The 110,254-nt window shown below is 72.5% G+C and carries 106 protein-coding genes, 1 tRNA gene and 1 riboswitch (1 of these 108 cut by a window edge); of the genes, 36 read left to right on the top strand and 71 right to left on the bottom strand.

What is annotated here, in order from left to right:
- Positions 1–519, bottom strand: partial view of a DUF2637 domain-containing protein gene (locus ACEZDE_RS06810; protein WP_380533527.1) — the 5' portion only. It extends 486 nt beyond the left edge of the window; the window shows 519 of its 1,005 coding nt (coding positions 1–519); the start codon lies at positions 517–519; the stop codon falls past the left edge of the window.
- A gap of 312 nt (positions 520–831) precedes the next feature.
- Here ACEZDE_RS06810 and ACEZDE_RS06805 point away from each other — a divergent pair, with 312 nt between their 5' ends.
- A complete protein-coding gene (locus ACEZDE_RS06805) occupies positions 832–1,563 on the top strand; it encodes a TerD family protein (protein WP_380533526.1) in 732 nt (243 codons plus the stop codon).
- 25 nt (positions 1,564–1,588) lie between these two features.
- On the opposite strand, the gene ACEZDE_RS06800 is transcribed toward ACEZDE_RS06805, so the two are convergent.
- Entirely contained in the window at positions 1,589–2,485 is an 897-nt protein-coding gene (locus ACEZDE_RS06800; RefSeq protein ID WP_380533524.1) for a TerD family protein, read from the bottom strand.
- Between the two features lie 319 nt (positions 2,486–2,804).
- Between ACEZDE_RS06800 and ACEZDE_RS06795 the strand changes: the two genes are divergently transcribed.
- The 3 genes from ACEZDE_RS06795 (at position 2,805) to ACEZDE_RS06785 (ending at position 7,751) form a co-directional block, all read left to right on the top strand.
- Positions 2,805–3,998: an HpcH/HpaI aldolase/citrate lyase family protein gene (locus tag ACEZDE_RS06795; RefSeq protein ID WP_380533522.1), complete on the top strand. Its 1,194-nt coding sequence runs from the start codon at positions 2,805–2,807 to the stop codon at positions 3,996–3,998.
- Positions 3,999–4,161: 163 nt separating this feature from the next.
- Positions 4,162–6,879 carry a phosphoribosyltransferase gene (locus ACEZDE_RS06790; protein ID WP_380533520.1) on the top strand — a complete coding sequence of 906 codons (2,718 nt, stop codon included), beginning with the start codon at positions 4,162–4,164 and terminating at the stop codon, positions 6,877–6,879.
- On the top strand, positions 6,876–7,751 hold the full coding sequence (locus ACEZDE_RS06785; protein WP_380533518.1) for an HAD family hydrolase: 876 nt from the start codon (positions 6,876–6,878) through the stop codon (positions 7,749–7,751). The genes ACEZDE_RS06790 and ACEZDE_RS06785 overlap by 4 nt, the downstream gene beginning before the upstream one ends.
- A gap of 163 nt (positions 7,752–7,914) precedes the next feature.
- Here the strand turns inward: ACEZDE_RS06785 and ACEZDE_RS06780 are convergent, their stop codons facing one another.
- Together ACEZDE_RS06780 and ACEZDE_RS06775 are read right to left on the bottom strand one after the other, a co-directional pair.
- Positions 7,915–8,139: an FmdB family zinc ribbon protein gene (locus ACEZDE_RS06780; protein WP_380533516.1), complete on the bottom strand. Its 225-nt coding sequence runs from the start codon at positions 8,137–8,139 to the stop codon at positions 7,915–7,917.
- A 118-nt stretch (positions 8,140–8,257) separates the two neighbouring features.
- Entirely contained in the window at positions 8,258–9,556 is a 1,299-nt protein-coding gene (locus ACEZDE_RS06775; protein WP_380533973.1) for a hypothetical protein, read from the bottom strand.
- 77 nt (positions 9,557–9,633) lie between these two features.
- On the opposite strand from ACEZDE_RS06775, the gene ACEZDE_RS06770 reads away from it, so the two are divergent.
- Positions 9,634–9,705: transfer RNA gene (locus ACEZDE_RS06770), tRNA-Val, on the top strand.
- Between the two features lie 379 nt (positions 9,706–10,084).
- Here ACEZDE_RS06770 and ACEZDE_RS06765 read toward each other — a convergent pair.
- The 4 genes from ACEZDE_RS06765 to ACEZDE_RS06750 all read right to left on the bottom strand — a co-directional run bounded on the left by ACEZDE_RS06765 (position 10,085) and on the right by ACEZDE_RS06750 (position 12,116).
- Positions 10,085–10,210: a hypothetical protein gene (locus tag ACEZDE_RS06765; protein WP_380533514.1), complete on the bottom strand. Its 126-nt coding sequence runs from the start codon at positions 10,208–10,210 to the stop codon at positions 10,085–10,087.
- A gap of 26 nt (positions 10,211–10,236) precedes the next feature.
- Positions 10,237–10,755 carry a glycine-rich domain-containing protein gene (locus tag ACEZDE_RS06760; RefSeq protein ID WP_380533513.1) on the bottom strand — a complete coding sequence of 173 codons (519 nt, stop codon included), beginning with the start codon at positions 10,753–10,755 and terminating at the stop codon, positions 10,237–10,239.
- Between the two features lie 116 nt (positions 10,756–10,871).
- Complete coding sequence (locus tag ACEZDE_RS06755; RefSeq protein WP_380533511.1) at positions 10,872–11,612, bottom strand: GntR family transcriptional regulator; 741 nt, start codon at positions 11,610–11,612, stop codon at positions 10,872–10,874.
- A 303-nt stretch (positions 11,613–11,915) separates the two neighbouring features.
- The gene (locus ACEZDE_RS06750; protein ID WP_380533509.1) at positions 11,916–12,116 is read right to left on the bottom strand and encodes a hypothetical protein; all 201 of its coding nucleotides are present in this window, start codon (positions 12,114–12,116) and stop codon (positions 11,916–11,918) included.
- 166 nt (positions 12,117–12,282) lie between these two features.
- Between ACEZDE_RS06750 and ACEZDE_RS06745 the strand changes: the two genes are divergently transcribed.
- On the top strand, positions 12,283–12,462 hold the full coding sequence (locus tag ACEZDE_RS06745) for a hypothetical protein (RefSeq protein WP_380533507.1): 180 nt from the start codon (positions 12,283–12,285) through the stop codon (positions 12,460–12,462).
- 50 nt (positions 12,463–12,512) lie between these two features.
- Positions 12,513–13,061 (top strand): hypothetical protein, encoded by a 549-nt coding sequence (locus tag ACEZDE_RS06740; RefSeq protein WP_380533506.1) that lies wholly within the window; start codon positions 12,513–12,515, stop codon positions 13,059–13,061.
- Here the strand turns inward: ACEZDE_RS06740 and ACEZDE_RS06735 are convergent.
- Positions 13,030–13,782 carry a TetR/AcrR family transcriptional regulator gene (locus ACEZDE_RS06735; protein ID WP_380533504.1) on the bottom strand — a complete coding sequence of 251 codons (753 nt, stop codon included), beginning with the start codon at positions 13,780–13,782 and terminating at the stop codon, positions 13,030–13,032. The two genes, ACEZDE_RS06740 and ACEZDE_RS06735, sit on opposite strands and share 32 nt — an antisense overlap.
- A gap of 98 nt (positions 13,783–13,880) precedes the next feature.
- Here ACEZDE_RS06735 and ACEZDE_RS06730 point away from each other — a divergent pair, with 98 nt between their 5' ends.
- Positions 13,881–14,738, top strand: coding sequence for an NmrA family NAD(P)-binding protein (locus ACEZDE_RS06730; protein ID WP_380533502.1), 858 nt, complete (start codon positions 13,881–13,883; stop codon positions 14,736–14,738).
- 66 nt (positions 14,739–14,804) lie between these two features.
- Here the strand turns inward: ACEZDE_RS06730 and ACEZDE_RS06725 are convergent, their stop codons facing one another.
- The gene (locus tag ACEZDE_RS06725; RefSeq protein ID WP_380533501.1) at positions 14,805–15,872 is read right to left on the bottom strand and encodes an EamA family transporter; all 1,068 of its coding nucleotides are present in this window, start codon (positions 15,870–15,872) and stop codon (positions 14,805–14,807) included.
- Positions 15,873–16,430: 558 nt separating this feature from the next.
- Between ACEZDE_RS06725 and ACEZDE_RS06720 the strand changes: the two genes are divergently transcribed.
- Positions 16,431–17,078, top strand: coding sequence for an HNH endonuclease family protein (locus tag ACEZDE_RS06720; protein ID WP_380533500.1), 648 nt, complete (start codon positions 16,431–16,433; stop codon positions 17,076–17,078).
- A 58-nt stretch (positions 17,079–17,136) separates the two neighbouring features.
- On the opposite strand, the gene ACEZDE_RS06715 is transcribed toward ACEZDE_RS06720, so the two are convergent.
- From ACEZDE_RS06715 to ACEZDE_RS06700, 4 genes are all read right to left on the bottom strand, one after another.
- The gene (locus ACEZDE_RS06715) at positions 17,137–17,895 is read right to left on the bottom strand and encodes an FMN reductase (protein WP_380533498.1); all 759 of its coding nucleotides are present in this window, start codon (positions 17,893–17,895) and stop codon (positions 17,137–17,139) included.
- Between the two features lie 28 nt (positions 17,896–17,923).
- Positions 17,924–19,066, bottom strand: coding sequence for an LLM class flavin-dependent oxidoreductase (locus tag ACEZDE_RS06710; RefSeq protein ID WP_380533971.1), 1,143 nt, complete (start codon positions 19,064–19,066; stop codon positions 17,924–17,926).
- A 106-nt stretch (positions 19,067–19,172) separates the two neighbouring features.
- Entirely contained in the window at positions 19,173–20,375 is a 1,203-nt protein-coding gene (gene tuf, locus ACEZDE_RS06705; RefSeq protein ID WP_380533496.1) for an elongation factor Tu, read from the bottom strand.
- 95 nt (positions 20,376–20,470) lie between these two features.
- A complete protein-coding gene (locus ACEZDE_RS06700) occupies positions 20,471–20,626 on the bottom strand; it encodes a hypothetical protein (RefSeq protein WP_380533494.1) in 156 nt (51 codons plus the stop codon).
- Between the two features lie 63 nt (positions 20,627–20,689).
- On the opposite strand from ACEZDE_RS06700, the gene ACEZDE_RS06695 reads away from it, so the two are divergent.
- The 3 genes from ACEZDE_RS06695 (at position 20,690) to ACEZDE_RS06685 (ending at position 22,666) form a co-directional block, all read left to right on the top strand.
- Positions 20,690–21,232, top strand: a complete 543-nt coding sequence (locus tag ACEZDE_RS06695; protein WP_380533492.1) for a GNAT family N-acetyltransferase — start codon at positions 20,690–20,692, stop codon at positions 21,230–21,232.
- A gap of 77 nt (positions 21,233–21,309) precedes the next feature.
- On the top strand, positions 21,310–22,110 hold the full coding sequence (locus ACEZDE_RS06690) for an SDR family oxidoreductase (protein ID WP_380533491.1): 801 nt from the start codon (positions 21,310–21,312) through the stop codon (positions 22,108–22,110).
- A gap of 4 nt (positions 22,111–22,114) precedes the next feature.
- The gene (locus ACEZDE_RS06685) at positions 22,115–22,666 is read left to right on the top strand and encodes a methylated-DNA--[protein]-cysteine S-methyltransferase (RefSeq protein ID WP_380533489.1); all 552 of its coding nucleotides are present in this window, start codon (positions 22,115–22,117) and stop codon (positions 22,664–22,666) included.
- A gap of 89 nt (positions 22,667–22,755) precedes the next feature.
- On the opposite strand, the gene ACEZDE_RS06680 is transcribed toward ACEZDE_RS06685, so the two are convergent.
- On the bottom strand, positions 22,756–23,271 hold the full coding sequence (locus tag ACEZDE_RS06680) for a putative immunity protein (protein WP_380533487.1): 516 nt from the start codon (positions 23,269–23,271) through the stop codon (positions 22,756–22,758).
- Between the two features lie 142 nt (positions 23,272–23,413).
- Positions 23,414–24,967, bottom strand: a complete 1,554-nt coding sequence (locus ACEZDE_RS06675) for a DHA2 family efflux MFS transporter permease subunit (protein WP_380533486.1) — start codon at positions 24,965–24,967, stop codon at positions 23,414–23,416.
- Between the two features lie 159 nt (positions 24,968–25,126).
- On the opposite strand from ACEZDE_RS06675, the gene ACEZDE_RS06670 reads away from it, so the two are divergent.
- On the top strand, positions 25,127–25,570 hold the full coding sequence (locus tag ACEZDE_RS06670; RefSeq protein ID WP_380533484.1) for a MarR family winged helix-turn-helix transcriptional regulator: 444 nt from the start codon (positions 25,127–25,129) through the stop codon (positions 25,568–25,570).
- An 87-nt stretch (positions 25,571–25,657) separates the two neighbouring features.
- Here ACEZDE_RS06670 and ACEZDE_RS06665 read toward each other — a convergent pair whose 3' ends face one another.
- The 3 genes from ACEZDE_RS06665 to ACEZDE_RS06655 are packed head-to-tail and all read right to left on the bottom strand — an operon-like array spanning position 25,658 to position 27,748.
- Positions 25,658–26,251: a DUF1697 domain-containing protein gene (locus ACEZDE_RS06665; RefSeq protein WP_380533482.1), complete on the bottom strand. Its 594-nt coding sequence runs from the start codon at positions 26,249–26,251 to the stop codon at positions 25,658–25,660.
- Positions 26,252–26,307: 56 nt separating this feature from the next.
- A complete protein-coding gene (locus tag ACEZDE_RS06660) occupies positions 26,308–27,294 on the bottom strand; it encodes an aldo/keto reductase (RefSeq protein WP_380533481.1) in 987 nt (328 codons plus the stop codon).
- A gap of 55 nt (positions 27,295–27,349) precedes the next feature.
- On the bottom strand, positions 27,350–27,748 hold the full coding sequence (locus ACEZDE_RS06655; protein WP_380533479.1) for a hypothetical protein: 399 nt from the start codon (positions 27,746–27,748) through the stop codon (positions 27,350–27,352).
- A gap of 316 nt (positions 27,749–28,064) precedes the next feature.
- Here ACEZDE_RS06655 and ACEZDE_RS06650 point away from each other — a divergent pair, with 316 nt between their 5' ends.
- The gene (locus tag ACEZDE_RS06650) at positions 28,065–28,649 is read left to right on the top strand and encodes a TMEM165/GDT1 family protein (RefSeq protein WP_380533477.1); all 585 of its coding nucleotides are present in this window, start codon (positions 28,065–28,067) and stop codon (positions 28,647–28,649) included.
- A 39-nt stretch (positions 28,650–28,688) separates the two neighbouring features.
- Here ACEZDE_RS06650 and ACEZDE_RS06645 read toward each other — a convergent pair whose 3' ends face one another.
- The 3 genes from ACEZDE_RS06645 to ACEZDE_RS06635 all read right to left on the bottom strand — a co-directional run bounded on the left by ACEZDE_RS06645 (position 28,689) and on the right by ACEZDE_RS06635 (position 33,313).
- A complete protein-coding gene (locus ACEZDE_RS06645; RefSeq protein ID WP_380533475.1) occupies positions 28,689–29,837 on the bottom strand; it encodes a peptidoglycan-binding domain-containing protein in 1,149 nt (382 codons plus the stop codon).
- A 99-nt stretch (positions 29,838–29,936) separates the two neighbouring features.
- Positions 29,937–31,961: an MFS transporter gene (locus ACEZDE_RS06640; protein ID WP_380533473.1), complete on the bottom strand. Its 2,025-nt coding sequence runs from the start codon at positions 31,959–31,961 to the stop codon at positions 29,937–29,939.
- Positions 31,962–32,080: 119 nt separating this feature from the next.
- Complete coding sequence (locus ACEZDE_RS06635; RefSeq protein ID WP_380533472.1) at positions 32,081–33,313, bottom strand: cytochrome P450; 1,233 nt, start codon at positions 33,311–33,313, stop codon at positions 32,081–32,083.
- A 197-nt stretch (positions 33,314–33,510) separates the two neighbouring features.
- Here ACEZDE_RS06635 and ACEZDE_RS06630 point away from each other — a divergent pair, with 197 nt between their 5' ends.
- Positions 33,511–34,680 (top strand): steroid 3-ketoacyl-CoA thiolase, encoded by a 1,170-nt coding sequence (locus ACEZDE_RS06630; RefSeq protein ID WP_380533471.1) that lies wholly within the window; start codon positions 33,511–33,513, stop codon positions 34,678–34,680.
- Between the two features lie 225 nt (positions 34,681–34,905).
- Here the strand turns inward: ACEZDE_RS06630 and ACEZDE_RS06625 are convergent, their stop codons facing one another.
- The 7 genes from ACEZDE_RS06625 to ACEZDE_RS06595 form a co-directional block, all read right to left on the bottom strand.
- Positions 34,906–35,607, bottom strand: coding sequence for a hypothetical protein (locus ACEZDE_RS06625; protein WP_380533469.1), 702 nt, complete (start codon positions 35,605–35,607; stop codon positions 34,906–34,908).
- Positions 35,608–36,026: 419 nt separating this feature from the next.
- Positions 36,027–36,953, bottom strand: a complete 927-nt coding sequence (locus ACEZDE_RS06620; protein ID WP_380533467.1) for an ECF transporter S component — start codon at positions 36,951–36,953, stop codon at positions 36,027–36,029.
- Positions 36,953–38,590 (bottom strand): ABC transporter ATP-binding protein, encoded by a 1,638-nt coding sequence (locus ACEZDE_RS06615; RefSeq protein ID WP_380533465.1) that lies wholly within the window; start codon positions 38,588–38,590, stop codon positions 36,953–36,955. The genes ACEZDE_RS06620 and ACEZDE_RS06615 overlap by 1 nt, the downstream gene beginning before the upstream one ends.
- On the bottom strand, positions 38,587–39,807 hold the full coding sequence (locus tag ACEZDE_RS06610; protein WP_380533463.1) for an energy-coupling factor transporter transmembrane component T: 1,221 nt from the start codon (positions 39,805–39,807) through the stop codon (positions 38,587–38,589). The genes ACEZDE_RS06615 and ACEZDE_RS06610 overlap by 4 nt, the downstream gene beginning before the upstream one ends.
- 70 nt (positions 39,808–39,877) lie before the next feature.
- Entirely contained in the window at positions 39,878–40,654 is a 777-nt protein-coding gene (locus ACEZDE_RS06605) for an SCO2322 family protein (RefSeq protein WP_380533461.1), read from the bottom strand.
- Entirely contained in the window at positions 40,651–41,928 is a 1,278-nt protein-coding gene (locus ACEZDE_RS06600) for a hypothetical protein (protein WP_380533460.1), read from the bottom strand. The genes ACEZDE_RS06605 and ACEZDE_RS06600 overlap by 4 nt, the downstream gene beginning before the upstream one ends.
- 58 nt (positions 41,929–41,986) lie before the next feature.
- A riboswitch (adenosylcobalamin-variant (AdoCbl-variant) riboswitch) is annotated at positions 41,987–42,058 on the bottom strand.
- Positions 42,059–42,180: 122 nt separating this feature from the next.
- A complete protein-coding gene (locus tag ACEZDE_RS06595; RefSeq protein ID WP_380533458.1) occupies positions 42,181–43,230 on the bottom strand; it encodes an MBL fold metallo-hydrolase in 1,050 nt (349 codons plus the stop codon).
- Positions 43,231–43,390: 160 nt separating this feature from the next.
- Here ACEZDE_RS06595 and ACEZDE_RS06590 point away from each other — a divergent pair, with 160 nt between their 5' ends.
- The 3 genes from ACEZDE_RS06590 to coaE all read left to right on the top strand — a co-directional run bounded on the left by ACEZDE_RS06590 (position 43,391) and on the right by coaE (position 45,923).
- Positions 43,391–44,884 carry an aldehyde dehydrogenase gene (locus tag ACEZDE_RS06590; protein WP_380533457.1) on the top strand — a complete coding sequence of 498 codons (1,494 nt, stop codon included), beginning with the start codon at positions 43,391–43,393 and terminating at the stop codon, positions 44,882–44,884.
- A complete protein-coding gene (locus tag ACEZDE_RS06585) occupies positions 44,884–45,114 on the top strand; it encodes a ferredoxin (RefSeq protein ID WP_380533455.1) in 231 nt (76 codons plus the stop codon). The genes ACEZDE_RS06590 and ACEZDE_RS06585 overlap by 1 nt, the downstream gene beginning before the upstream one ends.
- A gap of 182 nt (positions 45,115–45,296) precedes the next feature.
- The gene (gene coaE, locus ACEZDE_RS06580; protein ID WP_380533453.1) at positions 45,297–45,923 is read left to right on the top strand and encodes a dephospho-CoA kinase; all 627 of its coding nucleotides are present in this window, start codon (positions 45,297–45,299) and stop codon (positions 45,921–45,923) included.
- Between the two features lie 53 nt (positions 45,924–45,976).
- Here the strand turns inward: coaE and treZ are convergent, their stop codons facing one another.
- The 3 genes from treZ to glgX form a co-directional block, all read right to left on the bottom strand.
- Positions 45,977–47,743, bottom strand: coding sequence for a malto-oligosyltrehalose trehalohydrolase (treZ, locus tag ACEZDE_RS06575; protein ID WP_380533451.1), 1,767 nt, complete (start codon positions 47,741–47,743; stop codon positions 45,977–45,979).
- Between the two features lies 1 nt (position 47,744).
- Positions 47,745–50,258 (bottom strand): malto-oligosyltrehalose synthase, encoded by a 2,514-nt coding sequence (gene treY, locus ACEZDE_RS06570; protein ID WP_380533450.1) that lies wholly within the window; start codon positions 50,256–50,258, stop codon positions 47,745–47,747.
- A 133-nt stretch (positions 50,259–50,391) separates the two neighbouring features.
- Positions 50,392–52,590, bottom strand: a complete 2,199-nt coding sequence (glgX, locus tag ACEZDE_RS06565; RefSeq protein ID WP_380533969.1) for a glycogen debranching protein GlgX — start codon at positions 52,588–52,590, stop codon at positions 50,392–50,394.
- 383 nt (positions 52,591–52,973) lie between these two features.
- Here glgX and ACEZDE_RS06560 point away from each other — a divergent pair, with 383 nt between their 5' ends.
- The 3 genes from ACEZDE_RS06560 (at position 52,974) to ACEZDE_RS06550 (ending at position 55,471) form a co-directional block, all read left to right on the top strand.
- On the top strand, positions 52,974–54,209 hold the full coding sequence (locus ACEZDE_RS06560) for an SAV2148 family HEPN domain-containing protein (RefSeq protein ID WP_380533448.1): 1,236 nt from the start codon (positions 52,974–52,976) through the stop codon (positions 54,207–54,209).
- Between the two features lie 82 nt (positions 54,210–54,291).
- A complete protein-coding gene (locus tag ACEZDE_RS06555; RefSeq protein WP_380533446.1) occupies positions 54,292–55,020 on the top strand; it encodes a 3'-5' exonuclease in 729 nt (242 codons plus the stop codon).
- 49 nt (positions 55,021–55,069) lie between these two features.
- On the top strand, positions 55,070–55,471 hold the full coding sequence (locus tag ACEZDE_RS06550; protein WP_380533445.1) for a helix-turn-helix domain-containing protein: 402 nt from the start codon (positions 55,070–55,072) through the stop codon (positions 55,469–55,471).
- A gap of 235 nt (positions 55,472–55,706) precedes the next feature.
- On the opposite strand, the gene ACEZDE_RS06545 is transcribed toward ACEZDE_RS06550, so the two are convergent.
- The 5 genes from ACEZDE_RS06545 to ACEZDE_RS06525 all read right to left on the bottom strand — a co-directional run bounded on the left by ACEZDE_RS06545 (position 55,707) and on the right by ACEZDE_RS06525 (position 59,936).
- A complete protein-coding gene (locus ACEZDE_RS06545; RefSeq protein ID WP_380533443.1) occupies positions 55,707–55,892 on the bottom strand; it encodes a hypothetical protein in 186 nt (61 codons plus the stop codon).
- Positions 55,893–55,939: 47 nt separating this feature from the next.
- Positions 55,940–56,782: a helix-turn-helix domain-containing protein gene (locus ACEZDE_RS06540; protein WP_380533442.1), complete on the bottom strand. Its 843-nt coding sequence runs from the start codon at positions 56,780–56,782 to the stop codon at positions 55,940–55,942.
- Positions 56,779–57,297, bottom strand: coding sequence for a DUF6879 family protein (locus ACEZDE_RS06535; protein ID WP_380533440.1), 519 nt, complete (start codon positions 57,295–57,297; stop codon positions 56,779–56,781). Before ACEZDE_RS06535 ends, ACEZDE_RS06540 begins: the two co-directional genes overlap by 4 nt.
- Positions 57,281–57,472, bottom strand: a complete 192-nt coding sequence (locus ACEZDE_RS06530; protein ID WP_380533438.1) for a hypothetical protein — start codon at positions 57,470–57,472, stop codon at positions 57,281–57,283. The genes ACEZDE_RS06535 and ACEZDE_RS06530 overlap by 17 nt, the downstream gene beginning before the upstream one ends.
- A gap of 184 nt (positions 57,473–57,656) precedes the next feature.
- On the bottom strand, positions 57,657–59,936 hold the full coding sequence (locus ACEZDE_RS06525; RefSeq protein WP_380533436.1) for an MMPL family transporter: 2,280 nt from the start codon (positions 59,934–59,936) through the stop codon (positions 57,657–57,659).
- A gap of 424 nt (positions 59,937–60,360) precedes the next feature.
- Here ACEZDE_RS06525 and ACEZDE_RS06520 point away from each other — a divergent pair, with 424 nt between their 5' ends.
- Complete coding sequence (locus tag ACEZDE_RS06520) at positions 60,361–62,550, top strand: MMPL family transporter (RefSeq protein WP_380533434.1); 2,190 nt, start codon at positions 60,361–60,363, stop codon at positions 62,548–62,550.
- A 65-nt stretch (positions 62,551–62,615) separates the two neighbouring features.
- On the opposite strand, the gene ACEZDE_RS06515 is transcribed toward ACEZDE_RS06520, so the two are convergent.
- From ACEZDE_RS06515 to ACEZDE_RS06445, 15 genes are all read right to left on the bottom strand, one after another.
- Positions 62,616–65,261 (bottom strand): tetratricopeptide repeat protein, encoded by a 2,646-nt coding sequence (locus tag ACEZDE_RS06515; protein ID WP_380533432.1) that lies wholly within the window; start codon positions 65,259–65,261, stop codon positions 62,616–62,618.
- 3 nt (positions 65,262–65,264) lie between these two features.
- Entirely contained in the window at positions 65,265–65,714 is a 450-nt protein-coding gene (locus tag ACEZDE_RS06510) for a hypothetical protein (protein WP_380533431.1), read from the bottom strand.
- 43 nt (positions 65,715–65,757) lie between these two features.
- The gene (locus ACEZDE_RS06505) at positions 65,758–66,723 is read right to left on the bottom strand and encodes a sirohydrochlorin chelatase (RefSeq protein ID WP_380533429.1); all 966 of its coding nucleotides are present in this window, start codon (positions 66,721–66,723) and stop codon (positions 65,758–65,760) included.
- The gene (locus ACEZDE_RS06500; RefSeq protein ID WP_380533427.1) at positions 66,720–67,655 is read right to left on the bottom strand and encodes an ABC transporter permease; all 936 of its coding nucleotides are present in this window, start codon (positions 67,653–67,655) and stop codon (positions 66,720–66,722) included. The genes ACEZDE_RS06505 and ACEZDE_RS06500 overlap by 4 nt, the downstream gene beginning before the upstream one ends.
- Positions 67,642–68,439: an ABC transporter ATP-binding protein gene (locus ACEZDE_RS06495; protein WP_380533425.1), complete on the bottom strand. Its 798-nt coding sequence runs from the start codon at positions 68,437–68,439 to the stop codon at positions 67,642–67,644. The genes ACEZDE_RS06500 and ACEZDE_RS06495 overlap by 14 nt, the downstream gene beginning before the upstream one ends.
- Before the next feature lie 213 nt (positions 68,440–68,652).
- Positions 68,653–69,780: an aliphatic sulfonate ABC transporter substrate-binding protein gene (locus ACEZDE_RS06490; protein ID WP_380533424.1), complete on the bottom strand. Its 1,128-nt coding sequence runs from the start codon at positions 69,778–69,780 to the stop codon at positions 68,653–68,655.
- A gap of 307 nt (positions 69,781–70,087) precedes the next feature.
- Entirely contained in the window at positions 70,088–71,386 is a 1,299-nt protein-coding gene (locus ACEZDE_RS06485) for a sulfate adenylyltransferase subunit 1 (protein WP_380533422.1), read from the bottom strand.
- 2 nt (positions 71,387–71,388) lie between these two features.
- Entirely contained in the window at positions 71,389–72,330 is a 942-nt protein-coding gene (gene cysD / locus ACEZDE_RS06480) for a sulfate adenylyltransferase subunit CysD (RefSeq protein ID WP_380533420.1), read from the bottom strand.
- Entirely contained in the window at positions 72,327–72,908 is a 582-nt protein-coding gene (gene cysC / locus ACEZDE_RS06475) for an adenylyl-sulfate kinase (RefSeq protein WP_380533418.1), read from the bottom strand. The genes cysD and cysC overlap by 4 nt, the downstream gene beginning before the upstream one ends.
- A gap of 47 nt (positions 72,909–72,955) precedes the next feature.
- Entirely contained in the window at positions 72,956–73,678 is a 723-nt protein-coding gene (locus ACEZDE_RS06470) for a phosphoadenylyl-sulfate reductase (protein ID WP_380533416.1), read from the bottom strand.
- A complete protein-coding gene (locus ACEZDE_RS06465; RefSeq protein ID WP_380533414.1) occupies positions 73,662–73,850 on the bottom strand; it encodes a hypothetical protein in 189 nt (62 codons plus the stop codon). The genes ACEZDE_RS06470 and ACEZDE_RS06465 overlap by 17 nt, the downstream gene beginning before the upstream one ends.
- Positions 73,847–75,556, bottom strand: coding sequence for a nitrite/sulfite reductase (locus tag ACEZDE_RS06460; protein WP_380533413.1), 1,710 nt, complete (start codon positions 75,554–75,556; stop codon positions 73,847–73,849). The genes ACEZDE_RS06465 and ACEZDE_RS06460 overlap by 4 nt, the downstream gene beginning before the upstream one ends.
- 321 nt (positions 75,557–75,877) lie before the next feature.
- A complete protein-coding gene (locus tag ACEZDE_RS06455) occupies positions 75,878–76,804 on the bottom strand; it encodes an alpha/beta fold hydrolase (protein WP_380533411.1) in 927 nt (308 codons plus the stop codon).
- A complete protein-coding gene (locus ACEZDE_RS06450) occupies positions 76,801–77,892 on the bottom strand; it encodes a PDR/VanB family oxidoreductase (RefSeq protein WP_380533409.1) in 1,092 nt (363 codons plus the stop codon). The genes ACEZDE_RS06455 and ACEZDE_RS06450 overlap by 4 nt, the downstream gene beginning before the upstream one ends.
- Positions 77,893–77,967: 75 nt before the next feature.
- Positions 77,968–78,867, bottom strand: coding sequence for a metal-dependent hydrolase (locus tag ACEZDE_RS06445; RefSeq protein ID WP_380533407.1), 900 nt, complete (start codon positions 78,865–78,867; stop codon positions 77,968–77,970).
- A gap of 224 nt (positions 78,868–79,091) precedes the next feature.
- Between ACEZDE_RS06445 and ACEZDE_RS06440 the strand changes: the two genes are divergently transcribed.
- The 4 genes from ACEZDE_RS06440 (at position 79,092) to ACEZDE_RS06425 (ending at position 84,029) form a co-directional block, all read left to right on the top strand.
- Positions 79,092–80,465: an FAD-dependent oxidoreductase gene (locus ACEZDE_RS06440; protein WP_380533405.1), complete on the top strand. Its 1,374-nt coding sequence runs from the start codon at positions 79,092–79,094 to the stop codon at positions 80,463–80,465.
- Positions 80,466–80,570: 105 nt separating this feature from the next.
- Positions 80,571–81,785, top strand: a complete 1,215-nt coding sequence (locus ACEZDE_RS06435; RefSeq protein WP_380533403.1) for a YihY/virulence factor BrkB family protein — start codon at positions 80,571–80,573, stop codon at positions 81,783–81,785.
- Between the two features lie 235 nt (positions 81,786–82,020).
- Positions 82,021–83,139 (top strand): ribosome small subunit-dependent GTPase A, encoded by a 1,119-nt coding sequence (gene rsgA, locus ACEZDE_RS06430; RefSeq protein WP_380533401.1) that lies wholly within the window; start codon positions 82,021–82,023, stop codon positions 83,137–83,139.
- Positions 83,140–83,336: 197 nt separating this feature from the next.
- Positions 83,337–84,029 carry a DUF4230 domain-containing protein gene (locus ACEZDE_RS06425; protein ID WP_380533399.1) on the top strand — a complete coding sequence of 231 codons (693 nt, stop codon included), beginning with the start codon at positions 83,337–83,339 and terminating at the stop codon, positions 84,027–84,029.
- Between the two features lie 36 nt (positions 84,030–84,065).
- On the opposite strand, the gene ACEZDE_RS06420 is transcribed toward ACEZDE_RS06425, so the two are convergent.
- The gene (locus ACEZDE_RS06420; RefSeq protein ID WP_380533397.1) at positions 84,066–84,566 is read right to left on the bottom strand and encodes a rhodanese-like domain-containing protein; all 501 of its coding nucleotides are present in this window, start codon (positions 84,564–84,566) and stop codon (positions 84,066–84,068) included.
- A 176-nt stretch (positions 84,567–84,742) separates the two neighbouring features.
- Here ACEZDE_RS06420 and ACEZDE_RS06415 point away from each other — a divergent pair, with 176 nt between their 5' ends.
- Both ACEZDE_RS06415 and ACEZDE_RS06410 read left to right on the top strand, forming a co-directional pair.
- A complete protein-coding gene (locus tag ACEZDE_RS06415; RefSeq protein WP_380533395.1) occupies positions 84,743–86,215 on the top strand; it encodes an AlkA N-terminal domain-containing protein in 1,473 nt (490 codons plus the stop codon).
- Between the two features lie 14 nt (positions 86,216–86,229).
- Positions 86,230–86,727, top strand: a complete 498-nt coding sequence (locus ACEZDE_RS06410; protein ID WP_380533393.1) for a methylated-DNA--[protein]-cysteine S-methyltransferase — start codon at positions 86,230–86,232, stop codon at positions 86,725–86,727.
- 52 nt (positions 86,728–86,779) lie between these two features.
- Here the strand turns inward: ACEZDE_RS06410 and ACEZDE_RS06405 are convergent, their stop codons facing one another.
- Both ACEZDE_RS06405 and ACEZDE_RS06400 read right to left on the bottom strand, forming a co-directional pair.
- Positions 86,780–87,283, bottom strand: coding sequence for a MarR family winged helix-turn-helix transcriptional regulator (locus ACEZDE_RS06405; protein WP_380533392.1), 504 nt, complete (start codon positions 87,281–87,283; stop codon positions 86,780–86,782).
- Between the two features lie 31 nt (positions 87,284–87,314).
- Entirely contained in the window at positions 87,315–88,370 is a 1,056-nt protein-coding gene (locus ACEZDE_RS06400) for a helix-turn-helix transcriptional regulator (RefSeq protein ID WP_380533390.1), read from the bottom strand.
- Between the two features lie 256 nt (positions 88,371–88,626).
- On the opposite strand from ACEZDE_RS06400, the gene ACEZDE_RS06395 reads away from it, so the two are divergent.
- The gene (locus ACEZDE_RS06395) at positions 88,627–90,408 is read left to right on the top strand and encodes a hypothetical protein (protein WP_380533389.1); all 1,782 of its coding nucleotides are present in this window, start codon (positions 88,627–88,629) and stop codon (positions 90,406–90,408) included.
- Positions 90,409–90,429: 21 nt separating this feature from the next.
- On the opposite strand, the gene ACEZDE_RS06390 is transcribed toward ACEZDE_RS06395, so the two are convergent.
- Positions 90,430–91,707, bottom strand: coding sequence for a DUF4328 domain-containing protein (locus ACEZDE_RS06390; RefSeq protein ID WP_380533387.1), 1,278 nt, complete (start codon positions 91,705–91,707; stop codon positions 90,430–90,432).
- Between the two features lie 145 nt (positions 91,708–91,852).
- Positions 91,853–92,455: a TetR family transcriptional regulator C-terminal domain-containing protein gene (locus ACEZDE_RS06385; RefSeq protein WP_380533385.1), complete on the bottom strand. Its 603-nt coding sequence runs from the start codon at positions 92,453–92,455 to the stop codon at positions 91,853–91,855.
- Positions 92,456–92,652: 197 nt separating this feature from the next.
- On the opposite strand from ACEZDE_RS06385, the gene ACEZDE_RS06380 reads away from it, so the two are divergent.
- Genes ACEZDE_RS06380 through ACEZDE_RS06370 form a run of 3 tightly spaced genes read left to right on the top strand, consistent with a single transcriptional unit; the run spans position 92,653 to position 94,478 of the window.
- Entirely contained in the window at positions 92,653–93,585 is a 933-nt protein-coding gene (locus ACEZDE_RS06380) for an RNA polymerase sigma factor SigF (RefSeq protein WP_380533383.1), read from the top strand.
- Positions 93,582–93,977, top strand: coding sequence for an STAS domain-containing protein (locus tag ACEZDE_RS06375; RefSeq protein WP_380533381.1), 396 nt, complete (start codon positions 93,582–93,584; stop codon positions 93,975–93,977). The genes ACEZDE_RS06380 and ACEZDE_RS06375 overlap by 4 nt, the downstream gene beginning before the upstream one ends.
- A gap of 6 nt (positions 93,978–93,983) precedes the next feature.
- Complete coding sequence (locus ACEZDE_RS06370) at positions 93,984–94,478, top strand: ATP-binding protein (protein ID WP_380533379.1); 495 nt, start codon at positions 93,984–93,986, stop codon at positions 94,476–94,478.
- Positions 94,479–94,541: 63 nt separating this feature from the next.
- Here ACEZDE_RS06370 and ACEZDE_RS06365 read toward each other — a convergent pair whose 3' ends face one another.
- The 7 genes from ACEZDE_RS06365 to ACEZDE_RS06335 all read right to left on the bottom strand — a co-directional run bounded on the left by ACEZDE_RS06365 (position 94,542) and on the right by ACEZDE_RS06335 (position 100,903).
- A complete protein-coding gene (locus ACEZDE_RS06365) occupies positions 94,542–95,780 on the bottom strand; it encodes a hypothetical protein (protein ID WP_380533377.1) in 1,239 nt (412 codons plus the stop codon).
- Between the two features lie 134 nt (positions 95,781–95,914).
- Positions 95,915–96,769 (bottom strand): DUF3626 domain-containing protein, encoded by an 855-nt coding sequence (locus tag ACEZDE_RS06360; protein ID WP_380533375.1) that lies wholly within the window; start codon positions 96,767–96,769, stop codon positions 95,915–95,917.
- A gap of 135 nt (positions 96,770–96,904) precedes the next feature.
- Positions 96,905–97,165, bottom strand: a complete 261-nt coding sequence (locus ACEZDE_RS06355) for a hypothetical protein (protein WP_380533373.1) — start codon at positions 97,163–97,165, stop codon at positions 96,905–96,907.
- A gap of 78 nt (positions 97,166–97,243) precedes the next feature.
- Positions 97,244–97,969, bottom strand: coding sequence for a dienelactone hydrolase family protein (locus ACEZDE_RS06350; protein WP_380533371.1), 726 nt, complete (start codon positions 97,967–97,969; stop codon positions 97,244–97,246).
- A gap of 818 nt (positions 97,970–98,787) precedes the next feature.
- Entirely contained in the window at positions 98,788–99,660 is an 873-nt protein-coding gene (locus tag ACEZDE_RS06345; protein ID WP_380533370.1) for a helix-turn-helix domain-containing protein, read from the bottom strand.
- 21 nt (positions 99,661–99,681) lie between these two features.
- Positions 99,682–99,945: a hypothetical protein gene (locus ACEZDE_RS06340; RefSeq protein ID WP_380533368.1), complete on the bottom strand. Its 264-nt coding sequence runs from the start codon at positions 99,943–99,945 to the stop codon at positions 99,682–99,684.
- Between the two features lie 586 nt (positions 99,946–100,531).
- On the bottom strand, positions 100,532–100,903 hold the full coding sequence (locus ACEZDE_RS06335) for a hypothetical protein (protein ID WP_380533367.1): 372 nt from the start codon (positions 100,901–100,903) through the stop codon (positions 100,532–100,534).
- 272 nt (positions 100,904–101,175) lie between these two features.
- Between ACEZDE_RS06335 and ACEZDE_RS06330 the strand changes: the two genes are divergently transcribed.
- Positions 101,176–101,589 carry a hypothetical protein gene (locus tag ACEZDE_RS06330; protein ID WP_380533365.1) on the top strand — a complete coding sequence of 138 codons (414 nt, stop codon included), beginning with the start codon at positions 101,176–101,178 and terminating at the stop codon, positions 101,587–101,589.
- Positions 101,590–101,741: 152 nt separating this feature from the next.
- Positions 101,742–102,212, top strand: a complete 471-nt coding sequence (locus tag ACEZDE_RS06325) for an NUDIX hydrolase (protein ID WP_380533364.1) — start codon at positions 101,742–101,744, stop codon at positions 102,210–102,212.
- Here ACEZDE_RS06325 and ACEZDE_RS06320 read toward each other — a convergent pair.
- From ACEZDE_RS06320 to folE, 6 genes are read right to left on the bottom strand one after another with little or no spacing between them, the layout of a single operon-like run.
- On the bottom strand, positions 102,137–103,378 hold the full coding sequence (locus ACEZDE_RS06320; protein ID WP_380533362.1) for a glycosyltransferase family 4 protein: 1,242 nt from the start codon (positions 103,376–103,378) through the stop codon (positions 102,137–102,139). The genes ACEZDE_RS06325 and ACEZDE_RS06320 overlap by 76 nt on opposite strands.
- On the bottom strand, positions 103,375–103,929 hold the full coding sequence (locus tag ACEZDE_RS06315) for an AAA family ATPase (RefSeq protein WP_380533360.1): 555 nt from the start codon (positions 103,927–103,929) through the stop codon (positions 103,375–103,377). Before ACEZDE_RS06315 ends, ACEZDE_RS06320 begins: the two co-directional genes overlap by 4 nt.
- Positions 103,832–104,827 (bottom strand): DUF2797 domain-containing protein, encoded by a 996-nt coding sequence (locus ACEZDE_RS06310; RefSeq protein WP_380533967.1) that lies wholly within the window; start codon positions 104,825–104,827, stop codon positions 103,832–103,834. Before ACEZDE_RS06310 ends, ACEZDE_RS06315 begins: the two co-directional genes overlap by 98 nt.
- Entirely contained in the window at positions 104,742–105,602 is an 861-nt protein-coding gene (locus tag ACEZDE_RS06305; protein ID WP_380533358.1) for a hypothetical protein, read from the bottom strand. The genes ACEZDE_RS06310 and ACEZDE_RS06305 overlap by 86 nt, the downstream gene beginning before the upstream one ends.
- Positions 105,599–106,108, bottom strand: a complete 510-nt coding sequence (locus ACEZDE_RS06300; protein ID WP_380533356.1) for a 6-pyruvoyl trahydropterin synthase family protein — start codon at positions 106,106–106,108, stop codon at positions 105,599–105,601. Before ACEZDE_RS06300 ends, ACEZDE_RS06305 begins: the two co-directional genes overlap by 4 nt.
- The gene (gene folE, locus ACEZDE_RS06295) at positions 106,105–106,695 is read right to left on the bottom strand and encodes a GTP cyclohydrolase I (RefSeq protein ID WP_449341702.1); all 591 of its coding nucleotides are present in this window, start codon (positions 106,693–106,695) and stop codon (positions 106,105–106,107) included. The genes ACEZDE_RS06300 and folE overlap by 4 nt, the downstream gene beginning before the upstream one ends.
- 241 nt (positions 106,696–106,936) lie before the next feature.
- Here folE and ACEZDE_RS06290 point away from each other — a divergent pair, with 241 nt between their 5' ends.
- Together ACEZDE_RS06290 and ACEZDE_RS06285 are read left to right on the top strand one after the other, a co-directional pair.
- Positions 106,937–108,193 (top strand): hypothetical protein, encoded by a 1,257-nt coding sequence (locus tag ACEZDE_RS06290; protein ID WP_380533355.1) that lies wholly within the window; start codon positions 106,937–106,939, stop codon positions 108,191–108,193.
- Positions 108,190–108,750 (top strand): GNAT family N-acetyltransferase, encoded by a 561-nt coding sequence (locus tag ACEZDE_RS06285; RefSeq protein WP_380533354.1) that lies wholly within the window; start codon positions 108,190–108,192, stop codon positions 108,748–108,750. The genes ACEZDE_RS06290 and ACEZDE_RS06285 overlap by 4 nt, the downstream gene beginning before the upstream one ends.
- Positions 108,751–109,026: 276 nt before the next feature.
- On the opposite strand, the gene ACEZDE_RS06280 is transcribed toward ACEZDE_RS06285, so the two are convergent.
- Positions 109,027–110,070 (bottom strand): agmatine deiminase family protein, encoded by a 1,044-nt coding sequence (locus ACEZDE_RS06280; protein WP_380533353.1) that lies wholly within the window; start codon positions 110,068–110,070, stop codon positions 109,027–109,029.
- Between the last annotated feature and the right edge of the window lie 184 nt (positions 110,071–110,254).

The raw sequence follows: 110,254 nt of genomic DNA, 5'->3' as shown, positions 1-110,254 counted from the left end.
CAGCGCGCGGTCGAACAGCACCGCGGCGGACAGCGACATCCCGGCGAAGAACTGCGGGGCGCCGTTGTGGTCCCCGCCGCGCGGCGCGTGCACCCAGTTGAACCAGGCCGAGGCCCCGGCGAAGAGCCAGACCAGCATCCGGGAGCCGAGCGCGGCGTCGCCGTGGCTGGCCTCGCGGACGGCCAGCACCGAGCAGAACATCGCGGCGCCGTCCAGACCGAACGGGACCAGGTACTCCCAACCGCCGGTGAGGTTGAGGTTCTCCCGGCCGAAGCCGACCAGGCCGTGGAAGGACAGCGCGGCGGCGACCGAGGCGCAGGCGAACAGCAGCACGTAGGACGCGCTCCCGTACAGCCGTTCCTTGCGGCGGCGGCGCTCCTCGCTGCGCTCCCAGGCGTCGGCGGGCTCCGCGGCGTGCTTGGGCTTCTTGGTGCGCAGCAGGCTCATCACCACGGCGATGACCAGGGCGATCGCGCAGCCGACGGCCAGCCACACCAGCTGTATGGATGTAAGGGTCATACCGGGTCAGCCTCGGCTTCGGGATCGGTCGGCACTCAGGGCAGGGGATGCGACGGCGGTGTCTCCCCCGGGGCGGCGTATGTGACGCCGCGACACGCGTGCGAGGAGACGATATCGCGTCGGCAGAGCACGCATCGTACGGGTGAGGCAGTTGTGACCACCAGTCATTCGGGGGACCGAGTCGGTACGGGTCCGGGCGCGGGATGCGGCAGAGTGGTGCGGCAGGGCCCGGAACTGGGTAACTCGCAGGTGGAGTCCCGGAGTCGGGGCGTTCGGGGTGGACCGCGGAGAGCATGCGGAGAGTGGGGGAACATGGCCGGGTTGAGGGACTTCCTGAACAAGTCCGACCCGTTGTTCAGCGCGTCGAACGGTCGGCTGACCCTGACCAAGGGCTCACCCTCGGTGTCGCTGACCGAACTCGGCACGGGCGCGGGCACCTTGCAGGTCAATCTGCACTGGACCGCGCGCCAGGTCGAGTCGATGGCGCGTCCGCCGGGGAACGGCTGGCGCGGGCTGCTGCGGCCAACCCTGTTCAAGCCGATGGAGATGCCGTCGTCGGGCAGTCAGATCGTGGCCGTGGACCTGGACCTGGGCTGCCTGTACGAACTGGCGGACGGCACCAAGGGGGTGGTCCAGCCGTTGGGCGGCCTGTTCGGCGACCTGCAGCGGGCGCCGTACATCAGGCTCAGCCGGGACGACCGGTCGGGCGCGCCCTCGGGCGAGATGATGTACATCGACCTGGCGAAGAAGGAGATGTTCAAGCGGATTCTGATCTTCGTCTACATCTATGACGAGACGCCCGCCTTCGACCGGGCCCACGCGGTGGTGACGCTGTTCCTGCCCGGCGGCCCGCCGATCGAGGTCAAGCTCGACGAGCGGGCACCGCAGGCGCGGTCCTGCGCGGTGGCGCTGATCGAGAACCGGGACGGGAATCTGACGGTCCGTCGCGAGGCCAAGTACGTGTACGGGTTCCAGGCCGAGCTGGACCGGCTCTACGGCTTCGGCATGCAGTGGCAGCGCGGGTACAAGCCGGTCAGCGGGTAGCGGCTGGTTGGGGTACCGGCCCGCGTCAGCGGTGGGCGCCCTGGAACTGCGGGCCCTGGAGCGGCAGCGCGAAGTCGGGCGGCTCGGGCAGCAGCCCCGGCTGCGGCGGGGGGTAGCCGTAGCCCGAGGGCTGCTGGACCGCGGGCTGCGGGGACGGCGGCGTCGGCGGCTGGGAGGGGAGTGGCGGGACGACGACCGGCTCGGGCCCGGCGGCGGGCTGCGCGGGTGACTGCGCAGGCTCGGCGGCGGGCTGCGCGGCGGCGGGTTCCGAGGTCGGCTGCGCGGGCGGGGACTGGGCGGGCGGGGACTGGAGCGGGGGTTGCCCGGCCTGCGCGGCCTGCTGCTCGGCCTCGGCCGGGTTCGGGGCCTGTGCTGTCTCCTCCTCGACCGTGATCCCGAAGTCCGTGGCGAGCCCGACCAGGCCGGACGAGTACCCCTGTCCGATCGCCCGGAACTTCCAACCGCCGCTCCTGCGGTACAGCTCCCCGCAGAGCAGCGCGGTCACCCCGGCGGTGTCGGTGATGTCGAAGCGGGCCAGCGCCTCCGCGTTCGGCCCGGCGGCGATGTCGTACAGCAGGATGCCCAGGCCGGTGACCTCGTCGAAGCTGCCGCGCTCGACCGAGGCGCCGATGACGACCCGGTCGACCTCCTCGGGCAGCTCGCCCAAGTGGACGTCGACGGTGTCGGTGACCTCCTCGCCGGTCCTGCTCTTGCGCCGGTGCCGGACCTGGCCGCTGGGGTGCCGGGGCTGGTTGTAGAAGACGAAGTCCTCGTCGGAGCGGACCCGTCCGTCCAGTGCGAGCAGCAGTGCCGACGCGTCCACGTCAGGGGTGCCGGAGACCGGGCGCCAGCGCAGCACCGCGCGCACCGCGGCGACGTTCGCGAGGGGGGTGTTCGAGCCCTTGGGCATGACCTTGGTCATCGCGAGTTGACGTACTCCCTCTTGGACGGCCCGGCGGTGTGAGGCACCAGGGTAGTGCCCGCCGCTCGGGCCGGGCCTTCCGCTGCTCGGCCGGGCTTGCCTGCGGGCGGTCCGGGGCGTCAGTATGCAGCACCCCGGCGAACCGGCCCGCCCGCCCGTTCGATGTGCAGGTTGTGTGTGTTAAGCGGCAGCCACGCTTGGGAGAACAACGTATTTCCGGGCTGATTTCTTACTGGTTCTTACGTACGATGAGCCGTCAACGGCCCCGGTGGACCCCGGACGTAGCACGTGTCTCGCAGACTCACCAGGGAAGGGGCCCATGCGCCATTTCAGCCAGCTCGACCGGGACACCCGGCGACGCCTCTTCCTGCGCGAGCCCGCGAGCTTCGACCGCGACAGCGAGCCCGCCGTGCTGTCGACCGCCCTGGGCGCCACCCTGTACTCCCCGGCCACCCGGCCGCGGCTGCTCGACGACATCCGCAAGCAGGCCGCCAACGGCGTCGTCTCCATGGTGCTCTGCCTGGAGGACGCGATAGACGACGCCGAGGTCGACGCCGCCGAGGCGAACCTGGTCCGGCAGCTGCCGCTGCTGGCCGCCGAGACGGGCGCCGGGACGGCTGCCGGCGGTTCGCAGGTCCCGCTGCTGTTCGTCCGGGTCCGGCGGCCCGAGCAGATCACCGACCTGGCCGCCCGGCTGGGGTCCGCGCTCCCGGTGCTGTCCGGCTTCGTGATGCCCAAGTTCACCGAGGAGACCGGCCTGCCCTTCCTGGAGGCGCTGGAGCAGGTCCGCAGCGGCACCGGCCTGCGGCTGTTCGGGATGCCGGTGCTGGAGTCGCCCGAGCTGGCGCACCTGGAGACCCGGCAGGACACCCTGTCCGGGATAGCCCGGGTGCTGGAGAAGCACCGCGAGGCGATCCTGGCGGTCCGGCTCGGCGTGACCGACCTCTGCTCCGCGTACGGGCTGCGCCGCCCGCCGGACCTCAGCGCCTACGACGTGCAGCTGGTCGCCTCGGTGATCGGCGACGTGGTGAACGTGCTCGGCCGGGCCGACGGCACCGGATACACCGTCACCGGGCCGGTCTGGGAGTACTTCCCGGTGCAGGAGCGCAAGTTCAAGCCGCAGCTGCGGGCCACCCCGTTCGCCGGGACCGAGCCGCCGACCGACGGGGTCCGGCGCAAGCTGATCGCGCACGACCTGGACGGGCTGATCCGCGAGATCGAGCTGGACCGGGCCAACGGCCTGCTCGGCAAGACCTGCATCCACCCCACCCATGTGCCCGCGGTGCACGCGCTCTCCGTCGCCACCCACGAGGAGTGGTCCGACGCCGCGGACATCCTGCACCAGGACCGCGCGGGCGGCGGGGTGCTCCGGTCGGCGTACACCAACAAGATGAACGAGGTGAAGCCGCACCGGGCCTGGGCGCAGCGGGTGATGCTGCGTGCCTCGGTGTTCGGCGTCTCCCGGGAGGGCGTGACCTTCGCCGAGCTGCTCGCTGCCTGCCTGTGCCCGTGAGACCGTCGACCCTTGGCTGTGACCTGCCCTTATCCCCGAAGAACCACGCAGGACACCTGGGCGTCTCCTCCCTGTGATGGAGTGCTCGTGTGATGGAGTGGGGGAGCGCGGGCGGTGAAGAGCGGGCTCGTACGACGGATGCACGATCGAGGGAAGCAGCACCATGACGGCTGAGGCTGAGCAGCAGGCACGCCCGCACGGGCACGCGCGGGAGCGGTGGGACGGGGTGTGGACCGGGGAGTGGGTCGAGCGGCGCCTCGGCGTCCGGCTGCCGGACCCGTCGGTGCGGGAGCTGCTGGGGCTGGCGCTGCGGCGCAACCCGCGCCGGGCGCAGCTGCTGGTGTCGCAGGTGCTCGGCAAGCACGTCCCGCAGCTGCCCTCGGTGGTCTACCGGGTCGGCTACGAGCTGGGTTTGACGGTACGTCAGCTGCTCGGCCCGGACGCCGCGGACGCGGCGGTGGTGCTGGGCTACGCCGAGACCGCGACCGGTCTCGGCCACTGCGTCGCCGACGGCCTCGGTGGGCCGGACCGGCCCGCCGCGCCGTACCTGCACTCCACCAGGCGGCCGGTGGCCGGGGTGGAGCCGGTGGGCGGCTTCGAGGAGGAGCACTCGCACGCCACCTCGCACCTGCTGCTGCCGGCCGACCCGGGCTTCCTCGGCGGGGGCGGACCGCTGGTCCTGGTGGACGACGAGCTGTCCACCGGCCGTACCGTGCTCAACACCGTCGCGGCGCTGCACCGGCGGTTCCCGCGGACCCGCTATGTCGTGGCCGCGCTGGTCGACCTGCGCGGGGACGCGGACCGCGAGCTGTTCGCCAAGACCGAGGCCGAGCTGGGCGTGCGCATCGAGGTGGCGGCGGTCGCCAGCGGCGTGGTGGAACTGCCCGAGGACGTGCTGGCACGGGGGGCGGCGCTGGTCGCCGCCGAGGAGACCCGGCAGGGCTGCGGGGTGCCTCCGGCCGGATCGCAGGCCCCGCTCACCCGGGTGGACCCGGGCTGGCCGAGCGGCCTCCCAGACGGAGGCCGGCACGGCTTCACCGCGGGTGACCGGCAGCGGCTGGACGCGGCGCTGCCGGGCATGGCCGAGCGCCTGGCGGAGGCTTTCAGCTGGCCAGGGGCGGGGGCGGCTTCCGCGGAGGGGTCGGCCGCCGCCGTGGGCCCGGCTCCGGCTGGCCTGGGCGGCGCTGTGGCAACCGTGCCGCGCAGGGTGCTGGTGCTGGGGTACGAGGAGCTGATGTACACGCCGCTGCGGCTGGCTGCCGCACTGCAGGAACGGTTCGCCGCGGCCTCTGCGCCCTCCGGCGACGTTGAGGAGGTCGAGTCCTCCAAGCCCGTTGGGCCCGTTGAGGTCCGTTTCTCGACCACCACCCGCTCCCCGGCGCTGACCGTGGACCACCCCGGCTACGCCCTCCGCACCCGGCTCGCCTTCCCCGCGCACGACGCCCCCGCCGACGGCGAGGGCCTGCGCTACGCCTACAACGTCGCGCCCGGCCGCGACCTCTCCCGTCGCTTCGACGCGATCGTGCTGGTCATCGATGACGCGGCCGACCGCGCCCCGCTGCACGCCCCAGGACGCGGCCTGCTCGACCGGCTGCGCCATGTCACCGACGAGGTACTGCTCGTGACCCTCCCCGCCCATCGTCCCCGGGCCGTCGCGGTCGCCCCCGCTTCCGCGCCCGCCGCTGTCGCCCCCGCTTCCGCGCCCGCCGCGCCCGCCGCGCCTGCGGCTGAAGCGTCCGCCGCAGGCTCCCCGCTCCCGGCGCCGCTGCACGGTCCCGCCTTCGGCTCCTACCGGGCCGACGAGGTGTCCTGGCTGCTCAAGGACCTTGCCGGGATCACTCTTGAGGCGCCGACCGAGGAGCGCGAGGAGGCGATCCAGCAGGGCGGGGCCCACTACGCCGAGTCGCTGCCGGTCGAGTACCAGCCGACCCCCGCCTACCAGCAGCTGTTCCAGCAGGCCCTGGCCGAGTCCGCGGGACGCATCGCCGAGGCGGTCGCGACCGTCACCGAGACCGTCCTCGCCGAACGCGGCCACGGCGCGGTCCTCGCCTCGCTGGCCCGGGCCGGGACCCCGGTCGGCATCCTGATGCGCCGCTGGGCCCAGCGGGCGCACGGGATCGACCTGCCGCACTACGCCGTCTCCATCGTCCGCGGCCGGGGCATCGACCCGACCGCCCTGCGCTACCTGGCGGACCGTCACGACCCGGCCGACGTAGTCTTCGTGGACGGCTGGACCGGCAAGGGCGCGATCACCAGGGAGCTGGCCGAGGCCCTCGCCGGGACCGGCTTCAACCCGGAGATGGCCGTCCTCGCCGACCCCGGCCACTGCGTCCGCACCTTCGGCACCCGCGAGGACTTCCTGATCCCCTCGGCCTGCCTCAACTCGACCGTCTCCGGCCTGGTCTCCCGGACCGTGCTGCGGGCCGACCTGATCGGCCCCGACGACTTCCACGGCGCGAAGTTCTACCGCGAGCTGGCCGACGCCGACGTCTCCAACCGCTTCCTCGACGCCGTGACCGAGCGCTTTCCCGAAGTCGCAGTCCCCGACGTCCGCGCCGGCGCTGCCGCGGACACGTCCGCCCGCGAACCCGACTGGTCCGGCTGGGCCGCCGTGGAACGCATCAGCGAGGAGTACGGCATCAACAGTGTGAACCTGGTCAAGCCAGGGGTGGGCGAGACCACCCGGGTCCTGCTGCGGCGCGTGCCGTGGCGCGTACTGGTCCGCGAGGGGGCGGAGGCCGAGCTGCGGCACGTCCGGCTGCTGGCCGAGCAGCGCGGCGTGCCGGTGGAGGTGGTCGGCGACCTGCCCTACAGCTGCGTCGGACTGATCCACCCCGAATACACGAGGGGCGCCACCGGCGACGGGGGGACGGCCGTATGACCGTCCTCAGGACTCCCGAGCGCCCTTCGTCGCAGCCCGCCCGCTTCCTGATCGGCAGCGACCTCGACCGCACGCTGATCTACTCGCCCCGGGCGCTGGCCCTGGACATGGCCGACGAGCAGGCGCCGCGGCTGCTCACGGTCGAGGTGCACCACGGCAAGCCGTTGTCGTTCATGACCGAGCGCTGCGCCGAACTGCTGGTCGAGCTGATCTCGGCGGCCGAGTTCGTCCCGGTCACCACCCGGACCCGGGCCCAGTACCAGCGGGTGCACCTGCCGGGACCGGAGCCGGAGTGGGCCCCGCGCTACGCGATCTGCGCCAACGGCGGCCAACTGCTGGTCGACGGGATCACCGACGAGGACTGGAACGCGCAGATCAGGGCCACCCTGGCGCAGAACTGCGCACCGCTGGACGAGATCGTGCACCACCTCGCGCTGTCGGCGGACCCGGAGTGGACGCTGAAGCGCCGGGTCGCCGAGGACCTCTTCGCCTACCTGGTGGTGGAGCGGGAACTGCTGCTGCCGGGCTGGGTCGCCGAGCTGACCGACTGGGCCGACGAGCGCGGCTACACCGTGTCGCTGCAGGGACGGAAGATCTACCTGGTGCCGCAGCCGCTGACCAAGTCCGCCGCGCTGGCCGAGGTCGAGCGGCGGACCGGCGCGTCCATGGTGCTCACCGCGGGCGACTCGCTGCTGGACGCGGAACTGCTGCTCGCCGCGGACGCGGGCTTCCGCCCCGGACACGGCGAGTTGGCCGACAGCGGCTGGACCGGGCCCGGGGTCACCGCCCTGGAGCAGGTCGGCGTCGCGGCGGGCGAGGAGATCGTCCGCCGCCTACTGGCCCGGGTCAGGGTCCGCACGGCGGTGGGGTAGGCCGGGCGCCGTACAGGCTGAGGGGTAAGCCTGTCACCGCACGGGCCGCGGTCTGGGCCCGGCACCGTACGGGCGGCGGTGTGGGTCCGGCACCGTACGGGCGGCGGTGTGGGTCCGGCGCCGTACGGGCGGCGGTGTGGGTCCGGCGCCGCAGGGGCGGACGTCAGCCGCAGCACCCTCCGCCGCAGCAGCCGCCGCCCCCGCCGCTTCCGGCGGGGGCGGCGCTGCTCCCGCCCGAGGCGGTGCCGGTCACCGCCACCATCGACATCAGCTTCACAGCGTCACCGTGCCCGGCCGGGCACATCGCCGGAGCGTCGGACTGGGACATCGGACGGCGAAGTTCGAACGTGGCGCCACAGGTACGGCAGCGGTAGTCATAGCGAGGCATGCCCGTACTCTACGACCTCCCACAAGCCCACGCCCCGGCCCGCCGTCCGGCCCGCGCCCCTGGCCCGCGGCCCCGCCGCGGTCGGCGCCCTACCTGCACCCTGGCTGGACCCGCAGGGTCACCGCGGTCCGCCGCGCTGTTCGCGGATCGAGGCCACCACCTGGGCCGCTGTCTCCCGCACCGCGGCCAGCTCGGTGAGGAACTGCCAGTAGTCGGGATGACGGCCCGTCAGGGAGGCCTCGGCGCGGTCGAGTCGGGCCACCGCCGCGTCCAGCGGGGCCGCGTGCCGGGGGTCGGGCGCGCTGCGTCCGTCCATCGCCAGGCGCTGGGCGTCGCGCAGCGCGAACCGGGTCCGCTCGATCTCCGCCCCGGGGGCCCGCTGCGCCTCGTTGAGGGAGTGCAGCCGCTCGTTGACGGTGGCCACCGAGCCGTCCGCGGTGTTCAGCAGGGTTCGGACGGTGGCCAGGATGCTGATGGCGTCGGCCCAGCGCTGCTCGTCCCGGGCCTTGGACGCCTCGCCGAGCCGGGTCTGCGCGGTCCGCACCGCCGCCGCGGTCTGGTCCGGGACGTTCTGCAGATCCTGCCAGCAGGCGGTGCTGAACCGGCGGCGCAGCTCGCTCAGCACCGGGGCGATGTTGGCCGACCGGGTCTCCAGCGCCTCGGTGCGGGTCCGCAGCGAGCCCAGCCGCTGGTCGATCTCCCGGGCCTGCTGCGGCAGCTTCTCCGCCTCGGCGCGGATCGCCTCCGCCTCGCGCTGGGTGTCGGCTGCGGTCCGCAGCATCGGCTGCACCCCGTGCTTGCCCGCGCCCTCGCCGAGCAGCTTCAGCTGCGGGCCGAGCGCGGCCAGCCGACGGGCCAGCTCGTCCGCGCCGAGCCGCGCGGCGCGGGCCGCGTCCAGGGCGTTGCTCGCGGCCAGCCAGGCCTGCTTGGCCCGCTCCACGGCCGGGGTCACCTGCGCCAGCTGCGTCTCCGCGGCGTCGAGCAGCGGCTGCAGGAAGCCGAGGAAGCGCTCCAGCTCGGTCTTCGCCGCGACCAGCTGCTGCCGGGACTGCTCCAGCTGCTGCCGGGCGCGGGCGGCGGTGCCGGCGTCCAGGTCCTCGGCGTCCAGGTCATGGGCGTCCAGCGCGGTGATGTAGGCGGTGCTGACCTCGTCGATCCGGTGGCCGAGCGCGGCGAAGTCCGCGACGGCGCGGCGCGCGCCGGGGGAGTCGTCCGCGGCGGAGACCACCTCCACCGAGATCCGGGCGTCCCGCTGGACCGTGTCCAGCTCGTAGAACGCCTGCGCAGCGGCGTCCTTCGCGGCCTGCGCGTCCGCGCGTACGCCCTCGGTGCGCCGCCACCGCGCTGATCCCGCCGCCACGTCGTCTCCTGCTCGCAACCATCGCCCCGTCGGGCCGCCACGGCCCGCCCGCCCCATCCTCGCACCCACCCCAGTCGCGCCGCACCCAGCCCGGCACCGAACGCGCCGCGGAGCAGGTATTGTTTCCCTGTCCCGGGCGCATAGCTCAGCGGTAGAGCGCCGCCCTTACAAGGCGGATGTCGGCGGTTCGAAACCGTCTGCGCCCACACATGGGGTGAGCTGGTGCGGACCCTCTCCGTGGCTCGAATGGAGAGGGTCCGCGCCACCGCTGGAGTCCACACAGAGTCCGCAACGCCGCTTGGAGCATGAGCCGTGGGCGGCGTTTTGACTACCTGTCATGCCTCGCAAATCGGGGCAGCCGGCAGATCGGTTACTCTCGCCTGCGCCCGGACGACTGCCTGATCGACCACGTAAGCCATCAGGTGTTGCGAGGACCCCAAGAATCCGCCGGCTTCTTCCGCAACCGCGAGATCAAGAAGCGTGGGCCGGACAAGCAGCCCCGGAAGCGCTCGGCTCCCTCGTCGGAGTGGCCGGGCATGCCGATGTCCCGTCCCATCAGATCCCGGGACGGGGCATCGTGCTGCGTTACTCGCTATCGGTGTCCTCGGGGACGAGGAACCCGCGCACCGGCTGCGGCTGGCTCTGGTCCTGCTGTGCTGCGCGGAGTTGTTCGACGAGCTGGGTGTACTTCGGGTTCACGTACTCAGCCATGCCCGTAGCCTACGGCCGCCGGGTCCTCAGGCTGCCGATCCTCCGGACGGGGGCTTCGGGACCGGGATCGGGACGATCGGCCCGCACCCGCCCGGAGGCGTGTGCCAGGTCTGCGCTGCGACCGCGACGGACTGCTCGTCCGGGCCGGCCCACAGTTCCAGATCGGGGACGTACCCGGCTCGGTCGATCGTCTCCAGGGTGCGGGCGAGGACCGCGGGGTCGTAGCCGGCGTCCACGGGCAGTTCGGGGTAGTGGTGGACGAACCCGCCGAGCAGCTCGCCCAGTTCGGCGTACAGGGCGGTGTGCAGGATCAGGGCGTGCCAGCCCTCGTCGACGACGGGGGAAGGGGCGATGCGGGCCGAACGGTCGTGGGCGCAGACGGCGAGGAACCGCAGGGCCTCGGCGGTGATCCGTTCGGCGAGGTTCATGGCCATGCCGGGGTTGTTCTGCCGGACCGTGGCGGCGACGCCGTGGAACTGGCCCGGGCTGAGCAGGTCGCGCGGGTTGCGGTCGAGGACGGGGTTGGACGGCCTGGGGGTGCTCATGGGAGGTCTCCCTTTTAGGGCGTGGGCTTCCGCCGATGCGGAAGCTCCCTAAGGAAGTTTCTCGCTACTTCCCTAGGGAAGTCAACGCTCGATGGGCACCCGTCAATCCCCTTCCGTCACGCTGGAAACTCCCACTCCATCAGGTACCGGGAGGCGTCCAGGACCATCTCGTTGACCTCCACCGGCACCCCACCTTCGGCATACGCGTACCGGACGATCAACACGACGGGGGCTGTCACGCCGAGCCCGAGCGCAGCCGCCTCCTCGGGCAGCGCCAGGCGCGCGCGGACCTGCTCCCGGAAGTGCACCGGACCGTGCCCCAACTCGGCCAGTCGTGCGTAGATCCCGCCCGACCCCGTGTCCTCGCGCGTGATCGCGGACCCGGCGACCAACTGCGCGGGCAGGTACGACGTCGCGAGCATCACCGGCTGCCCTTCGACCAGGTAGCGGCGGTCCCGCACCCACACCGGGTCGGCCGGCTGAAGGTTCAGCGCGGGTGCGATGTGCTCGGGGCACGGCTGCTCGGCCACGGCGACCCGGTCGGTGGTCAAGGGCCGCTGGTCGAGGTCGGCCTGCCAGATGGACCGGCCGCCGCCCCATTGCTCGGCGGCGAGGCGCTTCACCCCTTGACGCATGATCGGCCGGAACGCCCGTACCCGCGTCGCTGATCCGCGCCGAGCCTCGGTCAGCCCTTCGGCGGCGAGTACCCCGAGGGCTTTGCGGGCGGTCTCGGCCGCGACGGCGTACTGGGTGACGAGGGTGTTCTCGCCGGGCACCTTGTCGCCGGGGGCGAGCTCGCCGGACATGATGCGGCGCCTGAGCTCGTCGGCGATCAGGCGGTAGGGCGGGGTTGGCACGGTGCCTCCAGAGTCGAGATCTCTAGGGAAGCACTGTAGGGCCCGAGGGGCGAGAGGTGAGTGTGGGTTGGCGGTTCCATGGGAGCGCCCCGCTGATCGGATCCAGCGGGGCGCTGGCTTCCATCACCTGCGGGCGGATAGGAGCCGCGTCCCTGGCGGTTGGTTGTGCTGGGACCCGGGCTGCGGGCCTGCCCTGCCGTGGGGGTAGGAGCAGCCTGTGCAGTGACGAGGACGCTACGCCCGGGGTGGGCGCGGGGCTAGCCCTAACTGAACGGCTTGATCCTGTTGGCGATCTTGTGTGGGTCAACTGGCGGTGGTGCAGAGGGCGCGGAAGTGGCTGGGGACCCGTCGTGGGCGGGTGGGATCGGTGATCCAGTCGGCGATGCGGGTGACGTTGCAGGCCAGGCTGGTGAGGACGTGCTGTACGTGTGTGCAGTTGGCGTTCGGGGACGCCCATGCGGCGGCGGTGCTGCGGCACGTCGCGGAGGATGGTGATCCGGTCATGCTCGACGAGCTGCGGGCGGTGCGGTTGTGGCCGCGGTGATGGCGTTGCACCGGCATCCGGTGACGGCCTGGGCGCGGGAGAACGGGCAGGCTCGGCAGACCGAGGATGCCCGGCGCAGGGCTGCTCAAGCCCGGCTCGAGGGCGCTCCCGGTAGAATGGCTGGTGATGCTTCACGACCTGCGGGCCGCGCTCGACGCCGCCAACCAGGCCATTCGCTCCTTCTCCAGCGCCCGTGTCGGGCGTCCCTGGACTGAGCACGACCGGGCCCAGTACCGGGTGCTCCTCGCCGCGTGGCTGGACCCGGCACAGGAGGCCGAGGATGAACCCGAATCCGTCGGCGTGTAAGCTCCCCGCCCCCGGCGCTACCGAACGGTGCGAACGTCCGCGTACCTGAGGTGGCCACGATCGACCGTATGTTCGCTCGCTTCTCGGGCGCCTTCACCTCCCTGTGCTGGTCGGCCCTCGTACGCCTCCTCTGGGCGGCGACCTTCCACAAACACGGGATCATCGTTCGCATGCTCGGGATCGTCGGGTTCTGCCTGATCCTCATGCCCGTCGGGCTCGCGGCCTGGGAGCGAATCCACCCGCGACCGCAGCGGCGCAGGTCACGCGAACGCGAAGCTGCCGAACAGGCCGAGGAGTACGCGCGACCGCTCGTCTGGGCGGCCAAGTCCGGGTCCAGGTCCCAGACCCCGCCTGAAGGGTTCCGGGGGCAACGGGATTGTGGTGCGGCACCGGCGGTCGCCGAGCACGGCGGCGCGGCTGGAGACGGTGATTCGGGGCAGCCGGGCGTCGGCCGCGGCATCGGCGTCGTGCTGTTCCAGACTGAGCGAGGCGATCCGGGCCGCCGGGTCCTGGGCCGTCGGGCAGCCCTTTCAGTCTCTGGGCCCGGGGATTTGACGCATGGTCACTTCAGGTTCCGTCGGCGTCCGATCGGCTCGTGACGGATGCCGACGGGTCTTGAGCGGAGGCGATGCGGTCGAGCCATTCCTGCATCAAGTCCTGTTCGCGGGCGGTCAGGGCGGTGGTCCGGGGGAGGACGGCGCGGAGGGCGACCGCGGCGGTGACCGGGGTCGGGGGGTGAGCGGCGGGCGTGTCGGTGGTGATTGCGGCGATGACGGCTTCCCGGGCCAGGGTGGAGAGTTCGGGGTCGCGGCGCTGCTCCGGCATGGCGATCAGGGTGAGGGTGGTGCCGCGACCGCTGGCCTGGATCAGGTCGGTGGCGCGCTCCTCGCTGACGCGCAGTCGGCCCGCCTCGGCGATCCGTCGGACCAGGGCGGAGAGGAACGCGAGCCCGGCGACCGCGGACGGCGGGGCGGCGCCGGGTCGGGGCTCGTTCATGACCAGGTAGAGGGCCGGGTTGGCCAGGCCGAAGCCGATGTGGAGATCCCAGCCCGCGCGTAGGTCGGCCACCGGGTCCGCGGTGGGCTCCAGGACGGTCTTGTCCTTGAGGTAGGCGGTGAAGCCCTCGGCGGCGACCGCGTCCAGCAGGCCCTGCATGTCGCCGAAGAGGCGGTAGATGGTCGGGGCCTTCACCTCCGCAGCGGCGCCCACCGCGCGGGTCGACACCGCACCCCGGCCGCCTGCGGCGAGCAGTTCGGCCGTGGCGGCGAGGATGCGCTCGCGGGGGCCAGATCCGGCGGAAGTGTTGGCGGTGTCCTCCATATAGCAACGATAACAGGGGAGCGTTTGCGCTGCTAACGTAGCGCTGTTAATGTCGATTGCGTTAGCAGTGAATGGAATGTCTTGTATCGGAGGCTGTGATGATCATCATTACCGGGGCCAATGGCCTGCTCGGCCGGGGGATTGTCGAGCAACTGCTCGTGCGCGTTCCCGCCGACCGGATCGCGGTGAGCGTGCGCGACCCGGAACGGGCACGGGGGTTGCGGGGGTTGGGCGTTCGCGTGCGTCGTGGTGACTTCGCCGAACCTGCGAGTCTGGCCCATGCCTTCGAGGGCGCCTCGCAGGTGCTGCTGGTGTCCTCCAACACCGCCGGCGCGGACGCCGTCCGGGATCACCGCGCCGCGATCGAGGCGGCCGTGGCCGCGGGCACCGACCGCATCCTCTACACCAGCCACATGGGCGCGAACCCCGCGTCCCCCTTCGCGCCGATGCCCGACCACGCGGCCACCGAGGCGGTGTTGCGCGAGAGCGGGGTGCCCTTCACTTCGCTGCGCAACGGCTTCTACGCGTCCACCACGGCGATGCTGCTGGCCGCCGCGCTGAAGACCGGGGAGTTGAGGCTGCCGCCGGACGGGCCGGTCTCCTGGACCGCCCACGCCGACCTGGCCGAGGCCGCCGCGATCATCCTGGCCAAGGGCGGCTTCGACGGACCGACCCCCGCGCTGACCGCCGATGCGGCCATCGACGGGGACGGGATCGCCTCGCTCGCCTCGGAACTGACGGGCCGTCCGATCAGGCGGGTGGTCGTCCCGGAGGGCGAGTACCGGGACGGACTGGTCGCGCAGGGCGTGCCCGAAGGGCGGGCGGACATGCTGCTGGGCATGTTCGAGGCAAGCCGGCAGGGCGAGTTCGCCGCGGTGGACCCGGAGTTGGGCCGACTGCTCGGCCGTCCGACCACGCCGCTCCGGGATGTGCTGAAGGCGGCACTCGACGGGTGAACCCCGGTACCTGGCCTGGCCGTCGGCGGCGTCGCCCACGCCGCCGACGCCGTGGCTGACCTGTCGTCAGTCAGAGGTTAGCCGGGGTTGAGGGTGTTCGGGTTGCGGGCATTCGCTGAGCAGGGTGACGGCGGCGAGGAGGGTGGCGGTGCCCACGGCCGCGGCGAGGGTGAGGTGTTCGCCGAGCAGGGTGACGGCCAGTAGCAGTGCGGCGACCGGCTCCAGCATCATCACCACCGATACCGCGGTGGCCCGGACCGTGCCGATCGCGGCGAAGAACAGCGCGTAGGCGAGGGCGGTCGGGACCGCGCCGAGGTAGCCGAGCAGGGCCGCTGCGGTGGCCAGGTGGTGCGCGCGGGGGAGCAGCGGCCCGGTGGCGGCGGCCAGTGGCAGCAGGCAGACCGCACCGACGGCGAAACCGCACAGGGCGCGGTCGTACGGGTCGCCGGTACGGCCGTCGCGGGCCTGCGCCTGGCCGAGCAGGTTGATCGCGGCGGAGCCGGCGGCCGAGCCCAGTGCGCAGAGCAGACCCAGGACGGGGTGCGGTCCGGAGACGGAGGCGGAGGCGTTGGCGGCGGCGCTGGCGGAGTGGCTGCCGTCGCCGCCGCTCGTACTGCCGAAGGCGAGCAGGGCCAGGCCGGTGACGGCGAGGGCGACTGTCGTCGCGCCGCGTCGGCCGAGGCGTTCGCCGAACAGGAACCGGGCGGCGATGGTGGTGAGCACCGGGGCCGCGCCGAGGGTCGCGGTGGTGCCCAGGGCGAGTCCGGCGAGGTCGACCGAGGCGAGGTAGCAGGTCTGGAAGGTCGCCATCAGCAGCCCGGTGCCCAGGAGGGGCAGCAGGCGCGGACGCGGGCCGGGGCGGACCCGGCTCGCCGCTCGCGGGCTCGCACGGCGGATCAGCGGGCGGGCCGCGGTCAGCAGCGCCGCGCCGAGGGCGAAGCGCCAGCAGGAGACGGCGATCGGGCCGAGGCCGCTGATCCGGTGCAGCAGCGCGGCGGCTGCGCCCGCGCTGCCCCAGGAGGCGGCGGCGAGGCCGATGGTCAGCAGTGCGCGGCGGTACGAGCGGTCGTCCGCGTGGTGCGGGCGGGCGGTTCTGGGCGCGGGCAGGGGGGTGCGTACGGGCAGGGAGGGCATGGCGAAGCTCCGGTGAGAATGGTCGCTGGTCCGCGGGGTGGCACTGGGGTCGCGGGCAGCGCTCACCGGCCCGACGGCTCGTCAGAGAGCGTTCGGGGCAGCGGTGTTCGGAGTTTCGGTGCCGCCCGCTAGCGGACGGGCGGCGGCAGGACGGCGAGCGAGTACGGGGCCATGGGCAACAGCCTAGCCGGGCTGGTGCCCGGCCGAGCGGGGCGACGGTGGGTCGGGAGGGGGCCCGCTGGGAGGGCTGTGAACGGGCCGAAGTGGGCCGTAGGTGGCGGGGGAGGGTTGGGAGCGGGCCGGAGCGGGCCGGAGTGGGCCGGGTTGGGCCGTCCGCGGGTCGGGAGCGGGCCGAAATGGGCCGGGGGAGGGCTGAAGCGGGCAGGGGCAGGCCTGTTGCCGGGGCTGAGCCGGAGGCGGAAGCGGGGCGTCAGGTTCCGCCATGTCCTTGACATAAGAAATTTACCGTTCGCGGTCTACCCGCATAGACCCGTGACCGGGAGGCTGGGCGCGCACCACGTCCCACACCACTCCCCCCTGTCACGGGAAGGCCTTCGCATGTCCGGATTCAGGCTTCGCCGCTCCATATCCGCCGGGCTCACCACCCTCGTGCTCGCCGCCGGGCTGCTCCTCGGCACCGGCGCGGGCACCGCCAACGCGGCTCTGCCCACGCCCATCGCCGCCTCCACGGCCCGTACCTACCTGTCCAGCCTGACCGTCACCCCCGAGTCGCACGCGGACAGCTACGACCGCAGCCTCTTCCCGACCTGGATCACCATCAGCGGGACCTGCGACACCCGCGAGTTCGTGATCAAGCGCGACGGCAGCAACGTGGTCACCAACGCGGCCTGCACCGCCACCTCGGGCAGCTGGACCAGCCCCTACGACAACGTGGTCACCACCAACCCGTCCACCTTCGACATCGACCACCTGGTCCCGCTGTCCGAGGCCTGGGACTCCGGCGCTTGGGCCTGGACCACCGCGCAGCGGCAGGCGTTCGCCAATGACACCACCCGTCCGCAGCTGCTCGCGGTCTCGGCGAGCTCCAACCGCTCCAAGGGCGACGACGACCCGGCCGAGTGGCTGCCGCAGGCCTCGTACCAGTGCGTCTACGTCCGGGCCTGGGTGCAGGTCAAGCACTACTACGGGCTGAGCGTCGACGCCACCGAGAAGGCGGCGATCAGCGCTGTCCTGAAGAACTGCTGACCTTCCGTCAGAGACAGGGGGCGCTGACCGCGGTCGGTCGGTGCCCCCTTGCTACGCCTCACCTGCCCTGTGGTCGGCTCACGGCGGCCGGGCGGAGGGCGGCCAGTTGCTGGGCGAAGGGGATGAAGTCCTCGACCGGGGACGGGACCGGGGACGCGGCCGGGCGCGCGCCGGGGGACGGGACGGCCGCAGTGGACGGTGCGGGGGACGCGGCGGTGGCCTTGAACCGGCCGAGCAGTGCGGTGAGTTCGGCCGCGGCGCGGGTGATCCGGGTCGGGAGGCTGTCGGTGTGGGCGCCGCCGTCGCTGCCCCAGTCCTCGGAGGCGGCGTAGACGCCGGTGGGGACCACGACCGCGCGCAGGTACGAGAACAGCGGGCGCAGCGCGTAGTCCAGCACCAGCGAGTGCCGCGCGGTGCCGCCGGTGGCGGCGATCAGCACCGGCTTTCCGGCCAGCGCGGTGTTGTCGATCACGTCGAAGAAGGACTTGAACAGCCCGCTGTAGGAGCCGCTGAAGACCGGGGTGACCGCGATGAGTGCGTCCGCGCCGGTGACGGTCGCGACGGCCTCGCGCAGCGCGGCCCCGGGGAAGCCGGTGACCAGGTTGTCGGCGATGGCGTGGGCCAGTTCGCGCAACTCGACGACCTGGACCTCGACGTCGCGTCCCGACCCGACCAGGCCTGATCCGACCAGGCCTGATCCGCGCAGGCCCGACCCGACCGCCTCGGCGAGGCGGTCGGCGAGCAGCCGGGTGGAGGACGGCTGGCTCAGCCCTGCGGAGACGACGGCGAGGCGGACGGGTACGGTGGCGCTGGTCACGGTGCGGGCTCCCTTGCTTGATTGAGTGTCAGATCACAGTGGCGGCAACGGCGGTGGCGTCTCCGGACGCCGTCGCCCCAGCCGTCGCCGCAGCCGCCGCAGTCGTCGCGGCCACCCGCGCCGCGTGGGTCGGCGCGTCCGGGACGTCGGCCGGGCGGCCGATCGCGAACTCGCGGCGCAGCACCGGCACGACCTCCTCGCCGAGGATGTCGAGCTGCTCCAGCACCGTCCTCAGCGGCAGCCCGGCGTGGTCCATCAGGAACAACTGCCGCTGGTAGTCGCCGAAGTGGTCGCGGAAGGCGAGGGTGCGCTCGATCACCTGCTGCGGGCTGCCCACGGTCAGCGGGGTGTCGGCCGTGAAGTCCTCCAGCGAGGGACCGTGCCCGTAGACGGGGGCGTTGTCGAAGTAGGGGCGGAACTCGCGGACCGCGTCCTGGGAGTTCTTCCTCATGAAGACCTGGCCGCCGAGGCCGACGATCGCCTGCTCCGGGGTGCCGTGGCCGTAGTGCGCGAAGCGGGCCCGGTAGAGCGCGATCAGCTGCTGGGTGTGCTCCTTGGGCCAGAAGATGTTGTTGTGGAAGAAGCCGTCGCCGTAGTACGCGGCCTGCTCGGCGATCTCCGGGCTGCGGATGCTGCCGTGCCAGACGAACGGCGGCACGCCGTCCAGTGGACGCGGGGTGGCGGTGAAGCCCTGCAGCGGGGTGCGGAAGCGGCCCTGCCAGTCGACCACCTCCTTGGTCCACAGCTCGCGCAGCAGCGCGTAGTTCTCCACCGCGAGGTTGATGCCCTCGCGGATGTCCTTGCCGAACCACGGGTAGACCGGGCCGGTGTTGCCGCGGCCCAGCACCAGGTCCACCCGGCCGTCGGCGAGGTGCTGCAGCATGGCGTAGTCCTCGGCGATCTTCACCGGGTCGTTGGTGGTGATCAGCGTGGTCGAGGTGGACAGGACCAGGTTCTCGGTGCGGGCCGCGATGTGCCCGAGCATGGTGGTGGGGGAGGACGGGACGAACGGCGGGTTGTGGTGCTCGCCGGTGGCGAAGACGTCCAGGCCGACCTCCTCGGCTTTGAGCGCGATGGCCACCATGGCCTTGATCCGCTCGTGCTCGCTCGGCCTGGTCCCGTTGGTGGGGTCGACGGTGATGTCCCCGACCGAGAAGATCCCGAACTGCATCATGGTGCCGGCCTGCCCTCGTGGTAGTAGTTGAAGCTTGAACTACTTCCGTAACGAAGGACAGGCCGGAACCATTCCCGGACGTCCGACCCCGGCCGGGACCCGCTCAGTCCAGCAGCGCGGTGACGCTGCCCGCACCGACCGTGCGGCCGCCCTCGCGGACGGCGAAGCCGAGGCCGGGCTCCAGCGGGACCGGGCGGCCCAGCCGCACCGCCAGGTCGACGGTCTCGCCGGGACGCGCCAGGCCCGCCACCGCCGCCTCGCCGAGCAACTCGACGTCGCCGACCACGTCACCGGTCCGCAGGTAGAACTGCGGGCGGTAGCCGGTGCCGACCGGCGTGCGCCGGCCGCCCTCGGCGCTGCCCAGCAGGTACACCCTGGCGGTGAACCCGGTGTGGGTGCTGATGCTGCCCGGCGCGGCCACCACCTGGCCCCGGCGGACCTGGCCGCGCTGCACCCCGCGCAGCAGCAGCGCCACGTTGTCCCCGGCCTCCGCGTACTCCATCGGATGCCCGAAGGTCTCCAGGCCGGTGACCACCGAGGTCAGGCCGTCGCCGAGGCCCAGCACGTCCACCCGGTCGCCCATCCGGACCCGGCCGCGCTCCACCGCCCCGGTGACGACCGTGCCGCGCCCGGTGATGGTGAGCACGTTCTCCACCGGGAGCAGGAACGGCGCGTCGGTGTAGCGGACCGGCGTCGGGACGTGGGTGTCCACGGCGTCCAGCAGCTCGCCCAGCGCGGCCGTCCAGACCGGGTCGCCGGCCAGCGCGCGCAGGCCGGACACCCGGACCACCGGCAGCTCCGCGCCCGGGTAGCCCTGGGCGGTGAGCAGCTCGCGGACCTCCAGCTCGACCAGGTCCAGCAGCTCGGGGTCGCCGACGTCGGCCTTGTTGAGGGCCACCACGACGTGCTCGACGCCGACCTGACGGGCCAGCAGCACGTGCTCGGCCGTCTGCGGCATCACGCCGTCCTGCGCGGACACGACCAGGATCGCCCCGTCCAGCTGGGACGCGCCGGTGATCATGTTCTTGATGAAGTCGGCGTGACCGGGCATGTCGATGTGGGCGTAGTGCCGGGTCTCGGTCTCGTACTCGACGTGGGCGATGTTGATGGTGATGCCGCGGGCGGCCTCCTCCGGGGCGCGGTCGATCCGGTCGAACGGGACGAAGCTGCCGGTGCCGCGGTCGGCGAGGACCTTGGTGATGGCGGCGGTCAGGGTGGTCTTGCCGTGGTCGACATGGCCCATGGTGCCGATGTTGAGGTGCGGCTTGGTGCGCAGGTAGCTGCTCTTGGACGGGTTCTTGGACATGGCTGACTGGTTTCCCGGCTCTGCGAGACGTGTGGGGGGACCTCAGGGACGGGCCGACCTTCCCCGTCCGAGGTCCCGGGACATCCCGGGGAAGGTCAGCGTCGCGCGCCGTCGAACCGCGCGGCAGCGGGTGCCGCTGCGGCCGCGGTGGCAGCCGCGGGCATGGCGACTGCGGAGGCTGCGGCGGGTGCCGGGGCAGCGGTCATCGCGCCCGCGACTGCGGGCTTCCGGGCGATGACGTAGCTGGACATGCCGCCATCCTCCCTGGCCCGGCACTGCTGCGCGACTGGTTTTTCCGGTGCGAGGATGGGCGGATGAGTGAGTCCGGGGTCGAGGCAATGGTCACCAGGAGTCCGGACGCCGCGACGCTGCGGGCCCTGCGCCCGCTGCTGGACGCGGCGTTCGACGGACGGTTCTCGGACGACGACTGGGCGCACGCCCTCGGCGGAGTGCATGTGCTGCTCCGCGAGGACGGCGAGCTGGTCGGCCACGGCTCGGTGGTGGAGCGTCAGTTGTCCACCCAGGGCATCACCTTGCTCACCGGGTACGTCGAGGCGGTGGCGGTCCGGCCGGACCGTCAGGGCAGCGGCCTCGGCGCACTGCTGATGGACGCGGTGGAACGGGAGTTGGAGTCCGGCGACTACGCGCTGGGCGCGCTGAGCAGTTCTCGCCGCGCGATCGGCTTCTACCGGGCCAGGGGCTGGCAGCAGTGGCTGGGCCCGACCTCGGTCCGCACCCCCGCCGGGATTGTCAGGACCCCGGAGGACGACGGCGGGGTGTACGTCCTGGACGTGGACCTGGGCTTCGACCTGTTCGCCGGGCTGACCTGCGACTGGCGCGAGGGCGACGTCTGGTAGGCGGGCCGCCGGGCGGTCGCCCCGGCGCGGTGGGGCAGAATCGGAGCGGAAGGCACATCCATGATCCAGGGGGAACGATGAGCGCCAGCAGCGGCACCGGCAGCGGTGTCAGCGCCAGCAGCACCGGCAGCGCCAGCACCCGCAGCAGCACCGGCACCAGCACGGCGGCCGGGGAGAGTCCGGTCACGCTGATCACCGGCGGGGCCAGCGGCATCGGCGCGGCCACGGTCGGACGGCTGCTGGCGGCCGGGCACCGGGTCGCCGTCACCGGACGCGACCAGGCGCGGTTGGATGACTTCGCGGCGACCCTCGGCGCGGGACCCGACGCCCTGTTCCCGGTCGCCGCCGACACCACCGACTTCGCCGCGGTCCGGGCCGCGGTGGACGCCACGGTCAAGGAGTTCGGACGGCTGGACGGCGTGATCGCCAACGCCGGATTCTCCACCCATGACAACCTCGCCGACGGCGACCCGGACCAGTGGCGCGAGATGCTGCTGGTCAACGTCCTCGGCCCGGCCGTCCTGATCAAGGCCGCGCTCCCGGCGCTGACCCGGAGCGGCGGCCGGATCGTGCTGATCGGCAGCACCGCGGGGATCAAGAACACCCCGGGCAACATGTACTCGGTCTCCAAGACGGCGCTGACCTCGCTCGCCGAGAACGCCCGGGTGCTGGTCACCGGCTCCGGCGTGGGGGTCACCCTGATCGCACCGGGCCGAGTGGACACCCCGTTCTGGGGCAGCCACCCGGCCGGGACGATCCCGTCCGGCCCGACGCTGACCGCCGAGCACATCGCCGACGCCGTGGTCTGGGCGCTGGGGCAGCCGGCCGGTGTGGAGGTCAACTCCGTGGTGGTCCGGCCGAGCGGGCAGGCGCACTGACGCGATGGCGGTCTCCTGGTTCACCGTCCCCACGCCGCTGCCCAGCGGCCCGGTCCGGGTCGGCGTCACCGCGGACGGGGTGGTGGCGGCGTCCTTCGACGCTGGTCACGGCGTGCCGCCCGGCGGGGACGTCCTGCGGGCCGCCGACGAGGGCAAGGCGGCACTGGTGACCGAGCGGTTCGCGGAGTTCTTCGCGGGCCGCCGCCGGGAGTTCGACCTGCCGGTCGACTGGCGGTCCACCTCGGGCCCGCAGCGCGCGGTGCTGCAGACCCTGCACCGCACCGTGGGCTTCGGCGAGACCATCACCTACGGTCAACTGGCGTCGCGCAGCGGGGTTTTCGAGGAGGAGGCGGCTCAGGGCGGGCTCGCCGCGCGGGCGGTGGGGTCGATCATGGGCTCCAACCCGGTGTTCCTGCTGGTGCCGTGCCACCGCGTGGTCGCGGCGGACGGCATCGGCGGGTTCGGCGGGGGAGCGGTGGGGATGGAAGTCAAGCGCTGGCTGCTCACCCTGGAGGGCGTGCTGGAGCCGACCCTGGACTGGAACGGGCCTGGGTGAGTGGGCGCTCACTGACCTGGTAGGCGGGGGTGAGATGACTGGGGTGAGTGGGCGCCCACTCACCACGAGAGGCCGGGCAAGGTTCGGCTTCAGCAGTCGAACACCGACCAGCAGATGGCGTTGCGCAGCCGCTGGTCGTCACGTACGAGCTCGCGGATCGCCTCCGGGAGCTGATCGCGCTGCCACTGGCACTCGATTCGTCCCGCGGTCTCGCTCTCGCCTTCCGGCGCCGCCGCACGTGCCGCCTTGATCGCGTAGGCCGCCGCGCCGAGCTCGTGAGCGGCGACATGGGCGACCGCCCCCGCCTGGCCGGCGGCGTACGCGGCATGCCGTGCCGCCCCGCGCAGGTCCCTGGCTGCCCCCATCGCATGGCCGCCCGCCGCGCGAGCCTGCGTCATCGTGACCTCGCCGCGCACCCATGCCCGCGCATGCTCGATCGCCTGGCGTGGCCGCGGGTCCCCGGGCCGGGCCGACTCGAACAGGCCGAGGACGTGCTCCGCACACGAGGCAGCCCACAGGGCGAGGAGACGGTGATCCGCATCGGTGAGAGTCCCACCACGGCGGATCGTCACGAAGCGGGGGTCCCGGACCTTCGGGAGGATCATGACGTGCAGTCCTTCCTGCGCGGATCGGCCCTGCGTGCATCGGCACCACTCGCTGCGGGGTGCCCCGGCGCCCCGGTCAGCCGCCTGGCGCAGGGGGTGATCCAGAGTGCTCGCCAGAACCCTACGGCGAGTGAACGCTCACTCAGTAGGCCGGGGAGGCAGAGCCGGCGGCCTCCTCGACCGTCGGCTCCGCTGGACCCGTCGGCCCGGCCGATCCCGTCTGCCCTGTCTGCCCCGTCGGCTCCGCCTGGTCCCGCTGCTGCGGGAGTCGGCCGCCTGCCGCGCTGCGAGCCGCGCTGTCGCGGAGGGTGAAGGCGTAGACCCCCGCCGCGACCGAGAGCACCGCGAGGAACAGATAAGTGTGCTGGTAGGCGGCCACCGAGGGCCCGCCGGTACCGGCGGGCCCTCCACTCGTCCCGGCCCCGCCGCCCGAGCCGATCGCGCCGCTGCTCGCCGCGGCGACCGCGCCGCCCACCAGCAGGGTGGTGACCAGGGCCGGGGCCAGCGCCCCCGACACCTGCCGGACCACGGTGTTGAGGGTGGTCGCCTGGCCCATGTCCTCCCTGTCCACGGTGCTGAGCGTGGCCACTGTGGTCGGCATGAACACCCCGCCCATCGCCACGCCGAGCAGGAACATGTAGAGCCGGAAGGTCCACAGGCCGGTGCCGAGGTCGCAGGTGGACAGCAGGGCCAGGACGCCGCCGACGCCGACCAGGCCGGTGCCGACGATGACCCGCGGCCCGATCCTGGCGTAGAGGATCCCGGCCACCTGGACCGTCAGCAGGACGCCGAACGCCTCGGTGCAGGTGCTGGTGCCCGAGTCCAGCGCGGTGCCGCCCAGCGGGCCCTGGATGAACAGCGGGCCGAGGAACATCGCGCCCATGAACGGCACGTTCCCGACCAGGGTGACCAGGTTGAAGTCACGGAACAGCCGGTTCTGGAACAGACGCAGCCTCAGCAGCGGTTCCCTGGTGCGGAGTTCGACCAGGACGGTGGCGGTGAGCAGCACCGTCCCGGCCGCCAGCGTGGCGACGATGACGGGGGAGGTCCAGCCGCGCGCCGCGCCGGAGCACACCCCGTAGGTCAGCGAGGCGAGCCCGGCGGCGGAGAGCAGCAGTCCGGGCAGGTCGAAGCGGGCGGCCTTCGGGCGGAGGCGGTGGTCGTCCTCGCCGTGGTGGTCCAGGAAGAGCAGGCCGAAGCCGACCGCGAGCAGCCCCAGCGGCAGGTTGACGTAGAAGACCCAGCGCCAGGAGAGCCCGTCCACCAGGACGCCGCCGAGGATCGGGGCCAGTGCGGGGGCGATCTGCTGGGGGAAGATCATGATCCGGGAGGCGCGGACCCGTTCGCCGGCCGAGAAGGTGCGGAACAGCAGCGTCCCGGCCACCGGCATCAGCAGCCCGCCGGACAGGCCCTGGAGCGCCCGGAACAGCACCAGTTGGGACGGGTCGGCGGCCGAGCCGCAGAGTGCGGAGAACAGCGAGAACAGCGCCATCGAGCCGAGCAGCACCCGCTTGCCGCCGAGCCGGTCGACCAGCCAGGCCGAGGCAGGGACGGTCACGCCGACGCAGACCGGATAGACGACGACCACGCCGTCCAGGCCGGACGGGGCGAGGTGGAACTGACGGGCGATGGCGGGCAGCGCGACGGTGGTGATGGCGCCGTCGACGATGACCATGAAGACGGTGGAGACGAACATGACGGGGACGACGACACGTTGGCTGAGTCGACGGCGGTGAGCCATGGGGGGACCAGTCCTGTGAGCACGTGGGAGATGATCGTGACGGCACTGTCAGATCTGGCGTACATACTGAGCTTACTCACTATGTGGCGGCTCACAAGATTGGAGGGTCCGCGGATGAAGGGACCCGGCAGCAGCGACGCCTTGGTGGACGAGCTTTTCGTCACCACCACCCGGCTGCGCACCTACGTGGACGCCCGGCTGCGCGTCCACGGCGCGTCCGTCGCCCGGCTGCGGGCCCTGCGGATGCTCGCCGCCGCGCCGGAGCCGCTGCGGATGCGGGACCTGGGCGAGATGCTGGGGATCGCCGCCAGGACCACCACCAGCGTGGTGGACGGGCTGGAGCGGGACGGCCTGGTGGAGCGGGTCCGGCACCCGGTCGACCGCAGGGCGTTCCTGGTCGCCCTCACCGAGTCGGGCCGGGCCCGCCACCTGGACGCGGAGGCGGTCGACCGGGACGCGCTGGCCGTCGCGACCGGCGGCCTGGACGCCGACGACCGGGCCCGGCTGCGCGAGCTGCTGGCCCTGATCCGCGAGACCATCGACGCCCAGGGCGTCTGACCTGCGGTCCGGCTCGGAGGTGCGGCCAGCCTCGGAGGTGCGACCCGGCCGAGAACTGCGGCCCGGCCCAGCCGGACTGACGAACGGTCAGGACGCGCGGGCCGCGGTCAGGATCTTGTCGGCGGTGTGGAAGAACCGCGCGGTCGCCCGGACCTGGTAGGTCTTCTCCAGCATCGCGATCGGGTTGCCGCCCAGCCTGCCCTGCTCCAGCCGGATGACCACGAAGGCCTCCCCGTCGGTCGCCCCCAGTAGTTCCCAGTCGCCCTTGGGCGAGCGCTGCGGGAAGGTCACGCCGGTCAGCGGGGCGGACAGGAACACCACGCTCAGCCGCACCTCGGGGGTGACCTCGACCTGGTCGAAGGGGGCCGCCCGCAGCGCCGCCTCCAGCTCCGTCGCGGTGCGCAGCATCACCGTGACGTCGAAGCCCAGGCCCTGCTCCAGGGCGTCCTCGATGGCCAGGGTCAGCGCGGCCCGGTCCACCGGCTCCGGTGCGGTGAAGAAGACGTTGCCGCTGGCGATGTAGCTGCGGACCGCGCCCAGCCCGAGCCCGGCGAACAGCTCCCGCACCTGCGCCATCGGCGCCTTGCGCCCGCCGACGTTGACCGCGCGCAGGAACGCGATCCAGGTCTCGCCGCCGGGCGCGGCACCGGTCCCGCCGCTGCGTGTCGTCGTCCTCGGCATGGGTGCTCAGTCCTCTCGTCCTGAGCACCCTACCGAGCAGCACCCGCACCCGCCTGTTACCAGGCGTAGTCCTCCGGGGCGGTGCGGTGGCCGGGGAAGATCTCGTCCAGCCGGTCCAGTGCCTCCTGGTCCAGCTTCACGTCCAGCGCCTTGAGGGCGGTGTCCAGCTGGTCCGCCGTGCGCGGGCCGATGATCGGCGCGGTCACGGCCGGCTGGTGCAGCAGCCAGCCGAGGGCGAGGGTGCCCGGCTCGACGCCGAGCTTGTCGGCGAAGTCCTCGTACGCCTGCAGCTTCTCCCGCTCGGCGGACGACAGCTTCTCCGCCCTGGCGGCGCTCCGGCCGCCCTGCTCGCCGGCCTTGCGCAGCACGCCGCCGAGCAGGCCGCCGGCCAGCGGCGACCAGGGGATGACGCCGAGCCCGTGGTACTGCGCCGAAGGCAGCACCTCCAGCTCCACGGTGCGCGACATCAGGTTGTAGAGGGACTGCTCGGCGACCAGGCCGAGGAAGTTCCGCCTGGCGGCGGCGCCCTGCGCGGTGGCGAGGTGCCAACCGGCGAAGTTGCTGCTGCCCACGTAGAGGATCTTCCCCTGGGCGACCAGGACCTCCATCGCCTGCCAGATCTCGTCCCACGGGGTGTCCCGGTCGACGTGGTGCATCTGGTAGACGTCGATGTAGTCGGTCTGCAGCCGCTTCAGGCTGGCGTCGACGGCGCGGCGGATGTTCAGCGCCGACAGCTTGTCGTGGTTGGGCCAGTTGTCCTTGGGGTCGGCAGCCAGGCTGCCGTAGAGCTTGGTGGCGAGGACGGTGCGCTCGCGGCGCCCGCCGCCCTGGGCGAACCAGGTGCCGATGATCTCCTCGGTGTGGCCCTTGTTCTCTCCCCACCCGTAGACGTTCGCGGTGTCGAAGAAGTTGATGCCCTGCTGGTGCGCCGCGTCCATGATCTGGTGGGCGTCGGCCTCGTTGGTGAGCGGGCCGAAGTTCATGGTGCCCAGGCACAGACGGGAAACGGACAGGCCGGTGCGGCCGAGTGAGGTGTACTCCATGCGCCCACCCTCACCCCGACACGGCCGTGTTGTCGAGGGCGTCCGGGAAAAACGATCAGTGAACCACGACCGTTGTCGGGGCGGAGACCCGGTCCAGCCGGCGCGGTCCGGTGGTGGACCGGGCGCCGAGCAGCCGGGTCCGGAAGGAGAGCGTGCCGCGCCTGGTGGCCCGGACCGACACGGTGACCGAACGGTACGGCTTGCTGGAGCAGCTGACGGCGTGCCAGCTGCCGGAGCCGACCCTGCTGTCCACACAGGTGTAGGTGTAGAGGACCGAGTCGTCCCCGCCGCTGCCGGTGACCCGGACCGACTGGCCCACCCGCAGCGAGTGGGACGAGACGGTCAGCCCGATCGTCGACTTGGCGAAGGCCGTCCCGTCGCCGAGCAGCAGCGCGCCGAGGGCGACCCCGGTGACGGTGAGTGCGGTGGTGGTGCGGCGGATGTTGGTACGCATGATCGATTCTCCCCCATAAGTGCTGACATCGGATATCGACGCGTTCGATCCGCGCACGGTTCCTCCGGTAGGATGGCGCACGATCGAAGGGGAGTAGCCCCCACCGGACCGTCGACATACTGGCAGGCCCTCCGCACAGCGCGAGGACCGCCCGGCGCCCGGGGCACCGTGTGAGCGGTGCTGGTGAGACCTTCGGCCGCCGCAGTATCCGCTGGTTGTTCTTTTCCGCACCCACGGGTCCTGCCGCGCCGAAGCGACCCGTGGGACGGATCATGAAGGTGCGGTAGGACCTCCGACCTTCAAGGACGTCACTGACGTGAGCATCACTGTCGCAGCGATCACCTTCGGCATCATCTTCCTGGCCGAGCTGCCCGACAAGACCGCCCTGGCCAGCCTGGTGCTGGGCACCCGCTACCGGGCGAGCTACGTCTTCACCGGCATCGCCGCCGCCTTCGCGGTCCAGGTGGCCCTGGCCATCGCGGCGGGCAGCCTGCTCGCGCTGCTCCCGCACCGCTGGGTCGAGGCCGTGGTCGGCCTGCTGTTCCTCGGCGGCGCGCTGATGCTGCTGCTGCAGAAGGACGGCGACGAGGACGACGAAGCGGTGAAGGAGCCCTCCTCCACCGGGTTCTGGCGGGTCGCGGGCACCGGCTTCCTGATGGTGCTGATCGCCGAGTTCGGCGACCTGACCCAGATCACCACCGCCAACCTGGCCGCCAAGTACAGCGACCCGCTGTCGGTGTTCCTCGGCTCCTGGCTGGCGCTGTGCGCGGTCGCCGGGATCGCGATCGTGGGCGGGCAGAAGCTGATGAAGCACGTCCCGCTGCACGTGATCACCAAGGTCGCGGCCGGGGTGATGATCGTGATGGCCGTGGTCAGCCTGATCGGCGCGATCGCGGGCTGACCACGGCGGGGCCGGGTTGACCGACCACCGCCGTCCGGCTCAGTGGTGGTGGAACAGCTGGTTCATCCGGGCCCGGGAATTCGGGCCGAACACCCCGGTCGGGTCGCCCCGCACGCCGTACCAGACCTGGAAGGCCGCGACGTCCTGCTGGGTACGGGCGTCGAAGGTGCCGTTCGCCGGGAGGTCGCGGTCGATCCACAGCTGGCTGAGTTCACCCTGCAGGGTGGCCACGGCGGTGCCGGTGTCACCCAATTGGAGGGTCTGCGAGGCGGCGTTCGGGCCGACCGTCGGGCTCGGCTGTCCGCTGGTGGCGGTCGGGCTGGGCGGGTTGTTCGGGGCGTTGCCGTGCGGAGCCTGGCTGCTCGGCGCGCTGCTCGCGGACCCGCTGGGCCGTCCGGTCGCGCTCCTGGCGGGTGTCGCGGCCTGCGACGCCGGGGCGGACGCGCTGGGGCGGACCGCGGCGGGGGCCTTCGAGGTGCCGGTGGCGGTGTCCGGTCCTGCTGTCGGCAGGGCCAGGGTCATCCCCGGCTGCGGCTGCGCCCGGTCGGTGCCGCCGCCGCTGAGCAGGCTCGGCGCCAGCGCCGCCGCGGTGCCGAGGCCGGCCACGGTGAGGGCGCCCGCGGCGATCACGGCCGCCCGGCGGGCCCGCCCCCGGCGGGGGCCGCGGTGCCCCGGCAGGCCCTGGACCGCCGCCACCGTCCCCGGGTCGCGCGGCACCAGCTCGGTGGACGCGGCGGCAGAGACGGCGGCCGTACCCGCTGCCGCGGCACGGCGGCTGACGCCGCGTCGGCCGGGCGCCCCCGGCCCTTCCGCGGCCTCGCCGGGCGTGCCCACCAGTTGTCCCGCCAGCACCCGGGCCCGGGAGGAGCGGACGGTGTGCGGGGCGTCGATCCCCGGCACCACCGACCCCCCGTAAGGCCCGTACGCCGGGTCGGCGTCGTCCTCCAGCACCTCGGCGTCGATCACCTCGGTGGGGGTGATGTAGGGCCGGACCAGCTCGGGGGCGTCGAGGATCGGGATGATCGCGGTCGGCTCGTCCTGGGCGTCGTGACCGGTCCCGAAGCCGGGTCCGTAGCCCGGCCCGGACTCCCGTCCCGGCCCCGGTGTCCGGCTCTCGCCGCGGGGCGGGCACCCGCACCCGCCGCGTCCCAGCGACCCGCCGCATCTACCGCAGAGCTGCCCCGCCATCTTCCCCTCCACGGATCAGTCGAACGGTGACCGATTATGCAGGACAACAGTGCGGGTGGGCAGTCGGGTCCACTCCTGACCGGTTCCGACCGGAACCGGTCAGGACAGCACCTGCCCCGGCGCATCCATGGAGTTGTCGGCCAGCTCCTTCAGCATGGCCACCAGATCGGCGTGCTGCTCCGGCGACCAGCCCTCCAACTTCTCGTTCAGCAGCGCCAGTCGGGCCGCGTTCAGCTTCTGGACCACCTCGTCGCCCTCGGGCGTCAGCCGGAGCAGCCCGTCCGGGTCCCTGGCGATCCGTCCGGACGCGACCATGGCGTCCAGTTTCGGCCGGATCTCGGTCACCGAGACCTTGTTGCGGCGGCAGATCTCCTCCTCGCTGATCGGCCCCGCGTGGTGCAGCCGGAACAGCCCGTACGCCTGCGGCACGCTGATGTCCACGCCGGACTTCTCGATCGCCCGGCCGTAGCGCTCCCAGACGTTCTCCCGGCTGGAGAGTCGGGTGACCATGCCCTCGATCTCCTCGGCCGAGGTGCGGAAGGTCGGCAGCCCGGCCGCCTCGCCCTGCTGCGCGGTGCGGTTGGCGGTGCGCAGCGGCAGTTCCCGCAGGAACAGCGCGAGCAGGAAGGCCACCACCGCGATCGCCGCCGCGACCAGGTAGACCGTCTGCAGCGAGACCGCGTAGATGTGCAGGAACGGTTCCAGCAGCGCCCGTTGCGGGGCCGGGGCCTTCTGCACGATGGTCGGGTTCTCCAGCACCCGCTGCACCGGGAAGGCCCGGGAGAGGGTCCCGTCCTGCTGCGCCTTGGTGATGTTGGAGTTCAGCTTGTTGTTGAGCACCGTGCCGAAGATGGACGCGCCGAACGAGCCGCCGATGGAGCGGAAGTAGGTCACCCCCGAGGTGGCGGTGCCCAGGTCGGAGTAGTCCACCGAGTTCTGCACCGCGATGATCAGCACCTGCATCACCAGGCCGAGACCGGCGCCGAGCAGCAGCATGTAGAGGCCCATGACGGTGCTGCTGGTGGTGTCGTCCACCTGGGCCAGCAGCACCAGCGCGACCACGGTCAGCGCGGTGCCGATGATCGGGTAGATCTTGTACTTGCCGGTCCTGCTGATCAGCTGCCCGGTGCCGATCGAGGTCACCAGCAGACCCGCCATCATCGGCAGCAGCCGCAGCCCGGAGATGGTCGGCGAGCTGCCGTTGACCACCTGCATGTAGAGCGGGATGTAGGACAGCGCGCCGAACATGCACAGGCCGATCACGAAGCCCATGCCGGAGCAGATGGTGAAGACCCGGTTCCGGAACATCCGCAGCGGCAGCACCGGCTCGTCGACCCGCTGCTCCACCAGGATGAACGCGGCGATCAGGACGACCGCGCCGATCCCGCAGCCCCAGACCTCGATCGAGTTCCAGGCCCAGGTGGTGCCGCCGAGGCTGGTGATCAGCACCAGGCAGGTGGACGCGGCGGCCAGCAGCAGCGTGCCCAGGTAGTCGATCTTCGGTCGGACGTCGGGGTTCTTCGCCTTGAGCGCGGTGGCGATCACGAACAGCGCGACGACGCCGACCGGCAGGTTGACGTAGAAGACCCAGCGCCAGTTCAGGTTGTCCACCAGGAAGCCGCCGAGCAGCGGGCCGACCACCGAGGAGACGCCGAAGACCGCGCCGATCACGCCCTGGTACCGGCCCCGGTCGCGGGGCGGGACCACGTCCGCGATGACCGCCATCGCCAGCACCATCAGCCCGCCGCCGCCGAGGCCCTGCAGCGCCCGGAACATGATCAGCTGCAGCATGTTCTGCGAGATCCCGCAGAGCGCCGAGCCGATCAGGAAGATGACGATGCAGATGATGAAGACGTACTTGCGGCCGAAGAGGTCGCCGAGCTTGCCCCAGAGCGGGGTGGTCGCGGTGGCGGCCAGCATGTAGGAGGTGACCACCCAGGAGAGGTGGTTGGCGCCGCCGAGGTCGCCCACGATGGTGGGCAGCGCGGTGGAGACGATGGTCTGGTCGAGGGCGGCCAGGAACATCCCCAGCATCACGCCGAGGAAGACCAGCCGGACCCGCCCCGAGTTCTCCTCGATCGGCGGCATGTCCGCCGTGCCTGCCGTTGCCTGCTGCTGGGCCATCGACCCCTCCGCTGCCTGGTGGACTGGCCATCAGGTTTTCAGCGGAGAGCGGTCCCTGCCCGCCCGGGAGGCCGAACGGGCTACCCGTCAGGTGGTGGCGCGCCAGCTGCCGCGATCCGCTACGCGTAGCTGACCGGGAGTTCCTTGACGCCGTTCAGCCAGGCCGAGCGCAGCCGCCGCGGCTCGCCGGTGAGCCGGATGCCGGGGACGGTGTCGGCGATGGCGTTGAAGATCAGGTCCAGCTCCAGCCGGGCCAGGTTGGCGCCGAGGCAGAAGTGCGGACCGCCGCCGCCGAAGCCGAGGTGCGGGTTGGGGTCGCGGAGGATGTCGAACCGCTCCGGGCGGTCGAACACGTCGGTGTCGTTGTTGGCCGAGCTGTAGAAGATCCCGACGCGCTGGCCCGCGGCGATCTTCACCCCGCCGAGTTCGGTGTCCTGGGTGGCGGTGCGCTGGAAGGCCATCACCGGGGTGGCCCAGCGGACGATCTCGTCGGCGGCGGTGCGCGGACGCTGCTCCTTGTAGAGCTCCCACTGCTCCGGGTCGGTCAGCAGCGCGTGCATCCCGTGGCTGGTGGCGTTGCGGGTGGTCTCGTTGCCGGCCACGGCGAGCAGCAGCACGAAGAAGCCGAACTCGTCCGAGCCGAGGTTGCCCTGCCCCTCGGCGTTGACCAGCTGGGTGACGATGTCGTGTGCCGGACAGCCCTTGCGCTCCTCGGCGATCCCCATCGCGTACGTCATCAGCTCGATCGCCGACTCCATCCCGGTCTCCTGGCTGACGCCGAGCTCGGGGTCGTCGTAGGCGACCATCTTGTTGGTCCAGTCGAAGATCTTCGCCCGGTCCTGCTGCGGGACGCCGATCAGCTCGGCGATGGCCTGCAACGGCAGCTCGCAGGCGATGTCGCGGACGAAGTCGCCCCGGCCCTCGGCCCGCGCGGTCGCGACGATCCGCTCGGCCCGTTCGCGCAGTGCCTGCTCCATGGCGTTGATGGCGCGCGGGGTGAAGCCGCGCTGGACGATCTGGCGCAGCCGGGTGTGCTCCGGCGGGTCCATGTTGAGCATGATCAGCTTCTGGCTGTCGATCCCGTCCCGGTCGATCTGCGGGTTGAAGCGGATGATCGCGGTGTTGACGGTGGAGGAGAACAGCTCCGGGTGGACCGACACCTCCTTGACGTCCGCGTGCCGGGTGACGGCCCAGTAGCCCCCGTCGTCGAAGCCGGTGGTCCCGTGCGGCTGGGGTATCCAGCGCACCGGCTCGGTGCGCCGCAGCAGGGCGAACTCAGGGAGGGGCACCCGCTGCTGGTTCAGGTCGGGATCGGTGAAGTCGAAGCCGTCGGGCAGGGCCGGGCAGGTCATCGGGGCCTCCAGGGTTACCGGCGCGTCAGCTGACGACGCGTCAGATCTGCCTCCTGACGGTAGTAACACGTTCTAGTGCGCGCAAGAGCCTTGCGCGCACCTGCGAGGGGCGAATACAAAGGGGGCCAGAACTAGAACGCGTATCAGTTCTCCCCGGCGGGCCCGAGAGGGGCCGCGGGGCTTCCGGAGGGCGAGTCATGGCCGCTGAACCCGTCATCGTCGAAGCAGTGCGCACCCCCATCGGCAAGCGAGGCGGAGCCCTCGCCAACCTCCATCCCGCCTACCTGCTCGGGGAGACCTTCCGCGAGCTGCTCGCCCGTACCGGCGTGCAGCCCGACGTGGTCGAGCAGATCGTCAGCGGGACCGTCACCCACGCCGGCGAGCAGTCGATGAACCCGGCGCGCAACGCCTGGCTGGCGATGGGCCTGCCCTACGAGGTGGCCGCCACCACGGTCGACTGCCAGTGCGGGTCCTCGCAGCAGGCCAACCACATGGTCGCCAACATGGTCGCGGCGGGCGTGATCGACGTCGGCATCGCCTGCGGCGTCGAGTCGATGTCCCGGGTCCCGCTCGGCTCCGCCTCCGTGCACGGGCCGGGACGCCCGTTCCCGGACGAGTGGAACGTCGACCTGCCGAACCAGTTCGAGGCCGCCGAACGGATCGCCCGGCGGCGCGGGCTCACTCGCACCGACCTGGACACCCTCGGTGTGATGTCGCAGGAACGGGCCGCCCACGCCTGGGCCGAGGAGCGCTTCAAGCGCGAGACCTACGCCGTCCAGGTCCCGACCACGGAGGCGGAGCAGCTGGCCGGGCAGGGGATGTGGCGGCTGTTCGACCGGGACGAGGGGCTCCGGGACACGTCCATGGAGGCGCTGGCCGGGCTGCGCACGGTGATGCCCGCGGCGATCCACACCGCGGGGACGTCGTCGCAGATCTCGGACGGCTCGGCCGCGGTGATGTGGGCCTCCCGGCGCGCGGCGAAGGCGCTCGGACTCGTACCGCGCGCCCGTATCGTCGCCCAGGCGGTCGTCGGCACCGACCCGCACTACCACCTGGACGGCCCGATCGACGCGACCCGGGCGGTGCTCGGCAAGGCCGGGATGCGGCTCGCCGACATCGACCTGGTGGAGATCAACGAGGCCTTCGCCTCGGTGGTGCTCTCCTGGGCCCAGGTGATGGACGCCGACATGGCCAAGGTCAACGTCAACGGCGGCGCGATCGCCCTGGGCCACCCGGTCGGCTCCACCGGCGCCCGGCTGATCACCACGGCACTGCATGAGCTGGAGCGCGCGGACAAGGAGTTCGCCCTGGTCACGATGTGCGCGGGCGGCGCGCTGGCGACGGGGACGATCCTGCAGCGGCTCTGAGATCCTGCAGCGCTCTGAGACGGGCGGGCGCGGGGTGGCGTCGGCCGAGGGGAACCCCGGGTGCGGGAGCGGGCGTGTGGGGCGCGCACTTCCGCGCCCGGGGGAATTCCCGGGTGAAGGTCTCCCGCTTCGCCGATGCCGATGCCGATGCCGATGCCGATGCCGATGCGGGGGGCGGTGGCGCTCGGCTGGCGGCGGTCGGGTGCCGGGGCGGGATGCGCTGCGCTAGGGACGGGGCTGGGGGCGGATCAGGACCTCGCTGCCGATCGGGGCGAAGCCGGTGGCTAGGAACGCCCGCAGGGAGCGGGCGTTCCCCGGTGCCACGGCGGCGAACACCGGCTCGTCGGGCGGCAGCACCGTCAGCGCGTCGGCGAGCAGCGACCGGCCCCACCCCTGCCCCACCCCCTCCGGTGCGGCCTCGATGCTCAGCTCGCGCCGCCCGGCGACCCCTGCGGCGAGGATCACCAGCCCGCGCTTGTCGCCGTAGACCTGGACGTTCTCGCGGACCTCGCGGGCGTAGCGCAGACGGTGCGCGGTGCCGGTGCCGGCAGGGCCGGTGGTGGGGTCCGCTGCTGCGGTGTCGTCCGGGAGGAGCTGGGGCGGGCCGCCGGTGCCGCGGGCGACCAGGACGTTGTCGATCGAACCGATCCAGCCGTCCGGCCCGGCGATCCAGCGCAGGAAGTCGGGTGCCATCGAGCCGCCGAACCCGTCCGGCTGCTGGGCCTGTACGGCGGCGTCGGACAGGGCGGTGGCGATCACCGCGTGTCCGGTGAACGCCGTTGCGCACTCCAGACCGCGCCCCAGTCCCGGCATGACCGTCACCGCGCCGTCCGCCGCAGGGAACCGCCCGTCGGCGGCGTCGAGCAGCAGCGCGAGCAGGGGGTGGGGGTGGGAGCGGGGGCGGTGGTTATTGGGGGCCGACGTCATAACGATCAGCCTAGGCAGCCGGGGTGGGGTCCTGGCCAGGGGGTTTACGGTGCGGGTCAGCGCGGCGCGGGGTGGGTGGGGTCGGCCTTCGCCGTAGAGCGGCGGGTGCGCCGTCTCGCGCCTCCGGCGCACTGCGGCCAACTGCGCGGCGGCGGGGCGATGGCCAAGCGCCGTTTCTACGCTGCGGGCTCGTACCCGGCAACGGTGACAAGCGGGGCAGGAATCCGGCTCCGTCGTTGCAGGAACGTTCCGGTAGCGGGGACCTCGAACGCCTCGGGGCCCCAAGCTGCCGATACCGCCCGCGCTGCCGACACCCGGCGACGGAGCCGTGCCCGACACCGCCTCCGCGTAGTTGGCTGCAGTGCGCCGGAGGCGCGAGACGGCGCGTGAGCCGCTGGTACGGCGAAGGCCGACCCCGCTCAGGTTGCGCCGGTCCCGGCCTCAGGACCGGCAGAGTCGGCAGCTTCGGCTGCGCCCTCGGGGGCGAAGGCGACCGGCGCGGCGAAGGCCGCGCGGCGGGAGGCGCGGCGGAGCGCGGCGAGCAGCGGGTGGCCGAGGGTGAAGCACAGTACGGCGGTGAGCACGCTGCGGGGGATGTCCCAGCCCAGCGCGGTGGTGAAGTGGTAGGTCAGGAACCGGGCCAGGTTGGCGCCGAAGGGGTCGCCGGGGACGAAGGAGATGCTGTTGCCGAGCCCGGCGATGTAGGGCCAGCCCTGAAGGTCCATCACCAGCCCGTACAGCTCGGCCGCACCCGCGCCGTACACCGCCAGCAGCCACAGCTCGCGGCGTCCGCGCAGGGTGGCCGGGCCCGGGAGCAGGCCCGCGCCGAGGCAGACCCAGCCCATGGCGAGCATCTGGAACGGCAGCCACGGTCCGACACCGCCGGTGAGCAGCGCGGACGCGAACAGCGAGACATTGCCGAGGACGAAGCCGAAGCCGGGGCCGAGGACCCGTCCGGACAGCACCATCAGAAAGAAGGTCGGCTCCAGACCGGCGGTGCCCGCGCCGAGCGGACGCAGGGCGGCACCGGCCGCGGCGAGGACGCCGAGCAGGGCGATGGACTTGGCCTCAAGACCGGCCTGGCCGCCGGTGGCGATCCGTCCCTCGGCGATCTGGGCGACGACCACCGCGAGCAGCAGCGGCAGCAGCGCGGCGAACAGCCAGGGAGCGTCGCCGGAGTGGGCCAGACCGGAGCCGGGGGACGCGAGCAGCGGCCAGCCGAAGGCGACCACGCCGATGGCGGAGACGATCAGCAGCACGGCCGTGGAGCGGCGGCCGAGCGGGACGGGCCGGGCGAGGGCGGCGCCCTCCGGGAGGAGGGCGGGGCGGGCGGTCGCGTCGCTCATCAGGCACCCCCCTCCCGTGCGTCTGCGGCGCGCAGCGCGTCGGTGACCTGGCGGACGGTCAGCCACGGGGCCGGGTTGAGGACCTTGGCGACCTGCGGCGCGAACGCGGGGGAGGAGACCACGATCTCGGGCGTCGGTCCGTCGGCGACCACCTCGCCCTCGGCGATGATCACCGTGCGGTGGGCCAGCTCGGCGGCGAGTTCCACGTCGTGGGTGGCGAGCAGGACGGCGTGGCCTTCCGCAGCCAGCCCACGGAGGATGTCGACAAGTCGCGCTTTCGCGGCGTAGTCGAGGCCGCGGGTGGGCTCGTCCAGCAGGATCAGCGCGGGGCGCGCGGTGAGGATCACGGCGAGGGCGAGGGTGAGCCGCTGGCCCTCGGAGAGGTCGCGCGGGTGGATGTCGTCCGGGATTCCGGGGATCAGCCGTTCCACCAGGTCACGGCAGGTACCGGGGGCTGACTGGGTGTCGCTGTCGGCGGCGGCGCACTCGGCCTGGACGCTGTCGCAGTAGAGCAGGTCGCGGGGCTCCTGCGGGACCAGGCCGACGTGGGCGAGGAGCGCGACGGGCTTGGCGCGGTGCGGGGTGAGGCCGCCGACGTCGATCCGGCCGGAGGCGGGGGCGTGCAGGCCGACGAGTGCGCCGAGCAGGGTGGACTTGCCGGAGCCGTTGCGCCCCATCAGGGCGGTGATCCCGCCGGGACGGAGGGTCAGGTCGATCCGGCGCAGCGCCTCGACCCCGCCCCGCCGCACGGCCAGCGCGGTGACGGTGGCGACGGGCGGGGGCGGCGCGTCGGCGGGGGCGGCGGGCGGTGTGGGGGTCAGTTCGGCGAGCCGGTCGCGCAGCGTGCCCGCCCGGCGGCGGGCGTCGCGGACCGAGAGGGGGAGCGGGGACCAGCCCAGCGCCCGGCCCAGGGCCACCACCGGCGGGTGGACCGGGGAGACGGCCATGATCCCGGCGGTGTCGCCCATCCGCGGCGGCGTCCCCGGGGCCTCCAGCAGGATGACCTGGTCGGCGTACTGGACCACCCGCTCCAGCCGGTGTTCGGCCAGCAGGACGGTCGTCCCCAGGTCGTGGACCAGGCGTTGCAGCACGGCGAGCACCTCCTCCGCCGCGCCCGGGTCCAGCGCTGACGTCGGCTCGTCCAGCACCAGCACCTTCGGATGCACCGTCAGCACCGAGCCGATGGCGACCCGCTGCTGCTGGCCCCCGGAGAGCGTGGCCAGCGGTCGGGCCCGGAGCTCGGCCAGGCCGAGCAGGTCGAGGGTCTCCTCGACCCGACGCCGCATCACGTCCGGTGCCAGGCCGAGCGACTCCATGCCGTAGGCGAGTTCGTCCTCGACGGTGTCGGTGACGAAGTGGGCCAGCGGGTCCTGTCCGACCGTGCCGACGATGTCCGCCAGGTCGCGCGGGCGGTGGGTGCGGGTGTCCCGTCCGTCCACGGTGACCCTGCCGTGCAGCACACCGCCGGTGAAGTGCGGGACCAGGCCGCTGACGGCGCCCAGCAGGGTGGACTTCCCGGACCCGGACGGCCCCACGAGCAGGCACAGCTCGCCCTCGGGGACGGTCAGATCGGCGTTTGTCAGTGCCGGGTGAGAGGCTCCGGGGTAGGTGATGGAGACCTGTTCGAAGGTGATCAACGGACATCCTTCGGAACGGGAGCGGAAGCGGGTGCGGCGGGAGCCGCGGGTGCGCCGGGCGCGGCAGGAGTCGCGGGTGCGGCAGTTGCAGCGGGCGCGGCGGGCGTACGGGCAGTGAGCGCAGGCGCGGGTGCGCTGAGCGCGGGGACAGTGGGCGCGGCGACGGCGGGGAGCAGGCCGAACAGGATCGCGGCGGCGGGGAGCAGCGGTAGCACGGGCGCGGCGAGGGGCACGGCCGGCGGGTTGAGCGCGTCGGCGTAGGCGGGTCCGAGGCTGACCATCACGGCGGCCACGGCTATGCCCGAGCCTGCCACCAGCCACTCCCGCAGAGCCCAGGGGTCGGGGCGGTAGCGGGTCCGGACGGCCCGTCTGCCGCCGAGCAGCAGCCCGGTGGTGGCGGCGAGGACACCCGCGCCGAGCAGCGGCAGCGCCCAGGCACTGCCGTCCGCGCCGAGCAGCCCGTATGCGGCGACGCAGATGCCGAGCAGGCCGGTGAGGGTGAGTGCGGCTGTGGTGCGGCGGACGGCGGGCGGGACGTCGGCGGTGCGGCCGAAGCCGCGGGTGTCCATGGCGGCGGCCAGGCTGACGGAGCGTTCGAGGGCGCTCTCCAGGATCGGCACGCCGACGGTGAGCAGCGCCCGCGCGCCCCGCTCGGTGCGGCCACGGAGGCGGCGGGCGGCGCGGAGCCGCTGGACGTCGGTGACCAGGTTGGGGGCGAAGGTGAGCGCGACGACCACGGCGACGCCCGCCTCGTAGAGCGCGCCGGGGAGGGCGCGGAGCAGCCGGGCCGGGTTGGCGAGGGCGTTGGCCGCGCCCACGCAGGCGAGCAGGACGGCCAGCTTCATCGCGTCGTAGAGGGCGAACAGCAGGCCCTCCAGGCTGACCGGGCCGCCGAGGCGGACCCCGGGGGCCCAGGAGGGGAGCGGCAGTTCGGGGAGGGTGAACAGGATGTGGGTGCCGGGGATCGGCGAACCGAGGAGGGTGAAGAACACCATGCGGAGGGCCAGCACCAGCAGGCCGAGCTTGAGGAAGACGCTGTACGAGCGGGCCCACGGCGCGTCGGTCCTGCGGACGGCGACGACGTATCCGGCGACGGCGGTGATCAGCAGCAGGAGCAGCGGGTTGGTCGTGCGCGAGGCGGCGGTGGCGAGACCGAGCGCCCAGAGCCACCAGGCACCGGGGTGCAGGTGGCGCTGCGGTGTGGGCGGGAGCGGCATCGTCGGCGTCGGCTTTCGGCGGAGGTGTGGGAGGTGGCGGCGGTGTGGATGGGGACGGGCGTCGGTGGGCTCAGCGGTGGCGTCGGCGTCGGTTCTGCCAGTAGGCGGCACCGCCGAGGGCCAGCACCAGGGCCGCACCGACGACCCAGCCCACCGTCCGCGCGGACGAGCCGGAGCCCGAGCCCGAGCCCGAGCCGGAAGCAGTGGCGGAATCGCTGGCGGAGGGAGTGGGAGAGGAGGCGCTGACGATGTCGCCGCAGCCGGTTCGGGGATAGCCGGAGATGGCGCAGAGGATCCCGTTGCTGTCGTAGCGCAGCGGCGGGGACAGCCGTGCCAGCAACTGCGCCGAGGTGTCGTCCGGCGCGAGTACGGCGCATTCGGTGACCAGGGCCGGTGGCGTGGAGCCTGACGGGGCGTCGGCCGACGTCCCGTAGTCGATGACGACCGCAACCCGCTTCCTCCCGCTGACCGCCGGGGTCTTGGCACAGGCGGCGGCGAAGTCCGGCGTGCTGCGGGGCTTCGCGCCGTTGGCGCTGTCCGCGCTGACGCCGAAGCGCCAGCCGTCGACCGAGCCGTCCGCCGGGCGGAAGGTGTTGGGCCCCGCCTGCTGGTAGGACCAGCTGGTGCCGGTCCCCTCCCAGAACGACCAGTAGCGGTAACTGGCAGCCGAGGCAGAGGAGGCCGACGCCAGCAGCAGCCCCGCCGACGCCAGCATCATCGCCAGCACGCCCGCCACCGCCGCGACCGCCCTGCGACCGGCCCCCCGAGCCGCGCCCGGCCCTGCCGGCGCGCCCGGCCCTGCCGCCGTCCCTGCCGTCCCCGCCGCCGCCGCCCGCGCCGGATTCATGCGCGCCGGTTGGTGCGGTGCTTGCGGCTGTAGCTGATGTAGATCCCGATGCCCGCGCCCGCCGCCAGGCCGACCAGGATCAGCCACCACGGCGAGAACGTGCTGCTGTTCGACGCGTCGGACGATGACGCGCTCGCGGACGGTGCGGGGGTGGCGGCCGGGGCCGGGCCGGTCGCCTCCAGCTGGGTGACCAGGTTGGAGGTGCCGAAGTGCTGCGGGTCGAGGCCGGTGGCCCTGGCGTCCAGGATCAGCAGGGCCAGCGCCGCCGGGGCGGTGGTGCCGTTGCCCTGGACCCACGGCTCGCCGTTGGTCCGCAGCCAGTCGACGGCCTGCACGGCGTCCGCTGTCCGGCCGCTGTTGGCCAGCGCCAGTGCGGCCCAGGCCGTGCTGGCGTAGTCGGGGGACGGCGCCGCGCCCGCGAGCTGGCTGGTCAGGTGCTCGCCGCCGCTGCTGAGCCGCTGCTCCAGGTACTGCGACGCGGACGCCTCCGGGTCCGAGCAGCTCGCCGTGCCCGCCGCGGTGCCCGCCGCCGAGGCGGAGGCCGACGACGTCGCCGCGGCCACCGGCAGGAAGCCGCCGCCCGCCGCCAGCGCGGCCTGTGAGCTGGCCGAGTCGTTGGCGACCAGCTTGCCGGTCTTGTCCGGCTGGTAGGCGAACGCGCCCTGGTCCGCCTTGGCCGCCGTGCAGCCGAGCTGGAAGCCGTGCAGGCCGTCGAGGCCGCTCTTGCCGTCCTTGGTCACCGTCGCCGGGTCGGTCTTCGCCGCGAGCAGCGCGCTGACGACCAGTCCGGTCGAGTTGCCGTCGCTCGGCGTGCCGGGGTTGTAGGACCAGCCGCCGTCCTTGTTCTGCACGGTCCGGTACCAGGCCACGGCCTTGCTGACGGCGTCGTCGTGGCCGCCGAGGGCGACCAGGGCCTGCACCGCGGAGGCGGTCGCGTTGGTGTCCTCGCTCGCCGCCGCGCAGGCCTTGGTCGGGTCCGCGTTGTAGGAGGGCCAGCCGCCGTCCGCGCACTGCTGGCCGGTCAGCCAGTCGACCGCGGCGGGGGCCGGGGTGACCCCCTGGGTGTGCAGCGCGAGCAGGCTGAGGCCCTGCCGCCACACGCCGTCGTAGGTCGGGTCGCCCTTGCCGTAGAGGGCCGCGGGAACGGGGACCGGGCTCGGACTGGCGGTGGCCGCGGCGGCGCTGCCTGCGGCGACGAGTACGGGCGCGGCCGAGCCGGCGAGCACGGCGGCGGCGGTCAGCGCGACGGCGCCCAGACGGGCGGCGGTGAGCATGAGTGGTGGTGCCTTTCGGAGAGCGGGTGGCGACCGTAGACCTCGACGGGCCGCTCGATTCCTGTGCGGGTGCTCCGGCTGAACGGTTGCGGGTCAGCGCCGGAATCGCACCGGCTTTCCCCACCAGGAAACGGATCATGGAAACAGGTCATGGGAACGGATCATGGACATGGATCAGGTTGCCCGGTCACTGTATCGGGACGGCTTCTCTCCGCTCCGGTGGACCCGGCTCACCGGTTCGGCATGTCGCGGTCAGACCGCCTGGTAGAGGGTCGGCCCCGAGCCGGGCAGCTCCTCCGCGAGGCCGGTCTTCACCAGCCGCCGCACGTGCGCGGCGGCCTCGGACAGGGCCAGGTGGCGGGCGATGAAGCCGAGTTCCTCCCAGGGCCGGTTCCAGTGCATGCCCATCGCGCACTGCCACAGCGTCAGCGGGCCCCCGCGCAGCTGGACGTGCAGCTCGGCCAGCCGCAGCGCGTGGTGCTCCAGCAGTTCGCCGACCCGTCCGGCCGCGTCGGCGAAGCGGTACTGGTGCGCGGGCAGCACCTCCTGCGGCGCCAGCAGGGCGATCCGCTCCAGCGAGTCGAGGAAGTCGCCGAGCGGGTCGGCCGGCTCGTCGCCCGGGTTCTCCGGGTAGAGGCTGACCACCGGGCTGATCGTGGGCAGCAGGTGGTCGCCGGAGAGCAGCCGGGTCGGCCGTCCCGGCTCGTCCAGGTAGAGGCAGACGTGGCCGGGGGTGTGCCCGGGGGTCCACAGCACCCGCAGGTCGCGTCCCGGCACCCCGGCCGACTCGCCGTGCACCAGCTCGCGGTCCGGGAGGGTGGTGGCCAGTGGGGCGGCGGCGCTGCCGAAGCTGCGGACCGCGGTCAGGTGCTCCTCGGGGACGCCGGACTCCGCCATCAGCTCGACCATCCGTCCGCGCCAGCGGGACCGCCGGGTGTCGTTCAGCGCGCGGACCACGGCGGCCTCGGCGCCGTGCATCGCGATCCAGGCGCCGGACTGCTCCTGGACGTAGCCGGACAGGCCGTGGTGGTCCGGGTGGTGGTGGGTGACGACGACGCCGTGCAGGTCGCCGAGCGTGTGTCCGGCCGCGGCGAGGCCCTCGGCCAGGGCGGTGCGGCCACTGGGGTCGTCCCAGCCGGTGTCGACCAGGACCGGGCCGCGGTCGCTCTCCAGCAGGTAGACCAGGGTGTAGCGGAGCGGGTTGTCCGGGATCGGGACGGTGATGCTCCAGACTCCTCCGCCGAGGTCCTGGGTGGCGGGTGCCGGGGTGGGGACCCTCGCCGGGGTCTCGTGGGCGGGCATGCTGCCGTCCTCTCCGAGCGCACAGAATCTAGAACGTGTTACTTGTCGGGTACAACTAGTCGGGCAGCCTACTGCACGACCGTTGCCCTCAATAAGTAGAACTGATATCAGTTCTACTAACCGCCAAGTGACGGTTCGTCAGATGTTGAGGGGACTGCTCATGTCCGAGGTAGCGGAGTACGGCGAGCTGGTCATCGGCGGGGAACTGGTCGCACCGGCCGGGCAGGACGTGATCGAGGTGGTCTCCCCGCACACCGAGGAGGTCATCGGCCGGGTCCCGCACGCCTCCCGGGCCGACGTCGACCGTGCGGTCGCCGTCGCCGGGAAGGCGTTCGACCAGGGCCGCGGCGCCTGGCCGCGGCTGCCGCTGGAGCAGCGGCTCGCGGTGGCCGAGCGGATCAGGGACGGCATCGCCGCCCGCGCCGACGAGATCGCCCGGGTGATCAGCTCGGAGAACGGCTCCCCGTACTCCTGGAGCATCCTGGCCCAGGCCTACGGCCCGATGATGATCTGGGACTCGGCCATCGCCACCGCCCGCGAGTTCGCCTTCGAGGAGCACCGGGCCGGGGCGCTCGGCCCGATCCTGGTCCGCCGCGAGCCGGTCGGAGTGGTCGCCGCGGTGGTGCCGTGGAACGTGCCGCAGTTCGTCGCGGCGGCGAAGCTGGCCCCGGCGCTGATCGCGGGCTGCTCGGTGATCCTCAAGCCGTCGCCGGAGACCCCGCTCGACTCCTACCTGCTGGCCGAGATCGTCCGCGAGGCCGGGCTGCCGGAGGGCGTGCTCAGCATCCTGCCGGCCGACCGCGAGGTCAGCGAGTACCTGGTCGGCCACCCGGGCGTGGACAAGGTCTCCTTCACCGGCTCGGTCCCGGCCGGGAAGCGGATCATGGAGGTGGCCTCGCGCAACCTCACCCGGGTCACCCTGGAGCTGGGCGGCAAGTCCGCCGCGATCCTGCTGCCGGACGCCGACCTGGACGAGGCCGTCGCCAACCTGATGTCCTCCGCCTACATGAACAACGGCCAGGCCTGTGTGGCGCAGACCCGGATCCTGGCCCCGCGGTCCGGCTACGACGAGATCGCGGACCGGCTGGTCGCGGCGGTCGGCGCGCTGGCCGTCGGCGACCCGCTGGCCGAGGCGACCCAGGTCGGCCCGCTGGTGACCCGCCGTCAGCAGCAGCGGAACCTGGACTACATCAGGGTCGGCCAGGAGGAGGGCGCCAAGGTCCTGATCGGCGGCGGCGTCCCGGCGGCCCAGGAGCGCGGCTGGTACGTCGAGCCGACGCTGCTCGGCGGGGTGGACAACCGGATGCGGGTGGCCCGTGAGGAGATCTTCGGCCCGGTGGTCTGCCTGATCCCCTACGAGGACGAGGCCGACGCGCTGCGGATCGCCAACGACTCCGACTACGGCCTGTCCGGCAGCGTCTGGTGCGGGGACGTGGAGCACGGCATCGACGTGGCCCGGCAGGTGCGGACCGGGACGTACTCGGTGAACACCTTCAGCCTGGACTTCAAGGGGCCGTTCGGCGGCTACAAGCAGTCCGGGATCGGCCGCGAGTTCGGCCCGGAGGGGCTGGCGTCGTACCTGGAGTCCAAGACCGTCCACCTGCCTGCGGGCTACACCCCGGCGGCGTCTGCCGAGGCCGGGCAGGAGGCCTGATGGGCGACCGTTGGGAGGTGGAGGTGGACCGGTCGGTGTGCATCGGCTCCGGGCTGTGCGCCGCGTCGGCGCCTGGCGGCTTCCGGCTGGACGGGGCTCGGCAGTCGCACCCGGTCGAGGACGTGGCGGACGCGTCCGAGGCGCTGCTCGCGGCGGCGGAGAGCTGTCCGGTCGAGGCGATAGCGCTGCGGCTCGCGGGGCGGGGGGAGCCGGTGTTTCCGCCGGACTGAGGGTGCGGCTTGGGGGTGGCTGGTCGCGCAGTTCCCCGCGCCCCTGGGTGGGTGCAACTTGCCCACGGTGGGTCGGTTGCAGCCCCCAGGGGCGCGGGGAACTGCGTGGCCGGCCGGTCACGGAGGTGCATGGTTGGCAGCGCAGTTCCCCGCGCCCCTGGGGTAGTCGTTAGGCTGCGGTCATGCTGACAGTGGGGCTTACGGGTGGGATCGGCGCGGGCAAGAGCGAGGTGTCGCGACGCCTCGGCGCCCTGGGCGCGGTGGTCGTGGACGCGGACCTGATCGCGCGCGAGGTGGTCGCCCCCGGAACGGACGGCCTCGCCGCGGTCGTCGCCGAGTTCGGCACGGACGTGCTGCTGCCGGACGGCTCGCTGGACCGGCCGAAGCTCGGCTCGGTGGTCTTCGCCGACCCGGCGCGCCTCGCGGCGCTGAACGCGATCGTGCACCCGCTGGTGGGGCTGCGTTCGGCCGAGCTGGCCGGGCAGGCCGGGCCGGGCGACGTGGTGGTCCACGACGTCCCGCTGCTCACCGAGAACAAGCTGTCGTTCCGCTACGACCTGGTGGTCGTGGTCGACGCCGCCGACGACACCCGGCTGCGCCGGCTGGTGGAGCTGCGCGGGATGGCCGAGGGGGAGGCCCGCGCCAGGATGGCGGCCCAGTCCTCCCGCGAGGAGCGGCTCGCCATCGCCGACCTGGTGATCGACAACGACGGTCCGCTGGAGCGGCTCGCCCCCCAGGTCGACACCCTCTGGTCCGAACTCCGCCGCCGCGCGGGCGGCCCGTCCGGCCCGACGGTGCGGCCGGCCTGACGCATGGTCAGCGATCGGCCCCTCGTCCGGGCCCCTGGTTCCGCTCCGTCGCGTCAGCCGGTGCGGACCACCGCCGCGGTGTGCGGGCCGAGGACCAGTTCGCTGCCCTCGGCCCGGTACCGGCCGTAGCCGGCCAGCGCGTCGGCGAACGGCGCGCCCAGCGGGACGGTCCGCTGCTCCGCGCCGAGGTTGACCGCGGTGCGGAACGGCCCGCGGTGCAGCACCAGCCAGCGTGCGTCCTCGTCGAAGTCGACCCGCACCGCGGACAGCTCGGCGTCGGTGAACTCCGGGTGCGCCCGCCGCAGCGCCAGCAGGGTGCGGTACCAGCCGAGCAGCTCGGCATGGGGCTTGCGGTCGGGCTCGGACCAGTCCAGCTTGGAGCCGAGGAAGGTGGCCGCCGCCTGCGGGTCGGGCACCTGCTCGGGAGTCCAGCCGTGCCCGGCGAACTCTCGGCGGCGGCCGTTGCGCACCGCCTCGGCCAGGTCCGGGTCCTGGTGGTCGGTGAAGTACTGCCAGGGAGTGCGGGCGCCCCACTCCTCGCCCATGAACAGCATCGGCGTGAACGGCCCGGTCAGCACCAGTGCCGCGCCCGCGGCCAGCAGCCCCGGCTCGACCGTGGCCGAGAGCCGGTCGCCGAGCGCCCGGTTGCCGATCTGGTCGTGCGTCTGCAGGTAGCCGAGCAGCCGGTGCGCCGGGGTGCGCAACCGGTCGAACGGACGGCCGTGGGTGCGGCCCCGGAACGAGGACCAGGTCCCGTCGTGGAACCAGCCCCGGGTGAGCGTACGGGCCAGACCGGCCAGCGGCCGGGCGGCGAAGTCGGCGTAGTAGCCGCCGCTCTCGCCGGTGAGCGCGGCGTGCAGGGTGTGGTGGAGGTCGTCGCTCCACTGCGCGGCCAGGCCGAGCCCCCCGGCCTCGCGCGGGGTGATCAGCCGCGGGTCGTTGAGGTCGGACTCGCCGATCAGGAACAGCGGGCGCCCGGTCGCCGCGGCCAGCGCGTCCACCGCGGCGGAGAGCTGCTCCAGGAAGTGCAGCGCCCGGGTGTCGATCAGGGCGTGCACCGCGTCCAGCCGCAGGCCGTCGATCCGGTAGTCGCGGAGCCAGGCCAGGGCGCTCTCGACCAGGTAGGCGCGGACCTCGTCCGAGCCGGGCGCGTCCAGGTTCACCGCCGAGCCCCAGGGGGTCTGGTGCCGGTCGGTGAAGTAGGGGCCGAACCGGGGCAGGTAGTTGCCGGACGGGCCGAGGTGGTTGTGCACCACGTCCAGCACCACCCCGAGGCCCCGGCGGTGCGCGGCGTCGACGAACCGCTTGAGGCCCTCGGGGCCGCCGTAGGGCTCGTGCACCGCCCACAGCGAGACGCCGTCGTAGCCCCAGCCGTGGGCGCCGGGGAAGGGGGAGACCGGCATCAGCTCGACCAGGTCCACGCCCAGCTCGACCAGGTGGTCCAGCCGGGCCGCGGCGGCGTCGAAGGTGCCCTCGGGGGTGAAGGTGCCGACGTGCAGCTCGTAGAGGACGCTGCCGGGCAGCGCGCGGCCGTGCCAGGGGGTGTCGGACCAGCGGAACGCGGCGTGGTCGACCAGTTGGGACGGGCCGTCCGGTCCTTCCGGCTGGCGGGCCGAGCGTGGGTCGGGCAGCAGCAGCGGGTCGTCGTCCAGCCGGTAGCCGTAGCGGCTGCGGACCGGGTCGGCCGGTACGGCGGCGCCGTCGTCGGCCCGCCACCAGCCGGGACGGTCCGGGTCGCGGTGCAGCGGGTGCTCGCCGCCGTCCAGGACCAGGGTGACGCTGTGCTCGGCTGCGGGCGCCCACAGGGTGAAGCGGTGCACGTCAGAGCTCCGGGGTGTCGGCGTGGGTGTCGGTGCGGGTGTCGGCGTCGGTGTCGCGGGCGAGCAGGGCGACGGGCAGGCGGTCGAGCAGGTCGGCGACGCGGACGTCCCCGTGCAGATCCTCCCGGCCGGACAGGGTCTCGGTCCAGCGTCCCGGCGGCAGGGTGAGGGTCTGTCCGGTCCAGCCGCCGCGCCGCTCCAGCCGGTGCGGCAGCCGGGTGGCGAGGGCCAGCACCTCGCCGCCGTCGCCGCGCAGGTAGCCGAGCAGGTGCTCGTCCCGGGTCGGCAGCGGGGTGTGCCGCCCGGCGAAGACCTCGGGACGGGCCCGGCGCAGCCGCAGCGCGGTCGCGGTGAGGTGCAGCTTCTCGCCCCGCAGCGGGTCGTCGTCTGCGGTCGCCCCCGGGGCGGCCGGATCGGCCGGGTCCGCCGGGTCGAGCCGGGCGGCGAGCGCGGCCAGGTCGACCGGGTGCCGGTTGTCCGGGTCGACCAGGGTGTACAGCGGCTCCTCGCTGCCCTGGTAGAGGTCGGGGACGCCGGGCATGGTGAGGTGCAGCAGTGCGGCGGAGAGGGTGTTGACCCGGGCGTGCCGGGCGGTCCGTTCGACGAAGGCGGCGACGGCGGCGGCCAGCGCCGGGGTCTCCGGTATCGCCCTGGCCAGCTGTTCGACCGCGTGCTCGTACCCGGGGTCGGGCTCGGTCCAGGTGGTGCGCAGCTTGGCCTCGCGGACCGACTTCAGCGCGGTGGCGGCCAGCCGGTCGGCGTCGATCGGCCAGGCCGCCACCGCGGTCTGCCAGAGCAGGTAGGCGGCGTTGGGGTCGGACACCGGCTCCGGGCACAGCCCGGTCCAGCGGGCGATCTCCGCGCGCCACTCCTCGGGCAGCTCGGCCAGGACCGCGAGCCGGGCCCTGGCGTCGGCGCTGCGCTTGGTGTCATGGGTGGACAGCACGGTCATCGCGGCCGGGCGGTCCCGCTGCAGCCGGACGCAGTAGGCGTGGAACTCCTCCGGCGGCAGCCCCGGCCGGGCCGGGTCGCCGCCGACCTCGTTGAGCGACAGCAGCGGGTAGCGGCGGTAGAAGGCGGTGTCCTCGACGCCCTTGGCGGCGACCGCGGAGGCGGTCTGGGCCAGCCGGGTCCGGAACTCGTCCTTGGCCGGGCCGCGGCCGTGCCGGCCCAGGGCGAGGTCGCGGACCAGGTCGGCGGTGGCGGCGTGGTGGGCGTCCAGCCGGGCCCTGGCGGCGGCGGTGGCGGCGGTGAGCCGTTCCAGGTCGGCCGGGTCGTCCGGCTCACCGGGGACCGGGTACGGGCGGTAGACCGGGTAGGCGGCCAGGGTGTCGGCGAGGACCTGGCGCAGTGCCCAGGGCGCGTGGTCGCGCAGCTCGGGGGCCTCGTCCAGCGGGGTCTCGGCGCAGATCCGCTCGGCCAGCCGGGCCAGCCGGTTCACCTCGGCGGCCAGCTCGCCCAGCGGGGCGGTCATCTCGGTGCGTCCGCGCCGGGCCGCCGCGGTGGCGCTGTCGGCGGCGGCGCCCAGGTAGCCGGAGCCGAGGTAGCCGGTGTAGACCTCGGCCAGGGCCGCCGCGCCCGCGCTGTCGGTGAGCACGCCGTCGATCCGGCGCAGCGCGTCGTAGCCGGTGGTCCCGGCGCAGTCCCAGTCGGCGGGCAGCTCCTCGTCGCCGGTGAGGATCTTCTCCACCACGGTGTAGGCGCCGCCGGTGGCCTCGGCCAGGGTGCGCAGGTAGCCGCGCGGGTCGGCCAGGCCGTCCGGGTGGTCGATCCGGAAGCCGTCGACCACGCCCTCGGCGTGCAGCCGGAGCAGCGTGGCGTGGGTGCGCCGGAACACCTCGGGGTGCTCGACCCGTACCCCGACCAGGTCGGAGACGGTGAAGAAGCGCCGGTAGTTCAGCTCGGTCCGGGCCAGCGGCCACCAGGCCAGCCGGTAGAACTGGTGGTCGAGCAGCTCGGGCAGCGGCAGCCGCTCGGTTCCGGCCCGCAGCGGGAACACCTGGTCGTGGTGCCGCAGCACCGGGACGCCGTCCAGTACGTCCCGCTTCAGCTCGGGCAGCTCGTCGGCTATCCGCTCGCCGAGTACCGGCAGCAGCACCCGGCCGCCCTGCGCGGCCCAGTCCACGTCGAACCAGTCCGCGTACGGGGAGGACGGGCCCTCCCGGAGCAGCGCGAACCAGGCCTCGTTCAGCGAGGCCGGGACCGGGGCGGCCATGTGGTTGGGGACGGTGTCCACGACGATGCCGAGCCCGTGCGCGTGCGCCTGGTCGGCCAGCGCGCGCAGCCCGGACGGGCCCTCCTCGCCGCCCAGCTGCTCGCTGACCCGGCCGTGGTCCACCACGTCGTAGCCGTGTCTGGAGCCGGGGACGGCCTCCAGTACCGGGGAGAGGTGCAGATGGGACACGCCCAGCCGGGCCAGGTAGGGCACAGCGAGCCGGGCTTCGGCGAAACCGAAGCCCGGCTGGAGCTGGAGGCGGTAGGTGGCCGTCGGTGCGCTCGCGCGTACGGTGGTCATGGCCTTACGCCTACCCCGCCGGGACGCCGTCCACGACCCCTGCGGGCCACCGGAGTGAAACGGCCGCCGCCCGCGCCGCCCGCTGCCGCGCCGCCCGCCGCGTCGGCCGCCCGGCTGATCCGGCTGCCCCGGCTCAGGCCGGTCGCTGCAGCACCATCATCGAGCGGTCGGTCAGGTGCAGGCTGTCCCCGGCCCTGATCTTGGCGCCGGTGCCCGGGGCGATGGTCCAGGGCAGCGCGGTGTCGACCACGACCTGCCACTCCCGGCCGTGGTTGGCCGGGACGGTGAAGTCCAGGCCGGAGTCCCCGGCGTTGAACAGCAGCAGGAAGGAGTCGTCGGTGATCCTGCCGCCGCGCCGGTCCGGCTCGGAGATGGCGTAGCCGTTGAGGAAGACGCTGAGCGACTTGGCGTAGGAGGCGCTCCAGTCGGTGTCGGTCATCTCCTCCCCGGCCGGGGTGAACCAGGCGATGTCGGTGAGGTCGTCGTGGGTGCCGGAGACCGGGCGGCCGTGGAAGAACCGGCGGCGCCGGAACACCGGGTGGTCCCGGCGCAGCCAGACCATGTGCCGGGTGAAGTCCAGCAGCTGCGCGGCCTGGTCCTCGGTGCTCGGGGCCTCGACCGCCTCCGGGTCCTCGTTGCCGGAGCCCAGCGGCTCGGTCGGCATCCGGACCGGGCCGATCGCCGCGTCCGGCCACTTCACCCAGGAGATCTCGCTGTCCTGGCAGTAGGCGTTGTTGTTGCCGCCCTGGGTGCGGCTGAACTCGTCGCCGTGCGACAGCATCGGCACGCCCTGGGACAGCATCAGGGTGGCGATGAAGTTGCGCTGCTGACGGTTTCTCAGCGCCAGCACCTCGGGGTCGGCGGTGTCGCCCTCGGCGCCGCAGTTCCAGGAGCGGTTGTGGCTCTCGCCGTCCCGGTTGTTCTCGTGGTTGGCGTCGTTGTGCTTGTTGTTGTACGAGACCAGGTCGCGCAGGGTGAAGCCGTCGTGGCAGGTGACGAAGTTGATCGAGGCGATCGGGCGGCGGCCGTCGTCCTGGTAGAGGTCGGAGGAGCCGGTCAGCCGGGAGGCGAACTCGGCCAGCGCCGCGTTCTCACCGCGCCACAGGTCGCGGACGGTGTCCCGGTACTGGCCGTTCCACTCGGTCCACAGCGGCGGGAAGTTGCCGACCTGGTAGCCGCCCTCGCCGATGTCCCACGGCTCGGCGATCAGCTTGGCCTGGGAGACCACCGGGTCCTGCTGGACCAGGTCGAAGAACGAGGACAGCCGGTCCACCTCGTGGAACTGCCGGGCCAGGGTCGCCGCCAGGTCGAACCGGAAGCCGTCGACGTGCATCTCGGTGACCCAGTAGCGCAGCGAGTCCATGATCAGCTGGAGCACGTGCGGATGCCGCATCAGCAGGCTGTTGCCGGTGCCGGTGGTGTCCTCGTAGTAGCGGCGGTCGTCGGCGAGCCGGTAGTACGCGGCGTTGTCCAGGCCGCGGAAGGCCAGTGTGGGGCCGAGGTGGTTGCCCTCGGCGGTGTGGTTGTAGACCACGTCGAGGATCACCTCGATGCCGGCCGCGTGCAGCGCCTTCACCATCGACTTGAACTCCTGCACCTGCTGGCCGCGGTCCCCGAGCGAGGAGTACGCGCCCTGCGGGGCGAAGAAGCCGATGGTGTTGTAGCCCCAGTAGTTGGACAGGTTCAGGTCCACCAACCGGTGGTCGTGCACGAACTGGTGGACCGGCATCAGCTCGATCGCGGTCACGCCCAGCTTGACCAGGTGCTCGATCACCGCCGGGTGCGCGATCCCGGCGTAGGTGCCGCGGATCTCGTCCGGGATGCCGGGGTGCAGCTTGGTCAGGCCCTTCACATGGGCCTCGTAGATCACCGTGCGGTGGTAGTCGGTGCGCGGCGGCCGGTCGTTGCCCCAGTCGAAGAAGGGGTTGACCACCACCGAGGTCATCGTGTGCGGGGCGGAGTCCAGGTCGTTGCGCTGCTCCGGCGAGCCGAAGTGGTAGCCGTAGACCGACTCGTCCCAGTCGATGCTGCCGCTCATCGCCTTGGCGTAGGGGTCGAGCAGCAGCTTGGAGCCGTTGCAGCGGTCGCCCTGCTCCGGTTTGAAGGGGCCGTGCACCCGGAAGCCGTAGCGCTGGCCGGGCTGCACGCCCGGCAGGTAGGCGTGCCGGACGAAGGCGTCGGTCTCCCTCAGCTCCACCGAGGTCTCCGAGCCGTCGTCGCCGAGGAGGCACAGCTCCACCCGCTCCGCGACCTCGGAGAACACGGCGAAGTTGGTTCCCGCGCCGTCGTAGGTGGCACCCAGGGGATAGGGCTGTCCCGGCCAGACCTGCATCGTCGTCAACAACTCCCGATAGCGCCGCGCCGGCCCCCGTGCGGAGGGACCGGCAACTGTCACGTGCCCTATGCCCAGGGAAAGAGCCCGTCATGTCCTCTGGCATGGTGTCTCAGCCGTGCGCCGCTCATGGGGGTTTCGGCACTACTTCGCCCGAACGGGTGTCCCATGGGGCCTGGGTGACGTACCGGCACCGCCCGAACGCGCCGGGCGACCGGGTCGGCCCCGGCTCGACTCCAGCCCGACTCCGGTTCCGGGTAAGGGCGGTGGCAAATGTACTCTTGATCGTTCGGAGTCACCCGGACGGCCTACCCGGGGGGCTCCGGCGCGGTACGTTGTCCCGCAACGCAAGGGACGTGACGAGAGGAACGGTGAGGTCCGGGATGGTCGTCCCCGACGGGGGTGCCGCAGGGGGCACGGTGCGGGGCGAGGCCCCGACCACGGTCGTCCGCACCGGGTCAGGACGCGGGGCGCAGCACCCGCCGACGCCGCCGACGCCCTCACTGGCCTGGCCCGCCGCCGCCTGGGACGAGGCCAGGCTCCGGGTCCGCCGGGCCGGCCGCGCCTACGTCTGGCTCAACCTGGTCGAGCAGCGGCTGCGCTCGGTGGTCGCCGAGGTGCTGCGCCCGGTCTACGAGCCGGTGCACGGCGAGGACTGGGTGATCGCCGCCGCCGGACCGGCCGGCGAGGAGTGGGTCCAGCGGGCCGGCGCGGTGCGCGAGGTCAGCCGGCGCAAGGGCTACCTGCTCGACCCGGACGACGACGCGCTGGTGGTCTTCCTCACCCTGCCGCAGCTGCGCGAGCTAATGGTCCAGCACTGGCCGTGCTTCGAGCCGTACCTGAGCGACCGTCGGGAGGTGGAGGTCGCCCTGGACGAGCTGGAGGTGGCCCGGCACGTGGTCTCCCGCAACCGGGCCCTGTCCGAGAACGTGCTGGCCCAGGCCGAGCGCGCCGCCGCCCGGCTGCTGATGCTGCTCGACGGCGGCGCGGACGCCGGACGGCTGCGGGCCCCGGTGGACGTGGTCGAGGAACTGGTCGGCGACCGCTACGCCGACGTGATCGGAGTGCACACCGACCGGGTCCGGCTGCAGCGCGACCTGCCGGTGGAGGACCTGCTGGCCGGGGCCCGCCGACTGGACGCGGTCGGCATATCGCTCAACCTGCTCTGCCAGAACTTCACCGGGCGGCGGCTGGTCGGCCTGGCCGACACCGGCTGCCGGGTCCGGCTGCTCTTCCTCAACCCGGCGAGCAGCGCGCTGCGCCGGAGGGAGCGCGAACTCGGGCTCAGCCGCGGCGAGTTGGGCAAGGCCGTGGAGACCAACATCATGCATGTGCGCCGGGTGCGGGCCCGGCTGCGGGACGCCGGCTCGTTCGAGATCCGGGTCTACGACGAGCTGCCCCGGTTCACCGCCTACCTGGTCGACGGGGACGGCCCGGACGGGCTCGGCGTGATCCAGTCCTATCTGCGCAGGGCCCGCGGGATCGAGTCCCCGGCGATGGTGCTGCGCGGCGGGACGCCGGGGCCGATCCTGTCCGGCCGACCGCCGGAGCCGGGCCTGTTCCAGGTCTACCAGGACGAGTTCGAGGGCGTCTGGAGCGACTCCCGGCCGGTGTCCTGAGCCGTCGGGCTGACCCCTCGTCGGGGTTGTCAGTGCCGCGCGGGATGATGGTGCCGCAAGCGGAAGAGAGGACGGCACGCGCATGAGCTGGCTGCACGAGACCCTGGTCGGATTCGACCTGGAGACCACCGGTACCGACACCGCGGAGTCCCGCATCGTCACCGCCGCGCTGGTGGAGGCGAAGCGCGGCGAGGTCGTCCGGGAGCGGGACTGGCTCGCCGACCCCGGCGTGCCGATCCCGGCCGAGGCCACCGCGATCCACGGCATCGGCACCGAGCGGGCGGCGGCCGAGGGGCGCCCGGCCGCCGAGGTCGCCGACGAGGTGGCGGAGGCCCTGTGCGGGTACTGGCGGGCCGGGATCCAGGTCGTGGTCTTCAACGCCTCGTTCGACCTCAGCCTGCTCAGCGCCGAGCTGCGACGGTACCGACTGCCGTCGTTGGACCAGCGGCTCGGCGGCGCCCCGATAGGCCCGGTGCTCGACCCGCTGACGGTGGACCGCGCCGTCGACAAGTACCGCAAGGGCTCGCGCACCCTGCAGAGCGCCTGCGCCGTCTACGGGGTGGAGCTGGCCGACGCGCACCGGGCCGGCAGCGACGCGCTGGCCGCGCTGCGGGTGGGGCTGGCGCTGGGCCGGAAGTTCTCGGCCGAGGTCGGCGGCGTCGACCCGGCGGAGCTGCACCGCCGTCAGGTCGGCTGGTACGCGGACTGGGCCGGGGGCCTGCAGGAGTGGCTGCGCCGCGGCAAGGAGCCGGAGGCCGTGGTGGACGGCGGCTGGCCGCTGCGGACCACCGCGGACGCGACCGCGGGCTGACCCGGGCTGACCGCTCGCGGGCGCGACCGCGGGCCGGCCCGCTCCCCCCGTGAGGAGCGGGCCAGCCCTTCGTACGGTTCGGGCGGCGGTCCGGTTCAGACCGTCAGCTGACGGTCCGTCGGCCACGGCTCGCCCGCCGGGCCGGACCGCACCGGCTCGGCCGCCTACCGGCACTCTGGCCGGTAGCTACTCTCCTTCTGGGGAAGGCAAGTTCTTCTTCATCATGATGGTTGCGTTCGCTGAGCTTGAGCGAGACGTGATTGTGGAGCGCACCCGTCCGGGCCTTGATGCCGCTAAGGCGCAGGGGCGAACTGGTGGACGCCCCACGGTCGTTAGTGAGGATGTCCTCACGGTGGCCCGCGCCCGTAAGGCGAAGGGCGAAAGCGTCTCCGCTATCGCTAAGGCCCTGGGGGTGTCCAGAGCCACCCTGTACCGGCACTTGGAGGAGTAGGGCGCAGCAGCACACCGAACGGCCCCCGCGGGGGCCGTTCGTGCGTTCTAGGTACTCTGACGCAGTGAAGGGCGGGACAGGGCCGCTATGCCCTCCTCTTCGGCTGCGTGGACCTCCGTGATGTGGCGATGGAAGAGGACCCGTACATCTGTCCGGCGGGACCGGTCACCGGTAAGCCAGGCCGCCTGCTCCTGCTCTGCCAGTCGGAGGCATTCGGCGCATTCGTCGGTATCGTTCATGCTTCCTCGCTGCTCTTGCGGCGGGCCACGTCGTGGGCGTCGCTGAAGCTGTCCCAGCTTTCCGGCTGGCCGTTCTTGTCGGCGACGTATTCGCCGGAGACCGTGTTGACTACACGCCACTGTCGGGCGTTCTTGTCCCAACTGGTCTCGTGGTATTGCGTCGCTTTCAGGTTCCAGAACATGCAACCCCCTACCGGTGATGTTCGTCCCTCACCAGGTTAGGGGGATGTTACCGGCCAACCCAGCCGGTTTCCTGTTGCCGCAAGAACTCGTCTCGGACTCCTTCGACCATCCTTCGCATGTCACTGCCCGACAGGGCGGACTCTGCAAATGACTCAAACTTGGCGATGTACTGGGCAATGTCCTGCGGGTCCGTCGCCGTTACTTCGGCGTGCACTGTCTCTATTGTGACAAGGCGTCTGTCTCTGATGACAAAGGCATGGTTGGCAATGTCAGTCTTCGGGCCCCTGAGTGGCACGACCCTGATGTCTATGTGGCTGAGGCGTGAAAGGGACGCAAGCCTGTCCAGTTGGCCGACCATTACGGATGGAGGAACGATCGTCCACCAGAGAACTGGCTCAGTGATGATGAATCTGAGGCTCTTGCTCGCATCTTGCAGGATGGCTTGCCGCTCTAGCCTTCCATTCAAAGTCCGCGTGAGTGCATCTTCCGACAAGTCATGCCGCTTCAAGATGGCCCGAATGTATTCGGGTGTCTGGAGTAGCCCGGGGATCAGCGCTGGTTGAAACACTCGGAGAACGGATGTCTGCGCTTCAAGGGCCTGGGCCGCCTGCTGGCCCTTGTGAACGCCGGAGCGTTTGAGCAGTCGCCATGCCGTTGTCTCGGTGGCTGCCGCACGGGCGGCGGCCAGGTACTCGGCCTTGACTTCTTCCGAGACTTCAAGGGCAACGAGGATTCTCTCAATGTCGGTGACACTCGGCTGGAGCCGACCGTTCTCAATCTTGGATAGCTTGGACGGAGACATGAGAGCGCCACGGGCCACCGCTTGGGCTTCTCGTTCGGAAGCCATTCGCAGGGCCCGCAGCGCTGTCCCGAGCTGTTCCCGATTCACTCGCCGTACTTTGCCCACCAGTCGACGAACGGCTCGGCGTGAGCCAATGCAGCTTCCCGGTAGGAGGCGAAGCGCCCAGATTCATCGGTTGCTACGTCGGCCCCGAGGAACTTACCGGCATCGTCATATTCCATGACGGCTGCATGCTGGCCGTCCATGAGCCAGAAGTCCGGAGCACCTGCAATCGGATTGGGGGTGTCCGTCACGTCCAGGATGAAGAATTGCTCTCCTGCCTCGCTGTTCGTTCGGTACCCCCATCCCAATTCAAACCGCAGATAGGGCGTCAGCGGACGGGAGAGGACATGTACGCGGTGGACCAGCTTTCCCGCTGCGGTGTGCCTGCTGACCTCATTCAGCCAAGCGGAGTTGTAGCCATCCGGCTTCTCCTCACCGGCCAAGAAGGCCCGGTAGGCATCCACATTCCCGGATTGACTGTAGTCATCCAGCGTTTCCAGCCGGAACGCCTCGTGCTCGAAAGCATCGAACAGTTCGGCAAAGCTAGATGAGCTTGTCACGGATGGCCTTTCGGATCAGGTCCATGGGGATTTCGACCAGGGTTTCGTGCCCTGGGATCGTCAGCCCGTGGTCTGTGGGCGTCTCTCCCTGGACAAGGAGCGTGTCCCGGTCCGTCGCGTACAGCGTCGGGCAGTCCTTGATATCGCACGTACTGATCAACTTGGTGACCTGCACGGTGCCCCCTTCAGCTGGAATCGCTGTCCTGACTGATGCTTCCGGCGGACGGCTACCACGGTCAAGACGGCCGACTTGCGGGAACGGGAAACCAGTTGGGGAGCAGTATGGAAGCGCCAGAGGCCCCCATGCGGCCCTTGCGGGGGCATGGAGGCGACGGCCGGCGCGGGACGCTCCTGGGGCCCTAGGAGACGGTCACAGAGGGGCTGTTCCCAACTTCTTTTGCCTGGAGCGGTGTTGCCTGTCCTTCCAGGTCAGAGGGGGTTTCGTAGCGGCGTTCGGAACGTCGCCAGTTGCGCTCGCCGAGCAGCGTCATCAGCGAGGGCAGCAGCACCGCCCGGATCACCGTGGCGTCGATCAGGACGGCGACCGCCAGGCCGATGCCCATCTGCTTCATCGACTGCATGTCCAGGGTGCCGAAGACCGCGAACACCGCGACCATGATCGCCGCCGCGCTGGTGACCACCCCGGCGGTGCTGGTGATGCCGTGGGCGACGGCCGCCCTGGTGGCCAGGCCGCGGTCGTGCGCCTCCTTGATCCGGGAGACCACGAACACGTGGTAGTCCATGCTCAGCCCGAACAGGATGACGAAGAGGAACAGCGGGACCCAGCTCTCGATCGCGCCGACCCCGGCCGTGCCGATCAGCGAGGCCCCCACGCCGTGCTGGAAAACCAGCGTCAGCGCCCCGTACGAGGCCGCCACCGAGAGCAGGTTGAGCGCGAGCGCGGTCAGCGCCACGGTCACCGAGCGGAAGGAGAGCAGCATCAGCAGGAAGGCGAAGCCCATCACGAAGGCGAACACCGGCAGCAGGCTGCCGGTCATCTGCTTGTTGAAGTCGGTGGAGCCGGCCGTGTCGCCGGTCACCGCGGCCTGGGCCCCCTGGACCGCGCCGAAGGTGTGCGGGACGACCGTGTCGCGCAGCGCCGCCAGCGCCCTGCCGCTGGTGGCGTCGTTGCCGCTGCCCGCCATCGGCACGTCCACCAGCTCGATGTGCCGGGACGGGTAGGGGGTGACCGTGATCGGGTCGTGCAGCAGCCCGGTCGCGACGGCCCGGGTCTTGAAGTCGGCCAGGGCGGAGACCATGGCCGGGCTGCCGAGGTCGTCCGCGGTCACCACCACGGTCGCCTGGTTGGGGTTGCCGGGGAAGGCGTCGGCGATCCGCTGCTGGGCCGCGACCAGGGCGTTGCCCCGGGGCAGCTGCTGGGCGAAGGTCAGGTTGGCGGTGTGCATCCCGAGCAGCGGTGCGGCCAGGGCGAGCAGGAACGCGGTGGCGATCCCGGCGGAGACCACGGGCCGCCGCAGCACCCGTCCCAGCACGGCCCGCCAGAACCGGCTGCCGTCGGCGGAGGGGGCGTTCATCCGGCGCCCGAGGAAGGGCACCCGGCCCTTGGCGACCCGGTCGCCCAGCATCGAGAGCAGCGCGGGCAGCACGGTGACCGAGCCGAGCACGGCGGTGACCACGACCAGGATGGTGGCCATGCCCATGGCCTCGAAGTCGGCGATCCCGGTGAGGAACATCCCGGCCATGGCGACCACCACGGTGAGGCCGGAGACCATGACCGCGCGTCCCGAGGTGGCGGCGGCGACGGCCAGCGCGTCCTGCGGGGAACGGCCCTTGGCCCGCTCCTCGCGCTCCCGGCGCAGGTAGAACAGGCAGTAGTCGACCCCGACCGCGAGCCCGACCAGCAGCATCACCGAGGACGCGTCATTGCTGGTGTGCAGGACGTGGCTGCTCATCGCGACCAGGCCGCCGGCTGCGATGAAGGCGGTGAGCGCGAGCAGCACCGGCAGCACCGCCGCGACCAGCGCGCCGAAGGCGATCAGCAGGATGCCGAGGGCCAGTGGCACCGCGGTCCACTCGGCCCGGCTGAAGTCATGGGCGAACGCGTCGTTGAACCACTTGTTCGCGCTGGCGTCGCCGAACTCCTGGACGGTCAGCTCCGGGTGCTTCGCCTGGGTCGAGGCGACCGCGGCCAGCACCGGGGCGACCCGCTGGTCCGCGGTGTCCGGGTCGCCGGCCATGGTGACCGTGATCAGCGCGGAGTGCCCGTTCGGGGCGATCGCGCCGTCGGTGTAGGGGGACGTGACGGCCGAGGCCGCGCCGGTCGCCTTCACCGCGCCGATCGCGTCGTCGACGGCGCGGTGGAACCGCGGGTCGGTGGCGGTGAAGCCGGCGGCCTGGATCAGTACGGTCTCGGTGGAGGGGGACGTGATCCCGGCCCGGTCGATCATCTGGTCGGCCCGGCCGGACTGGCCGATGCCGTTGTCCTGGTCCGTGGTCTGCAGGCTGCCGGCCATCCCGCCGAGGACGGTGGCCAGCACCACGAACAGCAGCCAGCCGAAGACGGCGGTCTTCCGGTGCCGGGCGCTCCAGCCGCCGACGGCCGCGGCGAGTCCGCGCCCGCGGGCCGGACTCCGGCGATCGGGATTCCTACGGTCAGGACTGCGGTGGTGGCGTGTCATCTCGTCCCCCTGGGATGGGCCTGCGGGTGGCGGCTCCGTGTGGCGAAGCACCCGGAAGACGCTACGGAGCAGGCCAGGAACGGGACATCCGGCCACCGGGCGGGTCGGCCCTGGGCTTTTCCTCACAGCGACCCGGGGGTTTCCCCTACCCCGCGCCGCGCGTTTCTCAGCCCTGAGGGGGAGGGGACTCCACCCGGGGGACGAGGAAACCCCCGGTGGCGAGGGGTGAAGATAGGGAGCACGGTCATAGGTGGGTCCTCGTGCCGGATCGGGCCCACAGCCCTGACTTGCCGGGCGGCTAGTCAGCTTTCTATGATGCCGCTACCGATACTTACTTGCCGACCGGCTAGTTCTGCCGATCGGATCGCACCTCCCGCGCAGTGTCGCCGGGTCGGGGTGGTCCACGCCTTGGAGGCGCACTCGTATGTTTCACCGGATAGGACGCACCGTCGTGCGTCACCCGATCTGGACGATCGTGGCGTGGATCATCGCCGCGGTGGTGATCGCCATGACCGCGCCGGCCCTCTCCTCCAACAGCGACGAGAGCAGCTTCCTGCCCAAGAGCTACGAGTCCATCCAGGCGATGGAGCTCCAGCAGAAGGCCTTCCCCGCGGCGTTCACGCCGGCCGCCGAGGTGCTGTTCCAGCGCACCGACGGCGCCAAGCTGACGCCCGCCGACAAGACCGAGATCACCCAGATCACCAAGGAACTCGGCACCGAGCCGGTCAAGGGCGTCCAGGGCGTCTTCCCCGGCGCCTACTCGCCGGACGGCCGGTACGGCCTCAGCCTGGTCAAGATGGACGACAAGACCGCGGGCCAGCCGGTCCAGGCGGACGCCGCGCAGTCGCTGCGCGACAACATGGCGAAGCTCACCAAGGGCACCACGCTGGACGCCAAGCTCGGCGGCTCCGCGGCCCAGCAGCTGGACCAGCAGGACGCGTCCAAGCGCGGTGAGGCGCTGATCGGCTTCGGCACCTTCGCGATCATCATCGTGGCGATGCTGCTGATCTTCCGGGCGCCGCTGATGGCGATCCTGCCGCTGCTGCTGATCGGCGTGGTGGCGACCGCCGCCAACGGCCTGATCGCGGACATCACCAAGCTGCTCGGACTGCAGTCCAACTCCTCGGTCTCCGGCATCCTGATCGTGGTGCTGTTCGGTGTCGGCACCGACTACATCCTGTTCCTGATGTTCCGCTACCGAGAACGGCTGCGGGCGGGGGACGACGCCAAGGAAGCCATGATCACGGCCGTCGGCCGGGTCGGCGAGGCCATCGCCTCCGCCGCGGGCGCGGTCATCATCGCCTTCCTGGCGCTGTCGCTCTCCTCGGTGTCTTTCCTCAAGCAGATGGGCCCGGCGCTGGCGATCTCGGTCGGCGTCACCCTGATCGCCGGTCTGACCCTGGTTCCCGCGGTGTTCTCGCTGATCCCGCCGCGGGCCCTGTTCTGGCCGTCCAAGAAGTGGAAGATCGAGCCGCAGGGCACCACCTTCGCCAAGCTCGGACGCGGCGTACAGCGCCGTCCCGCGCTGGTCGCGCTGGTCTCCGGGCTGCTGATGGTCGCCCTGGCGCTGGTCGCCACCAGCTACAAGGCCAGCTTCGACTTCGCCTCGGGCTCCATGCCCAAGACCAAGGAGTCGATGGTCGTCCAGGACACCATGACCAAGGCGTTCAGCGCCGGTGCCGCCGACCCCACCCAGGTCTACCTGACCAGCCAGAACGGCAGCCCGCTCGACAAGGGCGCGGTGACCGCCTTCGAGCAGAAGCTGACCGGTGTGGACGGGGTCGCCAAGGTCGCCCCGGCTCAGTTCAACCCCAACGGGGACACCGCCAACATCTCGGTGATCCTCAAGTACGACCCGCAGAGCTCGCAGGCCATGAACACGGTCGACAGCATCCGCGACGTCGCCCACGCCAATGCGCCGGCCGGTGACAAGGCGCTGGTCGGCGGGATCTCCGCGATCTACAAGGACATCAACAAGGCGATCAACCACGACTACCTGGTGGTCTTCCCGGTGGCCGGCCTGCTGATCATGCTGATCCTGGGGCTGATGCTGCGCAGTGTGGTCGCCCCCTGGTACCTGATGGCCTCGGTCGGGCTCGGCTTCTCGGCCACCCTCGGCGCGACCGTGCTGATCTTCCAGCACCTGCAGAACCAGGCGGGGCTGATGTTCATGCTCCCGGTGTTCATGTATCTGTTCGTGGTGGCGATCGGAACGGACTACAACATCCTGATGATCGCCCGATTGCGGGAGGAGGCCCGCGAGGGCCGCAACCCGCGCGAGGCGGCGGCCCAGGCCCTGCGCCACGCCGGACCGACGGTGGCGGCGGCCGGTGCGATCCTGGCCGGGACCTTCGCCAGCATGATGCTCGCCGGGAACACCCTGTTCGCGGAGATGGGCTTCTCGATCAGCTTCGGCATCGTGATCGCGGCCTTCGTGATGGCGATGTTCTTCACCCCCTCGCTGACCGCGCTCATCGGCCACGCCGCCTGGTGGCCCGGCCACGCCGACCGCAACGCGGCCGGCCACGGCGAGAGCAAGGTCGTCGCAGGCCACCTCCCGGAGACCGACCCCACGTCCTTCCCCGACGACGTGGACTCGACCTCCCGGCGGTAGCCCGCCCCGCACAGAAGGCCGGGCCCGGACGCACACAGAGTGCGTCCGGGCCCGGCCTGTTGCCGCTACTCCGCTCCGGCCGAGATCTGCTCCAACTCGGCCTGAACGGCCAGGTGTTCCGGATCGTCCTCGGGAAGGCAGCAGACGAGCTGCGCCAAGGCGGGCCCGAGCCAGTCGGCTGCCTCGGCCGAGTCCTCGGCCAACACGCGAAACATCCGGACCGCCTTCCTCGCGGCACGCCCCGCGGCGTCCTGGTCGCCGAGGGCGTCCTGCGCCCGACTGAGGCAGATCAGCACCTGGGCCTCCAGCTCGGCCAGCCTGTCCGGATACGGGTCGGGCAGACCGTGAACCAGATCGAGTGCCGCGGTCAGCACGGTCACCGCGGGCCGGTACTCCTCGGTCTCCTCCAGGTTGCGACCGAGCAGGAGCATGGTGATGGTCAGTCTGCGCCGGTCCTGGGAGAGCCCCAGCTCGAACAGCTGTCGTTCCGTCACCATGAGTTCGCGCCGCACCCTGATCAGCTCGCTCATCCGGTCGAGCTTCTCCAGCACGCCCGCCAGGGCGAAGAGGCACCCGCTGAACTCGTCCAGAAAGCGCAGGGGGAGATGCTGGGTGAGATGCCGGTAGTGCTCAGCGGCCTCTGCCAGCGCGAGCGCCGCCGGTTCGGGCCGGCCCGCGCCGTCGAGGCTGAGCGCCAGGTTGTGCAGGGTGGAGGCGAGGTCGCTCCGGTGCACCTCAGGGGCGTCGGCGAAGAGTTTGCGCTGGTCGTCGGCGGCACGACGCCCGATGCGGACGGCCTCCCCGAAACGGCCCAGGTCGTGCAGCAGGGAGGCGATCCGGGCCCGGCTACGGACCAGCATCGGCTTGAAATCGGGATTCAGAGCCGCCAGCTCCCGGTACTGCGCCTCGCCTTCCTCGGCGAGGGTGAGTGCTTCCCCCAGTTCTCCCGCGATCGAGAGGGCGGTGGAGTGATTGCACAGGGTTTTCGCCAGAAGGTCTCTCTCCTGGGTGGTCGTGCCCTCAGCGGGATGGCTGCGCAGCAGTCGGACCGCCTCGGCCATGAGCAGGACCCGCTCCCCGCCGCCGGACTCCACGGCTCTGGCATAGAGGTTGAGCAGGTCGGCCAGGTCGGCCGGGGTCACGATCTCAGGGTCGCCGAGGTGCTCCCGCGCCAGCCGTACGGCCTTGCCCAGGACGTCGGCCGCCCGGGCGTGTTCCCCGCACTCCAGGAGGCCGTCGCCGAGCATCCGCAGGCTGGCGATCTCAGTAGTGGGTGCACCGGTGGCCGGAACAGCGTCCACGACGCGCTGGACCAGTCTGAGCCGGGCATACGCCAGTTCCGGGCTCCGGGCCCCGAGCGCGATGGTCCTCAGCACGGTGAGGATGGGAAGGTGTTCCGCCACGGCGAGCACGACCGCGGGCGGCATCGAGGCGAGGTCCAGCCGCAGGTTGACGACCCGGTCCAGGAGATCACGCACCGCCTGGTGGCGGGCGGCGTTGGCGAGGACGATCAGGGCCTGCCGGATGTCGCCGTCCTGCAGGATGCCGCTGTCCTCGGTCAGCAGGACCGCCAGGTCTTCCACGGCGTCCTGGTCGCGGTCCAGGTGCCAGCCGAGGAAGTCCTCGGCGAAGCGGTCGGGGCGCAGTGGCGCCAGGTGCCGGTCGTACGGGTAGAGGATTCGGTGCGCCTTCAGTACCTGGTCGGCTTCGGCCGGCCCGTCGGCGGCCCCGGTGTCGAGCAGCAGCGCGCGGGCGGAGTCCCGGGTCCGGTAGGGACCGAAGAGAGTGGCCAGGACCACCAGTGCCCGCATGGTGTCCGCGTCGGCCGAGGCGTTCCAGCGTCGCTGCTCGTGCAGCAGTAGGTAGCGGGTGATGTCGCTGGGGCGCTCGTCGTTGTTGCCGACCGCGACGACGGCGGCGAGGGCTGCCATGTGCAGGGTGAGCGGTGAGGAGTACGAGGGGTCCGCGAGGTCGTCGGGGACCGGCGGCGACGGGTCCGGGAGGTCCAGGGCGCGGGCGAAGGCGGCGGCGGCTTCGATGAAGAGCGTCTCCCGCGACGGCGGGGCGAACCCGGCCAGGGCGATCGGTGCGGCGAAGGCGATGTTCAGGCCGTCGAGCTCGGCCTCCAACTGGTCCCACAGATGCCTGTCGGAACGAGCCAGCAGCAACACCCGGACGACCTGGGCCCGCCCGGCCGTGCGGGTCGAGTGGAGCAGTTCCAGCAAGCTCGGATAGCGCCAGCGCTCGGCGTAGTCGACGACGATCAACAGGCGTTCGGCGGGCGGTCCCGGTGCGGGCGGCAGTGGGGGCGCCGTCGTGGTGAGGTCCCTGGCCTGGGCCACGGACCAGCCGTCGGCCGCCGCGCGCGAGGCGAAGTGCTGGGCGGTGCGCGTCTTGCCCTGCCCGCCGGGCCCGTGGAGCAGGAGGACTGACAGCTGCTCAGGGCCGTCCCGCCAGGCGGCCAGCCGGGCCAGGTCCGGGTCCGGCGGCCGGTAGGGCACGACCTGGTTGCCCGGATGCAGGAGGTAGCTCGGCTGGTGCCGCACCTGCTCGGGCAGTTCGGCGGAGTCGGTCGGGCGCAGCAGTTCCAGCCGGAACAGCGGACGTTCGAGCATGATGGTGACGCCACCGGTGGTGTCACCGATCTGGATGTTGTGACCGCCGATCCACGAGCGGTCCACCCGCGGCCCGTGCGGCGTCTCCGACGACACGGGTCAGCCCCGGTCGATCCGGACGTCCCGGCTGGCCTGGCCGATCTGGATGTTGTCCCCGCCGATCCGGCTGTGGGACACCACCGGGCTGTGGTTCCCGGCTCGGACCCCGGTCGCTCCTGTGGCCTGCGGCTGAAGGATCGTCACCAGCTCGGCGCGGAGTGCGTCGTCCTCGTGCAGAGCGTGTACCAGCTGCGGCAGCAGAACGGCCGTGGCGGCGGTCGCGTCGCCCGGGTCGTCGGCGGCGCTGGTCACGGCCTGTTCCAACGCGGCCCGTCCGGTCCGGTCCTGGCGGTGCCACAGGGCTTGCAGGATGCGGCGGCCCAGGGTGACGGTGGCGTCGGCGGCGGCGTCCTCGGTGCGGGTGAGCACGGAGGCCCCGTAGGCGCCGACCGCCGCCGTCAGATAGGGACCGGCCTCTTGCACCAGCTGCATGATCTCGGTGTCCGGCATAAAGCCCAGGATAGACAGGGCAGTTGGGGGTGTGCCGGGGAATTCAGCCGGTGCGGGTGAGCAGGCGGAGGTCCGCGGTGTGCGCTCGCAGGGCCTCGTCGTAGCGGGTGAGGAGGAGGTGGGCGAGTTCGGGGGTGGCGCCGAGGGGGGCGGCGACGGTGTCGACGTCGGCGGCGTGGGCCTCGGCGGTGATGCGGTCCGGGAGGAGGCCGGGGGCGAGCAGGTAGGGGGCCACGGCGAGGGTGGTCAGGCCGCGGGCGCGCAGTGCGGTGACCGCGTCGGCGACGCGGGGCGGGGCGGCGGAGGCGTGGGCGACCTCGACCGCGCCCCAGCCGCGGGAGCGCTGCCAGGCGGCGGCGACCTGGCGGGTCACCGCGTTCGCCGCCGGGTCGGAGGAGCCGGCGGCGGCGAGCACGATCCCGGCGCGAGGGGAGGGGCGGACGCCGACCTCGGCGAGGCGGCGGTCCAGCGCGTCCAGCAGCAGCGGGGACGGTCCCAGGACCGGGCCTTGACGGACCGTCAGGGCGGGGTGCGCGGCGGCTGCCTCGGCCAGCACGGCGGGGATGTCGCTGCGGGCGTGGAAGGCACGGTTGAGCAGCAGCGGAAGGGCCACCACCTCGGCGGTGTGCCGAGCGGAGCTGCCTGCGGCGTGCTGGGCGGCGTCGTGCTGGACGTCGTGCTCGGCGGCGTTCCGGGGGTTCCGGGCGCTGTGCGGCGGGGTGGCGTCCAGGCGGGCCAGTACCTGGCTGATCCGGGGGGCGCAGTGGTCGAGGTAGCCGACCTCGACGGGTAGGCCGGGCCGCAGCGCCCGCACCCGCGCCGCCAGGTCGGTGACGGTCGCGGCGTGGCGCGGGTCGCGGCTGCCGTGGGCGACCAGCAGCAGGGTGCCGGGCGGGCGGTGGTGGCGGTACCGACGCCGACCGCCCAGGTCCGGACCGGGGGCCGCACCTGGGCCCGTGCCCGGGTGCTGGGTGCCCGGCTGAAGCGGCCCCGGGTGGCCCGGGTTCATCGGCGGGTGACCAGGAGGCCGCGGGAGCGCAGCACCCGGCGTTCCAGCGGGGCGAAGACGATCAGGTCGATGCCGATGCCGACGACCAGGATCAGCAGGATGGTGGCCAGCACCCCCGGCATGTCCTGGGTCTCCCTGGCGTTCTCCAGGGCCTGGCCGAGGCCGAGGCCCAGCGCGGGCGAACTGGCGATCAGCTCGGCTGCCATCAGCGAGCGCCAGGCGAAGGCCCAGCCCTGCTTCAGTCCGGCCAGGTAGCCGGGCAGCGCGGCCGGGAGCAGCACGTGCCACACCCCGCGCAGCCCGGTCGCGCCCAGGGTCCGCCCGGCCCGCAGGTACAGCGGCTGGACCTGGTCCACGCCCGCGACCAGCCCGTTGGCGATGGACGGCACCGCGCCGAGCAGGATCACCGCGTAGATGGTGGCGTTGCTGAGCCCGAACCAGATCACCGACGCCGGGACCCACGCCACGGACGGGATGGACTGCAGCCCGGAGAGGATCGGTCCGATCGCCGCCCGGACCGGCTTCACCTTGGCGACCAGCAGCCCGATCGGGGTGCCGATCACGACGGAGGCCAGGAAGCCCAGCGCGCCGCGCGACAGCGAGGTCCAGACGGTGCCGAGGATGGTGCCCTGCAGCCACTGCTCGTGCAGGCTGTCCCAGACGTCCAGCGGACTGGGCAGCAGGTCGGGACGCTTGAGGTGGGCCATGTAGGCGCCCTGCCAGAGCAGCAGCACCAGGACGACGGCGATGACCGGCGGCAGCACCTTGTTGAGCAGGACGCTGCCCAGCGGGGTGCGTTCGACGGTCTGCGCCTCCAGGGCGTCGAGGCCCGCGCCGAGGGACGCGGCGTCGTCCGCCGTCGCGGTGCTGCTGCCGGCGGCGCCGGAACTGCTCTTGGTGCTGGTACTGCTGCTGACATCAGTGCTGGACATGGCGGCGGATCTCCCCACGGAGCTGGTCGGTGATCTCGACGGAGAGGTCGGCCACCCCGGCCGACTCGATGCGGCGCGGCTGCGGCAGGTCGATCCGCCACTCGGCGGCGATCCGGCCGGGCCGGGAGGACAGCAGCACCACCCGCTGGGCGAGCCGGACGGCCTCGCGGACGTTGTGGGTGACGAACAGCACCGAGACGTTGGTCTCGGCCCAGATCCGGGTCAGTTCCTCGTGCAGCACGTCCCGGGTGATCGCGTCGAGCGCGGCGAAGGGCTCGTCCATCAGCAGCACACTGGCGTCCTGGGCCAGCGCGCGGGCCAGCGCGACCCGCTGGCGCATGCCGCCGGACAGCTCGTGCACCCGCTTGCCGTGCGAGCCGCCGAGCCGGACCAGGCCGAGCAGCCGTTCGGCCTCGGCCCGCCGCTCGGCGCGCGGCAGGCCGCGCAGCCGCAGGGCCAGCTCGATGTTCTGACCGGCCGTCAGCCACGGGAACAGCGCGTGCTCCTGGAACATCAGCGCGGCTCGGCCACCGGGCACCTCGATGCTTCCGGTGGTCGGCCGGTCGAGTCCGGCGACCAGGTTGAGCAGGGTCGACTTGCCGCAGCCGGAGGCTCCGAGGAGGCAGACGAACTCGCCGGGCGCGACGCTGAGGCTGATGTCGTCGAGGACGGGGTGCTCGGCCCCCGCGCGCCCGAAGGACTTGCTGACGTGGTCGAGCGTCACAGCCGCGGGCTCGGTGGCGAGTGCGGGGCTGGGCAGTGGGTCGGTGACTACCGGGGCCATCCGGTCACCTCCTGGAACGGTGCTGGCGAGTGGTGCGGGGCAAGGTCGGTGGGGCAAGTGCTGCGGTGTGCAACGTGCTGGGTGGAGCGGGCGGAGCCGTGGAGCGGGACCGGGGCCCGTCCCGGGGCCGTTGGCGATGGGCATCGACGCGGACCCGGGACGGGCACCGGAGTTTCCGGTGGGGAGGTGGGGAGGACGGGAGGACAGAAGGGGCTACTGCGCGCCGAGGCCGGCCGCCGATACGGGCTGCTGGCCCGCCGCCGCGAGGACCTTGTTGAGCAGGGTCAGGTCGTAGATCCCGGAGAGGTCGGGCTTGCTGATGAAGCCCGCGGTGACCGCGTGGTCCGCTTCGGTCTGCAGGCTGGCCGCCAGCGGGTCGTTGGTGACGCTGAGTTCGGACCAGGCGGAGTTCAGCACGGCGTCCGGCAGGGCCTTCTTGGTCAGCACGGTCAGTGCGTCGTTGGCGTCCTTCTTGGCCGCGTCCGGGTTGGCCGCGATCCAGGCGTTGGTGTCCACCGAGGCCTTGAGCACGGCCTGGACCACGTCCGGGTGGGCCTTGAGGAAGGTCTGCGAGACGACCACGTTGGTGGAGACGAACTTGCCGCCGGGCCACAGCGACTTCTCGTCGACCAGGATCTTCGCGCCCTCGGCGACCAGCTTGGAGGCGGTCGGCTCGGGCACCCAGGCGCCGTCGATCGAGCCGCCGGAGTACGCGGTCGGGGTGAGCGAGTTGTCGGTGCGGATCACCGAGACGTCGCCCTTGCCGGTCTGCGCGTTCTCCTTGAAGCCCTTGGTGGAGAGGAAGTTGAGCAGCGCCACGTCCTGGGTGTTGCCCAGCTGCGGGGTGGCGATCTTCTTGCCCTTGAGGTCGGCCACGGTCTTGATCTTCGCCGGGTTGACCACCAGTTCGGCACCGCCGGTGGTGGCGCCGGAGATGATCTTCAGCGCTGCGCCCTTGGACTTGGCGTAGGCGTTGATGGCCGGAGACGGGCCGATCCAGGCGATGTCGATGGCGCCGGAGTTCAGCGCCTCGACCTCGTCCGGGCCGGCGTTGAATATCTGGGTCTTGATCGTGGTCGCGCCCAGGTCCTTCTGGAACTGGCCGTTCTGGATGCCGATCAGCGGTGTGGCGTGGGTCAGGTTGGCGAAGTAGCCGATGCGCACCGAGTCCGCCGACAGCTTCGGGCCCGATGCGGCGGAGGAGCCGCCGGTCGCGGCGGCCGGGGTGGCGTCGGCGGCCTTGGAGCCATAGCTGCACGCGCTGAGCAGGCCGATGGCGGCGACGCCGGCCGTGGCGGCGAGGGCGACGTGTCTGATGCGCGTGCGGGGCAGGCTGGACATGGAGAAGGAGTCCTCACGGGATGGTGGGGCAGGAAGGTGGGGCTCATGCGAGGCCGTCGCGCCATCGGAGCGCGGGGGCCTGCGGGACCGGGACGGGCGGCTGCCGGTGTGCTGCCGCTGCGACGACCCGGCGACAGGGACGGTGAACGGTCCCTGTCAGCAGTCCACGGGTCGACACTGGGCGATCCCGCCCTGGCCTGCCCCGAGCGCGCCGCTGCCGACGCGCCCGCCTTCCTTCGCCATGCGGGAGAAAGCCTCGCCGCCCATCGTGTGAATCCCTTCTATGACTGCTGGAACGCCTCGACTGCTAGAACGCCTCGCCGGCCATGCCGGCCGTGAGGGTGGTGCCGTCCGCCTGGTCGATCAGCAGGAACGAGCCGGTGAACCGGCTGGCCGCGTACGGGTCGAGCGCCAGCGGCTCGGCGGTGCGCAGCACCACCTGGCCGATGTCGTTGACCTGGAGGCTGTCCGGTTGCGGCACCCGGTCCAGGCTGTCGATGTCGATCCGGTAGGGGATCTCCTTGACGATCGCCCGCACCGTCCTGGTGGTGTGCTTGAGCAGCACCTTGTCGCCGACCCGGAGCGGGCGTTCGTGCAGGTGCGACACCGTCGCCAGCACGTCCTTGGTCGGCTCCGGCGGGGTGCCGGAGGCGATCAGGTCGCCGCGGGAGACGTCGATGTCGTCGGTCAGCCGGACCGTCACCGACTGCGGGGCCCAGGCGATGTCGGTCTGCCTGCCCAGCACGTCGATCCCGGCCACGGTGGTGCTGAGCCCGGACGGCAGCACGGTGACCGGGTCGCCGGTGCGCAGCACCCCGGAGGCCAGCTGCCCGGCGTAGCCGCGGTAGTCGCGGTGCTCGCCGGACTGCGGCCGGATCACGTACTGGACCGGGAAGCGGGCCGGCTCGGCCGAGCGGTCGGTGCCGACCGGGACCGTCTCCAGGTGCTCCAGCAGGGTCGGGCCGCCGTACCAGTCCATGTGCGCGGACGGCTCGACCACGTTGTCCCCGGCCAGCGCGCTGATCGGGATCGCGGTCACGTCCGGCACGCCGAGCGAGGCGGCGTAGGCGTTGAACTCCTCGGCGATGGCCGCGAAGGCGGACTCGGCGTAGTCGACCAGGTCCATCTTGTTGACCGCCAGCACCACGTGCGGGACCCGCAGCAGCGCGGCCACGGCGGCGTGCCGACGGGTCTGCTGGACCACGCCGTTGCGGGCGTCCACCAGCACCACGGCCAGTTCGGCGGTGGACGCGCCGGTCACCATGTTCCGGGTGTACTGCACGTGCCCCGGGGTGTCGGCCAGGATGAACCGGCGCCGGGTGGTGGCGAAGTAGCGGTACGCCACGTCGATGGTGATGCCCTGCTCGCGCTCGGCCCGCAGGCCGTCGGTGAGCAGCGCCAGGTCGGGCGCCTCCTGGCCGCGGTTCTGCGAGGCGGTGGCGACCGCCTCCAGCTGGTCGGTCAGAATGGACTTGGAGTCATGGAGCAGCCGTCCCACCAGGGTTGACTTCCCGTCATCGACGGAGCCGGCGGTGGCGAAGCGGAGCAGGGCGGTGGCCGACCCGGTCTCCAACGCGGGAGACGAGTGGTGCAGTTCGGTCGACATGTCTAGAAGTACCCTTCGCGCTTGCGGTCTTCCATGGCGGCTTCCGACACCTTGTCGTCGGCCCGGGTGGCCCCGCGTTCGGTCAGCCGGCTGGCCGCGACCTCGGTCACCACGTCGGCCACGGTGGCCGCGTCCGAGTCGACCGCGCCGGTGCAGGACATGTCGCCGACGGTGCGGTAGCGGACCAGGCGGCGCTCGACCGTCTCGCCCTCCTTGGGCCCGCCCCACTCGCCCGCGGTCAGCCACATCCCGTCGCGCTTGAACACGTCGCGCGGGTGCGCGTAGTAGATCTCCGGCAGCTCGATGCCCTCGCGCTCGATGTACTGCCAGACGTCCAACTCGGTCCAGTTGGACAGCGGGAAGACCCGGACGTGCTCGCCGGGGGAGTGCCGGCCGTTGTAGAGCGACCACAGCTCCGGGCGCTGCCGGCGCGGGTCCCAGGCGCCGAACTCGTCCCGCAGCGAGAACACCCGCTCCTTGGCGCGGGCCTTCTCCTCGTCCCTGCGCCCGCCGCCGAAGACCGCGTCGAACTTGTTGGACTCGATGCCGTCCAGCAGCGGGACGGTCTGCAGCGGGTTGCGCAGCCCGTCCGGGCGCTCGCGCAACCGGCCCCGGTCGATGAAGTCCTGGACCGAGGCGACGTGCAGCCGCAGCCCGTGCTCGGCCACGGTGCGGTCGCGGTAGGCCAGCACCTCGGGAAAGTTGTGGCCGGTGTCGACGTGCAGCAGCGAGAAGGGCACCGGGGCGGGCCAGAAGGCCTTCAGCGCCAGGTGCAGCATGACGATGGAGTCCTTGCCGCCGGAGAACAGGATCACCGGGCGCTCGAACTCGCCGGCCACCTCGCGGAAGATGTGGACGGCCTCGGACTCCAGCGCGTCGAGGTGCGACAGTGCGAAGGGATTGTCATAGGTGTCGGCGGTCAGGATGTCGGTCGCGGTGGTCACGCCAGTCCCCTCTCGGTGAGCAGTGCGTGCAGGGCGGCGGCCGAGTCGGCCACCGGCTGGGTGTGCGCCTCGATGCGCAGGTCCGGTGCGGTCGGGGCCTCGTAGGGGTCGTCCACCCCGGTGAGGCCGGAGAGCTGGCCGGCCGCCTGCTTGGCGTAGAGGCCCTTGACGTCGCGGACCGAGCAGACCTCGACCGGGGTGGCGACGTGCACCTCCAGGTACGGCGTCCCCTGCTCCGCGTGCCGGGCGGCGACGGCGGCGCGGGAGGCGGCGTACGGGGCGATCACCGGCGCCAGCACGGTGACCCCGTGGGAGGCCAGCAGTTCGGCGACGAAGCCGATCCGCTGGATGTTGGTGTCCCGGTCCTCCGGGGTGAAGCCGAGCCCGGCGGAGAGGAAGGTGCGGATCTCGTCGCCGTCCAGGATCTCCACCCGGCGGCCCTCGGCGCGGAGCCGTTCGGCCAGGGCCAGGGCGATGGTGGTCTTTCCTGCGCTGGGCAGGCCGGTCAGCCACACGGTGGCGCCGCACGCTGCCACGGCGGCCGCCGTGGCGGGCGCTGCGTCTACTGTGCTGGTCAAGGGTCTGCTCCAGGGTCCAGGGGTGGCTGGTGGATGGTGACGGAACGTCAGAGGTGGATGCCGCACTCGGTCTTGCCGGCGTCGGCCCATCGGCCCGAGCGCGCGTCCCCGCCTTCGAGGACGCGCCGGGTACAGGACTCCGGCGCGCAGCCGATCGACGGGTAGCCGTCGCTGAGCAGCAGGTTGAGCAGGATGCCGTGCTCGGCCACGTACGCGTCCACGTCCGCCTGGGTCCAGCGGGCGATCGGGGCGATCTTGACCTTCTGCCGCTTGGGGTCGTAGGAGACGACCGGGGTGTTCGCCCGGGTCGGCGACTCGTCCCGGCGCAGCCCGGTGGCCCACGCGTCGTAGCCGGCCAGGCCGCGGTTCAGCGGCTCGACCTTGCGCAGCGCGCAGCAGAGGTCGGAGTCGCGGTCGTGCAGCCGCGGCCCGTACTCGGCGTCCTGCTCGGCCACGGTCTGACGCGGGGTCAGCGTGATCACGTTCACCGGGTAGACCTCGGCGACCGCGTCCCGGGTGCCGATGGTCTCCGGGAAGTGGTAGCCGGTGTCCAGGAAGATCACGTCCACCCCGGGCAGGGCGGTGGACGCGAGGTGCGCCACCACGGCGTCCTCCATCGAGGAGGTGACCGCGAAGCGGCGGCCGAAGGTCTCGGCGGCCCAGCGCATCACCTCCTGCGCGGAGGCGTCCTCCAGCTCCCGGCCCGCCTGGACGGCGAGCGCTTCGAGCTGTTCGGGCGTACGGGTCGGTATGTCAGTCTCTGTGGTCATCTGACGGGCCCCCAGATGTGGTCGAACTACCAGAAAGCAGGCCGAGGAACTTCAGCTGGAACGCCCGGCGACAGCTGCCGCATTCCCAACTTCCGTGCCCGCCTTCGGTGCTGGGGCGCAGGTCCTCGTCCCCGCAGTACGGGCAGTGGAACGGTGCGGCGCGCTCGCTCATCGCAGCGCCCCCTCGTCCGCGCGCAGCGCCCACTCGGCGAACGGCTCGTCCTCGGCGCGCTCGGCGTCGAAGCGGCGCAACACCCGCTCCACGTAGTCGGGCAGCTCGTCGGCGGTGACCTTGTGGCCGCGGATCTTGCGGCCGAAGCCGGCCTGGAAGCCGAGTGCGCCGCCCAGGTGCACCTGGAAGCCCTCGACCTGCTCGCCGTCCGCGTTCAGCACCAGCTGGCCCTTGAGGCCGATGTCGCCGGTCTGCACCCGGGCGCAGGCGTTGGGGCAGCCGTTGATGTTGATGGTGATCGGCTGGTCGAAGTCGGGCAGCCGCTTCTCCAGGTCGGCGATCAGGTCCTGGCCGCGGCCCTTGGTCTCGACGATGGCCAGCTTGCAGAACTCGATCCCGGTGCAGGCGATGGTGCCGCGTCGGAACGAGGACGGGCGGACCTGGAAGTCCAGCGCGTCCAGCGCCGCGACCAGCGAGTCGACCTGGTCGGCCGGCACGTCCAGGATGATCATCTTCTGCTCGACCGTGGTGCTCACCCGGTCCGAGCCGTGCGCGGCGGCGAGGTCGGCGATCCGGGTCAGCACGGCGCCGTCGACCCGGCCCACCTTGGGCGAGAAGCCGACGTAGAACCTGCCGTCGTTCTGCGGGTGGACCCCGACGTGGTCGCGCCAGCGGCTGCTGGGCTCGGCCGGGGCCGGGCCGTCGGTCAGCTTCTCCTTGAGGTACTCGTCCTCCAGGACCTGCCGGAACCTGGCCGGTCCCCAGTCCGCCATCAGGAACTTCAGCCGGGCCCGGTTGCGCAGCCGGCGGTAGCCGTAGTCGCGGAAGATGCCGACCACGCCGGCCCACACCTCCGGGACCTGCTCCAGCGGCACCCAGGCGCCGAGGCGCTCGGCCAGCCGGGGGTTGGTGGAGAGCCCGCCGCCGACCCAGAGGTCGAAGCCGGGGCCGTGCTCGGGGTGGACCACGCCGACGAAGGCGATGTCGTTGATCTCGTGCACCACGTCCTGGACCGGCGATCCGGAGATCGCGGTCTTGAACTTGCGCGGCAGGTTGGAGAATTCCTTGTCGCCGATGTAGCGGCGGTGGATCTCGTCCACGGCCCAGCTGCCGTCGATGATCTCGTCCTTGGCGATGCCGGCCACCGGCGAGCCGATGATCACGCGCGGGCAGTCGCCGCAGGCCTCGGTGGTGGACAGGCCGACGGCCTCCAGCTTCTGCCAGATCGCCGGGACGTCCTCGATCCTGACCCAGTGCAGCTGGATGTTCTGACGGTCGGTGATGTCCGCGGTGCCGCGGGCGTAGGTCTCGGAGACCTCGCCGATCGCGCGCAACTGGGCGGTGGTCAGCCGGCCGCCGTCGATGCGGACCCGCATCATGAAGAACTCGTCCTCCAGCTCGTGCGGCTCCAGGATCGCGGTCTTGCCGCCGTCGATCCCGGGCTTGCGCTGGGTGTAGAGGCCCCACCAGCGCATCCGGCCGCGCAGGTCGGCCGGGTCGATGCTGGCGAAACCACCGTGGGCGTAGATCGTCTCGATGCGTGTCCGCACATTGAGACCGTCGTCGTCCTTCTTGGACTGCTCGTTGGCGTTCAGCGGAGTGAAGTGGCCCATCGCCCACTGGCCCTCACCGCGGTGGCGGGTCACCTTGCGGGTGGCCGCCGGGCGGCGCTCGGCGGCGTCGTCGGGGGTGCGGGCGGAAGCCATGGTGCGAGTCCTTCGGCAGAGTGGCGGGGGCCTGGCTGCCTACGGATCCCGGTCTGCACAGCGGCGCTGACCTGCACGTTCGACGGACGCGTGCGAGGCGGTGCGACGGTGACCTGAACAGACCGGCAGGCGGCCGGTGGTACGGCTGGGTACGGGCTCAGGTCGCCGGACAGATGGCGCTGGACATGCGGCCGAGATCGACGTGGAGTCGACCGACCAGGGCAGTTCCAGGACCAGACATGGCAGAAGCGTCGCACGCCGATCTTTCTTGCGTCCACCACCGTCCATTATATGAACTGGAAGGTCTCGTCATCTGAGACGTCAGTCGTTGGCCTCCTGGTCCGCGACGAAGCCGCGGACCAGTTCCGCCAGCTCCGCGCCCCGCAGCAGCAGCGCCGCCCAGTGCCCCGCGTCCAGGGTGCGCCGGCGCAGCGACGGCGCCCACTGCTCCAGGTCCTCGTTCAGCGCCGGACGGACGTAGTTGTCCCTGGCCAGGGTGACCAGCAGCACCGGGACCGCGGTCGGCCGCCGCCGGGGCCGCAGCATCCGGGGCAGCATATTGGCCCGGTAGAGCAGGATGCCGTGCACCGCGTCCTCGGCCAGCGTCGGCTGCGGGTGGCCGGGGCGCGGCTCGACGCCCTCGATCCGGCGCAGCAGCGGGCCCCAGCGCCGGGCCAGCCCGTGCCGCCACACGGCCGGGGCCAGTACCGGGACGTGGAAGGCCGCGATGTACCAGGAGTGGCCCAGCTGGTTCACCAGCTGGAACAGGTGACGCGGCGTCGGCCGCCGGGTCCGGCGCCGGTTCCAGTGGCCGACGTGGTCCAGGCAGGGGCCCGAGATCGAGGTGTAGGACGCGATCCTGGCCTCCGCGCCGGGCCGGGTGACCGCCTCCCAGGACTGGACCGAGCCCCAGTCGTGCGCCACCACGTGCACCGGGCGGTCCGGGCTGACCGCGTCGGCGACCGCGAGCAGGTCGTCGGCCAGGTGCGGGAGCCGGTAGTCGGCGACCCGGCCGGGACGTCCGGACTCCCCGGCGCCGCGGACGTCGTAGCGGACCACGTGGTGGTCGGCGGCGAGGGCCTCGGCGACGTCGTCCCAGACCGTGTGGGTGTCCGGGAAGCCGTGCACCAGCAGCACGGTGGGCCGGTGGTCCCGGTCGCCCTCGGCGAACACCGCGAGCGGGACGCCGGAGGGGCCGGTGACGGTGCTGCGGCGGGTGTTCGCGGCGGCGGCCGAGTCGGTGGTCATGGCAGGTATCCGTCCAGTTCGAGGCATTCGCCCTCGGGGGCGCGGGACACGCAGACGAGCATCTGGCCCTCGGCCCGCTCCTGGTCGCTGAGCCTGCGGTCGCGGTGCTCGACCGTGCCGGAGACCACCCGGCGGCGGCAGACGCCGCAGAAGCCCTGGGTGCAGGAGTAGGGCGTGCCGGGGTCGTGCTCCCGCAGCACGTCCAGGGCGCTGCGGTCGGCCGGGACCTCCAGCAGCGCACCGCCGCCGGGCAGCCGCAGGGTGAACGGCCGGCCGCCGACCACCGGGGCGGCGGTGAAGCGCTCGAAGTGCAGCGCGGTGGCCGGGGAGGCGTCGAAGGCGCGGCGGACCGCGTCCAGCATCGGGGCCGGGCCGCAGACGTAGACGGCGGTGCCGGGGGCCGCGCCGCGGAGCAGTTCGGCGCCGTCCGGCGGGCCGTCGTGCTCGTCGTCCGGGCGCAGCTCGACCCGGCCGCCGGGGTGCGGTGCGGCCAGTTCCGCCAGCTCGTCGGCGAACGGCATGCCCGCGCGGGAGCGGCCGGTGTGCACCAGCCGCCAGTCCAGGCCGCGTCGGGCCGCCTCGCGGGCCATCGGCAGCAGCGGGGTGATCCCGATCCCTCCGGCGATCAGCAGCACCGAGCGGTCGGCGGCGAACGGGAAGGCGTTCCGCGGCAGGCCGACGGTGAGCCGGGCGCCGACCGCCAGCGCGTCGTGCACCTCGACCGAGCCACCGCCGCCGTCGGCCAGGCGGCGCACCGCGATCCGGTAGGAGCGCGGGTCGGCCGGGTCGCCGCAGAGCGAGTAGTGCCGGCGCAGGCCCGAGGGCAGCCGCAGCTCCAGGTGCGCGCCGGGCTGCCAGGGCGGCAGCGCCGCGCCGTCCGGGGCCTGGAACAGCAGCGAGACGACACCGTCGGCCTCGTCGGTCCTGGCGGCGACGACGACCTCCAGCTCCGCGGAGACCGGCTGCGGCGGGCGGCGTCCGTAGCGGTCCCTGCGGGTGCCGAGCGGCAGGTAGAAGCGGACCAGCGCGTCCAGGAAGCGCAGGTAGCGGTCCTCGCGGCGGGCGGTCGGCGGGCGGTCGTGGCTCATCGGGGCGGCTGGTCCCTCTCCGTGCGGTCCGAAGGTACGTCAGGGCGCGGGCGGCGGTGCGGCGGTCGGGTGACCCTAGTGCGCTGCCGCCCGCGCGGCCGGGGAACTGCCCAGGTAGGCGACGGCCTGCCGGGTGGAGCCCTCCTGGGTGGGGTGGTAACGGGGGCTCAGGTACCGCGCCGCCGAGCGGGAGGCGCGGCCGAGCCGGGGCAGCAGCCCGCGCCGGGACGCCGCGGCGTAGCCGCGCCAGGTGGGGCCGCGACGGTCCAGCGGCTCGGGGTCGTGCGCCATCAGGAAGCGGGTGCCGCGGATCCACAGGTGCAGCATCACCGGCCCGGTGATCGCCATGGCCCGGATCCGGCGCAGGTAGCCGGGGTCGAGGTGGCGCAGCAGGTCGTAGGCGACGCTGCGGTGCTCGACCTCCTCCGCGCCGTGCCAGCGGATCAGGTCCAGCATGGTCGGGTCGGTGCCGACCCGGTCCAGGCCCTCGGCGTTGAGCACCCAGTCCCCGAGGAACGCGGTGAAGTGCTCGATCGCGGCGACGATGGCGACCCGTTCGATCAGGCTCTCCCTGGCCGCCGTCCCGGTCAGCTCGGCGCGCTCGCCCAGCACCCGCTGGAACAGGTACTCGACCTGGCGCACATAGGGCCCCGGGTCCAGGCCCTTGGCCAGCAGGTGGTCCAGGACGCCCTGGTGCGCCTCGGCGTGCACCGCCTCCTGGCCGATGAAGCCGAGCACCTGCTCGCGCAGCCGCTCGTCCCGCACCAGCGGCAGCGCGTCCTTGAAGGTCCGGACGAACCAGCGCTCGCCCTCCGGCAGCAGCAGGTGCAGCACGTTCACCACATGGGTGGCCATGGGCTCGCCCGGAATCCAGTGCATCGGCAGGGCGCTCCAGTCGAACTCGACCCCCCTGGGCTGAAGTACCAGCCCGTGGTGCTCGTCACCAGCCGCTCCCTGATGCTCCGCGTGCGTCATGAAGGCCCTCCCGTCGAGATACTTACTGAACAGTAAGGTCGAGAGGGGTGCTCGTGATAGAGGCTGAAGGCCGCCTCAATCTTTGAGGAGGCATAACTTCGGCTTATGGATCCATAGCTCGGGCCCGGGTACCGTGCGTTCCAGCGGATTAGGCATGCTTACCCTTACCGGAGCTCTCCCTGCCCGTCCGGCCCCCGCGGCCCCGCACGTCAAAGGACCTATACATGCCTCGCCCCCTGCGGGTCGCGATCGTCGGAGCCGGCCCCGCCGGCATCTATGCCGCCGACGCCCTGATGAAGTCCGACGTCGCCGCCGACCCCGGCGTGTCCATCGACCTCTTCGAGCGGATGCCTGCGCCCTTCGGGCTGATCCGCTACGGCGTAGCCCCGGACCACCCCCGGATCAAGGGCATCGTCACCGCCCTGCACCAGGTGCTCGACAAGCCGCAGATCCGGCTGTTCGGCAACGTCGACTACCCCGGCGACATCAACCTCGACGATCTGCGCACCTTCTACGACGCCGTGGTCTTCTCCACTGGCGCCAGCTCGGACCGGGCCATGGACATCCCCGGCATCGACCTCGAAGGCTCCTACGGCGCCGCCGACTTCGTCTCCTGGTTCGACGGCCACCCGGACGTGCCGCGCAGCTGGCCGCTGGACGCGGAGAAGGTCGCCGTGCTCGGCGTCGGCAACGTCGCCCTGGACGTGGCCCGGATGCTCGCCAAGACCGCCGACGAGCTGCTGCCGACCGACATCCCGGACAACGTCTACCGCGGCCTGGCCGCCAACAAGGCGCTTGAGGTGCACGTCTTCGGGCGCCGCGGCCCGGCCCAGGCCAAGTTCAGCCCGATGGAGCTGCGCGAGCTGGACCACTCGCCCAACATCGAGGTCATCGTCGCCCCCGAGGACATCGACTACGACGAGGGCAGCATCACCACCCGCCGCTCCAACAAGCAGGCCGACATGGTCGCCTCCACTCTGGAGAACTGGGCCATCCGCGACGTCGGCACCCGCCCGCACAAGCTGTTCCTGCACTTCTTCGAGTCGCCCACCGAGGTGCTCGGCGAGGACGGCCGGGTGGTCGGCCTGCGCACCGAGCGCACCGAGCTGGACGGCACCGGCAACGTCAAGGGCACCGGCGCGTTCACCGAGTGGGACGTCCAGTCCGTCTACCGGGCGGTCGGCTACCTCTCCTCCGAGCTGCCCAAGCTGCCGTTCGACACCGACAGCGGCACCGTCCCGCACCAGGGCGGACGGGTGATCGAGGGCGACGAGCACCTCCGGTCGACCTATGTCACCGGCTGGATCAAGCGCGGCCCGGTCGGCCTGATCGGCCACACCAAGGGCGACGCCAACGAGACCGTGGCGAACCTGATCGAGGACTTCCGGGCCGACCGGCTGCAGCTGCCGGCCGAGCCCGGCGAGGACGCGGTCACCGCCTTCCTCACCGACTCCGGCGTCCGCTACACCACCTGGGACGGCTGGTACCGGCTGGACGCCGCCGAGCGCGCGCTCGGCGCGGCCGAGGGCCGTGAGCGGATCAAGATCGTGCCCCGGCAGCAGATGATCGACGCCAGCGAGCCCGTCACGGAGGCATGACCCCGGCCCCACCTGGGCAGGAGAGCCCCACCGGCACCGGGAGCCCGCTCTGACACCGCGTCGGGGCGGGTTCTCCGTCTTTCCGTATTGGATAGTCTTTCCCACGTGCAACCAGCAGGCGAAACGCCACCCAAGGCCCGGCATCGCGCCCGGCCGTCCCGGCGTGCCGGACAGCGGCGCGCGGGCGCCCCGTACCGGGTGATCGTCTGGCAGCTGATCAAGGACACCACCAACACCTGCATGGAGTACCGGGTCACCGGCCTCGCCGCCGAGGTGGCCTTCTTCACGCTGATGTCGGTGCCGCCGCTGCTGCTCTGCGTGGCCGGGACGCTCGGCTACCTCAGCACCTCCACGATCCAGGCGGTCGAGCAGAACATCCTCACCGCGGCCGGGACCGTGCTGTCCCAGTCGTCCATCGACCAGATCGTCACCCCGCTGCTGAAGAGCGTGTTCAGCGGCGGCCGTCCGGACCTGATCTCGATCGGCTTCATGCTGGCGCTGTGGTCCGGATCGCGGGCGCTCTACGTCTTCGTCGAGACCGTCACCATCATGTACGGGCTGGAGGGCAAGCGCGGGATCATCCACACCCGGATCCTCTCGCTGGGCCTCTACGTGGTCGCGCTGCTGGTCGCGACCGTGGTGCTGCCGCTGGTGGTGGCCGGACCCGGCTGGGTCGAGCACGAGTTCCCCGCGGTGGAGGGCACCGTCCACGCCCTCTACTGGCCCACCGCGCTGCTGCTCTCGGTGGTGCTGATGACCACGCTCTACCACGTCGCCGTCCCGGTCAGGACGCCCTGGCGGGAGGACCTGCCGGGGGCGCTGGTCGCGCTGCTGGTGCTGGTGCTGGGCAGCGGCGTGCTCCGGTTCTACCTGGTGCACTCGGTCGAGGGCCCGACCGTGTACGGGTCGCTGGCCGCCCCGGTCGCGGTGCTGCTGTGGATCGGGGTGACCGCGCTGGCGGTGCTGATCGGCGCGGCCATGAACGCCGCCATCGACCGGATGTGGCCCAGCCGGGAGACCGCGCTGGCCCGCGCCGAGAACGAGCTGGCGCGGGAGGAGGCCGCCGCCGAACTGGTCCGGCGGGCCGAGGCGCGCAGGTCCGCGGTCCGCAACAAGGCCGCCAATCCGGCCCCCGAGGGCGAGGAGGCGGAGGGCGAGGCCCCGGCCGAGTACCCGGAGCGCTGGGCCGACTTCCTGCCGCCGGCCAACCTCCGCGGCCGGATCCAGAACCGGGGCGCCCAGCCCAAGCGCAACCCCTACCCGCCGCCGGAGGAGCAGGCCGAACGCTGGCGCCGCGGCGACCGCAAGCACCGGCCCTGAGCGGTGTTTCCGCAGGTCGAAAATGGGTTGCGGGGGTTGTCGGGAATCTCGTAGTGTCACCTCCGTTCGGTGCACGGCGCACCGGGAGTCCGGAATGAGAGAGGGGTGAGCCCCGTGGATGTCACTGCCGCCACGGCTGCCCTGGGCAGCAACGTCGCCACCACCTCTCCCCGCTCCCGGTAGCAGAACTCGCACTCTGCCCGGCCGGGAGCACCTCCCGAAGGGCCTCACCGCGTTGTCTGACGCATCGTTCACCCCCATCTCCTCTATCAACACCTCCGTCAACGCCCAGCCGCTGCACGCCTACGGCTGGACCGCTGAACTCGACGGCCTGTTCGCGCCGATGGCCGCGGCGGGCCTGGTCCCTGGCCGGATCGTCCGGGTGGACCGCGGCATCTGCGATGTCGCGATCGCCGACGGCGACACGGTCAGCACGGTCCGGGCCGACACCGGCCCGGTCACCCACCACGACCCGCTGCACTGGGCCTGCACCGGCGACTGGGCCGGGGTCTCGGTCAGCGCCGCGGGCACCTACGTCCAGGCGCTGCTGCCGCGGCGCACCGCCGTGGTCCGCTCCACCTCCTCGCAGCGGTCCGAGGGCCAGGTGCTGGCGGCCAACGTCGACACCGTCGTCATCGCCGCCTCCCTGGCCACCGCGCCCGACCTGGGCCGGATCGAACGCTTCCTCGCGCTGGCCTGGGAGAGCGGGGCCCAGCCGCTGGTGGTGCTCACCAAGGCCGACCTCGCCACCGACGCCGACCACATCCGCGAGGACGTGGAACAGGTCTGCCCCGGCGCGGACGTCCTGGTGATCAGCGCCGCCACCGGGCGCGGCATGGACGTCCTGGCCGCCTGCCTGCCCGGCACCAGCGCGCTGATCGGCCAGTCCGGCGCGGGCAAGTCCACCATCGCCAACGCCCTGCTCGGACGGGCGGTGATGGAGGTCCAGGAGACCAGGCGGGCCGACCACAAGGGCCGCCACACCACCACCACCCGCGAACTGCTGCCGCTGCCCGGCGGCGGCGTGCTGATCGACACCCCCGGGCTGCGCGGGGTCGGCATGTACGACTCCGCCGACGGCGTGCAGCAGGTGTTCGCCGAGATCGAGGAGTTGGCCGGGGACTGCCGCTTCGGCGACTGCGGCCATGAGTCCGAGCCCGGCTGCGCGGTCCAGGAGGCGCTGGCAGACGGGCTGCTGACAGAGCGTCGGCTGGAGAGCTACCGCAAGCTGCTGCGCGAGAACGAGTGGATCGCCTCGCGCACCGACGCCCGGCTGCGGGCCGAGCGGCTGAAGCACTGGAAGGCGGTGGGCAAGGCCGGCGCCGAGGCGATGAAGGCCAAGGGCCGCCGGTAGGCCGCTGCTGGACCGCGGGTAGGCCGCGGGTCGGAACCCGCGCCGGAGTCGTCCGGCGCGGGTTCCCGGCTGTGACAAAGCTGTTGCCCCACTGTTGAGTTCGGTGGACCCATGGGCTGTTCGGCGCGGGGTAGGAGGACGGGTGAGGGCGTCGCAGCGACGCCCCGTCGCCAGACCCTGGCAGAAGGAGACATCCCATGAGGTCCCTGCGTGGCAACGCGATGGAGACCGACCGGCCCGTGGTCGAGGAGCGCCGCTACGCGCCGCGCCGCGTCCCTTGGTACATCAGCATCCCCATCACCTTTGTGGTGATCGTCGCGCTGTTCATCGCCGCTGGGAAGTTCAACTGGCTGCCGGGACTGCCGAATCCGTTCGGCACCACGCAGGTGGACCGCAGCCAGCCGGCCGTGCTCCAGTCCATCGAGAACATGAGCCGCTACGACGCGGCCGACGGCAACTTCCAGATCGTCGTGGACGTCGACAGCGAGGCCAAGTTCCTGCCCTCCGCGCTGCTCGGCAAGCGCACGCTCTATGTCGCGGCAGGCACCGTCGCCTCGTACGTCGACCTGGGCAAGGCCGGGGTGACCGTCTCGCCGGACCGGAAGACCGCCACCATCGTGCTGCCGCACGCGCAGTTGGCGACCGCCGCGCTCGACCCCAAGCGCAGCTACACCTTCGCCGAGCAGCGGGGCTTCTTCAACCGGATCGGCGACTTCTTCTCCAGCGACCCGAACGACCAGCAGAAGCTCAACATCCTTGCGGCGCAGAAGATCCAGACCGCGGCGAAGTCCAGCGGGCTGACCGCGCGGGCGGAGACCAACACCGGCTCCATGCTCAAGGGGCTGCTCGGCTCGCTGGGGTTCACCACGGTGACCGTCAGCTACAAGTAGTCAGGGCCGACCGCCTGTGGTTCAGCAGGCGCAGGTTCAGCAGGCACAGGAGATGCCGGAGCTCGGGGCGGTGAGGTCGTCGACCTGGCGCTGCTCCGAGCCCTCGGCGGTGTCGTAGCGGAAGCCCTCCCTGACCCAGTACTCGAAGCCGCCGAGCATCTCCTTGACGGTGTAGCCGAGTCGGGCGAAGGCGAGGGCGGCCCTGGTCGCGCCGTTGCAGCCGGGGCCCCAGCAGTAGGTGACCACGGTGGCCGAGGGGTCGACCAGCTCGGGCGCGCGTTCCGGGATGCGCGCGGTGGGGATGTGCAGCGCACCGGGGATGTGCCCCTGGTCCCAGGAGGCTTCGCTGCGGGAGTCCACGACCACCAGGCCGGGGACTCCCGCCAGCAGGTCCGCCCGGACGTCGGAGACATCGGCCTCGAAGGCGAGCCGGGCCGCGAAGTGGGCAGCGGCGACGGCCGGAGCGGCGGCGGGGACGCCGAGGACGGCGCCGGTGGCGGCGGTCGTGGTGGCAGTGGCGGTAGCGGCGGCGGTCATTGCGGCTCCTCGGGGGATGTCTGCTGGGTGGATGCCTCGATCATCGGCCCCCGGCCGGGACCGCCACGAGTGGCGTGAACGCCGCTGTCCATGAAGATCCCGCCAGCGAGGCTCCGGGCAACCTCCGTGTCCGATGCCCGCCAGTCGGACCGGCCCGCATGCCGCAGACTGGACCTGTGATCGACGCAGAGACCAGCTATCAAGCCGTGAGCAGCAGGGACGCCCGCTTCGACGGCGTGTTCTACACGGCGGTCCGCACCACCGGCATCTACTGCCGTCCGAGCTGCCCGGCGACTACCCCAAAGCGGCAGAACGTGCACTTCTACCCGAGCGCCGCGGCTGCCCAGGGCGCCGGGTTCCGGGCCTGCCGCCGCTGCCGTCCGGACACCTCGCCGGGCTCGCCGGAGTGGAACGTCCGGGCCGACCTGGTCGGCCGGGCGATGCGGATGATCGGCGACGGCGTGGTCGACCGCGAGGGCGTCACCGGACTCGCCGCCCGCCTCGGCTACAGCGAGCGGCACCTCACCCGCGAGCTGGTCGCCGAACTGGGCGCGGGACCGCAGGCGCTGGCCCGCTCGCAGCGGGCCCACACCGCGCGGCTGCTGCTGCAGACCACCGAACTCAGCGCGACCGACACCGCGTTCGCGGCCGGGTTCGCCAGCGTCCGCCAGTTCAACGACACCATGCGCCAGGTCTACGGCCTCACCCCGACCGAGCTGCGCCGGAAGCCGACCCGGTCGGCTGCCGCCGCCGTGCCGCCCGGCGCCATCGCGCTGCGGCTGGCGCACCGCGGGCCGCTGGCCGCCGGGCAGCTGTTCGACTTCCTGGCCCTGCGCGCCGTCCCCGGCGTGGAGGAGGTCACCACGACCGGACGGGTCCGCAGCTACCGGCGGACCCTCGCCCTGCCCGGCGGGCCCGGCATCGCCGAAGTGGACCAGCCGCGCGGTCAACAGGGCCGACTGGACTGCCGGTTGACCCTCACCTCGCTGCGCGACCTCACCTGCGCGGTGCAGCGGATCCGGGCGCTGTTCGACCTGGACTCCGACCCCGACGCGGTGGACCGCAGGCTCGGCGCCGACCCGGTGCTCGCACCGCTGGTCGCCGCCCGGCCGGGGCTGCGTTCGCCCGGCCATGTGGACCCGCACGAGCTGGCGGTCCGCGCGGTCCTCGGCCAGCAGGTCACCGTGGCCGCGGCGCGCACCCTCGCCGGACGGCTGGCGGCGCGCTACGGAGAGCCGCTTCCGGTCCCCAGTGGTGGGCTGACCAGGCTTTTCCCCACCGCGGCGGCGCTCGCCGAGGCCGACTCGGCCGATCTGGCCATGCCCGGCGCACGGCAGCGGGCCCTGCGCGGACTGTGCGCGGCGCTGGCCGACGGCAGCGTCGACCTCGCTCCCGGCGTCGACCGGGAGCAGGCCGCGGCCTCGCTGCTGGCGCTGCCCGGCATCGGCCCGTGGACCGTCTCCTACGTCCGGATGCGCGCGCTCGCCGACCCGGACGCCTACCTGCCGACCGACATCGGCGTCCGGCACGGGCTGCGCGCGGCCGGAGCCACCGCCGCCGTCGACGACTCCGCCTGGCGGCCGTGGCGCTCCTACGCCGTGCACCACCTCTGGGCCGCGCTCAACAGCCAAGAAGCCAAACAGAACTGACGATGGAGCAGCTGATGACCCGTTACACCACGATGGACTCCCCGCTCGGCGTCCTGCTGCTGGTCGCCGACGAGGACGGCGCGCTGACCGCCGTGCTCGCCCCCGACACCAAGGGCCAGGTGAACCGTCCCGACCCGGCCTGGACCGAGGACCCGGCGCCGTTCGCCGCCGCGGTCGAGCAGCTCACCGCGTACTTCGAGGGCGAGTTGGAGGAGTTCGACCTCCCGCTGGCCCCGCGCGGCAGCGAGTTCCGCCGCCAGGTCTGGGACGCCCTGGACGGGATCCCCTACGGCAGCACCGTCAGCTACGGCGCGCTCGCCGCCGCGGCGGGCCAGAGCCCCACCGCAGTGCGGGCGGTGGCGGGCGCGATCGGCGCCAACCCGCTGCTGATCGTCCGTCCGTGCCACCGGGTGGTCGGCGCGAACGGCGCGCTCACCGGCTTCGCGGCCGGACTCGACGCCAAGCGGCTGCTGCTGCGGCTGGAGTCCGCCGACACGGCGCTGTTCAGCTGACGACCGGGGTTCGGTGGCGTCCGGCGTCCGATAACGTCCGGCGCTCGACCGTTCAGCCGGTCGGCGGCTGCTCCGCGGCCAGGGCGAGGGCCAGTCGCTCCAGGCCGCCCAGCGCGTCCATCACCGCGGCGTTGTCCTCGGCCGAGAGAGCGGACAGGGCAATGGCCATCCGCCGTTCGTGCGCCCGCTGCCAGTCCAGCAGTTGGCGGCGTCCGCCCTCGGTCAGCGCGATCCGCGCGGTGCGGCGGTCGCCGGGGTCGGCCTGGCGGTCCACGAAACCGGCGTCCAGCAGCTTGCCGATCAGCCCGCTCACCGTGTTCGGCGCCAACCGCTGCCGCGCCGCCAACTCGCCCACCCGCATCGGCCCAGCGGCCAGCGTCTGCAGCAGTTCCACCTGGGCCATCGGCAGCGACTCCCACGGGTAGTCGGTGCGGATGCTGCTGCGCAGCGCGCGGCGGAGCTGGGTCACCACATCGGTCAGCCGCTGCACCTGCGCGGGATCGGTCGCGGTGCCGGCGGGGGTGGACGGAACGACTGGTGCGGCGGGTTCGGGCATGGGGACAGATTAGTCCGGCCGAGCGGACGATTCAGGTCCGGGGGAGCGTCCGGCGCCGGGAGACCCAGCCGCGTTCGTAGGCGTGCCAGCCCAACTGCATCCGGGTGGTCACCTCGGCCAGGTCCATCAGCCGCTTCACCCGGCGCTGGACCGTGCGCAGCCCGAGGTCGAGCTGCTTGGCCACGCTCACGTCGGTCATCCCGACCAGCAGCATCGACAGGATCTGCAGGTCCACGTCGTCCGGCTGCTCGCCCGACTCCACCAGCACCAGCGGCTGCTCCTCCGGCCCGACCAGGTCGGACCGGTCGGCCTGGCTCAGCCGCAGCGGAAGGGCCTGCTCCCAGACCGAGTGGAACAGCCCGACCAGGGCCTCCACCGGTCCGCCCGCCCGGATCACCAGCGCCGAGGGCTCGCCCGGCGCGGCCAGCGGGCGCAGCGGCATCATCGCCAGCGAGCGGTCCGCGAGCAGCAGCTTGGTCGGCACCCGCTGGGCGATCCGGATCTGCTCCTCGCGCTCCAGCGCGGCGGCCAGGTCCGGCATACCGCCGGGCTCGTCCATGATGCCGCGCTCGATGACCACCCGGTAGGTCACCCCGCGGGCCACCGCGACCGGCTCGGCCAGGTTCTCGCGACCGCTGACGGCCACCGGCGCGTCCGTGACCAGCGCCAACACCTCGTGCTCGGCGCCGAGTTGGATCTGCTCGAAGCGGTGCCGCACCGCGTCGGCGCCGAGCACCACCTCGACCAGGTCGTTGGCGGCCAGGCCGACGGCGTTGCGGCGGTACTCCTTGGCCAGGACGTCGATCGCCTGCTCGGCCTGCGACAGCTCGTGCCGCCGCTGCGACAGCGCCGCACCCAGGGCCACGGCGGGCGGCGCGGCGATGTAGGTGGTCGAGGCCCGGTGCAGAGCGGGAGTGGGGGACTGCGCGACCAGGCCGAGGCCCTCCAGCGCGGCGAGGGTGCGGTCCAGCGCGTGGTCCGGCAGCCCGAGCTTTCCGGACAGTTCGGCGACCGAGGCGGAGCCCAGGCCGACCAGGAGCCGGTAGACGTCCTCGCTCTGCTCGTCCAGACCGACGAAGTTCAGCACCTGCCCACCTCGCTCCTGCGCCGACCCCCGCCGATCGGCGGGGGTGCCTTCATGTCGAAGGTCATCATGCCTGGCCAGGAGGGTTCGGGGTAGTCGAGCCCGTGTGAGGGATATGTGTCCTATGGGCCGTTCGGCGCGTTCGCGCTGCTCCAAGAGTGTTCCGATTCACCGGTTCGCCCCGGTGAGCGGCGTCCCTCCGTGGAGAATGGCGACGGTCCGGGCATGCCGCATGTCGCTGTCGCTGAGGAGACGAAAGATGAGCAGCCAGGGTGAACCCTCCTCGGGCAAGGGGGACGGCGGTTGGTGGGACGCCGTCTACCAGGGGCCCGACGACGAGGTGCCCGACACCCCGGGCGCGGACACCCGGCAGGGCAGCGTGGACGACTGGTTCGCCTCCGCGAGCGGCATGATCAGCGGCGGTGCGGCGGCGGACGCGGCGGCTGGGACAACCCCCGGTACAGCGTCCGGCGCAGCCCCCGGCCAGGTGCCCGCCGGGCCGCCGACGCTGGTGCAGGACACGGCCCGCAGGCCCGCGCAACCGGCCGTGCCGGGTCAGGGGACGCCCCCGGAACGGGAGACACCGCCGGGACGGGTGACCCCGCCCGCGCCGCGGTCTTCCGAGCCGCCTGCCTCCGAGCAGCCGCCTGCCGGAGTGCCCGCGCCGCCGGTGCTGCCTCCGCTGCCGGTCCGGCCGCCGCGGATTCCGCCGCAGGCGGTGGACCCCCGGGTCTCCCCGTCGCGGCCCAGCCTCCCCGGGGACCCGCGCGGTGCGTACGTCCCGGAGCGCTACAACCCGGACCCGGACCTTGATCCGTACGGCGCCGACCCGGACCCGGACCCGTACGACGCCGACGCCTTCGGTCCTGACGGCCTCGACAGCGAGGTTCACGACGAGCCCTACCAGGAGCCGCGGGCCGTCCGGGAGGCCAGGACCGGTGCCCCGGACCGGCCGGTCCGCGACCTGGACCAGGTACGCGAGGCCAACGAGGCCGAGGCCGCGGTGGCCGCGGCCCTCGCCGCAGAGGCCGAGCAGGAGGGCCCGTTCGACGCCCCGCCTGCGCCGTCGTCCACTGCCCCCTCGTCCACCGCCCCGTCGCCGACGCTCGCCGGATCTTCCGCGTCGGGCAGGAGCGCGGACGCCGCCCCGGACCCGACCCTGGCCGGGCCGCTGCCGCAGGTCGGCGAGCAGCCGCCGGCCTATGAACCCGAGCCCACGCTGCTCCCCGCCGCCGATCCCGACCTGCTCACCGGCATCGTCCCGGACACCGCGCTGGACGGCGCCCGCTACGGCAGCATGACCCTGCGCGCCGCCTCGGTCCGCGGCGACGCGGCCCGGCACCTCGGCACGGCCCGCTCGGACCGGATGCTGGTGGTCCGTTTCGGCGAGGGCAGCGAGGCGCTGCTGGTGGTGGTCCTGGCGACCCCGCCGGGCCCGGAGAGCGCGGCCCCGGCCGACGAGGCCTGCCGCCAGCTCGCGGCGGCGGTCGGCCGCAGCCGCGCCGAACTGCTGGCCGACCTGCGGGTCGGCGCCCAGGAGCGGCTGCGCTACGGGCTGCAGCGGCTGACCGCGCGGGCCGCGGTCCGGCTGCAGAACGTCCCGTACCCGGAGCGCGGCAGCGGAGGCGCTCTGCATGCGCTGATCGCGCCGCTGGACCCGACCAGCAGGCTCAGGGCCGGGTTCGGGCTCGGCCCCGGCGGCCTGCTACTGCTCGGCGACGACGCCTGGTACGACGCCTACGCCGGGCGCCGACTGGTGGCGCAGCAGCCCGGCGGCGGCTCGGCGGCGGCGTCCGGCGTCTCCCCGGCGCCGGACCGGTTCCGGTTCCGGGTGGTCGCGCCGGAGCCGGGCGACGTCCTGCTGCTGTGCAGTGACGGCCTGGCCCAGCCGCTGCGGGAGGAGCCCGCGGTGTCCGACTTCCTCGCCGACCACTGGGCCCACCCGCACCCGCCCGGCACCGTCGACTTCCTCCGCCAGGTCCAGGTCCGCGCCAAGGGCTACGCCGCGGACCGCACGGCGGCGGCGATCTGGGAGGACTAGGGGCGGTGTAGTGCCCCGGCCCTACGCCTGGTCCGGCTCCGGCGCGGCCGTAGCCGCGGGTTCGGCCTTGGCGAGGGCGACGGTGGGCACCGCGTCCTGCACGGGGGCGGCCTGCGCGGGGATGGAGACGGGAACGTCCTGCACGGTCGCGGCCTGCGCCGGGGCCTCAGCCGGCTCCGGGGCCTCAGCCGGCTCCGGGGCCTCAGCCTGCGCCGGGACCTCAGCCTGCGCCGGGACCGGGGCTTCCGCCGGAATCGGGGCTTCCGCTGGAATCGGCGGTGCGGCCTGCGCCGGGGGCTGCGTGGGTGCCGTCGGCTGGGCGGGCACATACGGCTGGGGCTGCGGGTAGGGCGACGGCTGCGGGTAAGCCGACGGCTGCGGGTACGGCGACGTGAACGCCCCCGGTGCGAACGCCTCCGGCGCGTAGCCGCCGGTGTAGCCGTACGCCTGCGGCCGGTAGCCGCCTGCGCCCCCGCCCGCCAGGGCATTCGCCGCCGAGTACGGGTGCCCCGCGCCCGGCCCCTGCAGGATGCGGACCTGCTGCCGGGAGGTGACCCGGCGCAGCATGACCACGCCGAGGACGGACGAGACGATCCGCAGCAGCGCGATCACCAGCGCCACCACGAACAGCCCGATGACCGCCGCCCTGGTGTCGTCCGAGTCGATCACCCGGTCCGGCGTGCTCAGCATCAACAGCCCTGCGGAGATCCCGAACTGCGCCAGGGCGAAGGTGATCCACCAGAAGGTCACCAGCAGGCTGCGCGGCTTCCGCAGCGGGGGCGCGTCCCGCAGCGGCTCGCTGGCCCGCCAGATCCCGCCCATGATCAGTCGCGGGATCACCAGGTAGGCGAACGGGATGAACCAGCCCCCGATGGCCATCCCCGGGCCCATCGACTGCCGCCCCGGCGCCAGGATCGCCGACAGCTTCGCGGACTTGTGGAACCAGATGATGAAGACGACCCCGGTGGCGATGTTCAGCACCCAGATCAGCAGGTTCATCACCAGGATCACCGCGCTGGCGGTGTCCGCCTGCTGGTAGAGGCTCTCCCCCGGGGAGGTCGCCGACAGCACCCGCAGCGAGACGGTGAGTCCGTAGACCAGCGTCCCCGCGGTTATCAGCGCCAGCAGCCCGCTGATCGCGATCAGGATCTGCGACGCGTTGCTGAGGCCGGTCGGCGCGCTGGGGGCGCCGTAGGAGGCCTGGTACTGCGGTGCCGGGGCGAATCCTCCGGGGTAGCCGCAGACGTGGCAGCGGCCGTACGGGTCGAGCGCGGCGGACGAGCAAGAGGGACAGGGCACCGAGAACTCCACCGGGGGATCGACCCGCTCCTGGACGGCGGGCAGGCGCTGATGCTATGCGACCCCGGCGACGGCCGTCCATCCGTATCGTTCCGGCACGGACGTCCGACCGCGGCCCCCGCGGACGGCGTCCGTGCAGGTGAGGTCAGTGCAGGTGAAGCGACTCGTCCAGGTATTCGGTGATGTGCTCGATCGCGCGTTCCCGGTCGGTCCCGGGGAGGCCGGTGACCAGCGGAGTGCCGAAGCCGTCCAGCAGTGCGCTGAGCCGGACCGCGAACCGCTCCGGATCCACCGTGCGGAACTCGCGTCCGGCGATCCCCTCGCGCAGCAGGGCGACCAGGTCGGCCCGCCAGGCCGCCTCGATCGCCGCCTGCCCGGCCCGCATCGGCGCCACGGCGAGTGAGCGGCCCCACACCTCGACCCAGAGTGTCCAGCGCGGATCCCCGGCGCCGGTCGGCAGGTAGAGGGCGACGAAGGAGTCCAGCCGGGCGGCGGCGGGCAGCGGCTCGCCCAGCGCGGCGCGGCGGCGTTCGCCCAGCTCGTCCTCGCTCCAGCGGAGCGTCTCCAGCAGCAGCTGGTCCTTGCTGCCGAAGTAGTAGAGCAGGTGTCCGCCGCTCATCCCGAGCCGTCGGCCGAGCCCGGCCATGGTGAGTTCGGCGAGCCCGTGCTCGGCGATGGCCGCCATCGCCACCGCGAACACCTCTTCGCGAGGCGGGGCCGGGCGGCGTCCGGGGGTGGTCTCGGCCATGCGACGGCAGCTCCTGGCGGGGGCGGTCGGGGAGGGGAATAGAGTGGGGCGGTCGAAGAAAGTGGAAGACGCACACAATTTAACGTGCATGAGTCGGGAGGACCGGGGTACACGAGGGCGCAGAACGAGACCGGACCAGTGAGCGGGAGCCGCGCGGCAGCCAGTCGCGACGGTCGAATCCGAGGGAGGAGCACACGATGAACAGCATGTCCGAGCCGAGGAGCAGGAGCGGTGCGACGGCCGTGGCCGAAGGACCCCTGACCCGGGAGGCCCTGGCCCCTGTTCCGGAGCTTCAGGCCGCGGGCTTCCAGGTTTCTGGGTTTCAGGTTCCGGAGCTCGAAAGCATCCCGTCGCCGGGGGCGGTGAGCCCGGCGGACGCCCGCGCGCTCTCCAAGACCCTGTTCCTGCGGCTGGCCGTGCTGGAGGAGGGGACCCATGAGTTCCAGTACGTGCGCAACACCCTGGTCGAGCTGAACCTCGCGCTGGTCCGTTTCGCCGCCGCCCGCTTCCGCACCCGCAGCGAGCCGATGGAGGACATCGTCCAGGTCGGCACGATCGGCCTGATCAAGGCGATCGACCGGTTCGACCCGGAGCGCGAGGTGGAGTTCCCGACCTTCGCGCTGCCGACCATCCTCGGCGAGATCAAGCGCTTCTTCCGTGACACCAGCTGGGCCGTGCACGTCCCGCGCCGGCTCCAGGAGCTGCGGCTGCAGCTCGCCCGCGCCGGGGACGACCTCTCCCAGCACCTCGACCGCGCGCCCACCGTCGCCGAACTCGCCGCGCACCTCGGTCTCACCGAGGAGGAGGTCCGCGAGGGCCTGACCGCGAGCAACGCCTACTCGGTCAGCTCGCTGGACGCCCAGCCGTCCGAGGAGGACACCGAGGGTTCCTTCGCGGACCGGGTCGGCGCGGTCGACCCCGGCCTTGAGGGCATCGAGAACATGGAGTCGCTGAAACCGCTGATCGCCGAGCTGTCGGACCGCGAGCGGACCATCCTGTCCCTGCGCTTCGTCGGCGAGCTGACGCAGTCACAGATCGGCGAACGACTGGGGGTCTCGCAGATGCACGTCTCGCGTCTGCTGTCCCGGGCACTGGGCAAGCTGCGCGCCCGCCTGCTCGTCGAAGAGTGACCGGCGACGCGGTGCACGCGGGGCCCCGGTTCGGGGTCGACGCGCGCAGAGAAGCACAGGCCGAGGTGTTCACCCTGGCCGGAGAGCTGGACCACGACACGGCGCCGATGCTGCGCAAGCGCTTTGACGAGGCGTTCGAACTGGTGGAGACGGCGAAGGCAGCCGGTCGGGAGCGCCCCGACCTGGTCGTGGTGGACTGCGCCGAGCTGGCGTTCTGCGACTCCACCGGCCTCAACGTGCTGCTGACGGCCCGGTTGCGGGCCGAGGAGCTGGGGATCGAGATCCGGCTGGCCGCGCTGCGCGGTCATGTCGCGCGGATGTTCGAGATCACCGGCGTCGGCGGCGTGTTCAGCATCCACTCGGATCTGGCCGACGCACTGGCAGCGGGGTGAGGCGGGGTGAACGCGCTTCGTCCGCAGCAGCCCGGCGGCACTCCGCTGCGCCCGGCCGGTCCGCCCGGAGGCCTGCCGCCCGGCGGGCAGATCCGTCGGCTCGCCCTGTCCGGCATCAGCGGCACGGTCGGCCGCGCCCGTGAGTTCGTCAGGCAGGCGCTGGAGGACTGGGGGTGGCTGCCGGGCGAGACCGAGGAAGAGGCGGAGGTGGCGGCGGACGTGCTGCTGCTGGTCTCCGAACTGGTGACCAACGCCTGCCTGCACGCCGGCGGCCCGACCGGGCTCGCCCTGCACGGCACCGCCCGCACCCTGCGGGTCGAGGTCTCCGACACGGGCAGCGGCATGCCGATGCCGCGCCACCCGCACCAGCCCGGACGTCCGGGCGGGCACGGGCTGCACATCGTCGAACGGCTGGCCTCCGGCTGGGGGACGATCCGGCGGGACGGCGGCAAGACGGTCTGGGTCGAGGTCCCCGCGCCCCTGGCCCCGGCGGGGCGGTAGCCGCCGGGGGCGAGGTGTCGGCTTCCGGCGGGATCTGTTTCCGGCGGGATCTGTGGCGACGGGTCAGTGTCGGCGGGGTCGGCGGCGCAGGTGCAGGACGGTGACCAGGGTGGTGCCGAGCGCGGCGAGGAGCAGCGCGACGGTGGCCAGGGGACCGGGGTCGTACGACCCGGTCCGGGCCAGGTTCCCGCCCGGACCGCTGGTGCTGCCGTTGTCACCGCCGCTATTGCCACCACCGTTGCTGCTGTTGCTGCTGTGGCTCGGGTGAGGCGGCGGGACGGTGTCCGCTGACGTGGAGGGGGCCGTTGGCGGCGTGGTCGTGGGCGGTGCCGTCGTGGGGGGCGCGGTGGTCGGCGGCTCGGTGGTGTGCGGCCCGTTGGTGGGCGGCTCCGTGGTCGGCGGTGCGGTGGTCGGCGGCCCTGTCGTAGGGGGCGCGGTCGTGGGCATGGTCGTGGGCGGTGCCGTCGTCGGTGGTTCGGTCGTCGGCGGTGGCGTGGTGTGGATCGTCTGCTCGCACGTGGCCGTCACATCGCCGAGTCGCATGCTGACGATGTTCCCTGAGTAGACCTGGGCCCCCCTGGTATCCCGCAGCACCCCGCTCACCTCGATCTCCACCCAGGCGTGTGCCGTGCCCACGCCTGCGGTCGCCGCACCGCCCGGGGGCTCCTGGTGCGGGACGTAGTTGACCGTGAGCGTACTGTTGCCGAGCGTGGCCGGGTGGTTCAGGTCCGCGCCGGTCACCGGCAGAACCGTGGTCCCCACCGGGACCTGACGCCCCAGCACCTCGATCTGTGCCCCGGCGGTACGGGCGTACGCCAGCGCGTACGGGCCGACCGGCGCGGGGATGCACTCGGCGTAGCTGTCCAGCGTGCTGACCGACCCGGCCTTGGGGGTGATGTCGACCAGCGAGGTGGCGTCCGGCAGGGTCAGCGTCAGGCCGGAGCTCTGCGCCTGGGCGTAGACCTTGGCCGTGGTGTTGGAGGTGCGGGTGACCTTGTTGCCGGTGAGGGTGACGTAGTCGAGCACACCGTCGGGGTCGTCGAACGAGCCCGGGTCGTCGGTGCCGATGTCGGGGGAGTCGGCGGTGCCGTAGGTGCCCTGGAACGCCACGGTGCCGAGCGGCGCGACCGCCGACACGGACAGCTGCACCAGCCGCGCGCTGGCGGACTGCGCGCTTGCCGCGCGCTCCGCCGCGCCGCTGCTTCCGGTCAGGAGGGTGAGCGCGGTGGCCGCCGACGCCGTGGTGACGGCCGCGGCCAGCAACAGGACGGCACGGGGGCGGTGATGCAGCGATGCGGGCACGATGCGGTACAGGGCGCGAGGTCACAGGGGCCGGGGCCGGCGGATGCGCTCTGGATCCCTCCTTAGCCTGTCAGACTAGATGACCAATCGTCATAAAATGGGAATACCGGACATAGTTTTGCCCGGTATGTCACTCAGGCCGGGGCTCCGAAGCGCGCCAGCAGATGCCACACCTTCTTCAGCTGCTGCGGGTCGTGGCCGCCGGAGCGGGCCGCGTCGCCGAGGATGCGCGGATCGAGCCGTCCGTCGACGGCCAGCCGCAGGCCGAGGTCGACGATCTCAGGACCGCGGAACTCCCGGTGTCGGACGAGTTCGCCGACGCCGAGGGTGACGCCCTGATGCCAGGCCAGCGGACAGGGCAGGCGGCGGGCCGCGGCCTCCACCCCGGTCCCCCGGAAGCACGGGTCGAGCACCAGCGCCTCCACATCGCCGGCCAGCAGCAGCGGCCCGTGCACCTGGGCCTCGACGTAGTCGTCCAGCGCGTCGGTGCGCCCGGACGCGCTGTCGGCCACGGCGGGCCCGATCAGCGGCATCGCGGTGGCGACGCCGAAGGCGGTGGGCGACAGCCAGCTGTCCGGGTAGCAGAAGGTGGTGCGGGCCAGGGCCGCCGCGCTGAGCCGGAAGAAGGCGGAGCCGAACCGAGGCGCGGCGCCGAGCGGTTTCCGCCGGAAGTCCAGGGCCCCGTAGACCGGACGCTCGTCCGCGTCGGCCGTGTCGTAGACGCCGCCGAAGATCCTGCTCTCCCAGAGCCACCGGTCGCCGCCGGGGTGGGCGGTCAGACCGCCGTTGCTGGTGCCAGTGGCGAACTGCGAGCGGTAGGCCCCGTCCTCGGCCATGGCGTCCAGGATCGCCCGTCCGTCGGCGGTGCGGCGGTCGGGGTGGAAGTTCAGCGTCACCCGCAGCCCCGGATCCAGCGCCGGACCCGAGGACAGGGCCGCGACATGGCGCACGGCGCGGGCCGCGGGGGAGCGGAGTGGATCAGCGTTCATCCAGGCAGTCTGCCCGAGCCCGACGCCGGCGCGGAAGCCGGACGAGCCCGGCCGGGACGCGGCAGCCGGACGAGCCGGGCCCCGACCCGACGCGGAGGCCCCACGAGCCGCGCCCGCCCCCGGCGCGGAGGTCGGTCAGCCGAGCTTGCCGCGCCCGCCCCGCCCCTGCTTCGCCGGAGCGTGACCGGCCCGCCCGGGTCCGCGCCGGCGTCGTTCGACCAGGTTGTCGGCGATATTGACCCCGGCCTGGGACGCGAGCGCGGGCGAGTTGTCGGGCTGGCACCAGGCACAGAAGATCTCCGAGGCGGGCCCGCACGGATAGCTCATGCCCACCGGCGGCAGGTAGTGACTACCGCAGTCCTGGCAGACGTAGATACCGCGCCCTTGACCGTCCATACCAGCCAGCCTCCACGGATCGACGCCGTCTTCCCTCCCTTCCACGGTACCGGTTCCGTCGCCCGCCGACCGGGGTCGTCACTCCGTCACGGGCAGGCACTCGGTAAGCAGGTCGACGACATCGCGCCAGGCTCGCTGTGCGTGCTGCGGGTGGTAGCCGACGCCGGGGACGGTGGGGTGGTCGACCGTCGGGTGGTGGAAGGCGTGCAGGGCGCCGCCGTAGACCGTGAGGCGCCAGTCGACGCCCGCGGCCTGCATCTCAGTGGCGAACGCGTTCCGTTGCGCGGGCGGCATGATCGGGTCCTCCGACCCGACCCCGGCCCACACCGGGCAGCGAATGCGCGCAGCCTCGCCCGGCTGTCCCGTGGTCACTGCGTTGACGGTCCCGATCGCGCGCAGGCTGGCGCCGTCACGCCCGAGTTCCAGCGCGATGGCGCCCCCGGTGCCGTAGCCGACGGCGGCGATCCGGTCGGGGTCGGTCCGCGGTTCGGCGCGCAGCACGTCGAGCGCCGCACGGCCGATGCCCCGCATCCGTTCGGGATCGGCGAGCAGCGGCATGCAGCGGGCCAGCATCTCCTCGGGGTCGCCCAGATAGCGCCCGCCGTGGAGGTCGAAGGCCAGCGCCACGTACCCCAACTCGGCGAGAGCGTCGGCCCGGCGGCGCTCGACGTCGCTGAGCCCCATGCCCTCCGGCCCGATCAGCACCGCGGGCCGACGGTCGGCACCGGCCGGGAGCGCGAGGTGCCCGATCATCGTCACACCGTCGGCCGGGTACGCGACCGTACGCGTCGTCATCGTCGTCATGAGAGCGGACGGTAGTCACCGCCAAGCCCGCCCCGGCCGGTGTTCACCGCCGGCGGAACAGCGGCTGGGCCGGTCCGATCCGCCACCCGTGCGCCAGGGATGGGCTGCCCGTGCAATGCAGCGACCCGGCGTGCGCGGGCGTTGTGCGTGCCGCGGTCGCGGTCGTGGGCCTTACAGGGGGTATCGCCGTGGCTTTGTCGGGTCTGGCATCCGTACTTGCCGTGGGATCTCGCAGCTGGCGCAGCATACGACCGTCTCGCCTCCGCCGGATGCGCCGACGTCTTCGCAGAGTCGGCGGCCTGCTGCTGTCCAGCCGCCGCATGTGTAGCAGCGGCCGGCCACTGTCGAGGGTGGCTCGTCCAGGTTCGTCATGGAAGTATCCCCTTGTTGTTGTGATGGGGGCATGTGCACGGCACCGTGATCCGGCCGAGGGCCGGATGGTGGTAGCCGGGGGCCGGGCAGGCCGGGCAGCCGTGGGGCCACTTCGGATCAGTGCGGCCGATCTGGCACTGGGCGGTGACGTAGTCCGGCGGGAACGGGCTCGCCGGGTACGGCGGCAGGGGGGGTCACGCCGCGGCCTCGGTGTGTTCGGGGCAGGCGACCACGGCCCAGCCGAGACGGCCCTCTAGGCAGGTGTTGGTATACCGGTGCCCGACCGGGGTCAGCGGGCCGGTCTCAGCGCCGCAGGTGATGCAGGCGAGGCCGCGGAGCCGAGCCAGGAGTTGACCGTCAACGGGTAAGGCGAAGGCTTCGCCTGATGCTGTATCCGCCATGTCACCGACGGTAGGGAGGATGCAGGGGCCGCCTCAATGAAGCTTTCACGTTCTTGCAGACGAATCCCGCAGCAGCGTGATGGCATCCGTGATCAGACGGCGAGCCGCGGGGCCGTACACGGCCATCTGCGCGAGTTCCGCGAACGCCTGTTGGTAGACCGCGATATCGCTCGGCGTGGTGATGCTGATCTCGGCTGACAGCAGCTCGGCCATCACCCGGTCGTCGTCGAAGACGTAGAAGGCCTCCAGCGTCCACATGCGGCCCTCGCGCCGCGCGGTGAACGGGATGACGCCCAGGGCCAGCGACGGCAGGCTCATGACCTCCAGGAGATGCACCAGTTGGTCGGCCATCACCTGGGCGCTACCGATGCGGTATCGCAGCACCGACTCCTCCAGGATCGCGACGACCCGATGGTCTCCTTCCCGCAGGACGCGGGCGCGCATCGCCCTCGACCGGACGGCCTCTTCCACATCGTCAGGCGTCCCCTGGAACCGGGTGATCGTGGACAGCAGCGCCCGGGCATAGTCCTGGGTCTGGAGGAACCCCGGCACGACGTTCGAGACGTAGGCACGCTGGACGCTGGCGTTCTGGTGGAGCGGGAGGAACTTCTCCTGCGCCAGGCGCATGCCGTGTCGATGAAGGCGTCGCCACTCCATGTAGAGCTGGTCGACCCGCCTGTTCTCGGCGATCAGGTCAGGAGCCAGGTCGGGCTTGCCGCATGCGGCGCACCAGGCCCGCACGTCACTGTCGGAGGGCACCGTCTGAGCGTGCTCCAGGCGGGAGGATTTCGCGGGCGACCACTGGCAGCGCAGAGCGAGTTCATGCCCGGTGATCCCCGCCTCAAGCCGTAGCTCGCGCAGGCGGGCGGCCAGTTGCTCGCGTGCGGACTGGGCGCTCGACGACGGGGATCGTGCCATGGGTGCAGGGTGCTTCCGGCCTCAGCGAATGACGTACTGGCCGTGCGGGATCGCGCGGTCCCACACGGCCTCGAAGGGGATGCCGGGTGCATGGTTCGGTGCCGGTGTCTCAGTGATCCGCTGGCGCAGATCGTCGTTCGGCTTCCACCCCTGGAACACGAACTCGCGGGCCTCCTCGTCGAACCAGACCGTCGGCGAGTTGCCGCCGCCGGTGTCGGGGTCGATCCCGATGAACCGTAGCGCCATGATTCCCTCCAACCCTACGTCTTTCGCGGTCTTGCACACGATCCCCGGTCCGGTGACGGTCCGTTAAGGCGCGGTTACTCAGAAAGGATGGCTAATTCACGACATGCCAGGACGTCCCGTGAACGACAAGAAGCCCCGCCGCCTGCGAGTGCAGGCGGCGGGGGAGCAGCGGAGTGGGTGTGCGTCAGGGATGGACTGCCCGTGAACTGTGACCCGGTGTGCGTGGGCGTCGTGCGTGCCGTAGTCGCGGGCCTCACAACGGATAGCGCCGGGGCTCTGTCGGGTCCGGCATTCTTACCTGCCGCGGGCCCTCGCAGCCGGCGCAGCACACGACGGTCTCGCCTCCGCCGGATGCGCCTACGTCTTCGCAGACCCGGCGGCCTGCTGTCCAGCCGCCGCATTTGTAGCAGCGGCCGGCCACGTTCGGGGGCGGCTCGTCCGGGTTCGTCATGGAAGGATCCCCTCGTTGTTGTGGTGGGGACATGCGCACGGCACCGTGACTCGGCCGAGCGCCGGATGGTGGTAGCCGGGGGCCGGGCAGCCGTCCTGGAACTCGGGAGCGGTCTGGCCGACCCGGCACTCGGGGGTGTCACGTACGGGTCAGCAGTCCGCTGTGGCGAGGCGATCATCGGAACCTTGCCAGAGCGTGAGTCCGGGGAGTGGCGGCGAGCCAGGTGGTCCCCGTCAGGCGCGGGTCGTGGGGCCGGAACAGCCAGTCGGCGGCACGGGTAGCGGTGCTCGGTCCGGGCAGCGCGAGGCAGTTGCCGCGGCTCAGGAGGCGGCAGCAGGCAGGCCATGTCGCGGGCGTGGTGCCGGTGCTGATGAGCCAGTAGGTGCAGTCGGAGGCCTCGGACCAGGCGACCGGGCCGAGGAGGTCGAGGTTGGTTGCGCTGGCGACCAGTTCCCTCAGGAGGTCGCGGCCCCACGGGTCTGGGATCCGCAGCGCGTCCCAATCATGGCCCGCGTCGGTCAGGGGCGGTTCGAGGAGGGACCTCACGATGCCTCCCGCAGATGCTCCGCGTCTACGCGATCAACCGGGCCGGGTTCCGCCGGCTGCTCGATGAGGCGGCCGTCGGTGACGCCATCCGAGTCGCGGGCTGTTCGTCACGATGCTCGCCGGGGTCCTGGAGTTCCAGCGCGACATGATCAGCGAGAATAAGGGAGGGCGTCGCCGCTGCCGAAGCCTCCGGCAAGACTCTCGGTCGCCCGGCCGCGCTCACCGGGGAACAGGCCTCCGGGGCCGTCGACGCCTACCGCGCGGGTGCTGCTGTGAAGAGCCTCGCCCGGCAGTACGGCGTGGCGCCCAAGACGATCCGACGCGCGCTCGACGCCGTCGGTGCGCGCGACCTCCCCGACATCCCCGACCTCCTGGGCGGCGGCGTCGGCGTGGAGCCCGCGTTGCAGATGCCCTCGCCCGGCACGGCGGTGGTCCTCGATGTGCCCGACCTGCTCGCTGACCACCTTCAGGACACCGAGGACGCCGGTGTTCGCGAGGTCCTGCGTGGTGGCCGGACCGTCCGTCGCGGGCAGGGCTACTCGGTGCGCGTCACGGCCCCGGTCGCGTTGCACCAGGCCGCTCTGCAGCAGTGCGCCGCGCTCGCAGGGGAGGGCTCCACCCCGGCCGGGCGCAAGGCGCATCGCGCCTACGCCGACCGGATCGCCGGTGCCGCGCGGACATCCTGAGCGGCGCGCATTGCCGCTAGGTGTTCGGCGGCGCTCTCATTGGGTGATGCTCGGTGCGATCGTGCGTCGGACGGTGCTCGGGGGGACTACTGTGGCTCGGCGTGACGAGCTTTCTGTGGCACCGTTCCTGGCCGGCTCCCGAGGTTCTGCCGGTGCGTCAGGTGTACGCGTGGATCGTGGACGAGGAGGCCCGGGTGCTGCTGCTGGAGATGCCCGGCGGGTGGAACCTGCCGGGCGGCACTCCGGAGGACTTCGACCGCGACTGGCGGGCGACGCTGGAGCGCGAGGTGTTGGAGGAGGCCGACGTGACGGTGCGCGATGTCTTCCCGCTCGGCTACCAGGAAGTGCGGCCCGACACCGGTGAGCCGTTCGCGCAGCTGCGGGTCGCCGCCCGGGTGCACCAGTGGCTCCCTGCGACCCCGGACCCGGACAACGGCCAGGTCTACCCGCGGGTGTGGGTGCCGCTGGGTGAGGCCGCTGACCTGTTGGGGTGGGCTGAGCCGGGCCGCGCCCAGGCGGCTGCCGCCGCCCAGGTCGCGCTGACGCTCTACGGTTTCGCCGCCGCGGCCCCGATCGCCCAGGGCGACAGGGCGGCCAGCGCTCCGGTGATGCAGCTCGTGTAGTCGCGTCCGGCGACCAGGTGTTTCCCGGCCTGCCGCAGTCGGGCGACCTCGGCCGGGGGTGCGGCCAGTGCGCGGCCGATGGCACGGGCCAGGGAGCGCGGGTCGCCCGGGGCGGCGCTGTAGCCGGTGGCGTTGTCGATGACGGTCTCGGCCAGGCCGCCGGCGGTGGTGGCCACGACCGGTCCGGCTCCGGCGGCGAAGGCTTCGAGCGGGATGCGGCCCAGGGGTTCGCTGCGCGAGGGGACGACGACCGCCCGCAGCGCCGGGTGGTGCAGCAGTCCGGGCAGGCCGGGGTCGAAGCGGGTCCACAGCGTCGCCGATAGTCCGAGCGCGCTCACGCGTCGGCGGAGGTGGTGCTGGTAGGCGGTGGTCGGGCCGTCGGTGACCGCGGCCAGCAGCAGGTGCGGCAGGCGCACGCCGGTGCTGGCGAGGTGACCGAGGGCGTCGAGGAGGTCGTCGAAGCCCTTGTAGGGCTGGGCACGGCCCATGCTGAGCAGGAATCCGCTCTCGGCCTGGTCAGGTGGGGGTGGGGCGACGGTCAGCGGGATGCGGTCGGCGGCGGTAAGGCCGCCGGGGACGTCGATGATCTGCTCGGGCGGGATGCCCTTGCCGGTCAGCAGGGTGCGCATGTGGGTGCTGATTGCGCCGAACGCGGCCCCCTGGCTGGTCCAGCCGTCCAGTCCGTGCTGTTCCCATGCGGCGCGCTTCGGGTCGGAGTGGTGGTCGGCGCTGGAACGCGGCAGGTACAGCAGCCGCCATCCGGGCGGGGTCTCCAGGAGGGGGCCGAGTCCGGCGAAGGGCTGGTCGATGGCGATCAGCAGTCCTTGCGGGTGACGGCGCATCAGCGGGTTGATCACCTCGGCGGCGTGGCGGTTCAGGTGCTCGAAGGCGGTCAGGTCGCCGAAGCGCTGCTGTCCGGCGGTGCCGTTGTCCAGAGCGGTGACCTGGTGGGGCACGACGATGAGGAGGTCGAGTACGGCCCGGTGGGCGGTGGGCGCGTACTCGGGGCTGGTGGGATGCAGGTCGACCGGCAGCAGGACCAGGCGGACGCCGGAGGCAAGGGCGTGGGCGACGGCGGTGAGCAGGGCCTGGTTGCTGCGGCCGGCTCCGGTCGCGGAGCTGAAGTAGCCGTCGTGCAGGGCGATGGCCACCACCGGGGCGTTCACCGCGCGCCCACCGCGTCGGCCAGTTGGTCGGTCGACGCGGTGGCGTCCACCCGCTGCCGGGGGACGGCGGCGACCAGTTCGGCCAGCCCCGGATGTGCCGCGGCGAGGTGGGTGGGCGGGTCGAGGTAGAAGGCGCGCAGCCGTTCCAGGACGGTGGGATCGGACCACGGGTGACCGGGGTGGAGGCGTTCGGCCCGGCGCTGGAGGCTGAGGTGCGGCGGGAGGTCCAGGATGATCCACCGGCGCGGTGGTGTCAGTCGTCCGGTGGCGAGGTGGCGATGGACCCAGTCGGCGCGCCGGGTAAGGCCGCCGGTGCTTGCCGCCCAGGCCAGGGCGGTGAGCCAGTCGCGGTCCACCCACACCGGCCCCGGGTGGCCGCGTAGGTGGTCGGCCTTGCGCAGCCAGTTCGCCAGATGGCTGTCCTCGTCGTCGTGGTGCGGGTGCCGGTCGTGGTCAAGGAGGTGGCCGGCAGGGGTGGTGTACTCGGGCAGCACGGTGCGGCCGACGTCGGCCAGGGCGGCGAGCACGGTGGTCTTGCCCGCGCCCGGCATCCCCTCGACCACGGTGACTGTTGCGGACGGGTCCGAAGAGCGCATCCTGTTCCTCCTGGTAGCCGGGCGGTGCAAGGGGTTCGAGCGCGGCGGTCGGCGCGGTGCCGGGTTCGGCGCGGCCCAGGGCCCATCCGGCCAGCAGTCGGGTGTCCAGCAGCACCAGCCCCGAGACGTTGTCCAGATAGAAGTCGGTGCCGATCCGGCAGGCGATCCGTCCGCTGATCACGTCCCCGGGGGCGAGCGGCAGCAGCGCGGCGGTCGGCCGCAGCCCGTCAGCGGGCAGGCCGTAGGCGGCGGTGTGGTCCCTCACCTGCGGCTCGCAACGGTCCTGGCCCTGCGGCCAGGCCAGTTCGCCAGCACGTTCGGCGGTGTCGAGCAGGTCGGCGGCGCGTTCGGCCGCCGTGCCGGGCCGGGCACGGGCGAGGCGTTTGCGCGCCGCACTCATCCGGTCGGGCAGCCCCAGGGCGGCGGCGAGCAGGTGCTCGGCCCGGCGGGCTGCGATCAGGGCGCCGGTGGAGATGACGGTGGAGGCCAGGGCACCCTGCTCCAGCAGTCGGGCGTCGCCGCGTTCGACCGCGGTGATGCCGACCTTGACCGCTCCCCCGTGGTGGGCGAGGTAGACCGCGAAGGGGCGCGGGTCGTGCAGGCGGGTGTCGGCGGCGATGGAGTCGGCGCGGTCCGCCGCCTGGCAGGCCGCGCACTGGGCGGTGCGCGCGGTCGGGGCGAGAGGCGCGGACATCGGGCAGTGGCGGTGGCGTCCCGAGCGCCACACCCCGATGCAGCGCCGGTCGGCCCCGGCGGTGAAGGCCAGATCAGTGTCGATGTTCAGCGGGCTCGTCCTGGAGGTGCCGCCGCCGGGGGCCGACCATTCCAGCAGTGCGGTGCCCTGGTCCCAGATAAGCCCGGTAGCCCGCCATGCGGGCGGCGACCCCTTGCTGATCACTGCTCTCCCATCGCCGGTAGACCTCTTCGAGTACGTGCCAGCCCGCCAGTTGCGCGATGTCGGCCAGGGCCTCGGCCGGGTTGTCGGGCATGTGCAGGTGGTTGACCAGCATCCCGGCCCCCAGGTCCGCGCGCACCGTCCGTTTGAGGACCGCGCCGGCCTGGACTGCGGCCGGTCCGCCAGCCATTACCACGACCTGCACGTTACCGCTGGTGAGATAGTCGGTGCGCTCGGCGACGAAGGAGGCGCCGTAGGCGTCCGGGTAGAGCCGGTCGCAGTCGGCGGCCGTCAACTGCCGCGTCGTCACGTGGACCTCGCGCAGCACCGACCGCAGCCGTGAGCGGATCGCCCGCACCGGGGCACCGGGCTTGAGCATGGCCAGTGTCAGACGCTGTCCGGGCACCGGGAGTTGGGTGTCGGCCACCGGGGCGCGCATCGCCTGGGCCCAGACCCGGTGGCAGTCGCAGGCCCGCTCCCCGTGGCCCGGGTGCTCCGGCACCGCTGCCGAGGCCGCGGCGGTGGCCCGCTCGGCGCACTGCGGGCACGCTCCGGCGGTGCCCGCGGCGGGCCGGGCCAGGCCGCTGGAGCGCACCGCAGTCCACCACGCGTCCCAGGGATGCTCCAGCACGGTCGGCGCGGCGGACCGCCCCGCGCTGAGCCGGCCGTCCAGGGCCAGGCCGAGAACGGCAGCCAGGCGTCCGCGGCCGATGCCGGGCACGGGGGCGGTCATCGCAGCACCGCCTCGGCGGTGGCGGAGCACTCGGCCGACTCCGTCAGCATCAGCTCCAACCGCTCGACGGCGGGGCACGCGGCGCCCAGCCGACGGGCGAGCTCGGCGACCAGGTAGCAGGCCAGCGCCTCGGTGCTGGTGCCCGTGATCGGCAGCAGGGCCGTCCAGGAGCGCGGCAGGCTGAAGCAGGCCCCGCCGCCGGTCACCCGCATCTGGCCGCCGCCGGTCTCCTCGACCAGGACACCGGGGGTATCCGCCGCGATCAGGGTGCGGCGCTTGAGCGGCGCGATGGCCTCGCGCAACTGCTGCTTGAGGACCCGGAAGTCGGCGACCATCCCCGAGGCGTCCGGCAGCCCCCACGCGGCCAGCACGACATGGTAGGTGTGCCCGTGCAGCGGCTCGAACACCCCGTCGTGCAGGCCGGTGTGGGCGGCGTTGAAGTCCCACCCGGCCCCGCCGACCCGCGCCTGCACCAGTGGCCGGGCGCTGGCCTGGACCGCGGTCACGGCGCGCTCACCGCGAGCGACATGAACTCCGCACGGGCGGCGGGGTCGTCCAGCAGCACGCCGCGCAGGGAGGAGGTGGTGGTGCGCGAGCCGGTCGCCCCGACTCCGCGCAGGGTCATGCAGGTGTGCTCGGCGCTCAGCAGCACCGCGACCCCGGCCGGGTCCAGGTGCTCGACCATCCAGTCCGCGATCTGGCCGGTCAGCCGTTCCTGGACCTGCAGGCGCCGCGCGCAGTGGTGGACCACCCGGGCGACCTTGCTCAGTCCCAGGATGCGCTGGCGGGGCACGTAGCCGATGTGGGCGACGCCGGTGAACGGCAGGACGTGATGCTCGCACACCGATACGAGGCGGATGTCGCGCACCAGGACCAGCTGGCCGGGTTCGGCGGTGGTCTCGAAGTCGGTGGCGGTGAAGGTGGGCGGGGTCGTCATCTCCTTCAGCGCCCGCACCATCCGGCCCGGCGTCGCGGCGAGCTCCGGGCCGCTCAGGTCCAGGCCCAGGGCTGCCAGCAGTCGGGCGGCGTGGTCGGCGGCCTCGTCCATGGGGACGGGCGCGGTGGGCAGGGATGTCATGGTCGGCACGCTCACGGGGACTCCTGACAGGCACGGCCCCAGCGATCAGGGGCACCGGGTGGGCGGGCATCGCCCCTTGCCGCAGCCGCCCGGAGCGGGGGAGCTGTTGCCCCGGGCGGCTGCGGATTCCAGTGCACCGCCGCCCGGACCCGCGCGGGGCCGACCCGACCGGACGTTTCACTGGACGTTTCCGGTGACGGGGCGGGCGGGCAGTGGCATGGTGGGCTGACCGCACGTCACCGACCAGGGAGCCGCTGTGGCGAGGAGCAACCTGGCGCGCTTACGCGGGGCCGCCGGGCACACCCAGGAGTCGTTCCTGGCCGACTTCGCCCAGTGGGCGCACCGGATCGGGGCGAACGCCGCGGTCGGTGTGCGCCAGCTGCGGCGCTGGGAGGGCGAGGACCCGCCGCCGCTGCCTCACCCCGGGCAGCAGGACGTCCTGGAGGCGATGTTCGGCATCCCGCTGGCGGAGATGGGCTTCACCGTGCCCGAACACCGGCGCCACCCTGTGGCCCGGCTGCGGCACGATGGACCGGTGCGCAGACGGGAGTTCATCGCGGACCTCGGCGGCCTGGCCGCCGCCGCGGCGCTGCCCGCCCCCGGGCCCAGGACCGGCATGGACCAGGTGCGCGGCCTGCGCGGCCGGATCGACGGGCTGTACCGGCTCGACCACGCCAGCGGGGGCCTGACCGCCCGCCAACAGGCACACGAACTGCTGGAGCAGATCGGCGGCCGGCTGACCGGGGGCCTGTGCACGGAGCAGGTCGCGGTGCAGCTGCACGCCATGCTCGGCGAGATCCACTGCCACCTGGGCTGGCTGTGCCACGACGCCGGCCGCGACGCAGAGGCCCGCTCCTCGGTGCTGGAGGCGATGGCGGCGGCCCGGATGACCGGCGACGCCCAGCTGGAGATGCGGGCACTGTCCACCCTGTCGCTGCTGGCCGTCGACCGGCACCAGCCCTGGGAAGCGGCCTCGGCCGTCGGCGCGGCCCAGACTCTGGCCGACCGTCACGCCGGGCCCGGGGTGCGGCTGGTGCTGTCGCTGCGCGAGGCACGCGCGGCCCTGGCCAGCGGGGACCTCACCGGCTCACGCCGCGCGCTGAGCGCGTCGATCGCCCTGCACGACCGCGCCGCTGAGGAGCCCGACGCCCCGCGCTGGGTCCGCTTCGCCGGACCCGTCGAGATCGACTACGCCACCGGCACCCACTACCTGCAGGCCGGAGCGCCGAAAGCCGCGGTGCCGTTCCTGCGCGCCGCCGTCGACGGCCTGGCCGCCGGATACGCCCGCAACACCGCCTTGTACCGCGCCCGGCTCGCCTCCGTGCCCCTGCAGGCCGGGGAAGTGGAGGAGGCGTGCGCGCAGATGGCCACCGTTGTCGCCAAATCCGACGCGCTCACCTCCGCCCGCCTCTCCGCCCGCCTGGCGAACTTCCGCCAGGCAGCCGCCGGCATCGACACCGCGACCGCCCGCGATACGGTCGCCCTGCTGGAGTCGACCGCGGAGGCGGGATGAGGATCGAACGCTACGACGGCCATGAAGCCGCCTGGGTCGAGGACGAGCTGCGGACGGTGTACCGCGAGGCGTTCGCCGAACCCCCTTACGACAAGACCAGCGAGGACGTCGAGGCGAACTTCCGCCGATTCCGCTCCCAGGCCAAGAAGGCCGGCTTCCGCGCGGTGCTGGCCCGCACCGACGACGGCGAACCCGCAGCCATGGCCTACGGCTACCCGCTGCCCGCCTCCACCGGCTGGTGGGACACCCTGACCGAGCCCGTCCCCGCCGAGGTCAGCCGCGAGGACGGACGCCGCACCTTCGGCCTGTTCGAGCTCGCCGTCCGCCCCGCCTGGCGCCGCCAGCACCTCGCCACTGCGGTGCACCACGAACTCCTGGACGGCCTCGCCCAAGAGCGCGTCCTGCTCAACACCCGCCCCGAAGCCGAAGCGGCCGGCCACGCCTACCACTCGTGGGGATACGAGAAGGTCGGCGAGAGCCACCCCTGGACCGGAGCCGCACTGCACGACGTCCTGGTCCTGGACCTGCCCGGGTGGGACCAGACAGCACCCGCGTGACCGGCAGCGGCTGTCACCGCGCCCGACCGCCTCGCCCTACCCGCCGGAAGCGGACAAGGGACGCGAACTGCCGAGACCGCCTGCCTGGGGCCGCCGCAGTAATACATAGGACAGGTCACCCGTGGGCGACCCCGCGGCCGCCCGCTCACCCTGCCGGAGCCGCCGCGGCGGAAGCTGTACGAGAACCGGGCCGAGAAGGCATCTCCTGGGATTCTCCTGGCGGGGTGCTGGAGTGCACCGCGGGTCGGCATCAAGGCTGTTCAGAGTCTGGGTCGGTCAGGCCCGGGGCTGCTGTTGGGTGATGCAGTGGATGCCGCCGCCGTTGGCGAAGATCTCGCGGGCGTCCACGAGTTCGACCTTGCGGTCGGGGAAGTGCTCGGCGAAGACGGCCGCCGCCACCTGGTCGTTGGGGTCGTCGAAGGCGCAGAGGACGACCGCGCCGTTGCACAGGTAGTGGTTGATGTAGGAGTAGTCGACCGGTTCGCCGTCCTCCTCGAAGAGCGCGGTGGGGGCCGGGAGTTCGACCACCTGCAACTGGCGTCCGCGGGCGTCGGTGGAGGACCGGAGCAGGGCGGCGATCTCCTTGCTGACCTCGAAGTCGGGGTGGGCCGGGTCGGTCTGGCTGTGCACCACGACCGTGCCGGGCTTGACGAACGCCGCGACGATGTCGATGTGGCCTCGGGTGCCGAAACGCTGGTAGTCGCGGGTCAGGCCGCGCGGCACCCAGATCGCCTTGGTGGTGCCCAGGTGGGCGTGGATCTCGGCCTCGACCTGCTCCTTGGACCAGTCCGCGTTGCGGCCCTCGCCGAGCTGCACGGTCTCGGTGAGCAGGACGGTGCCCTCTCCGTCCACGTGGATGCCGCCGCCCTCGTTGATCAGCCGGGAGGCGAAGCGGCGGATGCCGGTCAGGGTGAGGACCTCCTCGGCGATGTCCTGGTCGTGCTCCCAACTGGCCCAGTCCTGCGCGCCCCAGCCGTTGAAGATCCAGTCGGCTGCGGCGATGCCGCCGGCGCCGTCGGTGAGGAAGGTCGGGCCGATGTCCCGCATCCAGGCGTCGTCCAGCGGGCGTTCGACGACCTCGACCTCGGGGGAGAGGTACCCGCGCGCCGCCTCGGTCTCACCCAGGTTGACGATCAGGGTCACCGGCTCGTAGCGGACCACGGTGTTGGCGACGGTGGCCCAGGCCTGGCGGGCAGCGTGCAGGTCGTCCCCGGTGAAGGTCTCATTGGCGGTGGGGAAGGCCATCCAGGTGCGGTCGTGCGGCTGCCATTCGGCGGGCATCGAGAAGCCCAGCTCGGCCGGAGACTGATGAGTCGTCATGAGTGGTGCTCCTTGCGGTGGTTCAGAGGTAGTAGAGGCGGCTGAGCGAGACCGAGTCGGCGGGGGTGGATTCCAGCGGTTCGCCGTCGAGGGTGACGAGGCCGGTGGTGGGGTTGACGTCGATGGTGCCGGTGCGGTGGTTGTGGATCATGTTGTGGGGGCCGATGGTGCGGGTGTTGTGGAC

This window comes from Streptacidiphilus cavernicola (assembly GCF_042510955.1).
GTDB lineage: Bacteria > Actinomycetota > Actinomycetes > Streptomycetales > Streptomycetaceae > Streptacidiphilus > Streptacidiphilus cavernicola.
The sequence above is the reverse complement of the archived record's forward strand: the minus strand, read 5'-3'. Positions and strand labels throughout refer to the sequence as shown.

What these genes read in the sequence shown, in the direction of transcription:
- ACEZDE_RS06805 (WP_380533526.1), top strand. Translation starts at nt 832, where the DNA reads ATGGCCGGGTTGAGGGACTTCCTGAACAAGTCCGACCCGTTGTTCAGC.
- ACEZDE_RS06800 (WP_380533524.1), bottom strand. Translation starts at nt 2,485, where the DNA reads ATGACCAAGGTCATGCCCAAGGGCTCGAACACCCCCCTCGCGAACGTC.
- ACEZDE_RS06795 (WP_380533522.1), top strand. Translation starts at nt 2,805, where the DNA reads ATGCGCCATTTCAGCCAGCTCGACCGGGACACCCGGCGACGCCTCTTC.
- ACEZDE_RS06790 (WP_380533520.1), top strand. Translation starts at nt 4,162, where the DNA reads ATGACGGCTGAGGCTGAGCAGCAGGCACGCCCGCACGGGCACGCGCGG.
- ACEZDE_RS06785 (WP_380533518.1), top strand. Translation starts at nt 6,876, where the DNA reads ATGACCGTCCTCAGGACTCCCGAGCGCCCTTCGTCGCAGCCCGCCCGC.
- ACEZDE_RS06780 (WP_380533516.1), bottom strand. Translation starts at nt 8,139, where the DNA reads ATGCCTCGCTATGACTACCGCTGCCGTACCTGTGGCGCCACGTTCGAA.
- ACEZDE_RS06775 (WP_380533973.1), bottom strand. Translation starts at nt 9,556, where the DNA reads ATGGGGCGGGCGGGCCGTGGCGGCCCGACGGGGCGATGGTTGCGAGCA.
- ACEZDE_RS06765 (WP_380533514.1), bottom strand. Translation starts at nt 10,210, where the DNA reads ATGGCTGAGTACGTGAACCCGAAGTACACCCAGCTCGTCGAACAACTC.
- ACEZDE_RS06760 (WP_380533513.1), bottom strand. Translation starts at nt 10,755, where the DNA reads ATGAGCACCCCCAGGCCGTCCAACCCCGTCCTCGACCGCAACCCGCGC.
- ACEZDE_RS06750 (WP_380533509.1), bottom strand. Translation starts at nt 12,116, where the DNA reads ATGACCGGATCACCATCCTCCGCGACGTGCCGCAGCACCGCCGCCGCA.
- ACEZDE_RS06745 (WP_380533507.1), top strand. Translation starts at nt 12,283, where the DNA reads ATGCTTCACGACCTGCGGGCCGCGCTCGACGCCGCCAACCAGGCCATT.
- ACEZDE_RS06735 (WP_380533504.1), bottom strand. Translation starts at nt 13,782, where the DNA reads ATGGAGGACACCGCCAACACTTCCGCCGGATCTGGCCCCCGCGAGCGC.
- ACEZDE_RS06730 (WP_380533502.1), top strand. Translation starts at nt 13,881, where the DNA reads ATGATCATCATTACCGGGGCCAATGGCCTGCTCGGCCGGGGGATTGTC.
- ACEZDE_RS06725 (WP_380533501.1), bottom strand. Translation starts at nt 15,872, where the DNA reads ATGCCCTCCCTGCCCGTACGCACCCCCCTGCCCGCGCCCAGAACCGCC.
- ACEZDE_RS06720 (WP_380533500.1), top strand. Translation starts at nt 16,431, where the DNA reads ATGTCCGGATTCAGGCTTCGCCGCTCCATATCCGCCGGGCTCACCACC.
- ACEZDE_RS06710 (WP_380533971.1), bottom strand. Translation starts at nt 19,066, where the DNA reads ATGCAGTTCGGGATCTTCTCGGTCGGGGACATCACCGTCGACCCCACC.
- tuf (WP_380533496.1), bottom strand. Translation starts at nt 20,375, where the DNA reads ATGTCCAAGAACCCGTCCAAGAGCAGCTACCTGCGCACCAAGCCGCAC.
- ACEZDE_RS06700 (WP_380533494.1), bottom strand. Translation starts at nt 20,626, where the DNA reads ATGTCCAGCTACGTCATCGCCCGGAAGCCCGCAGTCGCGGGCGCGATG.
- ACEZDE_RS06695 (WP_380533492.1), top strand. Translation starts at nt 20,690, where the DNA reads ATGAGTGAGTCCGGGGTCGAGGCAATGGTCACCAGGAGTCCGGACGCC.
- ACEZDE_RS06690 (WP_380533491.1), top strand. Translation starts at nt 21,310, where the DNA reads ATGAGCGCCAGCAGCGGCACCGGCAGCGGTGTCAGCGCCAGCAGCACC.
- ACEZDE_RS06685 (WP_380533489.1), top strand. Translation starts at nt 22,115, where the DNA reads ATGGCGGTCTCCTGGTTCACCGTCCCCACGCCGCTGCCCAGCGGCCCG.
- ACEZDE_RS06680 (WP_380533487.1), bottom strand. Translation starts at nt 23,271, where the DNA reads ATGATCCTCCCGAAGGTCCGGGACCCCCGCTTCGTGACGATCCGCCGT.
- ACEZDE_RS06675 (WP_380533486.1), bottom strand. Translation starts at nt 24,967, where the DNA reads ATGTTCGTCTCCACCGTCTTCATGGTCATCGTCGACGGCGCCATCACC.
- ACEZDE_RS06670 (WP_380533484.1), top strand. Translation starts at nt 25,127, where the DNA reads ATGAAGGGACCCGGCAGCAGCGACGCCTTGGTGGACGAGCTTTTCGTC.
- ACEZDE_RS06665 (WP_380533482.1), bottom strand. Translation starts at nt 26,251, where the DNA reads ATGCCGAGGACGACGACACGCAGCGGCGGGACCGGTGCCGCGCCCGGC.
- ACEZDE_RS06660 (WP_380533481.1), bottom strand. Translation starts at nt 27,294, where the DNA reads ATGGAGTACACCTCACTCGGCCGCACCGGCCTGTCCGTTTCCCGTCTG.
- ACEZDE_RS06655 (WP_380533479.1), bottom strand. Translation starts at nt 27,748, where the DNA reads ATGCGTACCAACATCCGCCGCACCACCACCGCACTCACCGTCACCGGG.
- ACEZDE_RS06645 (WP_380533475.1), bottom strand. Translation starts at nt 29,837, where the DNA reads ATGGCGGGGCAGCTCTGCGGTAGATGCGGCGGGTCGCTGGGACGCGGC.
- ACEZDE_RS06640 (WP_380533473.1), bottom strand. Translation starts at nt 31,961, where the DNA reads ATGGCCCAGCAGCAGGCAACGGCAGGCACGGCGGACATGCCGCCGATC.
- ACEZDE_RS06635 (WP_380533472.1), bottom strand. Translation starts at nt 33,313, where the DNA reads ATGACCTGCCCGGCCCTGCCCGACGGCTTCGACTTCACCGATCCCGAC.
- ACEZDE_RS06630 (WP_380533471.1), top strand. Translation starts at nt 33,511, where the DNA reads ATGGCCGCTGAACCCGTCATCGTCGAAGCAGTGCGCACCCCCATCGGC.
- ACEZDE_RS06625 (WP_380533469.1), bottom strand. Translation starts at nt 35,607, where the DNA reads ATGACGTCGGCCCCCAATAACCACCGCCCCCGCTCCCACCCCCACCCC.
- ACEZDE_RS06620 (WP_380533467.1), bottom strand. Translation starts at nt 36,953, where the DNA reads ATGAGCGACGCGACCGCCCGCCCCGCCCTCCTCCCGGAGGGCGCCGCC.
- ACEZDE_RS06610 (WP_380533463.1), bottom strand. Translation starts at nt 39,807, where the DNA reads ATGCCGCTCCCGCCCACACCGCAGCGCCACCTGCACCCCGGTGCCTGG.
- ACEZDE_RS06605 (WP_380533461.1), bottom strand. Translation starts at nt 40,654, where the DNA reads ATGAATCCGGCGCGGGCGGCGGCGGCGGGGACGGCAGGGACGGCGGCA.
- ACEZDE_RS06600 (WP_380533460.1), bottom strand. Translation starts at nt 41,928, where the DNA reads ATGCTCACCGCCGCCCGTCTGGGCGCCGTCGCGCTGACCGCCGCCGCC.
- ACEZDE_RS06595 (WP_380533458.1), bottom strand. Translation starts at nt 43,230, where the DNA reads ATGCCCGCCCACGAGACCCCGGCGAGGGTCCCCACCCCGGCACCCGCC.
- ACEZDE_RS06590 (WP_380533457.1), top strand. Translation starts at nt 43,391, where the DNA reads ATGTCCGAGGTAGCGGAGTACGGCGAGCTGGTCATCGGCGGGGAACTG.
- ACEZDE_RS06585 (WP_380533455.1), top strand. Translation starts at nt 44,884, where the DNA reads ATGGGCGACCGTTGGGAGGTGGAGGTGGACCGGTCGGTGTGCATCGGC.
- coaE (WP_380533453.1), top strand. Translation starts at nt 45,297, where the DNA reads ATGCTGACAGTGGGGCTTACGGGTGGGATCGGCGCGGGCAAGAGCGAG.
- treY (WP_380533450.1), bottom strand. Translation starts at nt 50,258, where the DNA reads ATGACCACCGTACGCGCGAGCGCACCGACGGCCACCTACCGCCTCCAG.
- glgX (WP_380533969.1), bottom strand. Translation starts at nt 52,590, where the DNA reads ATGCAGGTCTGGCCGGGACAGCCCTATCCCCTGGGTGCCACCTACGAC.
- ACEZDE_RS06560 (WP_380533448.1), top strand. Translation starts at nt 52,974, where the DNA reads ATGGTCGTCCCCGACGGGGGTGCCGCAGGGGGCACGGTGCGGGGCGAG.
- ACEZDE_RS06555 (WP_380533446.1), top strand. Translation starts at nt 54,292, where the DNA reads ATGAGCTGGCTGCACGAGACCCTGGTCGGATTCGACCTGGAGACCACC.
- ACEZDE_RS06545 (WP_380533443.1), bottom strand. Translation starts at nt 55,892, where the DNA reads ATGTTCTGGAACCTGAAAGCGACGCAATACCACGAGACCAGTTGGGAC.
- ACEZDE_RS06525 (WP_380533436.1), bottom strand. Translation starts at nt 59,936, where the DNA reads ATGACACGCCACCACCGCAGTCCTGACCGTAGGAATCCCGATCGCCGG.
- ACEZDE_RS06520 (WP_380533434.1), top strand. Translation starts at nt 60,361, where the DNA reads ATGTTTCACCGGATAGGACGCACCGTCGTGCGTCACCCGATCTGGACG.
- ACEZDE_RS06510 (WP_380533431.1), bottom strand. Translation starts at nt 65,714, where the DNA reads ATGCCGGACACCGAGATCATGCAGCTGGTGCAAGAGGCCGGTCCCTAT.
- ACEZDE_RS06505 (WP_380533429.1), bottom strand. Translation starts at nt 66,723, where the DNA reads ATGAACCCGGGCCACCCGGGGCCGCTTCAGCCGGGCACCCAGCACCCG.
- ACEZDE_RS06500 (WP_380533427.1), bottom strand. Translation starts at nt 67,655, where the DNA reads ATGTCCAGCACTGATGTCAGCAGCAGTACCAGCACCAAGAGCAGTTCC.
- ACEZDE_RS06495 (WP_380533425.1), bottom strand. Translation starts at nt 68,439, where the DNA reads ATGGCCCCGGTAGTCACCGACCCACTGCCCAGCCCCGCACTCGCCACC.
- ACEZDE_RS06490 (WP_380533424.1), bottom strand. Translation starts at nt 69,780, where the DNA reads ATGTCCAGCCTGCCCCGCACGCGCATCAGACACGTCGCCCTCGCCGCC.
- ACEZDE_RS06485 (WP_380533422.1), bottom strand. Translation starts at nt 71,386, where the DNA reads ATGTCGACCGAACTGCACCACTCGTCTCCCGCGTTGGAGACCGGGTCG.
- ACEZDE_RS06470 (WP_380533416.1), bottom strand. Translation starts at nt 73,678, where the DNA reads ATGACCACAGAGACTGACATACCGACCCGTACGCCCGAACAGCTCGAA.
- ACEZDE_RS06465 (WP_380533414.1), bottom strand. Translation starts at nt 73,850, where the DNA reads ATGAGCGAGCGCGCCGCACCGTTCCACTGCCCGTACTGCGGGGACGAG.
- ACEZDE_RS06460 (WP_380533413.1), bottom strand. Translation starts at nt 75,556, where the DNA reads ATGGCTTCCGCCCGCACCCCCGACGACGCCGCCGAGCGCCGCCCGGCG.
- ACEZDE_RS06455 (WP_380533411.1), bottom strand. Translation starts at nt 76,804, where the DNA reads ATGACCACCGACTCGGCCGCCGCCGCGAACACCCGCCGCAGCACCGTC.
- ACEZDE_RS06450 (WP_380533409.1), bottom strand. Translation starts at nt 77,892, where the DNA reads ATGAGCCACGACCGCCCGCCGACCGCCCGCCGCGAGGACCGCTACCTG.
- ACEZDE_RS06445 (WP_380533407.1), bottom strand. Translation starts at nt 78,867, where the DNA reads ATGACGCACGCGGAGCATCAGGGAGCGGCTGGTGACGAGCACCACGGG.
- ACEZDE_RS06440 (WP_380533405.1), top strand. Translation starts at nt 79,092, where the DNA reads ATGCCTCGCCCCCTGCGGGTCGCGATCGTCGGAGCCGGCCCCGCCGGC.
- ACEZDE_RS06425 (WP_380533399.1), top strand. Translation starts at nt 83,337, where the DNA reads ATGAGGTCCCTGCGTGGCAACGCGATGGAGACCGACCGGCCCGTGGTC.
- ACEZDE_RS06420 (WP_380533397.1), bottom strand. Translation starts at nt 84,566, where the DNA reads ATGACCGCCGCCGCTACCGCCACTGCCACCACGACCGCCGCCACCGGC.
- ACEZDE_RS06410 (WP_380533393.1), top strand. Translation starts at nt 86,230, where the DNA reads ATGACCCGTTACACCACGATGGACTCCCCGCTCGGCGTCCTGCTGCTG.
- ACEZDE_RS06405 (WP_380533392.1), bottom strand. Translation starts at nt 87,283, where the DNA reads ATGCCCGAACCCGCCGCACCAGTCGTTCCGTCCACCCCCGCCGGCACC.
- ACEZDE_RS06395 (WP_380533389.1), top strand. Translation starts at nt 88,627, where the DNA reads ATGAGCAGCCAGGGTGAACCCTCCTCGGGCAAGGGGGACGGCGGTTGG.
- ACEZDE_RS06385 (WP_380533385.1), bottom strand. Translation starts at nt 92,455, where the DNA reads ATGGCCGAGACCACCCCCGGACGCCGCCCGGCCCCGCCTCGCGAAGAG.
- ACEZDE_RS06380 (WP_380533383.1), top strand. Translation starts at nt 92,653, where the DNA reads ATGAACAGCATGTCCGAGCCGAGGAGCAGGAGCGGTGCGACGGCCGTG.
- ACEZDE_RS06360 (WP_380533375.1), bottom strand. Translation starts at nt 96,769, where the DNA reads ATGAACGCTGATCCACTCCGCTCCCCCGCGGCCCGCGCCGTGCGCCAT.
- ACEZDE_RS06355 (WP_380533373.1), bottom strand. Translation starts at nt 97,165, where the DNA reads ATGGACGGTCAAGGGCGCGGTATCTACGTCTGCCAGGACTGCGGTAGT.
- ACEZDE_RS06350 (WP_380533371.1), bottom strand. Translation starts at nt 97,969, where the DNA reads ATGACGACGATGACGACGCGTACGGTCGCGTACCCGGCCGACGGTGTG.
- ACEZDE_RS06345 (WP_380533370.1), bottom strand. Translation starts at nt 99,660, where the DNA reads ATGGCACGATCCCCGTCGTCGAGCGCCCAGTCCGCACGCGAGCAACTG.
- ACEZDE_RS06315 (WP_380533360.1), bottom strand. Translation starts at nt 103,929, where the DNA reads ATGCCGGGCGCGGGCAAGACCACCGTGCTCGCCGCCCTGGCCGACGTC.
- ACEZDE_RS06305 (WP_380533358.1), bottom strand. Translation starts at nt 105,602, where the DNA reads ATGACCGCCCCCGTGCCCGGCATCGGCCGCGGACGCCTGGCTGCCGTT.
- ACEZDE_RS06285 (WP_380533354.1), top strand. Translation starts at nt 108,190, where the DNA reads ATGAGGATCGAACGCTACGACGGCCATGAAGCCGCCTGGGTCGAGGAC.
- ACEZDE_RS06280 (WP_380533353.1), bottom strand. Translation starts at nt 110,070, where the DNA reads ATGACGACTCATCAGTCTCCGGCCGAGCTGGGCTTCTCGATGCCCGCC.